108 protein-coding genes and 5 pseudogenes are annotated in these 112,187 nt (G+C 61.4%); 32 read left to right on the forward strand and 81 right to left on the reverse strand.

The window, feature by feature from the left end:
* A partial coding sequence (locus tag NKH29_RS13285; protein WP_352999734.1) for a hypothetical protein occupies positions 1 to 974 on the forward strand: 974 nt, incomplete at its 5' end.
* A 167-nt stretch (positions 975 to 1,141) separates the two neighbouring features.
* Here the strand turns inward: NKH29_RS13285 and NKH29_RS13290 are convergent.
* The 4 genes from NKH29_RS13290 to NKH29_RS13305 form a co-directional block, all read right to left on the reverse strand.
* Positions 1,142 to 4,990 (reverse strand): hypothetical protein, encoded by a 3,849-nt coding sequence (locus NKH29_RS13290; protein WP_352999736.1) that lies wholly within the window; start codon positions 4,988 to 4,990, stop codon positions 1,142 to 1,144.
* A 392-nt stretch (positions 4,991 to 5,382) separates the two neighbouring features.
* The gene (locus NKH29_RS13295; protein ID WP_352999738.1) at positions 5,383 to 6,795 is read right to left on the reverse strand and encodes a hypothetical protein; all 1,413 of its coding nucleotides are present in this window, start codon (positions 6,793 to 6,795) and stop codon (positions 5,383 to 5,385) included.
* Entirely contained in the window at positions 6,785 to 7,990 is a 1,206-nt protein-coding gene (locus tag NKH29_RS13300; RefSeq protein WP_352999739.1) for an MFS transporter, read from the reverse strand. The genes NKH29_RS13295 and NKH29_RS13300 overlap by 11 nt, the downstream gene beginning before the upstream one ends.
* Positions 7,991 to 8,098: 108 nt before the next feature.
* The gene (locus NKH29_RS13305; RefSeq protein WP_352999741.1) at positions 8,099 to 8,986 is read right to left on the reverse strand and encodes a helix-turn-helix transcriptional regulator; all 888 of its coding nucleotides are present in this window, start codon (positions 8,984 to 8,986) and stop codon (positions 8,099 to 8,101) included.
* A gap of 279 nt (positions 8,987 to 9,265) precedes the next feature.
* On the opposite strand from NKH29_RS13305, the gene NKH29_RS13310 reads away from it, so the two are divergent.
* Positions 9,266 to 10,261: a class I SAM-dependent methyltransferase gene (locus NKH29_RS13310; RefSeq protein WP_352999742.1), complete on the forward strand. Its 996-nt coding sequence runs from the start codon at positions 9,266 to 9,268 to the stop codon at positions 10,259 to 10,261.
* 11 nt (positions 10,262 to 10,272) lie between these two features.
* Positions 10,273 to 11,196, forward strand: coding sequence for a LysR family transcriptional regulator (locus NKH29_RS13315; RefSeq protein ID WP_352999744.1), 924 nt, complete (start codon positions 10,273 to 10,275; stop codon positions 11,194 to 11,196).
* A gap of 57 nt (positions 11,197 to 11,253) precedes the next feature.
* Here NKH29_RS13315 and NKH29_RS13320 read toward each other — a convergent pair whose 3' ends face one another.
* From NKH29_RS13320 to trbB, 11 genes are read right to left on the reverse strand one after another with little or no spacing between them, the layout of a single operon-like run.
* A complete protein-coding gene (locus NKH29_RS13320; RefSeq protein ID WP_352999746.1) occupies positions 11,254 to 11,478 on the reverse strand; it encodes a DUF2274 domain-containing protein in 225 nt (74 codons plus the stop codon).
* A gap of 1 nt (position 11,479) precedes the next feature.
* Entirely contained in the window at positions 11,480 to 12,679 is a 1,200-nt protein-coding gene (locus NKH29_RS13325) for a TraB/TrbI/VirB10 family type IV secretion system protein (protein ID WP_502911256.1), read from the reverse strand.
* Between the two features lie 41 nt (positions 12,680 to 12,720).
* Positions 12,721 to 13,860 (reverse strand): P-type conjugative transfer protein TrbG, encoded by a 1,140-nt coding sequence (trbG, locus tag NKH29_RS13330; protein ID WP_352999750.1) that lies wholly within the window; start codon positions 13,858 to 13,860, stop codon positions 12,721 to 12,723.
* Positions 13,857 to 14,540, reverse strand: coding sequence for a conjugal transfer protein TrbF (gene trbF, locus NKH29_RS13335; RefSeq protein WP_352999751.1), 684 nt, complete (start codon positions 14,538 to 14,540; stop codon positions 13,857 to 13,859). The genes trbG and trbF overlap by 4 nt, the downstream gene beginning before the upstream one ends.
* A 2-nt stretch (positions 14,541 to 14,542) precedes the next feature.
* On the reverse strand, positions 14,543 to 15,904 hold the full coding sequence (gene trbL / locus NKH29_RS13340) for a P-type conjugative transfer protein TrbL (RefSeq protein WP_352999753.1): 1,362 nt from the start codon (positions 15,902 to 15,904) through the stop codon (positions 14,543 to 14,545).
* 1 nt (position 15,905) lies between these two features.
* On the reverse strand, positions 15,906 to 16,325 hold the full coding sequence (gene trbK-alt / locus NKH29_RS13345) for a putative entry exclusion protein TrbK-alt (RefSeq protein WP_352999755.1): 420 nt from the start codon (positions 16,323 to 16,325) through the stop codon (positions 15,906 to 15,908).
* Positions 16,312 to 17,070, reverse strand: a complete 759-nt coding sequence (trbJ, locus tag NKH29_RS13350) for a P-type conjugative transfer protein TrbJ (RefSeq protein ID WP_352999757.1) — start codon at positions 17,068 to 17,070, stop codon at positions 16,312 to 16,314. The genes trbK-alt and trbJ overlap by 14 nt, the downstream gene beginning before the upstream one ends.
* Positions 17,067 to 19,520: a conjugal transfer protein TrbE gene (trbE, locus tag NKH29_RS13355; protein WP_352999759.1), complete on the reverse strand. Its 2,454-nt coding sequence runs from the start codon at positions 19,518 to 19,520 to the stop codon at positions 17,067 to 17,069. The genes trbJ and trbE overlap by 4 nt, the downstream gene beginning before the upstream one ends.
* 14 nt (positions 19,521 to 19,534) lie before the next feature.
* Entirely contained in the window at positions 19,535 to 19,831 is a 297-nt protein-coding gene (locus NKH29_RS13360; RefSeq protein ID WP_352999761.1) for a VirB3 family type IV secretion system protein, read from the reverse strand.
* Positions 19,831 to 20,124 (reverse strand): TrbC/VirB2 family type IV secretion system protein, encoded by a 294-nt coding sequence (locus NKH29_RS13365; RefSeq protein ID WP_352999936.1) that lies wholly within the window; start codon positions 20,122 to 20,124, stop codon positions 19,831 to 19,833. Before NKH29_RS13365 ends, NKH29_RS13360 begins: the two co-directional genes overlap by 1 nt.
* Positions 20,125 to 20,159: 35 nt before the next feature.
* Positions 20,160 to 21,176 carry a P-type conjugative transfer ATPase TrbB gene (gene trbB / locus NKH29_RS13370; RefSeq protein WP_352999762.1) on the reverse strand — a complete coding sequence of 339 codons (1,017 nt, stop codon included), beginning with the start codon at positions 21,174 to 21,176 and terminating at the stop codon, positions 20,160 to 20,162.
* 345 nt (positions 21,177 to 21,521) lie between these two features.
* On the opposite strand from trbB, the gene NKH29_RS13375 reads away from it, so the two are divergent.
* Positions 21,522 to 21,650 carry a hypothetical protein gene (locus tag NKH29_RS13375; protein WP_352895648.1) on the forward strand — a complete coding sequence of 43 codons (129 nt, stop codon included), beginning with the start codon at positions 21,522 to 21,524 and terminating at the stop codon, positions 21,648 to 21,650.
* 198 nt (positions 21,651 to 21,848) lie between these two features.
* Here NKH29_RS13375 and NKH29_RS13380 read toward each other — a convergent pair whose 3' ends face one another.
* The 30 genes and pseudogenes from NKH29_RS13380 to NKH29_RS13525 all read right to left on the reverse strand — a co-directional run.
* Entirely contained in the window at positions 21,849 to 22,166 is a 318-nt protein-coding gene (locus tag NKH29_RS13380; RefSeq protein ID WP_352999763.1) for a helix-turn-helix domain-containing protein, read from the reverse strand.
* Positions 22,163 to 22,510, reverse strand: a complete 348-nt coding sequence (locus NKH29_RS13385) for a type II toxin-antitoxin system RelE/ParE family toxin (RefSeq protein WP_502911257.1) — start codon at positions 22,508 to 22,510, stop codon at positions 22,163 to 22,165. The genes NKH29_RS13380 and NKH29_RS13385 overlap by 4 nt, the downstream gene beginning before the upstream one ends.
* Positions 22,511 to 22,860: 350 nt before the next feature.
* Positions 22,861 to 23,316 carry a ribbon-helix-helix protein, CopG family gene (locus NKH29_RS13390; RefSeq protein WP_352999767.1) on the reverse strand — a complete coding sequence of 152 codons (456 nt, stop codon included), beginning with the start codon at positions 23,314 to 23,316 and terminating at the stop codon, positions 22,861 to 22,863.
* Positions 23,317 to 23,323: 7 nt separating this feature from the next.
* Positions 23,324 to 25,309, reverse strand: a complete 1,986-nt coding sequence (locus NKH29_RS13395) for a conjugal transfer protein TraG (protein WP_352999768.1) — start codon at positions 25,307 to 25,309, stop codon at positions 23,324 to 23,326.
* 27 nt (positions 25,310 to 25,336) lie between these two features.
* On the reverse strand, positions 25,337 to 27,076 hold the full coding sequence (locus NKH29_RS13400; protein ID WP_352999770.1) for a relaxase/mobilization nuclease domain-containing protein: 1,740 nt from the start codon (positions 27,074 to 27,076) through the stop codon (positions 25,337 to 25,339).
* 243 nt (positions 27,077 to 27,319) lie between these two features.
* On the reverse strand, positions 27,320 to 28,093 hold the full coding sequence (locus NKH29_RS13405) for a lytic transglycosylase domain-containing protein (protein WP_352999772.1): 774 nt from the start codon (positions 28,091 to 28,093) through the stop codon (positions 27,320 to 27,322).
* 3 nt (positions 28,094 to 28,096) lie between these two features.
* Positions 28,097 to 28,432, reverse strand: coding sequence for a DUF736 domain-containing protein (locus NKH29_RS13410; protein ID WP_352999774.1), 336 nt, complete (start codon positions 28,430 to 28,432; stop codon positions 28,097 to 28,099).
* A gap of 69 nt (positions 28,433 to 28,501) precedes the next feature.
* Complete coding sequence (locus tag NKH29_RS13415; protein WP_352999776.1) at positions 28,502 to 29,005, reverse strand: S26 family signal peptidase; 504 nt, start codon at positions 29,003 to 29,005, stop codon at positions 28,502 to 28,504.
* A 38-nt stretch (positions 29,006 to 29,043) separates the two neighbouring features.
* Entirely contained in the window at positions 29,044 to 29,565 is a 522-nt protein-coding gene (locus tag NKH29_RS13420) for a DUF2840 domain-containing protein (protein WP_352999778.1), read from the reverse strand.
* Positions 29,562 to 29,804, reverse strand: coding sequence for a hypothetical protein (locus NKH29_RS13425; protein WP_352999780.1), 243 nt, complete (start codon positions 29,802 to 29,804; stop codon positions 29,562 to 29,564). The genes NKH29_RS13420 and NKH29_RS13425 overlap by 4 nt, the downstream gene beginning before the upstream one ends.
* Positions 29,801 to 30,961, reverse strand: coding sequence for a replication initiator protein A (locus tag NKH29_RS13430; protein WP_352999782.1), 1,161 nt, complete (start codon positions 30,959 to 30,961; stop codon positions 29,801 to 29,803). The genes NKH29_RS13425 and NKH29_RS13430 overlap by 4 nt, the downstream gene beginning before the upstream one ends.
* Positions 30,962 to 30,979: 18 nt before the next feature.
* Complete coding sequence (locus NKH29_RS13435) at positions 30,980 to 31,261, reverse strand: helix-turn-helix transcriptional regulator (RefSeq protein ID WP_352677189.1); 282 nt, start codon at positions 31,259 to 31,261, stop codon at positions 30,980 to 30,982.
* Positions 31,262 to 31,401: 140 nt separating this feature from the next.
* Complete coding sequence (locus tag NKH29_RS13440; protein WP_352999784.1) at positions 31,402 to 31,947, reverse strand: DUF2285 domain-containing protein; 546 nt, start codon at positions 31,945 to 31,947, stop codon at positions 31,402 to 31,404.
* 16 nt (positions 31,948 to 31,963) lie between these two features.
* A complete protein-coding gene (locus NKH29_RS13445; protein ID WP_352999786.1) occupies positions 31,964 to 32,167 on the reverse strand; it encodes a transcriptional regulator domain-containing protein in 204 nt (67 codons plus the stop codon).
* A gap of 133 nt (positions 32,168 to 32,300) precedes the next feature.
* Entirely contained in the window at positions 32,301 to 32,561 is a 261-nt protein-coding gene (locus NKH29_RS13450) for a DNA -binding domain-containing protein (RefSeq protein ID WP_352999788.1), read from the reverse strand.
* Positions 32,562 to 32,738: 177 nt separating this feature from the next.
* The gene (locus NKH29_RS13455) at positions 32,739 to 33,065 is read right to left on the reverse strand and encodes a DUF736 domain-containing protein (RefSeq protein ID WP_352999790.1); all 327 of its coding nucleotides are present in this window, start codon (positions 33,063 to 33,065) and stop codon (positions 32,739 to 32,741) included.
* Between the two features lie 606 nt (positions 33,066 to 33,671).
* Complete coding sequence (locus NKH29_RS13460; protein ID WP_352999792.1) at positions 33,672 to 34,112, reverse strand: hypothetical protein; 441 nt, start codon at positions 34,110 to 34,112, stop codon at positions 33,672 to 33,674.
* Between the two features lie 135 nt (positions 34,113 to 34,247).
* Entirely contained in the window at positions 34,248 to 34,415 is a 168-nt protein-coding gene (locus tag NKH29_RS13465) for a hypothetical protein (RefSeq protein ID WP_008877981.1), read from the reverse strand.
* Between the two features lie 604 nt (positions 34,416 to 35,019).
* Positions 35,020 to 36,003, reverse strand: coding sequence for an ectoine utilization protein EutC (eutC, locus tag NKH29_RS13470; protein WP_502911248.1), 984 nt, complete (start codon positions 36,001 to 36,003; stop codon positions 35,020 to 35,022).
* Complete coding sequence (eutB, locus tag NKH29_RS13475; protein ID WP_352999794.1) at positions 36,000 to 36,974, reverse strand: hydroxyectoine utilization dehydratase EutB; 975 nt, start codon at positions 36,972 to 36,974, stop codon at positions 36,000 to 36,002. Before eutB ends, eutC begins: the two co-directional genes overlap by 4 nt.
* 222 nt (positions 36,975 to 37,196) lie before the next feature.
* Positions 37,197 to 38,591: pseudogene (locus NKH29_RS13480) on the reverse strand (NAD-dependent succinate-semialdehyde dehydrogenase); the annotation flags it as partial.
* Between the two features lie 16 nt (positions 38,592 to 38,607).
* Entirely contained in the window at positions 38,608 to 39,558 is a 951-nt protein-coding gene (locus NKH29_RS13485; protein WP_352999796.1) for a 2-hydroxyacid dehydrogenase, read from the reverse strand.
* Between the two features lie 6 nt (positions 39,559 to 39,564).
* Positions 39,565 to 40,782: an NAD(P)/FAD-dependent oxidoreductase gene (locus NKH29_RS13490; RefSeq protein WP_352999798.1), complete on the reverse strand. Its 1,218-nt coding sequence runs from the start codon at positions 40,780 to 40,782 to the stop codon at positions 39,565 to 39,567.
* A gap of 147 nt (positions 40,783 to 40,929) precedes the next feature.
* Positions 40,930 to 41,283, reverse strand: coding sequence for a cupin domain-containing protein (locus NKH29_RS13495; RefSeq protein WP_140876921.1), 354 nt, complete (start codon positions 41,281 to 41,283; stop codon positions 40,930 to 40,932).
* An 11-nt stretch (positions 41,284 to 41,294) separates the two neighbouring features.
* Positions 41,295 to 41,987 carry an ABC transporter permease gene (locus tag NKH29_RS13500; protein ID WP_352999800.1) on the reverse strand — a complete coding sequence of 231 codons (693 nt, stop codon included), beginning with the start codon at positions 41,985 to 41,987 and terminating at the stop codon, positions 41,295 to 41,297.
* A gap of 1 nt (position 41,988) precedes the next feature.
* A complete protein-coding gene (locus NKH29_RS13505; RefSeq protein WP_352999802.1) occupies positions 41,989 to 42,699 on the reverse strand; it encodes an ABC transporter permease subunit in 711 nt (236 codons plus the stop codon).
* Positions 42,700 to 42,758: 59 nt separating this feature from the next.
* Positions 42,759 to 43,577 (reverse strand): transporter substrate-binding domain-containing protein, encoded by an 819-nt coding sequence (locus NKH29_RS13510; protein ID WP_352999940.1) that lies wholly within the window; start codon positions 43,575 to 43,577, stop codon positions 42,759 to 42,761.
* Positions 43,578 to 43,631: 54 nt separating this feature from the next.
* Positions 43,632 to 44,420: pseudogene (locus NKH29_RS13515) on the reverse strand (amino acid ABC transporter ATP-binding protein); the annotation flags it as partial.
* A gap of 1 nt (position 44,421) precedes the next feature.
* Positions 44,422 to 45,822, reverse strand: a complete 1,401-nt coding sequence (locus NKH29_RS13520; RefSeq protein ID WP_352999804.1) for an aminotransferase — start codon at positions 45,820 to 45,822, stop codon at positions 44,422 to 44,424.
* Positions 45,823 to 45,834: 12 nt separating this feature from the next.
* A pseudogene (locus NKH29_RS13525) lies at positions 45,835 to 46,123 on the reverse strand (aldehyde dehydrogenase family protein); the annotation flags it as partial.
* Between the two features lie 168 nt (positions 46,124 to 46,291).
* On the opposite strand from NKH29_RS13525, the gene NKH29_RS13530 reads away from it, so the two are divergent.
* Positions 46,292 to 46,768 carry an Lrp/AsnC family transcriptional regulator gene (locus NKH29_RS13530; protein ID WP_352999806.1) on the forward strand — a complete coding sequence of 159 codons (477 nt, stop codon included), beginning with the start codon at positions 46,292 to 46,294 and terminating at the stop codon, positions 46,766 to 46,768.
* Between the two features lie 347 nt (positions 46,769 to 47,115).
* Here NKH29_RS13530 and NKH29_RS13535 read toward each other — a convergent pair whose 3' ends face one another.
* The 4 genes from NKH29_RS13535 to NKH29_RS13550 all read right to left on the reverse strand — a co-directional run bounded on the left by NKH29_RS13535 (position 47,116) and on the right by NKH29_RS13550 (position 54,175).
* Entirely contained in the window at positions 47,116 to 48,036 is a 921-nt protein-coding gene (locus tag NKH29_RS13535) for a DUF2493 domain-containing protein (protein ID WP_352999808.1), read from the reverse strand.
* Between the two features lie 337 nt (positions 48,037 to 48,373).
* Positions 48,374 to 49,411 carry a DUF7146 domain-containing protein gene (locus tag NKH29_RS13540; RefSeq protein WP_352999810.1) on the reverse strand — a complete coding sequence of 346 codons (1,038 nt, stop codon included), beginning with the start codon at positions 49,409 to 49,411 and terminating at the stop codon, positions 48,374 to 48,376.
* Positions 49,408 to 53,736, reverse strand: a complete 4,329-nt coding sequence (locus tag NKH29_RS13545; protein WP_352999811.1) for a strawberry notch-like NTP hydrolase domain-containing protein — start codon at positions 53,734 to 53,736, stop codon at positions 49,408 to 49,410. Before NKH29_RS13545 ends, NKH29_RS13540 begins: the two co-directional genes overlap by 4 nt.
* 172 nt (positions 53,737 to 53,908) lie before the next feature.
* On the reverse strand, positions 53,909 to 54,175 hold the full coding sequence (locus NKH29_RS13550; protein WP_352999813.1) for a DUF6117 family protein: 267 nt from the start codon (positions 54,173 to 54,175) through the stop codon (positions 53,909 to 53,911).
* Between NKH29_RS13550 and NKH29_RS13555 the strand changes: the two genes are divergently transcribed.
* Positions 54,174 to 54,371, forward strand: a complete 198-nt coding sequence (locus NKH29_RS13555; protein WP_352999815.1) for a hypothetical protein — start codon at positions 54,174 to 54,176, stop codon at positions 54,369 to 54,371. The two genes, NKH29_RS13550 and NKH29_RS13555, sit on opposite strands and share 2 nt — an antisense overlap.
* Before the next feature lie 317 nt (positions 54,372 to 54,688).
* Here NKH29_RS13555 and NKH29_RS13560 read toward each other — a convergent pair whose 3' ends face one another.
* The 6 genes and pseudogenes from NKH29_RS13560 to NKH29_RS13585 all read right to left on the reverse strand — a co-directional run bounded on the left by NKH29_RS13560 (position 54,689) and on the right by NKH29_RS13585 (position 61,094).
* Positions 54,689 to 55,165: a UCP036055 family protein gene (locus NKH29_RS13560; RefSeq protein WP_352999816.1), complete on the reverse strand. Its 477-nt coding sequence runs from the start codon at positions 55,163 to 55,165 to the stop codon at positions 54,689 to 54,691.
* Positions 55,166 to 55,262: 97 nt separating this feature from the next.
* On the reverse strand, positions 55,263 to 57,392 hold the full coding sequence (locus NKH29_RS13565; RefSeq protein ID WP_352999818.1) for a ParB/RepB/Spo0J family partition protein: 2,130 nt from the start codon (positions 57,390 to 57,392) through the stop codon (positions 55,263 to 55,265).
* Between the two features lie 176 nt (positions 57,393 to 57,568).
* A pseudogene (locus NKH29_RS13570) lies at positions 57,569 to 57,939 on the reverse strand (DUF2958 domain-containing protein).
* Complete coding sequence (locus NKH29_RS13575; RefSeq protein WP_352999820.1) at positions 57,936 to 58,907, reverse strand: ArdC family protein; 972 nt, start codon at positions 58,905 to 58,907, stop codon at positions 57,936 to 57,938. The pseudogene NKH29_RS13570 and the gene NKH29_RS13575 overlap by 4 nt, the downstream one beginning before the upstream one ends.
* Before the next feature lie 189 nt (positions 58,908 to 59,096).
* Positions 59,097 to 60,461, reverse strand: a pseudogene (ligD, locus tag NKH29_RS13580) (DNA ligase D); the annotation flags it as partial.
* A gap of 18 nt (positions 60,462 to 60,479) precedes the next feature.
* Positions 60,480 to 61,094, reverse strand: coding sequence for an ATP-dependent DNA ligase (locus NKH29_RS13585; RefSeq protein WP_352999822.1), 615 nt, complete (start codon positions 61,092 to 61,094; stop codon positions 60,480 to 60,482).
* Positions 61,095 to 62,063: 969 nt separating this feature from the next.
* Between NKH29_RS13585 and NKH29_RS13590 the strand changes: the two genes are divergently transcribed.
* The 3 genes from NKH29_RS13590 to NKH29_RS13600 all read left to right on the forward strand — a co-directional run bounded on the left by NKH29_RS13590 (position 62,064) and on the right by NKH29_RS13600 (position 65,579).
* Positions 62,064 to 62,240 (forward strand): hypothetical protein, encoded by a 177-nt coding sequence (locus tag NKH29_RS13590; RefSeq protein WP_352999824.1) that lies wholly within the window; start codon positions 62,064 to 62,066, stop codon positions 62,238 to 62,240.
* Positions 62,241 to 62,618: 378 nt separating this feature from the next.
* The gene (locus tag NKH29_RS13595; protein WP_352999826.1) at positions 62,619 to 63,743 is read left to right on the forward strand and encodes a DUF2333 family protein; all 1,125 of its coding nucleotides are present in this window, start codon (positions 62,619 to 62,621) and stop codon (positions 63,741 to 63,743) included.
* 495 nt (positions 63,744 to 64,238) lie between these two features.
* Positions 64,239 to 65,579 carry an ISNCY family transposase gene (locus NKH29_RS13600; RefSeq protein ID WP_352902988.1) on the forward strand — a complete coding sequence of 447 codons (1,341 nt, stop codon included), beginning with the start codon at positions 64,239 to 64,241 and terminating at the stop codon, positions 65,577 to 65,579.
* Positions 65,580 to 65,766: 187 nt separating this feature from the next.
* Here NKH29_RS13600 and NKH29_RS13605 read toward each other — a convergent pair whose 3' ends face one another.
* Positions 65,767 to 66,774 (reverse strand): AI-2E family transporter, encoded by a 1,008-nt coding sequence (locus tag NKH29_RS13605; RefSeq protein ID WP_352999828.1) that lies wholly within the window; start codon positions 66,772 to 66,774, stop codon positions 65,767 to 65,769.
* Between the two features lie 288 nt (positions 66,775 to 67,062).
* Positions 67,063 to 68,373 (reverse strand): hemolysin family protein, encoded by a 1,311-nt coding sequence (locus NKH29_RS13610; RefSeq protein ID WP_352999830.1) that lies wholly within the window; start codon positions 68,371 to 68,373, stop codon positions 67,063 to 67,065.
* A gap of 522 nt (positions 68,374 to 68,895) precedes the next feature.
* On the opposite strand from NKH29_RS13610, the gene NKH29_RS13615 reads away from it, so the two are divergent.
* Positions 68,896 to 69,183, forward strand: a complete 288-nt coding sequence (locus NKH29_RS13615; protein WP_352999832.1) for a DUF1402 family protein — start codon at positions 68,896 to 68,898, stop codon at positions 69,181 to 69,183.
* An 83-nt stretch (positions 69,184 to 69,266) separates the two neighbouring features.
* On the opposite strand, the gene NKH29_RS13620 is transcribed toward NKH29_RS13615, so the two are convergent.
* Positions 69,267 to 70,178 carry a transcriptional regulator GcvA gene (locus NKH29_RS13620; RefSeq protein ID WP_352999834.1) on the reverse strand — a complete coding sequence of 304 codons (912 nt, stop codon included), beginning with the start codon at positions 70,176 to 70,178 and terminating at the stop codon, positions 69,267 to 69,269.
* Positions 70,179 to 70,357: 179 nt separating this feature from the next.
* On the opposite strand from NKH29_RS13620, the gene NKH29_RS13625 reads away from it, so the two are divergent.
* Positions 70,358 to 70,498, forward strand: a complete 141-nt coding sequence (locus NKH29_RS13625) for a DUF1127 domain-containing protein (RefSeq protein WP_352999942.1) — start codon at positions 70,358 to 70,360, stop codon at positions 70,496 to 70,498.
* An 85-nt stretch (positions 70,499 to 70,583) separates the two neighbouring features.
* Here NKH29_RS13625 and NKH29_RS13630 read toward each other — a convergent pair whose 3' ends face one another.
* The 3 genes from NKH29_RS13630 to NKH29_RS13640 form a co-directional block, all read right to left on the reverse strand.
* Positions 70,584 to 71,801 (reverse strand): MFS transporter, encoded by a 1,218-nt coding sequence (locus NKH29_RS13630; protein ID WP_352999944.1) that lies wholly within the window; start codon positions 71,799 to 71,801, stop codon positions 70,584 to 70,586.
* A 105-nt stretch (positions 71,802 to 71,906) separates the two neighbouring features.
* Positions 71,907 to 73,322, reverse strand: a complete 1,416-nt coding sequence (gene chrA / locus NKH29_RS13635; RefSeq protein ID WP_352999836.1) for a chromate efflux transporter — start codon at positions 73,320 to 73,322, stop codon at positions 71,907 to 71,909.
* Between the two features lie 15 nt (positions 73,323 to 73,337).
* Positions 73,338 to 74,315, reverse strand: a complete 978-nt coding sequence (locus tag NKH29_RS13640; protein ID WP_352999838.1) for a chromate resistance protein ChrB domain-containing protein — start codon at positions 74,313 to 74,315, stop codon at positions 73,338 to 73,340.
* Between the two features lie 109 nt (positions 74,316 to 74,424).
* On the opposite strand from NKH29_RS13640, the gene NKH29_RS13645 reads away from it, so the two are divergent.
* Genes NKH29_RS13645 through NKH29_RS13655 form a run of 3 tightly spaced genes read left to right on the forward strand, consistent with a single transcriptional unit; the run spans position 74,425 to position 76,790 of the window.
* Entirely contained in the window at positions 74,425 to 75,396 is a 972-nt protein-coding gene (locus NKH29_RS13645) for a Fe-Mn family superoxide dismutase (protein ID WP_352999840.1), read from the forward strand.
* Positions 75,393 to 75,863 carry a chromate resistance protein ChrB domain-containing protein gene (locus NKH29_RS13650; RefSeq protein WP_352999842.1) on the forward strand — a complete coding sequence of 157 codons (471 nt, stop codon included), beginning with the start codon at positions 75,393 to 75,395 and terminating at the stop codon, positions 75,861 to 75,863. Before NKH29_RS13645 ends, NKH29_RS13650 begins: the two co-directional genes overlap by 4 nt.
* Before the next feature lie 39 nt (positions 75,864 to 75,902).
* On the forward strand, positions 75,903 to 76,790 hold the full coding sequence (locus NKH29_RS13655) for a DUF1259 domain-containing protein (RefSeq protein WP_352999844.1): 888 nt from the start codon (positions 75,903 to 75,905) through the stop codon (positions 76,788 to 76,790).
* A gap of 138 nt (positions 76,791 to 76,928) precedes the next feature.
* Here the strand turns inward: NKH29_RS13655 and NKH29_RS13660 are convergent, their stop codons facing one another.
* Together NKH29_RS13660 and NKH29_RS13665 are read right to left on the reverse strand one after the other, a co-directional pair.
* Complete coding sequence (locus NKH29_RS13660) at positions 76,929 to 77,642, reverse strand: HoxN/HupN/NixA family nickel/cobalt transporter (protein ID WP_352999945.1); 714 nt, start codon at positions 77,640 to 77,642, stop codon at positions 76,929 to 76,931.
* 162 nt (positions 77,643 to 77,804) lie between these two features.
* A complete protein-coding gene (locus NKH29_RS13665) occupies positions 77,805 to 78,695 on the reverse strand; it encodes a class I SAM-dependent methyltransferase (protein WP_352999845.1) in 891 nt (296 codons plus the stop codon).
* A gap of 146 nt (positions 78,696 to 78,841) precedes the next feature.
* Here NKH29_RS13665 and NKH29_RS13670 point away from each other — a divergent pair, with 146 nt between their 5' ends.
* Entirely contained in the window at positions 78,842 to 79,453 is a 612-nt protein-coding gene (locus NKH29_RS13670) for a TetR/AcrR family transcriptional regulator (RefSeq protein WP_352999846.1), read from the forward strand.
* Positions 79,454 to 79,565: 112 nt separating this feature from the next.
* Here NKH29_RS13670 and NKH29_RS13675 read toward each other — a convergent pair whose 3' ends face one another.
* Complete coding sequence (locus NKH29_RS13675; protein ID WP_352999848.1) at positions 79,566 to 80,210, reverse strand: DUF1007 family protein; 645 nt, start codon at positions 80,208 to 80,210, stop codon at positions 79,566 to 79,568.
* Between the two features lie 359 nt (positions 80,211 to 80,569).
* Here NKH29_RS13675 and NKH29_RS13680 point away from each other — a divergent pair, with 359 nt between their 5' ends.
* Positions 80,570 to 81,358, forward strand: a complete 789-nt coding sequence (locus NKH29_RS13680) for a sulfite exporter TauE/SafE family protein (protein ID WP_352999946.1) — start codon at positions 80,570 to 80,572, stop codon at positions 81,356 to 81,358.
* A gap of 117 nt (positions 81,359 to 81,475) precedes the next feature.
* Entirely contained in the window at positions 81,476 to 81,625 is a 150-nt protein-coding gene (locus NKH29_RS13685) for a hypothetical protein (protein ID WP_352999850.1), read from the forward strand.
* A gap of 404 nt (positions 81,626 to 82,029) precedes the next feature.
* Here the strand turns inward: NKH29_RS13685 and NKH29_RS13690 are convergent, their stop codons facing one another.
* The 9 genes from NKH29_RS13690 to NKH29_RS13730 all read right to left on the reverse strand — a co-directional run bounded on the left by NKH29_RS13690 (position 82,030) and on the right by NKH29_RS13730 (position 91,063).
* Positions 82,030 to 83,013 (reverse strand): oligopeptide/dipeptide ABC transporter ATP-binding protein, encoded by a 984-nt coding sequence (locus NKH29_RS13690; protein WP_352999852.1) that lies wholly within the window; start codon positions 83,011 to 83,013, stop codon positions 82,030 to 82,032.
* Entirely contained in the window at positions 83,006 to 84,019 is a 1,014-nt protein-coding gene (locus NKH29_RS13695) for an ABC transporter ATP-binding protein (RefSeq protein ID WP_352999854.1), read from the reverse strand. The genes NKH29_RS13690 and NKH29_RS13695 overlap by 8 nt, the downstream gene beginning before the upstream one ends.
* Positions 84,016 to 84,927 carry an ABC transporter permease gene (locus NKH29_RS13700; protein ID WP_352999856.1) on the reverse strand — a complete coding sequence of 304 codons (912 nt, stop codon included), beginning with the start codon at positions 84,925 to 84,927 and terminating at the stop codon, positions 84,016 to 84,018. The genes NKH29_RS13695 and NKH29_RS13700 overlap by 4 nt, the downstream gene beginning before the upstream one ends.
* A gap of 4 nt (positions 84,928 to 84,931) precedes the next feature.
* Positions 84,932 to 85,873 (reverse strand): ABC transporter permease, encoded by a 942-nt coding sequence (locus NKH29_RS13705; protein ID WP_352999857.1) that lies wholly within the window; start codon positions 85,871 to 85,873, stop codon positions 84,932 to 84,934.
* Positions 85,874 to 85,901: 28 nt separating this feature from the next.
* Positions 85,902 to 87,464 carry an ABC transporter substrate-binding protein gene (locus NKH29_RS13710; RefSeq protein WP_352999859.1) on the reverse strand — a complete coding sequence of 521 codons (1,563 nt, stop codon included), beginning with the start codon at positions 87,462 to 87,464 and terminating at the stop codon, positions 85,902 to 85,904.
* Between the two features lie 132 nt (positions 87,465 to 87,596).
* Positions 87,597 to 88,037, reverse strand: a complete 441-nt coding sequence (locus NKH29_RS13715) for a YqaA family protein (RefSeq protein WP_023722123.1) — start codon at positions 88,035 to 88,037, stop codon at positions 87,597 to 87,599.
* A gap of 9 nt (positions 88,038 to 88,046) precedes the next feature.
* On the reverse strand, positions 88,047 to 89,369 hold the full coding sequence (locus NKH29_RS13720; protein WP_352999860.1) for an MFS transporter: 1,323 nt from the start codon (positions 89,367 to 89,369) through the stop codon (positions 88,047 to 88,049).
* A gap of 66 nt (positions 89,370 to 89,435) precedes the next feature.
* The gene (locus NKH29_RS13725; protein WP_352999948.1) at positions 89,436 to 90,773 is read right to left on the reverse strand and encodes a cation diffusion facilitator family transporter; all 1,338 of its coding nucleotides are present in this window, start codon (positions 90,771 to 90,773) and stop codon (positions 89,436 to 89,438) included.
* Between the two features lie 8 nt (positions 90,774 to 90,781).
* Positions 90,782 to 91,063, reverse strand: coding sequence for a metal-sensing transcriptional repressor (locus tag NKH29_RS13730; protein WP_352999862.1), 282 nt, complete (start codon positions 91,061 to 91,063; stop codon positions 90,782 to 90,784).
* A gap of 103 nt (positions 91,064 to 91,166) precedes the next feature.
* Here NKH29_RS13730 and NKH29_RS13735 point away from each other — a divergent pair, with 103 nt between their 5' ends.
* From NKH29_RS13735 to NKH29_RS13745, 3 genes are read left to right on the forward strand one after another with little or no spacing between them, the layout of a single operon-like run.
* Positions 91,167 to 91,556 carry a hypothetical protein gene (locus NKH29_RS13735; protein ID WP_352552249.1) on the forward strand — a complete coding sequence of 130 codons (390 nt, stop codon included), beginning with the start codon at positions 91,167 to 91,169 and terminating at the stop codon, positions 91,554 to 91,556.
* Between the two features lie 48 nt (positions 91,557 to 91,604).
* On the forward strand, positions 91,605 to 92,339 hold the full coding sequence (locus NKH29_RS13740; protein WP_023708302.1) for a HupE/UreJ family protein: 735 nt from the start codon (positions 91,605 to 91,607) through the stop codon (positions 92,337 to 92,339).
* A gap of 37 nt (positions 92,340 to 92,376) precedes the next feature.
* Positions 92,377 to 93,024, forward strand: a complete 648-nt coding sequence (locus tag NKH29_RS13745) for a hypothetical protein (RefSeq protein ID WP_023708301.1) — start codon at positions 92,377 to 92,379, stop codon at positions 93,022 to 93,024.
* 157 nt (positions 93,025 to 93,181) lie between these two features.
* Here NKH29_RS13745 and NKH29_RS13750 read toward each other — a convergent pair whose 3' ends face one another.
* From NKH29_RS13750 to NKH29_RS13775, 6 genes are all read right to left on the reverse strand, one after another.
* Positions 93,182 to 94,198, reverse strand: a complete 1,017-nt coding sequence (locus NKH29_RS13750) for an ABC transporter ATP-binding protein (RefSeq protein WP_023708300.1) — start codon at positions 94,196 to 94,198, stop codon at positions 93,182 to 93,184.
* A complete protein-coding gene (locus NKH29_RS13755) occupies positions 94,195 to 95,190 on the reverse strand; it encodes an ABC transporter ATP-binding protein (RefSeq protein ID WP_352999864.1) in 996 nt (331 codons plus the stop codon). The genes NKH29_RS13750 and NKH29_RS13755 overlap by 4 nt, the downstream gene beginning before the upstream one ends.
* Positions 95,183 to 96,091: an ABC transporter permease gene (locus NKH29_RS13760; RefSeq protein WP_352999865.1), complete on the reverse strand. Its 909-nt coding sequence runs from the start codon at positions 96,089 to 96,091 to the stop codon at positions 95,183 to 95,185. The genes NKH29_RS13755 and NKH29_RS13760 overlap by 8 nt, the downstream gene beginning before the upstream one ends.
* Complete coding sequence (locus NKH29_RS13765; protein ID WP_352999866.1) at positions 96,082 to 97,017, reverse strand: ABC transporter permease; 936 nt, start codon at positions 97,015 to 97,017, stop codon at positions 96,082 to 96,084. The genes NKH29_RS13760 and NKH29_RS13765 overlap by 10 nt, the downstream gene beginning before the upstream one ends.
* Positions 97,018 to 97,029: 12 nt before the next feature.
* Complete coding sequence (locus NKH29_RS13770; RefSeq protein ID WP_352999867.1) at positions 97,030 to 98,607, reverse strand: nickel ABC transporter substrate-binding protein; 1,578 nt, start codon at positions 98,605 to 98,607, stop codon at positions 97,030 to 97,032.
* Positions 98,608 to 98,761: 154 nt separating this feature from the next.
* Positions 98,762 to 99,952, reverse strand: a complete 1,191-nt coding sequence (locus tag NKH29_RS13775) for an amidohydrolase family protein (protein WP_352999869.1) — start codon at positions 99,950 to 99,952, stop codon at positions 98,762 to 98,764.
* Positions 99,953 to 100,122: 170 nt separating this feature from the next.
* Between NKH29_RS13775 and NKH29_RS13780 the strand changes: the two genes are divergently transcribed.
* Together NKH29_RS13780 and NKH29_RS13785 are read left to right on the forward strand one after the other, a co-directional pair.
* A complete protein-coding gene (locus NKH29_RS13780; protein ID WP_352999871.1) occupies positions 100,123 to 100,803 on the forward strand; it encodes a GntR family transcriptional regulator in 681 nt (226 codons plus the stop codon).
* 39 nt (positions 100,804 to 100,842) lie between these two features.
* Positions 100,843 to 101,535, forward strand: a complete 693-nt coding sequence (locus NKH29_RS13785) for a flavin reductase family protein (RefSeq protein ID WP_352999872.1) — start codon at positions 100,843 to 100,845, stop codon at positions 101,533 to 101,535.
* Between the two features lie 138 nt (positions 101,536 to 101,673).
* Here NKH29_RS13785 and NKH29_RS13790 read toward each other — a convergent pair whose 3' ends face one another.
* Positions 101,674 to 102,744 (reverse strand): NAD/NADP octopine/nopaline dehydrogenase family protein, encoded by a 1,071-nt coding sequence (locus NKH29_RS13790; RefSeq protein WP_352999873.1) that lies wholly within the window; start codon positions 102,742 to 102,744, stop codon positions 101,674 to 101,676.
* Positions 102,745 to 102,976: 232 nt separating this feature from the next.
* Between NKH29_RS13790 and NKH29_RS13795 the strand changes: the two genes are divergently transcribed.
* The 9 genes from NKH29_RS13795 to NKH29_RS13835 all read left to right on the forward strand — a co-directional run bounded on the left by NKH29_RS13795 (position 102,977) and on the right by NKH29_RS13835 (position 109,934).
* Positions 102,977 to 103,948 (forward strand): LysR family transcriptional regulator, encoded by a 972-nt coding sequence (locus tag NKH29_RS13795; RefSeq protein WP_352999874.1) that lies wholly within the window; start codon positions 102,977 to 102,979, stop codon positions 103,946 to 103,948.
* The gene (locus NKH29_RS13800; protein WP_352999876.1) at positions 103,945 to 105,414 is read left to right on the forward strand and encodes an NAD(P)-binding domain-containing protein; all 1,470 of its coding nucleotides are present in this window, start codon (positions 103,945 to 103,947) and stop codon (positions 105,412 to 105,414) included. The genes NKH29_RS13795 and NKH29_RS13800 overlap by 4 nt, the downstream gene beginning before the upstream one ends.
* The gene (locus NKH29_RS13805; protein WP_352999878.1) at positions 105,411 to 105,893 is read left to right on the forward strand and encodes a CMD domain-containing protein; all 483 of its coding nucleotides are present in this window, start codon (positions 105,411 to 105,413) and stop codon (positions 105,891 to 105,893) included. The genes NKH29_RS13800 and NKH29_RS13805 overlap by 4 nt, the downstream gene beginning before the upstream one ends.
* Entirely contained in the window at positions 105,890 to 106,453 is a 564-nt protein-coding gene (locus NKH29_RS13810; protein WP_023708289.1) for a peroxidase-related enzyme, read from the forward strand. The genes NKH29_RS13805 and NKH29_RS13810 overlap by 4 nt, the downstream gene beginning before the upstream one ends.
* Before the next feature lie 57 nt (positions 106,454 to 106,510).
* Positions 106,511 to 107,251, forward strand: a complete 741-nt coding sequence (locus NKH29_RS13815; protein ID WP_023708288.1) for an amino acid ABC transporter ATP-binding protein — start codon at positions 106,511 to 106,513, stop codon at positions 107,249 to 107,251.
* 24 nt (positions 107,252 to 107,275) lie between these two features.
* The gene (locus tag NKH29_RS13820) at positions 107,276 to 108,103 is read left to right on the forward strand and encodes a transporter substrate-binding domain-containing protein (RefSeq protein WP_352999880.1); all 828 of its coding nucleotides are present in this window, start codon (positions 107,276 to 107,278) and stop codon (positions 108,101 to 108,103) included.
* A gap of 67 nt (positions 108,104 to 108,170) precedes the next feature.
* On the forward strand, positions 108,171 to 108,887 hold the full coding sequence (locus NKH29_RS13825; protein WP_352499137.1) for an amino acid ABC transporter permease: 717 nt from the start codon (positions 108,171 to 108,173) through the stop codon (positions 108,885 to 108,887).
* Between the two features lie 17 nt (positions 108,888 to 108,904).
* Positions 108,905 to 109,597, forward strand: coding sequence for an amino acid ABC transporter permease (locus NKH29_RS13830; RefSeq protein WP_023809599.1), 693 nt, complete (start codon positions 108,905 to 108,907; stop codon positions 109,595 to 109,597).
* Positions 109,598 to 109,718: 121 nt separating this feature from the next.
* Entirely contained in the window at positions 109,719 to 109,934 is a 216-nt protein-coding gene (locus NKH29_RS13835; protein WP_352999883.1) for a hypothetical protein, read from the forward strand.
* A gap of 211 nt (positions 109,935 to 110,145) precedes the next feature.
* Here NKH29_RS13835 and NKH29_RS13840 read toward each other — a convergent pair whose 3' ends face one another.
* Positions 110,146 to 111,126, reverse strand: coding sequence for a GlxA family transcriptional regulator (locus NKH29_RS13840; RefSeq protein WP_352999885.1), 981 nt, complete (start codon positions 111,124 to 111,126; stop codon positions 110,146 to 110,148).
* A 202-nt stretch (positions 111,127 to 111,328) separates the two neighbouring features.
* Between NKH29_RS13840 and NKH29_RS13845 the strand changes: the two genes are divergently transcribed.
* Positions 111,329 to 112,015, forward strand: a complete 687-nt coding sequence (locus NKH29_RS13845) for a GntR family transcriptional regulator (RefSeq protein WP_352999886.1) — start codon at positions 111,329 to 111,331, stop codon at positions 112,013 to 112,015.
* Positions 112,016 to 112,187 lie beyond the last annotated feature (172 nt).

Raw genomic sequence — 112,187 nt, forward strand, 5'->3', positions numbered from 1 at the left:
GCCTGATCAGACCAGATACCGTTCCCGATTCGAAGGCCATCCGTCGAAAGCCCCCGCGTCAACGTGCAGCGAAAATAGCGCTTACCTATCACCCGTTCTCTTTTGATTTCGACTCCACGCCGGGCGATCTCGACGACCCGATGGACACCTGGGACGAGGCAGTCAAGCAACAGCATGTGGCCAACCGCGCGCGGGTGATCGAACGGCTTCAACTTGAGTATGGTGATCGGCACATCGACCAGGTGGTCGAAAACGTGCGCGACCTCGGTGCGAAGGGCATGTCCCTGATCAGCTATCACAACCAGATGCATGAGCAGTCTCGGTGTGCGTTTATCACCGGAGCTTACTACCCCGCGCTGGTAGGCGCCTGCGCCCTTGGCGAGCGCATCCTAAATCACCTCATCCTGGATCTTCGGGAGTTCTACAGATCCTCGCCGCACTTCAAGCGAGTGTACGGCAAGGAGTCGTTCGACAACTGGGCGTTCGCGGTGCAGGTGCTTGAAGACTGGACGGTGTTAGCAGATGGTGTGGGCGCGCAGTTCCTCGTGCTAGCTGGCTTGCGCAACCGATCGGTACATTTCGATCCCGATACTTACACGACGGTGCGCGTCGACGCCCTTGAGGCGCTGCGCACACTTGGGCGGATTGTCGCCAAGCAGTTCGGCTATTTCGGGCGGCAGCCGTGGTTCATCGATCATACGCCCGGCACGCAGTTCATCCGCCGCGACTGGGAGGAGCGCCCATTCGTTCGCACCTACATCATTCCGCGCAGCGGCCTTGTCGGGCCGCTCTACGGCATGGAGCTCCTGCCAAACGGGTTCTGGCGCCATCTCGATTATGACGACTATGGCGATGCGAACCTCGACGATGAGCAGTTTGCCACAGCGTACAGGAAGCGCGACCCGGCAATGGTGGTGACGCGCGAAATGATCGAAGGCAGCCTAGAACAGAAGGCGGTATCAAGCTCTGTCTAATTTAGGTTCGGTCAGACTGCGAACGGACCGTCGAACAGCCCTGCGTTAGCCGTTGGCGCGAGTGCAAATCTGACTGTCTGCTCCTCGCCCACAGTAGGAAACCGGCAGGCGGGCTCCAACTGCCTTGCAAGGCCATAAGCTGCCATACTTCGGGTCCTGGACAGGCATTAGTCCTCGTTGCGCCGTTGTTCTCGTTCTATCTGATCCGCGAGGCTTTGGTGCATGCTCTTTGCCCATTTGGCGAGATCAGGGACGGAATGCTTGTACCAGCCTTTAAGCGGCGCGAGATAAGCTTCGAGCAAAGGCACGATCGAACCGGACCACGACGAGGGTCGCATTCGTCGGCCCAAGGCCGTTCGGAATGACTCCTGTTGGCCGTATCGCGTGGCTATGGCCTCGAGGTCAGAGTTCCACCCCTGGGCGCCGTTGTCGGAGTCGCTGAGGATAGGGAAGAAATCGATGAGCAGGGCTGACCGATCCGATGCCTCGTCGGCCCATTCCAGGACGAGCTCCAGAGGTACTCCGAACAATGGGCCAGGTCCAGTATGGCCGGATCGGTCGAAGCGGTCGCGATCCGGGCCGATCATTCGCTTAAGCCGCCCGCGTTCAATCGGAGACGCCGTCTCGAAGAAGCGTGCAATATGACTCCAGATCGTTGTTGGCGCGACCGCGACGAGCACCTCGACGACATGACGCATTGCGTCAACCAAGGCATTGATAAGATTATAGTCCGTGCTCTCCGCCAGCCTTACCAGCTGCTGCGCAAGGCCTTCGGCAAACTCCTCACTGATGCCGATCGAGGAGCGAACCCGATCGACCAGACTCTCGAAGTTGTGTGAGTCCCGTTGCCGATCGCGCGAATGCTCAATGAGAACCGGCGCGACCAGCAACGTTGCGATCTCCTGAGCATGGGCAACCGGCGCCGGCTCTCCATGACGATACATCAGAGCCACTTCGAGGGCGGCCCACGCGCCATCGCTACCACGCTCGGCTAAGGCGCGCAGCAGAACAGCCACATCCTCAGGGGGCAAGTCATCCAGCCCGCGACCGTAGGATAGGTAGGCGTAGTCCGCAGGCGTGATACGCCCAGAGTTCAGGTCGGCGATCGCTCCATCTAGCCGCGCGCGGTCCTTCCTTGCTAGCGCCGAATGGAGGTTGATCATCGAGTGCTTGCTGTCCGCCAGGCGGTTCGATGCATCGGCAAGACACTTATTGGCTATCTCCGCATCGACGAGATCAATTCCGTGCAGCAGCCCGCGCAGCATTTGCATGCTGCCATTGGACTTCGCGACGACCTCCAGCGCTGCTTGAAACGCCTCAGCTCGATTACCGGCTTTTTCGCCGAGTTCGTCAGCGAAGGGGTAGACTGTCTTAAGGTCCATCGCAGCCATCCGGCGTACCGCGGCCAACGTCAGATCCGGATTGGCAGAGATCTCGCGGGCCACACTGCGCGCAGCGCGTTCCGAGTACTCGTAGTCTCGATCGTCACTAGCATACCGCCAGTCTGGATCGCGGATATCCGACTGCCAAAATTTGGTTAACAGGATAGCCCGTTCGATCGGCTCGGATGGGAACAGGCGGTCGTAGAGGTCCCGCACGAAAACGGCGCGTTCACTGCTCGTGTCCGCGCGGTCAAAGTACAGCCAGTCGCCGACACCTTCGATGGCATTCGGCCAGCCGCCCTTTTCCTTCGCTATCGCGGTGACGACGCCGGCGTACTCCTTGTAAATTTCGCTACTGAGCATGAGCCTCGCCGCCCCCGCGAGTATGTCCTCGCTGCGCTCCGCAAGATCTGGGTGGTTATGGCGGAGCGAGACCAGTCGTTGGAGGCCGCCACGATGAAATTCCTGTATTTCATCGTATGTCTTGGGGGCCCAGTCTTTCAGCGCCGGGGAAGATCCGATCTCACCATAGTCTCCAAACTGGATTACATCGCTGCTGAAAACGCTGGCCAACGCCTCGGCGCATAGGCTGATGAGGGCAGGGTCGCCGCTCGCAAGGCCTTCGTCGAGAATGAGATACCGATCAGCAGGCGAAACCTCGGTGCCGCTGAGATAGAGCTGGAACAGCTGCTTGAAGTGGGCGGTCGCATTGTTCTCAAAGGATTCTGTTTCGTTGGCGCCCAGGCGCATGAGCAACCGGGCCGCGATGCCAAATGAGCGACGCCTGAACACCAGCTTGGCAGCTGCTTCCACCAAACTGCGCCTCGCACCCTTGGCTCCCGCCAAGGCAGCGTCGTCGAGTGGGAGTACGAAGTAATCGAGATGCTGGGCCACGCGATCCGGCAAGACGTGGACCAAGGCATCGAGCAGGTCCGCGCCCCGAGGCGTCAGGATGGCATCAACTTTGCCCAGAAGATCGTCGTCGTTCAGCAGCAGGTTGCCGACTTCCAAGATCACCGGTGACTTGTCGAGATGTCGACACCGTCGCAGCAGGGCCAATGCAAGCTCGTCGCTGGCTGCGGCGATAAAACGAACCAGCAGGCCCGGCCGCATCATAGCGACTCGGCGCATCGCCAGATTGATGGCGATTGGAAGGGGCTGGGCGCTAATGCGATCTCCATTTCGCCCGACGATGTCATATTGCCGTGCCTTGGCCAGGTACTCGTACATTGCATCACCCGGCATCCGTCCGAGTTCGGTCGCGACGACGTCCAATTGCACCGGCGAAGTCGCCGCAATCGACAGTGATTCGAAGAGGCTAAGGCACTGGAGGGCTCTTACTTCCTCAGCGTTTTCGATTTTCGCGCCCACGAGAATGCGATTGATCACGTCATCCGCAGTCTCGAATAACGATGTTCCACTATTGACACTTTTTGCAGCCAGCACGCCAAAACGCGGGAAGCCGCCGCAGAGTTCGCGCAGTCGCTGGACTGTGCCCTTGTCGAGGGCGGGGTTTGTTTTGTGGATGATGGCGCCGATGAGATCGGCACTGCTAGGGGAAAGTGCGACATGAAGGTTCGTCTCGCTACCCTCGAGCGGCTGGTCGTCGGTATCGATCGCAATGACGCTGAGAAGGCTCCCAGCGCGCGCGGCTTGCTTGCCCAACTCGATTGCGACGTCGCGCGGACATTCGTCTACCACCAGTAAGGTTCGCTTGCTGTCTTCCGCCAGCTTGGTCGCAACCGAGAGCAAGGTCGTGGGCACCACCTTGTAGTCGGCAAAGACTGCACGATGGCGAACCATCTCGGCGAGTTGGGACGAAGACGCCTTGAGCGACTCGTAAACGAAGCGGCTCTTGCCAAGGCCGGAGGTTCCCACCACGCGCACCAGCCGGCCAGGTTCAGCAACGTGCGAGAGAATGCGCTCCCATGCCACTTTCGCGGTCGCCTTATTGTCGCCACCACGATCGCGCTCCTTGGCGGTCCCAATGATGTAGCGGCTATCGCCGTCATCGGCGTACTCGCTGCCGAAATCTGGTCGCGTGCCCCACGCTTCAACCGTCTGGTAACCCGCCAAAGACAGTCCATGTGCTCTCTCGGATAGCCAGATGGCGACCGCAGGATGATAGGTGGCCCAGACGGCGATATGGTTGGCATCGTAAAGCTGGATCACGCCCAGCTTGGTGGGATCTCCCTCAGCTTCGAGGATTGCTTCCTTGATGCCGGCGATGTAGTTGTCCCGCTTCTCGCTCGTGAGCGCCTCGGTCGTAAAGCCGACATAGGATCCACCTTGGCCGATGAGCGAGGTCATGGCTGGAGTGAGCTTCCTGTCTTTCCCTCTGCGCTGGGTCGACTTTTCCCAGCACTCCTTCTTCCATCCCGAGCGTCCGATTTTGCTGGCCTTGCATTGGAAGTAGGTGATGCGTCCGGGGAGGTAGTCGGTTGAATCCTTGCCGCCCGCCCATACTATCCGGCCGTCTTCGCCGCCATCGGGCACAGTGATCTGCAAAGGAACTGAGACACCAGCAAACGGCACGCCCGCTGCCTGGGCCTCTGCGTGCAGCAAGCGCCGGAGCAGCAGCACCAGGTCCTTGGCCTCAAGGTCTTCCACTTGCTTGGGATCGACGTCGAACATTTTTTCATCGTCTAGGAGAATCGAATCTCTTATAGCTGAAGTCTCAGCGGAGGCCGAATATGTGCGCTGGTGCGGCTGACCTTACGCTCAGTGTCAGCACCGAGGCTCCAGAAAGCTTCTTGATCTGAAGTGCAAACAGTCACTGCTGGGACAACTGACTATTCTGCCACGGGGCTACTTACAAATGGCCTGTTTAAGTGGCGACGTCGCGATAGCCTGCCTGGCTGGAAATCTAAATGTTTGTTTGTGACGCTGAAGCGCCCAAGGGCGAGCTAGAACCATCTCTGCTTTACGGCCACGCCGACACAAACCTAAATGTCCATTTTGCGGCGCGAAGCAGCCATTCGCAATCCGGCTTACACATGCCAGCCGCTGGGAGCGCATAAACCATTTCAGGAAAAAGCCCATTCCGCATCGGCCGGCGTAACCAACCCCTGTCGCAGCCGGCTGTGAAGTTCCTGCCACGGCGAGTCAGTCACGAAGCCTTTCATGCTTCCACAGGCCTCGGCGAAGGAAATGTCGCCCAAACGGTCGACAAGATCACTCATCCCGCCGTTCCTGCCATTTAGGAACAGCTCGAGCGGATCATCATCACACTCAATTACCCGATGTCCCCAAGCACCCGGTACGTCGTCGGTTGCGAGAGCCTGCCGAAGATCTTCATCCACGCCTGCGGCCTCAAGCGCCCGGCAGACGACATAACGCATCAGGGGATAGTAGATCGGCTGATAGCTGCCTCCAAGCGCGCGAACGCCGGGCAGGATCGACAACACCATAAACATCAGCAGGAGATTCGGGACAAGGCTGCGGTTTGCCAGCCGCTCGAGGATGTCGGGGGCTGTGAAGCACGCCACCCTAATACCGGTCGCAGGATCAACGAGTTCTCCGCCGTTCAGACGCAGCGGAAGGCGTTTGCCATTTTCATAGAGCCAGAAGAAATCAGTACCGCGCGCGAGCCAGCCACTCCAGGGGCCGGACGCGAGCCCGTCGAGGCCGGCAAGAATATTGGAAGCGAACTTCGGGTCTTCCAGCAATCGCATCCGTAGCCATGAATTTTCCTCCGACAGGTGGTCCGCCACCAGGTCGGCAATATCCTCATCGTCGATCTGCAGGAAGGCAAAGCGGCCTCCGAACATTTTTGGCCAAAGAATGAGATTGGCTGCCTTGATGGCGTGCGCGGGCCGCTCGAATTGCGTCTTCGGCAGAAGGCTACGAAGCAGCGTGAGCGCGTCTCCCCCAGCGTTTGGCTCCGTCGGTAACAACTCGAACCTATAGGGTCCCGGCCCGGCTAGCAGGCTGTATCCGATCATCCGGCTTCGGCTCAGGCCAAAGACGTTGACCGGCTTCCCGTCAACGGTGAGCCAGCCTGGCCCCTTGCGTGGCTTTTCAACGAGATTCACCGTCGAAACGGCGTAGGAAACATAGGTCGAACAGCCATGCGCCGAGAGGCCAAGGAGGCTGAAGATATGCGTGTAATAGGCTTCTGGCTCCATGAGGAGAAGCAAATGAGGGCCTGTCTGCAACACGCGGCGCCTTTCGAAATCCCTGCAGATTTCCGAGGCGGCATCGGTAGACAACCCGTTTCGTGTCGCTGCCTTCCTGATGATGTCGAGTAGTTTGGTGAAGGCTCGGAGCCGGATTTCTGGCATGGGACCCGAAGCCGGCGCCGTAAACAGGCGAAACGCATAATCGCGGATCGGCCTAGAATGATAAGGTTTCATCCAGGGGTAGAGTGCCTCCAGCGACCCCAGGACTGCCTGTTTCGCATCTGCGCCTGCTGTTAGCTCTTCCACCTCACGATTCACCCTTTTCTTCCGGCTGACCGGCACCGACGCTCAAACACAAAATACTGATGAGCAGCATCACTCCAAAGCTGAAGAAACTCGTCGAAGGAAGTGCTCGATCTCCTACTGCTGCGGCGATGCCGAAGACGAGTAATCCGAGCACCACGGCCACACTATGCATAATGCCTTTTGCTCGGCCCAACAGATAAACGGATACACGCGACTGCAATGTGACTTCAACGCTGACGCGTCCAAGATTGTATAGAAATCCGAGCGCGGCAAACAGCATCACTGTCCAGGGCGTGCGCAGATATGCCAGCGCCATGAGTACCAGCGCCGTTAAGCCCAAAAGCATGAGATGCCGCGCATGGGTACTGATCGCTCTTTCAATTCGGAACAGAGAGACTGCGCCGATCAGTGAGCCCGCCGACCATGCAGCCTCGAGGTAGCCGAAATCCACGGCAGTACCCTTCTGCTCCTGGAAGACGAAACTCGATCCCATGACGCTGACGAGCACCGCGCTTGTATAGAGAAGCGCGTAGACAACGATGAGACGACGCAGGCTCAGATCGATTTGTGCTGCAGAGATTTTGGCGATGCGGACATCGCGCGAAATCGGTTCCAGCCGCATCAAGGCAAGGCAGCCCGCTGAAAATAGGAAGAAGGCAGCAAGAACGGTGAATGGCAGGGCTGGGGAACGCGCATGCAGCAAAGGCCCTGCAAGCAGAGCTGCGCCGAGATTGCCGAACTGCATGACGAAGAAGACGGCGGAATTCGAGGCTACAAGATCGCGGCCGTCAGCTATCACGGGGATCATTGATTGAGAGCTCGTAAGCGCGACACGGTCGCAAAACGAAAAGAGGGCCGCTGACAGACAGATAATCAGAAACACGTCCATGTAGAGAAGCGCGCAAGCGGTAACCAGCATAACGACGAAGCGGCTGAGGTCTGCCGCGACGTTCAAGCATCGCCTGTCAAATCGATCCGCCGCCACACCGGCCAGAGGGCTCGCGATGAATTCGACAACGCTGACGATCGCAAGGAACGTCGCCACGCCGGCGGTTCCGTACCCTCGCTCGACGAGAATCCAGGCGGAGGCGATGTAGTAGCCGTTTCGGGCAACAGCCGCCGATAGCGTGCTGGCCAGGAATCCGAGGCAGGGATTGGACCAGTTGGGCCGTGCTTTGCCATGATGAATTCGAGCCAGGTTTGACATGAGCGGCGTATCCGGGGCTGACCGCCGATGGATACCGTCTTCCGCCAAGCCTGCTTTACTGTGATGTTTGGGTTTGCCGATACTTGCTCAGAACCGACAAGCGGCGACCTAGATTCTGCACTTACGACGAAATTCCGTGGGGGCCGCGCCGAACGCCCGCTTAAAGGCGGTCGTGAAATGGCTCGAGCTGCCGAAACCACATTCCATCGCGATTTCCGTCGCCGACAAATTGGTCGATCGCAGCATATCCGCGGAGTGCTCCAATCGGCGCTGCGCAATGAATGCGTGCGGCGTCATGCCTGTCGACTGCTTGAAGGCCCTCCAGAAATGGAACCGGCTAACCCCAACCTCTTTTGCCAGATCGGCGAGCGTAGGTCTGCCGTCCGACAACGCCTCGATCATTCCCACCGCTCGCTTGAGATCGAACGATGACAAACCGCCTTTTGCCGGTTCCTGATGGACGCCGTTCAATCTTAACATTTGCCCGAGCAATTGCGTGGCCTGGCACTCCACCATCGTTGCGCTGATGGGGTCAGGCTGCTTGAGCTCCAAGGCAATCCTCTGCAACGCCAACTCTACAGTGCCGTCCCGAAATCCGATCGAAGGCGGCAGCACCGCCGGTCCATGGCGAGTCATTCCCGCAAACACGTCGTCGGCGAACCCCTTTTCAATCGAGACCAGGAGGTAGGAAGCGGTCGCGTCCCCCTCGTCCCACCCATTCCAATCACTGCCGGCGGGCATGAAGATTATCGAACCGGCCCGGCGCGGCAAAAAGGCAATCCGGCGCCCATCCACAATGTCTTCTCCGCGGCACGCCGTGCCCTTCAGGTTCATCAAGAACACATGGTTCGGCTGGAGGAGTCTTGTCTCCTGGCGCTCAAGCCCGGTTCTTTTGACTACGTCCGCCCGCACGCTCCCCCAACTCTCATACTTGTGGGCAAGCGATTGGTGCCGTGAACGGCGATTCTCGGTCGGGTCGAGGGCAAGAGTATTCACGTATCCACAGCCTCCTTACTGGCGAGTGGCCAGTCGTTGCATGATGTGGCGAACCATGGGTTGCTGAACAACACGCGAATAACTCTGGATTGGTAGAAGATGTGACTTTAGCGAAAAAATGGCAAACGAGTGAAAGCCGCCTGTATCCGGCAGGCCTACGAGTTGGCTCAGCCAATACTTGAGACAGGCGAAATATTAGACCCCACTTACCTTAGTGGAAATTTCCCCCATCGACGTATCGGCATCTCACCAATGGAACGGTGCTGGAGGCATACTGCGATGCGTGGACTCGACGACTTTCTGGCTGAGTGCGACCAGGGCCCACGGATCAACGGACTCACCGGCTTTTTCGCGGCGACCGCCGCTGGCAAGAGCGGGATGCCAATTCGCAAGCCCGTCGCCGACGCCCGCCTTCTGCCGAGCGATGAACTGCTGCGCGGCCTTGTCAGCCTGCATGCGGCACGACAAGGTTTTTTCGACCAGCACTATCACGGCAGCATTCCCTACAGATTGGAGGAAGAGTGCCGGATGGCCTACGCAGTGCTGAAATACGCAGAGCACCGTGGCGCTCCGCTTGCGCTGTACAGCCTTGGAACAGCGGAAGGAACGATGGCGAGAACACTGTCGGAACTGTCCGATGGAAAGGTACGCTCACTGTCGTGCAGCCCAAACGCGGAAAATTACAAATGCTTCATGGCCTATGGCCAACCGCCGCACGCCGACTTCTTCATCGGCCCCTTCCATAAGTTGACCAAGGACGTCCTGGGCTCGGATCCGCGACTGATAAATTTCGCCCACGGTTTCGATATTATTCTGGAGGATACGACCTTTCAGATGTACTCGCCCAACAGAACGGGACAGATCGAGTTCGTGACCCAGCACCTCAAGGCGGACGGAATCTTCGTCTTCGTCGAGAAGTTCCGGGCTACAGAGGAGCGGGACTACAGGCGTCGCGAATACCAGAAGGATTTCGGCTTCAAGGCGCGCTATTTTCCCCCAGACGAAATCGAGAAAAAGCAAGCCCTCGTTCTCGACACGATGTTCGGCAATGAGGTGACTTTGGCAGAGATGGCCGACGCAATACGCGCGCATTTCAGCTACTGCGCCCTGACCTGGAACAGCGGAAATTTCTGTAGCCTCGCGGCGAGCAATAGTGAGGAAAACCTGAACCGGTACCTTTCCCAGATGGCCACTTCGGCCATTCCGCACGAGTACGTCTACGAAACCAGCCTGTATCCGACCCTGCCGGTTAGCGTCGTCGCCGCGCAGGAATAGGCTCCTGAGCCTTGAGACAGGTCAACAACACGTTGCGCCGTCTGGACCATGTCTTCGCAGCTGTCGACCATGGTAGCCTCAGGCAGGCCGCAAGAGTTCTCAGAGTGAGGGAATCCTGTGTCAGCCGCAACATCGTTGCTCTCGAACAATTGCTGGACATGCAGTTGTTTGATCGCGACGTCCATGGTGTTCGGCTGACCGAAGCAGGCCGGGCCTGGACTGACCTCGTCCGGGCTCATTATGAAGGCTTGCACGATGCCCTAGCCGGAGGTGGTCGCGGCGACCAGGATGCCAAAACAATCAAGATAGGGTTGTGCGGCCAGATAGGCCGGGCGTTCGTGGCGCGGCTTGTCGATCGATTTCGCGGCTTACATCCGGACGTGAGCATCGCCATCGAGGACGTTCCCCATGAACAGTGTCTGGCGGCAATACGTCGCCGGCGCCTTGACATCGTCTTCACGCACGGGCTCGAGAAAGGCGCCTTATGCCGCAGCGAGCTATTTGGGCACGAGCGCTTGTTCGTTCTCCTGCCCGGAGGCCATCCGCTCGCTGAAAGGCCGGCAGTCAGGTGGAGGGATCTTGCTGACACTTGTCTGCTGGTTTCGGTCGGATCGCCGCAGGATCCGGTTTTGCTGGAAAAGATTGCCGCTGATGGTGGCCCCGCTATTCAAATATGTCGCGCGAGCGGAGCGACGGTCATCCTCAAGGTGCAACTCGGTCAAGGCGTGACTCTGGCTGGCGAAGGTTTTGCCAGCACCGTCGCCATCGACGCTACAGTGTGGAAACCCATCGCCGGTCAGGACAGCATCAGTTCGATCAAGGCGGTGTGGCTGGAATCGAACCCAAAGCGTGCGCTTCTGCGGCTGGTTGGGACCGCAAGAAACCTGGTAGCCGCAACGCGACCGGGGCCTGCCCCCGTCAAGCGCGAAACCTGAATCACTCCATGAATGGGAGGCCCGACTGAACCCGGCTCGACTCCAGCCGTCCGACCCTTAACCACCCTCAGAACGCTTTGCCGTGGCGAAACCGCGATCTGTCGCAATGAACCGCTCCAACATCGCAACGATGAGGCGCGGCGCGTCAGTTGGCCGTTGCCCCGCTTCGCGGCCGAGGATCTCGGCATAAGCGGTCAGATCGCGATGCAGTGCCGCGGGGAGTTCTACCATGACCTTGACGGGTTTGTCGTCAGCGATTGGCCCTAGTTTCAGCTTGGCCATTTCAGCCTCCGTAAGGTTCGAGCACGAGATCGTGCGTGACGATGACGCGCACCGGGAATCCCGGTCGGATGGTGAGCGTCGGCGCTATGTTGAGCTGCCGCTGGACGATCTGCTGGCCTGTCTGACTGATGCTGTCGGAAGCACCCTGGCGCAGAGCGCGCACAATATCGCTCTCCTGGCCCGATGTGCCTGCCTGCGCCCCGATGCTCAGAACCGTGGAAAGTGCTGCCGCCTTGAACAGCTCGCCCCAGTGATAGTCGACGCCATCCTCGACACCAGCATAACCCTCGGCATCCGCGCCAGGCTCACGCTCCAGAACGATAGAGCGGCCGTCAGGAAAAATCAGCCTGGTCCAGACCAGCAATACACGACGCTGGCCGAAGCCGACACCATTGTCATACTGGCCGATGAGGCGCGTCCCCTGCGGAATGAGACGGACTTGTCCGGTGGGGCTGTCATAGACATTCTCCGTTACCTGCGCGGTAATCTGGCCCGGCAGGTCGGAGCGAATGCCGGTGATGAGGGCGGCTGCAATGACGGCGCCCGCCTGCAGGACGTTCTTCGACGCCGGCGCCGCAACACGATCCGACGAGACTGTGCGCTTGTCCGGCGGCTGATTGAGGAACGCGAGTTGGCGGTCCTGCGCCGAGGGCGTCGCTGGCTGCGGTGCGAGGCCAAGGCTGGAAAGATCGGGCTGTGGCAGGGTGCCTGTTGTAGACTGAGCGGCGGTCGCCTCACTTGCGGGCCGCGTTTGCGTGGACGCGAACAGACGCGCGGTCCTCGCCGCTTCCAGTTCCTGCTCCCGGCGCTGCTCCTCCGGGTCCGGTCCCACGAGACCTGTCGATGGCGCGGGGCCGCCATTCTGCGCGGCGAGGATCGGGCGGCCAAGATCGCCGGGAAGCGGTGGGCCAAGCTTCGGAACGCCCGCATAGTCCTTTGGCAGGCCGGCAAGCCCATCGGGCGTCGAACGATTATCGGTTGAATACAGTTCCTGACCCTGGCCTTGTTGACGGTTCTGAAGCGCATAGATCAACGCACCGCCGACAGCGAGGCTTGCGACTAGCCCCAAGCCGGTTAGCGCCTTGCGGGACAGACGCGTCACGCGCGGCGGCTCGGCGCGCAGCCGCATGGCCGCGGCCGGCTCGCCTGTCAACGGCCGGGCGTGATCTTCGGCTGACTCCAGCCTTCCGGCGTCATTCATCGGCCCCCGGCCTTCTTCCTTTCCGGGATCCAATCTGTTGCTCATGATGGCGACCCTCCGCTGTCTGTTCGGAGGCTCGTGGCTGGCGGGGTCTCACCAGGGCCACGCATCCATGAAAATCGACTGCTCCTCACCCCATCGGTACGGGAGACGCGGATGCGCTGCTGGTTCTTGCCGGCGCCGAAGCGCAACTCGGCGGCGGCAAACAGCCGGTCGACGATCATATAATTGCCGCGCACGCGATAGTTGACCAGCTCGGACGTGTCGCCTTCCGGCCCGACCACGAAGAGTGGCGGCATCTCGCCCTGGCCGATGCCCCGCGGGAACTCGATGAACACCTGCTTGCCATCGTCGAAGGCGCGCAACGGCCGCCACGGTGCGCGATCGCCTGTCACCTCGTAGCGGAAATTGACGCGAGAAAGATCGATGCCCGTCGAGACCGGCTGCGCAGCTTCAGCCTGCTGGTTCTGCCTGCGCAAAGCGATGAGTTGGTCCTGCGGGTATTGCCAGGAGACCGACGCCATATAGGTCGACGGCGTCGAGCGCAGTTCCATGTGATAGGTACGCCGATCGGTATTGATGACGAGATTGGTTATCAGGTCGGCGCGCGTCGGCTTGACGAGGATGTGGACTTGCTTTGCTCCGCCCGTACCGCTCTCGGTATCGCCGATGATCCAGCGCACGGTGTCGCCGGCGGCGACGGGACCGGAGCCGACGAGCTGCTCGCCGGGCTGGAGCGCGATGTCGGTGATCTGCCCCGGCGAGGCATAGACCTGATAGAGCGCGCCATCGACGAACGGATAGACCTGCATCGAGTTGATGAAGCCGTTGCGCACAGGCTGGACGCGCGCGGCAGCATTGGCCAGATTCACGCGCGCGGCCGGATCGGTCGGTTCCGGCTCAAGCTTTGTGTCCTTGCCGACCGGCTTCAACTGGCCGGGAAGCGGCAGCGGCTTTGACAGCTCCACCACCTTGACGGGCGGGGGCGGATCGACGGCCTGCACGGCCGCGATCGGATCGTCATAGGAGATCTCCGGCGGCTTCTGCCTGGTGGCACAGCCCGCAAGCGCCGATGTCAAAAGCAGAAGTGCTGGAAAGGCTGTCTTACGGAACGCCGGCATTGCGTAAATGACGAAAGCCGGACACCGCCGGGGGGCGGTATTGCAGGATGCGGGCGTCATTGTCCAAGCTCCTTCGACCAATTGATGGCGTTGATGTAAATGCCGAGCGGGTTCTTCCTCAGCGCGTCGGCGTCGCGCGGGGGCTGCACGACAATGGTGAGAATGGCGGACCAGCGCTCCGTGAAAGCAAGTGAGCCGTCCTGATAGCGGCGTTCGACCCAGGCGATTCGGAAGCTCACCGGCGATGCGCGGATGACCGACGACACGTCGACGGCGACCTGCTGCTTGCCGACCTTGGTGAACGGGTCATTGGCGCGCGCATAGTCGTTGAGAGCCAGCGCCCCGCCCTGCGTCGTGAAGTCGTAGGCGCGCAGCCAGTTCTGCCGCACGATGACCGGATCGGCGGGGATCGACCTCACCTGTTCGATGAAGTGCGCCAGGTAGAAGGCAATCTGCGGATCGTTCGGCTGATAGTCGCCGACCGCAGGGGCGACAGCCTGCGCCTGGCCGAGACGATCGACCTGCACGACCCAAGGCACGATCGAGCCCTTGGCGGACTGCCAGACGAGTGCGGCGGAGAAGCCGGCGGCGAGCGCCAGGCAACCGAAGGCCATGTACCGCCAATTGCGCGCCTGCACGCGAGCTGAACCGATGCGCTCGTCCCAGACCTGGGCAGCGCGCTGGTAGGGCGTCTCGGGTTGTGGGGATCTTCCGTAGTGCGTGGACGGTCGTCTGAACATGCTCAGTCACTTTCAGAGAGGTTGATCGAGGAGCCGCCGCCATGGCTGTCGCCACTGCGAACGGCGTGAGCGGCGGCCTGGGCGCCATGGGTCATCTGTTGCGAGCGCTTCATGCGCTTAGCCCAGGCGGGCTGACCTTCCGTGGCGGAGGACGCGACGGGAGCGGAGCCGGCTTCGGGGGTGTTCGCGCCGACTGTGCCGGCGGTGGATGATCCGCCCGTCGTCTCGAAGGCAGCGCGAGCGCCGGACTGGTAGCTGTGCTTCATGCTGCCTGCCGCATGATTGGCCGCGCGCTTGAGCGGTGAGACGGCACCTTGGGCACCGGCGCTGATGACACCGCCGAGCCCGGATGCAACACTGGAAAAGCCAGACTCTCCGGCCGCGCCGAGCTGGTAGGCTGTGGATGCCCTGCCCGCGGTCGCGGCACCGCGACGGGCCGCCGCGGCTGCGCCGCCGCTAACAGCCGCGCCGCCGGACACGACGGCGCCGGCGGCCGCCGCGCCCACTGCTGCCATGCCGCCGGCGGCGAGCCCGGTGCCGACCGCCGCGCCCGCGCCGAGCTGCGGGCCGCCGGAGACGAGACCGTTGGCAATGCCCGGTCCAAAGATCCCAAGGCCGAGCAGTGACAGCGCGGCCAGCACGATCGCCATGGCATCGTCGATCGACGGCGTGGTGCCGCCGAATCCCGAGGTGAACTCGGAGAAGAGGGTCGAGCCGATGCCGATGATGACGGCGAGCACGAGCACCTTGATGCCGGACGAGATGACGTTCCCAAGCACCCGCTCGGCCATGAAGGCGGATTTGCCAAACAGACCGAAGGGGATCAGCACGAAACCGGCGAGCGTCGTCAGCTTGAACTCGATCAGGGTGACGAAGAGCTGGATCGCGAGGATGAAGAAGGCCAGCAGCACCAGCGCCCAAGCGAAGAACATGCAGGCGATCTGGATGAAGTTTTCGAAGAAGGACCAATAGCCCATCAGGTTCGAGATCGAGTCCAGCAACGGCCGGCCGGCGTCGAGCCCGGTCTGCGCCACCTTGCCCGGGCGCATGAGATCGTTGACGGTAAAGCCCGTACCCGAGGCCTTCAGGCCAAGCCCGGCGAAGCTTTCGAAGACGATGCGGGCGAGATTGTTCCAGTTGGAGATGAGATAGGCAAAGACGCCGACGAACAGCGTCTTCTTGACGAGGCGCGCCATGATGTCGTCGTCCGCCCCCCAGGACCAGAAGAGCGCAGCCAACGTCACGTCGATGACGATCAGGGTTGTGGCAATGAAGCCGACCTCCCCGCCGAGCAGGCCGAAGCCGCTGTCGATGTAGCGCGTGAAGACTTCGAGGAAATGGTCGATGACCCCCATGCCACCCATATCAGCGAATCTCCGGCCGAGGCGGCTCGACCTGCATCGCGGGAGCGGTCACATCCGTCCCCTCCCCTTCTTTCCGGTCGGCTGACGCCGGCACATCAGGGAATAACGTTTTCGGGGCAACGGCAGCAGGCGCGGTTGCCGAGTCATGTTGACCGAGAAACCGGCGCCGGCTCTCTGCCCACGCTTTCAGGCAGCCGGGATCGCGAGGGCCGGCCTCGCCGATCCCGGTACAGCGGCGCAATTCGGCCGCGAGCGGGTCTTGTAACGCCAAGGGACGGCCCCGCGTCGCAATAGCGTCAGGCTGCTCGTCCTTGCTGCTCATTTCGATCGCGGTCACTGTCAAAGCGACCGCGATGAAGACGACTGCGCCGATGCGAGCGAGGATCTTGCCATCCATCGCGCCGGCCTCAGTTGTTGCCATAGAACATCTGCGCACTGCCGGGCTGGTAGCCCGAGCCCTGCGTCAGGAAGCGGCGGCGCTGCTCCCGGCCCTGGTCGGCGGCGGTGGCCTGTTCGGCCGATTGCAACGCCTGCGCCCGACCGTTCGCGGCGACGACCGCGGTGAGATCGGCGAGCTGCTGCGCCTGAAGCGCGAGGAGCTGGTTGCCGGCCTGTGTTGCCTGAAGCGCTCCGGTCGCACCCTGGCTCTGGCCGACCAGCGCCGACATCTGCGTTCGATTGGTTTCGATGTTGCCGACGACGCCCGCCTGCACACGCATGGCGTCCTGAAGGCCACCGACAGTGTTGCCCCAGCGCGATCGCGCGTCGGCGACGAGTTGCTGATCCGAAGCCGACAGCGAGACGTTGCCGTATTTCTGCTGGAAGGCCTGATCGATCTGCTGGACGTCATAGGCAACGTTCTGCGCCTGACCGAGCAGTTGCTGCGTACGCTGCACGGACTGCTGGAGCTGTTGCAGCGAGGAGAACGGCAGGCTTGCGAGATTGCGGGCCTGGTTGATGAGCATCTGCGCTTCATTCTGAAGCGAGGTGATCTGGTTGGTGATCTGCTCGAGTGAGCGCGCCGCCGTCAGGACGTTTTGCGAATAGTTGGAGGGATCGAACACGATCAAGGCGTGTGCCGGCGTCGCCAGCATCGGCGCGACGGCGGCGGGAGCGACAAGCAGGGCGGCAGCGAGCCGCATGCCAAGGGAACGGCGCAGTTTCATGGGGACTTCTCCTTGTTGGTGAGGGCGGGGCTGGTTAGGGCGGGAACGAGTTCAGCGGCCCAGCCGACGCCACGGTGGTTGAGCCAGGCAGCGAGGAAATTGGCGCGGCCGTGCTTAGCGACGATGCGGGAGATCGCGGCCTGGTCGGTCTTGGCGGATACGGCGCAGAGCGCGAGCGCCACATCCGACAGGCCGAGCTCGAACAACCGATTGCCGCGACGGGACTGGCAGTAATAGTCGCGCTTCGGCATCGCCCGCGCGATGATCTCGATCTGCCGATCGTTGAGGCCGAAGCGGCGATAGATCGCCGTGATCTGCGGCTCGATGGCGCGCTCGTTCGGCAGCAGAAGCCGGGTCTGGCAGCTCTCGATGATCGCCGGCGCGATTGCCGAACCATCGATGTCGCTGAGCGACTGCGTGGCGAAGATGACGCTGGCGTTCTTCTTGCGCAGCGTCTTCAGCCATTCGCGGAGCTGGCCGGCAAAACTATCATCGTCGAGCGCAAGCCAGCCTTCGTCGATGATGAGAAGTGTTGGCGAGCCATCGAGCCGGTCCTCGATGCGATGGAAGAGATAGGACAGGACGGCGGGCGCAGCACCCGTTCCGATCAGTCCTTCGGTTTCGAATGCCTGGACCGACGCCGATCCGAGATGTTCGCGCTCGGCATCGAGCAGGCGGCCGTAGGGACCCCCAACGCAATAGGGACGCAATGCCTGCTTGAGATCATTTGATTGCAGCAGGACGACCAGACCGGTGATGGTGCGCTCCTCGACAGGCGCGGACGCCAGGGAGTTCAACGCCGTCCAGATATGCTCCTTAACCTCAGGCGTGATCGCCACGTTCTCCCGCGTCAGGATCGACACGATCCAGTCGGCGGCCCAGGCGCGCTCAGGGACATGATGAATGCGGGCGAACGGCTGAAGGCTGACGCTGTCGATCGCCCCATCACTGAGATCGCCGCCGAGATCATGCCAGTCGCCGCCCATGGCGAGTGTGGCCGCGCGGATCGAGCCGCCGAAATCGAAGGCGAATACCTGTGACCCTGCATAGCGGCGGAACTGCAGCGCCATCAGTGCCAGCAGCACGGACTTGCCGGCGCCGGTCGGGCCGACGATCAGCGTGTGGCCGACGTCGCCGACGTGAAGCGAAAGCCGGAACGGGGTCGAGCCTTCGGTCTTGCCGAAGAGCAGAGGGGGCGCTGCAAAATGCTCGTCCCGTTCCGGCCCCGCCCACACCGCGGAAAGCGGGATGATGTGGGCGAGATTGAGGGTGGAGATGGGAGGTTGACGGACGTTGGCGTACACGTGACCCGGCAGGCTGCCGAGCCAGGCGTCGACGGCGTTGATGGTTTCGATGATCGCCGCGAAATCGCGGCCCTGGATGACCTTTTCGACCAGGCGCAGTTTTTCGTCGGCGGCGTGGGGATCATCATCCCAAACCGTCACCGTCGCGGTGACATAGGCCATGCCAGCATAGTCGGCGCCGAGTTCCTGCAGCGCCATGTCGGCGTCGGCGGCCTTGTTTGCGGCGTCGGTGTCGACGAGGACGGACGCCTCGTTGGTCATCACCTCCTTGAGGATCGCCGCGACCGACTTGCGCTTGGCGAACCATTGACGCCGGATCTTTGTCAGCAGCCTGGTGGCATCGGTCTTGTCGAGCAGGATCGCGCGTGTCAACCAGCGATACGGAAAGGCCAGCCGGTTCAGTTCGTCGAGCAGACCCGGCGTGGTCGCGGTCGGGAACCCCGTGACCGTGAGAATGCGCAGATGCGACGCGCCAAGCCGGGGCTCGAGCCCGCCGGTCAGCGGCTGGTCAGCCAGCATGGCATCGAGATACATCGGCGTTTCGGGCACGCGGACACGGTGGCGATTGGTCGAGACGCAGCCATGCAGATAGGTCAGCGTCTCGGCGTCATCGAGCCAGCGGCACTCCGGCATGAAGGCTTCGACAAGGCGCAGGACGCGGTCGCTGCGATCGGCGAACCCGGTCAGCACCGCATTGGGGTCGAGGCCCCTCTTCTCGCGGCCTTCGTAGAGCAAGCTTTCCGCTCGCGCAGTGTCTTCGGCGGGCGCGAGATAGGTGAGCGTCAGGAAGTAGCTGGACTCGAAATGCGCGCCAGCCTCCTCGAAGCCCGCCTTGCGCTCCGCGTCGACCAGCGTCGAGGCCGCATCCGGAAAGCTGCTGTCGGGATAACGGGTCGAGGCATGGCGCTGCGCTTCGACGAAGATCGCCCAGCCGGAGCCGAGCCGGCGAAAGGCATTGTTGAGCCGGCCGGCGACGGCGACCAGTTCTGCCGGCACGGCGCTGTCGAGATCGGGGCCGCGAAAGCGCGCGGTCCGCTGGAAGCTGCCATCCTTGTTGAGGACGACGCCGGCGCCGACCAATGCCACCCAGGGCAGGAAGTCGGCGAGCCGGCTGCTACGGTTGCGATATTCGGCAAGGTTCATCATCGGTGCGACCTCGCTCAAACAGTGAGATGCGCTGGGATGCGCAAATGCCGGCGAACGACGTCGACGAAAAGCGGATCGCGCTTGGCGGCCCAGACGGCGGCGACATGGCCGATCGCCCAGATGGCTATGCCGACGAGCCACAGGCGCAGCCCCAGCCCCACGGCGCCGGCGAGCGTCCCGTTCATGATGGCAATGGCACGCGGGGCGCCACCGAGCAGGATCGGCTCGGTCAGCGCCCGGTGCACGAGGACCGCATAACCCGGCACTGCGTAGTCCGGCATTGGGCCGCCCTGTTCGACAGCGCCCGCCATCAGACCAGCGCTCCGCCGCCGAACGAGAAGAACGACAGGAAGAAGCTCGACGCCGCGAAAGCGATGGACAGGCCGAACACGATCTGGATGAGCCGGCGGAAGCCGCCAGACGTGTCGCCGAAGGCGAGCGTCAGGCCGGTGACGATGATGATGATCACCGCCATGATCTTGGCGACCGGGCCCTCGATCGACTGGAGGATCTGTTGCAGCGGTTGTTCCCACGGCATCGACGAGCCGGAGGCAAAAGCGGGCGCGGCCATCACTAGGATGAGCGTGGGAACGAAAACTGTCATGGCGAGACGATGGCGCGCGAGGCGCAGGTGTTGGATCACGGATTTTCTCCTTCAGGGCTTTGGATGAGCAAGGTCGGGCTGTCGTCGCCCTCGATAACGGCTGACGCGACCTCGTAATCACCGTCCGGGCGCAGGCCATCGATACGGGCGAGTTCGGACAGACGGCGCGCGGAGCCGCGGCCGGAAAGGACGGCAACCAGGTCGATAGTCTCGGCGATCAGCGCGCGTGGAACCGTGACGACGGCTTCCTGGATGAGCTGCTCCATGCGTCGGAGCGCGCCAATGGCGCTGCCGGCGTGGATCGTGCCGAGGCCGCCGGGATGGCCGGTGCCCCAGGCCTTGAGCAACTCGAGCGCCTCGGCTCCGCGCACCTCGCCGACCGGAATGCGGTCGGGGCGCAGGCGCAGCGACGAACGAACGAGATCGGAGAGCGACGCGACACCGTCCTTCGTGCGCATTGCCACGAGATTTGGCGCGGCGCATTGCAGTTCGCGCGTATCCTCGATGATGACGACGCGATCGGCGGTCTTGGCCACTTCAGCGAGCAGCGCGTTGATCAACGTGGTCTTGCCAGTGGATGTGCCGCCTGCAACGAGGATGTTCGCGCGGTTGGCAATGCCCTGGCGCAGCGCGTCCGCGTGCTGCGCCGACATGATCCCGGTCGCGACATAATCTTCGAGGGTGAAGATGGCGACGGCGGGCTTGCGGATCGCGAAGGCGGGCGCCGCGACGACGGGAGGAAGAAGCCCCTCGAACCGCTCCCCCGTCTCGGGCAGCTCGGCCGAGACACGTGGGGCGCCGGCATGGACCTCGGCACCGACATGATGAGCGACGAGGCGGACGATGCGTTCGCCGTCCGCCGCCGACAGGCGCTCTCCTGTGTCGGACAATCCCTCGGACAGGCGATCGATCCACAAACGCCCATCGGGATTGAGCATCACCTCGACGATGCCGGCGTCGTCGAGATAGCGCGCGATCGCGGGTCCGAGCGCTGTGCGCAACATGCGTGCGCCGCGAGCCAGACCTTCTGAATTGTGAGGCGAAGCTGCCATCCTGTCCCCGTTTCGATCCGGGGAACATCGGCGGCCCCTGGACGGGGATGATTAAGAGAGCCGTATCTCGAGTGGTTTCAACACCTATGTCGAGGCGTAGTGGCGTAGCGTGCAAATACAGGAGATCGGCGGTGCCGACGTAAACGGCGCAAGGCGGCAATTATTAGTTCTGCTTTAGGTACGGCGATTATCTATATGGTCCTCGACAGGCCGGTACCCGCAATCCACGAATTAGACTGCGCATATCACGCCGTACAAAGGCGAATCCGCTGCGACAGCTACGAGGGTTGCCCAGCGTCTCTTGATTTTGTACCAAACCCAAGATCGAAAACATGGAGCCTGATCATGGACGACTACGACAACGAAAAAGGCGCAAAACCTGAAGACGTGCGCGCCTCGTTGAAGGGATGGGCTTGGTTTATTGCTCTGACGTTCGGGATCTTTGGTGCCGCCTACGCTTGGATTGAGGTCTAAGCGCGCGCCTTAGGTACGGGGCTTAGAGAGCCGACGCTGGCGCGCTGCAACACCGTCGATAGCGTCGAGTCGCTGCGAAGCCCAGCTGCGAAATTTTCACCGTAGGTCTGACGAAGGGTGTCCACCTTCGTCTTCCCGTGCTTTTCGCTAATCCTACCGTCCTGGTTCAATTGTCCGCTCGCCGGCAAAGCCGTCCGATCAAGCGGCTTCAGCACGAGTTGACCGTCGAGTCTTGTGGCGAACCACCACGTCGACCTTGTAGTCGAGCCGGTCCAGACAGCGAACCAGCCTGTCTATTGAAAACTTGCCCGTTCGCCCGGTGACGATCGCGGAGACGTCCGGCTGTTTCATTCCGAGCAGTTCAGCCGACTTCGCCTGGGTCAGGCGCCGGCGCTTGATAATGGCGCGGATCTCGCGGGCCAGCTTGGCCTTGAGCAATTCCTCCTCGGGATTGTCAAAGCCGAGGTCCGCAAACACGTTGCCGCTGCTCACTTCGGCGGTGATGTCTTCTGTCACGACTTTGTTCCTTTCCCATAGTTTTCGCGGTAGTGCGCCTCGGCCGCCTTCAATCGCACTGTCACGAGATCGATTTCGTGCTTGGGCGTCTCCCTGCCCTTCTTCGACTTCTTCTGGAAGCAATGAAGGACGTAGATCATACCAGCGAAGCGGACGGTGTAGACGGCGCGGTAGGTATCTCCGTCGAAGTCATCGACCACCTCAAGGATGCTGCGGCCCCCAAACCCTTTCAGGGCTTTGACAGCCGGGTGCTCCTCACCATTCTGGGCGTCGTTGATTGCGACACCCATCAACCGGCGAACATCGACCGGAAACTCGCGCAGGTCGTCCTTCGACGACCCCATCCATACCGTGGGCTTTTGGTTTTTCATTCGGCCTTGCCTCATAGCATACAGACTATAATTTTTCAACGAAAACCTGACACGCTTGGGTCACTGAAAAATAGCTGGTCCGGACCAGACGGCTGTTGGTCATAGAAGCTCATGAAGGGCGGCCCTCTTGCAATCACGGATCTGAAATTGCGGGTTTCTCGCCCAACATGGTTCCCGTATAAGCGACCCCACCCTGCGGCTGTCTAGTTCTCTTCTGCCAAACTCGACAGGTTGGCAAAACGCGTTCTATGACAACATATCGTTCCAACGCTTTGATATGTTTTGACAATCGATGCTTTCAAAATCTCAGTCCGCCAGTCCATTTAGCGCACGGGCATGCCGGGCTGGTGTGTGTCCAGACCGCCATCGATGTCCTCGGAGACTTCCTGCCGAAGCTTTGGACCTCTGGCCAGGCGCCGGCCGAGTGCGGTGACGAAGGCATCATAGCGCTCGCCCGCCTTGGCATGGGCGGCCTGTGCCGCTGGCTCGGGCAAAGCCGGTGTGGTCGCCAGCCAGAAGCGGACGAAAACCGCGAGAGTCTCCACGGCAATTGCGACATCGCGCTCCTGGCGTGTCATACGGCGATCGAGCTGGTCAAGCCGCTTGGTGATCGCCGCCTCCTGTCGCTCGGCGGCATCGGGTGAGAGGAACGACTCGATGGCTGCCTCGGCGACGAGCGACCGTGACAAATCACGGCGCGCCGCATGTTCGGCCAGGCTGCTCATGACCTTCGGATCGAGATAGACGGACAGGCGTTGTTTGCGGGGTGGCTTTGCCATGGGAGCCTCACATATCCACGCCGTCGCCGGGGTCGAGCGACGCCTGCCGCGCAATACCTTGCATCAGACGCGTCAGTCGACGGTTGCGGGCAACCTCGTCCTCCACGTCGTCTAGGCGATCGATCTCGAATTCGTTCTCGGTCGAAGGCTTTACGACCTGCTCGACGCGACTGAGCTCAGGTTGCCGACGACGCTCGGAATCAGTTGTGTCGTCATCCGTGGCCGACGGCGCCGACGTCGCTTCAACAAGCTGCGGACGGGAAGGCAGAGGCAGTTTCGTCCAGTCGTCTGGCCTCCCCTCCTCCGCCGCCGCTGCCAGCACCGGCGGCGGCAGGATACGCTCCCGGAAGCGAGCATCCTCATGATAGCGCGCCTTTTTGGCGCGGATCGGCGGCGCACCCGAGACCATGACAATCTCGTCAGTGGACGGGAGTTGCATCACCTCACCCGGCGTGAGCAGAGGGCGAGCCGTCTCCGAGCGGGAGACCATGAGATGACCGAGCCACGGCGACAGCCGGTGGCCGGCGTAGTTCCTCATGGCCCTCATCTCCGTCGCTGTTCCCAGCGCGTCGGACACCCGCTTGGCGGTGCGCTCATCGTTGGTGGCAAAGCTTACCCGGACATGGCAGTTGTCGAGGATCGAGTTGTTCGCGCCGTACGCCCTCTCGATCTGATTGAGGGATTGAGCGATCAGAAAGCTTTTCAGCCCGTAGCCGGCCATGAAGGCGAGCGCTGACTCAAAGAAGTCGAGGCGGCCAAGAGCCGGAAACTCGTCAAGCATCAGGAGCAGCCGGTGCCCTTGCGCCCTCATCTGCAGATCTTCTGTCAAGCGGCGACCGATCTGATTGAGGATCAGGCGAATGAGCGGCTTGGTCCGGTTGATGTCGGACGGCGGCACGACGAGGTAGAGCGTCGTCGGATGCTTGTCGCCGACGAGGTCACTGATGCGCCAGTCGCAGCGGCGCGTGACCTCGGCCACGACAGGATCGCGATAGAGGCCAAGGAAAGACATGGCGGTGGAGAGCACGCCAGAGCGCTCGTTGTCGGATTTGTTCAAGAGCTCCCGCGCGGCGCTGGCGATGACCGGGTGCGGACCGTCCTCACCCAGATGCGCTGTCTTCATCATCGCGGACAGCGTCGATTCGATCGGACGCTTCGGATCGGAAAGAAAGCCGGCGACGCCGGCAAGCGTCTTGTCCTGCTCGGCGTAAAGCACATGCAAGATCGCGCCCACCAGCAGGGCATGGCTGGTTTTCTCCCAATGGTTTCGCCGCTCGAGCGAGCCTTCTGGATCGACCAGGATGTCCGCGATGTTCTGGACGTCGCGGACCTCCCATTCGCCGCGGCGCACCTCGAGCAGCGGGTTGTAGGACGAGGATTTCGGATTGGTTGGATCAAACAGCAGGACCCGGCCATGCCTGGCGCGGAAGCCCGCGGTGAGCTGCCAGTTTTCGCCCTTGATGTCGTGGACGACGGCTGAGCTCGGCCAGGTCAGTAGCGACGGGACGACAAGGCCGACACCCTTGCCCGAACGTGTAGGCGCAAAGCACAGCACATGCTCCGGTCCGTCGTGGCGCAGATAGGCGCCGTCATATCGCCCAAGCACCACACCATCGGGGCCGAGAAGGCCAGTTGCCTTGACCTCCTGCTTGTCGGCCCAGCGGGCGGAGCCGTAGGTCTCGACCTTCTTGGCCTCGCGAGCCCGCCAGACCGACATGCCTATGGCGACGGCGACGCAGGTGAAACCGCCGGAAGCCGCGATAAAGGCTCCCTCCACGAAGATCGACGGCGCGTAGGCATCGAAGCCATACCACCACCAGAAGAAGGACGGCGGAAGGTAAAACGGAAAGCCCAGGACACGGAACCATGGCCTGCCGAGTTCGGGCTGGAACGCCAGGCGCCAGGCCACCCACTCCGTCGCGCCCCAGGTCGTGAAAATCACGATCGCGACGACCGCGAGGATCTGGCCCCAGAGTATCTTGGTGGCGGACATAGAAGCAGTCCTTTCTTCACAAAGAGGTTAGAGGCCGAGGCCTCGCTTGCGGCCAAAACTCCAGTCGATGCCGTCGTCATCGCGAGCGACGCCAGAGACGTGGCGGCCAAGATGCTTTTCGAGAGACGGCGTCCAGGGCACCAGTTGGAAACCGAGGCCGTCATCGATCATGGCGAAGCGGCCCGACGCGAGCATGAAGCGCTGCCGGTAGGAACCGGTGACATATGCGCCGCCGCGGGCGCGGTTGAAAGGCTGGCCGGTTTCGGCCGAGAGCTTTTCGCCGAGCGCCTCCAACTCGCGGCGACGCAGCGTGTCGATCAGGTTGCGGGTGAAGCTGATGCGTTGGCCATGCCGCTCGCCGAGGCCCTGTTCGACGAGACGGTCGGCGCGGCGCTGCATCGCCTGCCGCACCTCGGCGCCGAAGCCGCCTTCCGACAACGCAATCGGTTCGCGGGCAATGTTCTGGCGGTCGAGCCAGGTGGCGCCGGCGGCGGTTGTCTGCTGCTCAATGTTGAGATCGGAACGGACGGCGAGTGCTGCGCGCGGATGCCCCTGCGCGTCATGGAACTTGCGCAGTTCGACGATCGAACCCGGAGCGCTGTCGCCCGCGGCATCGAGGTCGAACAGCTTGATGTGATGTGTGCGGCCGTCGGTGCCATCGACCACGGCGTAGGCACTGCCCTTCAGCTCATCATCGAGGCCGCGGTCGACCAACCGACCGACGATCGGCGTGTCGAGGCGCTCCGCTGCCAGCACATAGTTCGCGGAGCCGCGCTCAATGCCCTGTTCTGTCAGGGCGCGGTGCATACGCTTGATGATGTCACCGCGTTCGCCAAGCTCGCGCAGCGTCGCCTCGGCCTTGTCGTCGATCATCCACTGGCCCGGGCCGACCTGTTCGGCAAGGCCGAGGGTTTCGAGCTTGCGCACCCGCCCGACCTTCAGCACGTGATACTCATCGGGCTGAGCGTTCGCGGCGGAGGCAAGGTCGACAACGCCTGTGTCGCGGCCATCGCGAACAAGCTGCCGGTCAAGCTGGGTCCAACGTTCGGCCTCGACCTGACGCTGCAGATTGCGGCGGATGTCGTGATCGGTGCGCGGGCCGAGCTCCTGCGTAACGAGGTCGGCGGCGCGGGCGCGCATCCCCTCCTTGATGTAATCGCGGGAGATCACAAGATCCTGCCCGTCATAAGTCTGGCCGCGCAGGATGATGTGAAGGTGCGGGTTATCGGTGTTCCAGTGATCGACGCCAGCCCAATCCAGTTTTGTGCCGAGGTCCTTTTCCATCTGGCCCATTAGATCGCGGGCGAAGGCTTTGATATCCGCCATGTCGACGGCATCTTCCGGCGAGACGATGAAGCGGAAGTGGTGCCGATCATCGCTGCACCGCCCGGCAAAAGCACCGCCATCCACCTCCACGACTTCCGGCCCGAACAGCCTTGCCTTCTCCCCGTCACGGGTGACGCCCTCGCGGCGCAGATAGCTGAGATGGGCGGCAAGCGGCGCGGCGCGCGCGTGATGTCGCACCAGCCGTGTCTTGATGATCACGGTTCGCGAGCGGCCGGTGAGGAGACGATTGGCGCGCACGCTCGCCGAGCGGCCACGCCCGAAGGTCGAGCGATTACCCGGACTGATCCGGCCGGTGCGAGAGATACGAGCGCCGGCCTTCTGGGCGGCGGCAAGCGCCTGCGCGATGAAGGGCCTGGCCCGCTGGGCGCCCGATGAGCGGATGCGGCCGGGCCGGATTCGGAAACCATCCTCACCGTTCATGGCGAAGATCCGCACATCGTGTCAAGACACGGAAATCACGAGTAAATCGGTGTTCCGGCGAGGTGCGCGAAACCTTCGCACCTCGCGGAAATGCTGCATAACCTATTGAAACAACACAACCGATCGGCGCCGCACCTCGCGGCCTTTTATCTCGCCATCTTCCGGTTGTTTTGCCCACCTTCCGCCTCCATCCACGCCACGGTGCGCTGGGGCTCGCGGTTGCGCGAAGACGCCCATGTGCGCTCATGGCCGGATCCCTTCGCCCGCTCGCGCCACGAAGAGGCCTTCGGACAGCGGCACGATGGCGGAGACATCGCGCACGGTGGGTGCGGAGCCCGCGTCATTTGGTGGTCGCTCGGTCGGCACGAGAGCGACAGCTTGTATGCGATCCGACTGACCGACGAAGAGCGAGCCGTGCTTCCACGGAATGGCCTCGACAGATGTAACGGCGAAAGGGCGCATACCCCCGCTTTCACCGATCAGGGGGGCAAGTGCTGCGACATAGGCGCGGGTCTCGGCCGGTAACGGACGCCCAGTGAGGTAGGCTTGGTAGCGCGCAGGTCCCGCGTTGTAGGCGGCCAGAAACCCCGGTGAGCCGAAGCGATCGTGCAGTTCGCGCAGGTACGCCGTTCCTGCCAGGATGTTGTCCCGGGGATCGAATGGATCGCGGCCAAGCGACCAGCGGGCGCGCAGATCATCCCACGTGCCGGGCATGATCTGCATCAAGCCGCGGGCGCCTGCGCTGGAGACGGCGCGCACATCGCCCGCACTCTCCTTGCGCATGATGGCGCGTATCAATGCGGTTGGAACGCCGAAGCGGTGCGAGGCTTCTGCGATATGCGTGCCGAAAGGATCGCGCTGCGACGATCGTGTGAGAGGTGTTTCCTGCGCCACAGCCGCCGCCGGCATGACGGTCGCGACGGACAGGCCGCAAAGCAGGAGCAGAGCCATACGCCGGGCAGCACGAAACGGCCTGGGCGCACCGCGATGGCTCGTCGACGGACGGCGAGCGCGCATCGTTCAATCCTTCTCGCTACGGTCGCGCGGGCGCGCCCAGTGCAGCGACCAGGACGTCTTGTCGTCGCCATCGCGAAAGAGGTTCGCGCGTATCGGCTGCGCGAAGGTCGGGTCGTCGAGCTGGATCGAGACATAGTCTCCGGCCTTTTCGCTGGAGCGTTTCCAGCCGGCGCCGATCTCGGGGCCGTCCTCGCTTCCGGCGTGAACGCGGTAGTCGGGCGCATTCTCCGTTTCGCTCGCCTCTGCCGCCACAATGGCGATATCGAGGTTAAGACTGAGCGTGTGGATGCGCCCGCTATAGCCAGTCTTCTGGCGCGTGAATTCCCCGATCTGTTGCATGTCAGGCTCCTGTTTTCAGTTGTGCGGTATTGAAGGCTGGCGGCACGACGCGCGCCGCCGGTCGCGCGCTCACCGCGTTGGCGCGCGCCATTCGAAGCGGCCGTTGCCGTCCTCGTCTGTCCACAGCGGGACGGCGCGACCGATGATCTGGCTGGTGGAAAGGAGGCCGAAGTAACGTCCGTCCAGGCTGTCGCGGACCTGCCGATTCATCAGGAAGACTTCCCCGGTAGGGATGCGGTGGCAGCCCTGCCAGACCGGCAGGTCGCGGCCGGCCCGATCACGCTCGAGCGCCGCGCCCGCCTCGATACCATTGACTGTGATGGTGAGGTTCGAGCGACAGACACGTTGCCCGGAAACGCCAAGGATGCGCTTCAAGAGTGGCACGCCCCTCGGCAGATAGCCGCGATCAGCGAGGAACGCCGCAAGTGGCTCGGGCGCTTCGACGGCCACAAGATCGGTGACCTCGAAGGGTTCGTCGAAGTCGATCGTGTAGAAGCCAATCGGTGCGCTAGCTGACGCATTCCAGATGAGCTTCGTGGGCATCGAAGTGAGGCCGGAATAGCCGACGCCCATGGTTGCGAGAACGCTAGCTAGGATGATCCCGGCGCGCCTCACGGCTCGGTCCTCTTGCGCAGCAGGAAGGCGCGATGTTGGTCGAGCGTGTAGCTGCGCGGCGCGTGGCCGGCGGTAATCCGGTTGTGGATGTGCCGCCAATGATCGGGCGACACCAACTCAGGCTCGATGTCGAGGCGCTGGATGGCCTCAATCGTCTGCAGCACGCGTTCGACCTTGGGCCAGCTCTCGACCTTCAGCAGGATGTCGCCGCCCGGACGCACGAAGGGCAGCGTCTGATAGGCCTCGCCAGACGCGACCGCACGCACGATGTCGATGCGTGAGATGATCGTTCCAAAATCGTTCGCGGCCCAGCGCACGAAGGCGAAGACCGCGCCGGGACGATAGGACAGGATGCGCCGGCGACGATCGACAATCTGTTCCTGGGCGTGCGTGCCGAACCGTATCCAGTTCTCGATCCTCTTCTCGACCCAGGTCAGTTCGACATGGACGAGATCATCGCGAGCGTGGTGCGTGGCCGGGAAGGCGTCGCGCATGCGAGGAGCCGCGATGCCGGTCATGTAGGTTCTCCTGATGTTGCCGGGAATTCGCGCGCGAGCATCTCGTGCAGCGTGTTGGCGACGATGACGTCGTGCTCGAAAGCGGCGATGCGTGCGCGCTCCTGAGTTGTCATGTCGGTAGTCGGCCGCACGCCGAAGGTCGCGAACTGATGTCCCTTGCAGGTCAATTCACCGGCGAGAAGCAGCGTCAAAGTTGCCTTGCCGACACGGCTCTGTTGATTGAGGAGTGCGGCGATCATCGGGTGGCTCCCGAGCGCGGATCAAGAGGCGGATTCGGGGCTTCGGAGACGCTGGCTGCCGTGCTGCTGCCGTCAGAAACCGATGGCGCATTCGAGGTCTTGTCGGTGTCTATGCTGAGTGCGTCGCTGGTTCGCCGGACGAGGCTCTGCACATTGCGCGCGGGCTCTTCAAGGTTAGAATCTGGGTTAGAGTCTAAGTTAAGGGCGCGATTTCGGCTTTGCTTTCCTAGGGTTAGGCCCCGTTTGGGTTCCTGATAGCACGAGCCCGCGGTTCCCGATGGCACGACAGTTCCGGTTCCCGATAGCACGAGGCCGTCCACAGGCTTTGCACAGGAGGCGATCCGCTCGAAGGCGAGCAGCGTCCGGCCGCCCATCTCCACTTCGAGGAAGAGCGTGTAGCCGGGCAGCGGCTGGCGGCGGATTATGTCGCGCAGCTCGAAGGCAAAGCGCTTGTAGGGCGACAGGCTGCCGGATTTCAGGTGAAGGTGACGGAAGTCGAAGCGCCAGCCGTCGCGCTGGCGTCCGCCATGCTTGCGCACCAGCCGATAGAGCCAGCGCTCAAGCCCGCCAGTCAGGTCGAAATAGGCGCGATCGATCGTCAGTACGAGCGCGTCATCGAGGACTGCCTGGTAGAACCAATCGGGGACGATCAACTCGATCCCCGCGGGTTTGCCACGGCGATCGATGCGCTCCTGCCACTCATTGATCCATGAGAAGCGGTGACGCCGGCCTTCGGCGGGCTGACGGATTGTCGTCGAGACGGTGGTCGACTGCAGCCGATCAAGCGCCGCCTTCAGGCGCTGATAGTCGCGCAGGCTCTTGCCGCGGCCGACGAAGGTGAGAATCTCATAGGGCGTTGCGGCCATCAGGCGCGAGGTGCGAAGCCCGGTGTCGCGCGCCTCGACGATCTGGCTCGCGGCCCAGATCAGGATGTCGGCGTCCCAGATGGTCGCCATCCCATGATCGGGTACGGCTTCCACCCGGATCGTGACGTTGCCTGCGGCAAAATCGATCGGGGTGATGCGATGGGTCTTGGAAAGGGAGAAGAACGGATAGGCCATGAGATCCTGCGCGTCTCGTGGGGCGAAGTCGCCAGGCAGCGCCCGGAACAGGTCGAGCTGCCCGCGCTCCGAAAGGGATTGGTTTCGCGCCACCATTTGGAAATCCGCGCGCGGTCAGCGTGCGTATCGTCCGCCATGCGCCGGCGGCGTCGGTGTGTGACGCTTGGCGGGCAGGACCAACCCACGCGGATCGGATGTAGAGGTGACAGCGCCGCGTTCGGCCCAAGCCTGAAGATCGTCGACGGCATAGACGACACGGCCGCCGAGCTTGCGGTAGGAAGGACCAGTGCCATAGGTCCGGTGCTTTTCGAGCGTGCGGGCGGACAAGCTGAGGAAATCCGCGGCTTCCTTGGTGCGCAGGAAGCGCGGCGGCAAGACGGCGATATCGGGTCGCATGGGTCGGACCTCCGTGGGGTTTTGGGCCGCCGCTGGCGTTCAGCGGTGGACGGCGACCACGGTGGCGGAGAATGGGCTTCGCAAGGGATGGGGAAGTTGAGGGGGGCTAAAATCCCACCCCTTGTCCGGGGCCAGAACCGCTATGATCGACGGCGATGACGCAGGATCTGCAAATAGCCACCGCCAATCATGGCGGTGGCGCCTTCGACCAGGCCGATCACCGCGTCGCGCAGTGCGGAGGTTTTCCAAGGATCGGCAGCGACGCGCTTAGACCCGTAAAGGGCGACGGCAATGTCGCGGTAGCTCGCGCCATTCGAGTGGCCGTCAGCGGCCTGCATCATCAGACGAAAGCGGCGTCGCTGCTGTGGTGTCATCCGCCTGTCCGAAGCTGTTGGGCGCTTTTGCCAGGAACGCCAGAAACGGGTGAGTGCTTCGATCCGTCCCAACGTTTCTGCATCCAAGGGGATCAGCGCCGCCAGGTGGCCGTGCGGGTCACTGCCGGGCAGAAGGAGAAGTTGGGTCGCGACACCTGCACTATGGACACTGTGACGTCCTTCCGGGCTGTCGTGGAGCACGCCCAGGCCGGTCAACGGCGCCGATCGCACGGACGACAGGAATTCCGGCGCCGGCACGAGAGAAACCACAGCTGGATCGACGTTAGGCGACCACAGAACGTCTTGCGCCAAGGCGGACAAATCCGGCCTAGCCGGGAAATCGTAACCCCCACAGCCGCTGTGTCTCAGGGTGGAAGGGTGCTTTTTCGGCTCTTGTGGTCAGAAGCGCTTGGTAGTGCCGTTGATAGGGTTCGTGACGCCGCAGACACTCCCAGGCGAGCCCTTCGATGGGTAATGTATCGAAATAGTCATAGCTGTCATTGTCTCGCCAATGCGACGTATCCGGTCTCATCCAAGAGCTCCTCGCAACAACGCGTAGACCCCGCCTCCAAACGATTCCGGGTTGTAGCGATTGGCGAAAGACCCTTGCCGGGCATCGGGTGATGCCACTTCGGCATCACCCGCGAACCACAGACGCCGTGGCGCTAGTTGCCGGCTCGACGCAAGAGATGACGGTAGCCCGCACGCGCCATCCAGCGCGCTCGCGCCAGATGGCTGTCGTGGATGCGCCGGGCGCGTTGTGGCTCCTTCGTCAGATCAATGCCGAAGAGGATTTCGACCACCTCGCGCCAGTCCGCGCCGTCGTCGGCGGCGTCAAGCAGGCGCACATAGAGCTTGACGTGTTCCCGATCGTATTCGGTGAGTTCGTCACTGGTCGGCGCGGTTTCGTCAAACGGCTCGATCATCGCTTGCCTCGTCTTCACAGAGTGAAAGCCTGCATTTTATAGAAACAACAGCGCCGACGGAGGATAGTTGATTAGCATCAGGCGATGCGGTTTCGGCATCGCTCTCGGCTTGAGTGAACCGAACCGGACGTCCGCGGAAGAAGGCCCCGGCTTTCCCGCCGGGGCCTGCGCGGGTCCTCAGTCACCCCGCCGCGCGTTCGGGCGGGACCAGATGAGCGAGAAACCCTCACCTTCCTCGTCGTCGAAGAGGTTGGCGTAGATCGGGGCGTTGAAGCTCGGATCGTCGAGCTTGAGACCCAGGTAGTCGCGGCCCTCGTTGGAGGTCTTCGACCATGCGGCGCCGATCTCGGCGCGGCCGACCAGAACCCGGTGGCTGGGAGCGTTCTCGCCAGTGGCGCGTGTCTCTGGGACGATGCGCACGTTCTTGGCCTGGACACTGAAGGTGACGATTTCGCCGGTGAACTCGTTCGCGGTGGTCTTCTTGAAGGTGCCGATGGTAGCCATTGTAGGTCTCCGTTTTCTGTTCCCGAGCCCGCACCATGCGGCCTCGATGGCGATCGGTTGGCCGGCGGCGACCGACGACGCATCGCTGGCGACCGGAGCAACGCGGAGGACGGCGCAGGAACGGCTTTCTTGTCTCGCGAGGAATGGCGGCGCTCGGGGTCCCCATGCGCTTGCGGCATGGGGTGGGAGCCGGCAGGGGAAGAAAGTCGAGACGCGCCGTTGCGGCCTATGCGGTCGAGGCTTCAGCCGTCCTTCGGCCAGATCAGCCCATTGAAGAGGCCGTTTGGAGCGCTCTTGGGACAGATTGGCAACGGAGACGTTGGCGTCCAACGCGTTTCCGGCAGATAGCTACAGGCTTCACCGGCATCGCCCACGCATTCCAGGCACAGATTCGGCGCACCTCCAACGCCGCCGCCACCGCCCGCGCTGCCGTCCTGCTACCGACTGGTCGGTCTGCCATGGGCATCGACCGAAGAAAGTCCAAGTCCACAGACGGGCCGCGCCGGCACCATTGCGCGATTCTGGCATGGAACCCGATTGCTCTCCACCGATAATGAGGTGGCTATGCCTTCGTCGGCCTGGTCCACCCGCGTCCCCCGCGCGGGTCTAGGCTCGAACCACGTCCCTGCCGGATTGGTCGGCGGCTGTCATGCCCGCGACCCGGAGATATGCCGTGACGCCGACGGCGGTCGCGCCAATGACGGATAAGACGATCTGCCAGGTTTCCGAAGGCATCATGTGCTTCGCGATGCCATGAGTGGCATGGTAGCCGGCAACGATCGCGGGAGCGACGAAGACCATCGCGATCGCCAGCTTCGCCCACATGGGGCGAACGACGCCAAGGAGGATTTGGGCGACGCCGAGCGTCAACCCGGCTGCGAGGCTACCGACGAGGATCGCGCCAAGCCAGCCGGCACCGGTGTTGAATGCCCACGTGCCTGCGCTGACGCCGACGAACAACGGCAGGGCGAAGATAGCAAGCCTGAAGAGCAACCAGCACAGGATGCCGATGGCCGCGATACAAAGAAACATGCCGAGGATGATCATGGTGGTGTCTCCGAGAGAATATCTCTGGCGATTACGCCTTCCACCACCACCTGGCGCAGTGCACAGCATAGCAAAGGAAAAGCGCGGGCGAAACCCGCCGGTGTTCTTGCGTCGCCAGGCTCGATGTCCGCCCCGTCATGGGGCGAACGGGTCGATTTCGCCGATGATGGCGGTGTCGTCGCCGTCATACTCGTTCGCCGGCACGACCGAGAGAGTACCGTCGCCAGCACGAAAGATGACGATGGTGACCATGAGAGTGGCGGCGAGGCTGAAGGCGAAGGCATGTGCGTCGGCGAAGGACATCGATCCGGCTCCTGTTTGAAGCGGAGGACCCTCCCCCGCTGACAGGCGCCGATGTGTTCGGCCGACGGCCGCAATCACCGCGAAGGCGAAGCCGGAGCGGCGGCACGCTTCGCGTAGTCCGACCCCTTGCGGGTTGATGGCGTCAGGCCGTCGGCTGAACCAAGGATCAGCGTCGTATGGCAGGGGGTGGTGCTGTGCTCCTGGAAGTGACGGACGATCTCCGAAGCCGCCCGCGCCATTCCTCGCGCACGAACGCTGCACCTCGGCTCGAAGCGTGTCGAAGACTGATTTCCCCGTTCGGCGGAAAGCCGTCCACATTGCGCCGGGGTGGTCATCGGCCGCCAGTTTCGAATGACCGAAGTTGGGCCGGAAGCGGTCCGACCTCTTTCGGTCAGCATTTTTTGAAAAGCAGTCGTTCCGCTCACACCCGTGGCGCTCGCCTTGACGATCTAACAGCCAACTTAAGAACGGACAGCTGGCTTGATGCTGCTCTGCTGATTCCGATGGGTGTCTTGGCTCCCGATAAATGGGCAGCAGGTCGGTCGGCTAGCGTCTCCTCGGGCAGGAGCATGTTAATCTAATGAGGGCTATCAGAGCTCGTTGGTCATTCCTTCTGTCGTTTACGTGACCGTGCGAATGCGAAGTTAGCGATAGCGGTGTCTTGAATCCCTGTTCCGGTGAGATCCCCGATCGTGATCTGGTCGGCACTTGTCCGCCCCGCCACCTCACCGGCAATGAGCTGTCCGAGCTCGGCGAAGCACGCATTCTCTTCAACTGCACCCGCTTCGATGGCGTGATGCAGTTCGCCGAGGCGTCTCGTTTGTGCCAGGCTGTCGGCCACGTAGGTGTCGGCACTAGCGATCACCTGAGGCTCGATCTCATTCTTGTGTTCAGCATCTGATCCCATCGCTGTTATGTGCTGTCCGGGTTCAAGCCAGCGCGACAAAAAAACGGGAGTTTCAGCTGGCGTCGTCGTGACAATGACATTTGCCCTCGCGACAGCCTCCTCCTGGGTCGCGCAAGCGACAACGTCGATCCCCAACTCGGCGGACAATTCTCGCGCGGCGAGGTGGGCCTTCGCTCCGACGCGTGCCCATATGCGGGCCGAACGAATCGGGCGGACCAACATGAGTGCTTGCAACTGAAGACGGGCTTGCTGCCCCGCGCCCAGAATGGCTGCAATCGAAGCGTCTTTGCGGGCGAGATATTTCGCGGCGACTGCGCCGGCAGCGGCTGTGCGCAGATCGGTCAAGTAACCGTTATCCAGCAGCAGCGCCTGTACGACACCCGTCGTGCTGGACAGCAAGACCATCAAACCGTTCGTGCTCGCCAAGCCGATCTCAGGATTGCCGAAGAAACCCGGGCTGATCTTGATGGCGAAGCCGTCCAGACCTGGCACATACGCTGTCTTGACGTCGACTTCTCCGCGATGCTCTGGAATATCAAGCCGCAGGATGGGCGGCATGACAACTTTTCCCGTGGCCAAGGTGCGAAATGCCTCCTCCACGCAGCGGACGATGTCGACATCCAACTTCACCAAGCCCCTCAGTTGAGGCTCGGTCAAGATCAGCGGTTTGGTGATACTCATTCGTGTTCCGTTTCGTCTGTTATGATACGGCGATGCAGCTGCATATCTATGTTGCGGCCCGACAGGACGGTCACAGTGGGACCTCGGAGGCCGCTTACCTTGTTCGCCAACAAAGCTGCGATCCCAACCGCACCTGCGCCTTCGACAATCTCGCGCTCTTGCAGGTAGGCGTGTCGGATACCGGCGGCGATCTCGGCCTCGCTCAAAAGAATGACTTCGTCCAGGAGATCTCCGCACATGGCAAAGGTCAGCCTGTTGTGAATACCAATGCCGCCACCGAGGGAATCCGCGAGGCTCTCGAATTCCTCCACTTTGATCGGGTGACCAGCATCCAGACTGGCTTTCATCGCCGCGCCACGCTCCATCTGGACTCCAATAACGCGCGCACCGGGCCGCTGGGATTTGATCGCGCGTGCCACACCCGAGGCGAGGCCACCACCGGAAAGCTGAATTAGCACGGTCGCGACATCCGGCAGTGCATCGATGATTTCCAACCCCAACGTCCCTTGGCCGGCGATGATCGCTGGATGGTCGAAGGGTGGAATCGGATAAAGACCCTCGCTGAAGACCAGCCGATCGGCCTCTTCCTGCGCCTCATCCTGTGATCGTCCTACAATGTGGACATCGGCGCCAAGACGGCGAATCTCGACAATCTTGTTGTCCGGCACCAAGCTTGACATGCATATCGCGGCCTTCACGCCACACGCTTTCGCCGCGAATGACAAAGCTCTCCCATGATTACCTGTAGAAGCAGCAACGACGCCTCGCGCGCGCTCGTCCTCGGTCAATTGAAGAAGCGCGTTGAAGGTGCCTCGCAGCTTGAAACTTCCCGTGGCCTGAAGATGTTCGAGCTTGAGGTGAACGGACACACCACAGAATTCCGATAGCGAAGGCGATGACACGAGCGGGGTCGGAAAAATGCAGCCGCCGATCCGATCGCGGGCCTTTTCGATGTGTTCTAAATCAACCATTCAATCGTACCTCGATCGACATCGATGCAGCGAATTCGCATGGTGCTATTTGAGAGGCCCATAGCCCAAGCTCCTCGATGATTTTTTCCGAGGGCTGCCCGGGCGTGTCACCTGGCCGTCCCCAGCCCCACACGCTGATCGACCTCCCTACCAGGTAACCGCGATGTACTTCGTCTCGCAGAACTCGAGAATCCCAACGTGGGCGCCCTCGCGGCCGAGCCCGCTCTGCTTCGTTCCGCCGAATGGCGCTGCAGGATCAGACACGAGACCGCGATTCAGCCCGACCATGCCGCTGTCCATCTGTTCCGACACGCATGCCGCGCGCCAGATCTCGGGTGTAGACATACGATATGAGACCGTACTCCGTGGCATTGGCCAGCTCGATAACCTCGTCTTCGGTATTGAAAGTTGCGAGTGCGGCAATCGGACCGAAAATCTCCTCAGCTGAAATCCTCGAATCCGGCGAGACGCCGGACAACACCGTTGGAGCGAAGAAGTATTCTTCACCATCGAGCGGTCCGCCGCCGACGAGCACCTTGGCGCCTTTCGTCGTGGCGTCGGACAACAAGGCGGTCAGCCGCTCGACAGCCTTTCTGTTGATCAACGGACCGCATTGCGATTTCGGATCGTATCCGGCCCCGACCTTCATCGACTTCATGCGCTCGACAAGCCCGGCGGAAAATGCTTCGGCAATGCCGGACTGGACGTAGAAGCGGTTCGCCGCCGTACATGCTTCTCCGCCGTTGCGCATCTTCGCCACCATTGCGCCCTCGATGGCCGCATCCAGGTCGGCATCGTCGAAGATGATGAAGGGGGCATTTCCGCCGAGTTCCATAGAGCACGACACGACGGTTCCAGCTGCCTCGCGCAGGAGCGTCCTGCCGACCTCGGTGGAACCGGTAAAGGAGAGCTTACGCACGTGGGGATCGTTCAGCATTGCGCTGACGACCGGTCCGGACTGCGAGGTGGTTACGACATTGACTACGCCGTCAGGCACTCCGGCTTGCTTGTAAAGGTTGGCCAGCACGAGCGCGGTCAGCGGCGTCTCCGTAGCAGGCTTCAACACGCATGTGCAGCCCGCCGCAAGCGCCGGCCCGATCTTGCGCGTGGCCATGGCAGCCGGGAAATTCCAAGGAGTGATGAGAACAGCGATCCCGATTGGCTGGTGTTGAACGATGATCTTGTTTGCACCGCCCGGCGCTGTCGATATCTCGCCATTGAGACGAACGGCCTCCTCCGCAAACCAGCGAAAGAACTCCGCAGCGTAGGCCACCTCTCCCTGCGCGTCGTTCAAGGTCTTGCCGTTTTCCAGGCTGATGAGTTCGGCAACATATCCTTGTTTTCGATCATCAGCTCGAAGCAGCGGCGCAGGATCTCTGAACGCTTGCGCGGAGCGGTGGCCGCCCAATTCTTCGCAGCTCTGTCGGCGGCGGCAATCGCCTCCATCGCGTCATCGACAGTCGCATCCGCAACGGACACGATCACGTCTCCGTTCGATGGATCGATGACGTCTATGGTCTTCCCCTCCGTGCCGCGTCTCCATTGTCCGTCAATGAAAAGGCCGGTGGGTAGCGAAGCGACGTCCAGAGGCGAAGAGAATTTTGCGGCAACGTTCATGTCCGCCAGCCTTTCGTTATCTTTGATCGGAGAAATTGGATTCGGAAAGTTCCGCGAGATCCACCAGTCCCGTTGGATCAGCGCCGACGAGAAGACGCTCTACGTTCTGCACGGTCGTTAACGCCGCGCTTTTCGCCTGCGTGGTTGCCGCGATATGCGGTGTGACAACCACCCTCGGATGCCCCCACAGGGGATGCTCTGGCGGTAGCGGCTCGGGATCGGTCACGTCGAGGAACGCGCCCGACAGCCTGCCGCTATCCAACGACGACAGCAGCGCGTCGGCGTCGAGCTGACGTCCCCTGCCGGCATGGACGAGGCAGGCGCCGCGCGGAAGGGCGCCGAACAGGTCTTCGTTTAGAATTCCGATCGTATTCCCGGTTAGCGGCAGCAAGCAGACGAGTATGTCGGTCCCTGCAAGCATCTCCCGCAACCCGGCTTGGCCCTTGTGGCAAGTCACGCCGTCTATGGATCGCCGCGACCGGCTCCATCCCGAGAGGTGGAAACCGAACGGCTGCAGCCCGCGAAGTGCGGCTTCACCCAGCACGCCCATGCCGAGTACGGACACCCTTCGGTCAACCGCCTGCGAACGTTGCTCGAGCTCCTTCCAGACCCGGCGCCGCTGCTGATCGATATAGAGATGCAGATTTCGATGGAGCGAAAGGACAGCCATAGCGACATATTCTGCGACCATCCTTGTGATGCCCTGATCTACCATGCGAACCAGCTTCACACCTGGAGGAATCGAGGCCCCTGCAAACTGATCGACTCCCGCGCCAATGCAGAACACAGCCTCAAGGTTGGGATATCGCCGAAGGTTTTCCGGCACGTTCCAGGTCATGATGAAGCGGATGTCGTCGTCGCCGATGGCGTCCGGGTCCATGCAGAACCGAACATCCGGCAAGTGCTCCGAGAACACCTCGGCAAACACGGCCCCTCGGGTTGCATCACAGAGGAACAGAAATGCCATGCCGCCTCACGCATCCTTGCGACGGCGCAGCGTCTTCCGGTCATGGCGCTCATACATCCAGTACACAAGCGGAATGAACCATGGACGGCCGCGGTAAAACGGTACGGCTTTGGGAGCCTGATCGAAGTCGAAAGCCGAGCGCGGCTGCTCGGCGTCTTCGAGGATCTTGAGCGCCGCCTTCTTGCCAAGCCACCGCGCCCACACGATGCCGGAACCGCAATAGCCGGTCGCGTAAATGGTGTTGCCGCGTGAAAAGATACGCGGGATCATATCCCGGTGCATGGCGACATTCCCAAACCAGCTGTGCGTGATGCCGATAGTGTCCAGTTCCGGGAAAAGTCTGGCGAGTTCCGTCCGCAGATTGACAGTCGGCGTGAGCGGATCGCCTGCGGTCGTGCCGTCGCGTCCGCCAAACAGGATACGAGACCCGTCGGGCGACGGCCGATAGTAGTAGCTCAGCTTGCGCATGTCGCTGTACATCATGCGCGCGGGCATCAGCCGGTCGATGACCTGCTTGTCTAGTGGTTCGGTGGCTATGATTCGGCTGCGAACCGGCACCAAGCGGCGGCGTAGCCATGGATCGAACCCGTCGGTGTATCCGTCGGTGCATACAAGGAGTTTCTTCGCTAGGACTTCGCCGCGCTCGGTAGTGACCCGCACGCCAGCGGCATCGCTGGTGGAACCCAGGACCGCGGTGTTCTCGTGAAGAACGGCATCGGTCTCGCGCGCGACCCGGATCATGCCGGCGAGCAACTTCGCGGGCTGAAGGCCGCCGATGTCCATACGGACCATGCCCCCAACATAGAGGTCGGTTCCGATATACTGCCGCACGTCCGATCCTTTGACGGCTAAGGTCTCGATGCCAAGGCTGTCGTGGAGAAAGCCCGCATGACGCCGAAGCTCTTCTGTCTCTTCGGCGGTCATCGCCCCTTCGAATAAGCCGGACAGCGTGAAGTTGGCCTCAATACTCTCCGCGGTGAGAAACCGCCAAAGGTCCTGCCGCGCGGTCTGGCCTTCCAGGAGGATGCCGTTCGCCCTATCCAAACCGAAGCGACGGATCAGTTCCTTGCGGCTAGGCCTGATGCTACCGCTTGCCATGCCACCGTTACGGCTGGAAGCGGCCTGGCCGAGCGACTGGCGATCGAAAAGCTGGACGTGCTTGCCTGCCCGCGCCAACTCGATTGCGGCGGAGAGACCCGTATAGCCGCCGCCGACGATCGCCACGTCGCAGCTCCGATCGAGTTCGCGCCTAGGCAAAGGCGGAAAGGCACAATCGTCCCACCAGTATGGCGTCGATTTGATCGTTGTGGAAAGCGTCTGTGTCATGAACCGGTACTGCTGCTGGGTTGCAAAGGAAAGCTCGGGAGCCGACTAGTCGCGACTAACCCAGAGCTTGCGCGTGGTTTCGATGACCTTCCAGACGCCGGTGAAACCCGGATGCATGACAAAGGCGTCGCCGGCCGTGATGCGACGCGGCTCCTTCCCGTCCTCTGTCAGTTCGGATACGCCTGACAGGATAACGCAGACCTCGAAAGTCTTGCCCTTTATCGAGCGATAGGCTCCAGGCGTCGCCTCCCACACGCCGGACTGAACTATTCCGTCGGCGGTCTGTGCGATGTCCCAACTAAGAAAGCGCGGATCGCCTTCGATCAGCCTGTCTGGAGCAGGCTTGCCTTCGCGGGGTTTGGGCAGGTTATTCTGGTCGATGAAAGTGAGGTTGGACATGGTCTTTCCTTTCAGGACTGGTTCAAGCCTGGGATGGCTAAACGGCGTTCAAGAAGTTTCATCGCCATCAGCGCAATGACGCTGATCACGAGATAGAAGGCGGCGGTTATGACGAAGATATCCATCACCGCGAACGTTTCGCTCATCAGGCGCTTTGCGTAGCCGGTGATCTCAAGAACCGTGATCGCGGAAGCCAAGCTCGATTCCTTGACAATGATGGCCACCTCGCTGCTGTAGGCGGGAAGTGCCTGTCGCAGCGCGAGCGGGAACTTGATGCGAAGGAAAATGTGCCATGGCTTCATTCCGCAAGCTTCGGCCGCTTCGATCAGGCCCTTGGGAAGCGACTTGAAGGCTGAGCGGAATATCTCTGCGGTGTAAGCGCCCGAGTTCAGCACGACGGCGAGGATGGCTGCGTGAAGCCCATCGCCGATCATCCACCACAGAACCGGGTTGTGGCGTATGAAACTTACCTGGGCCAAGCCGTAGTAGATCACGAAGATTTGCACCAGCATTGGCGTGCCACGAAATATCGCGCAATAGGCGTCGCAAAAACCGCGAAGCACCCGGTTTTTCGATCCGCGCGCAAGGCCGACCAGGACTCCCAGCGGCAGACCAAGAACGATGCCGAAGACCGCGATGAGAAGCGTGATCTTGACGCCCTCAAGCAGAAACGGGAACGCATACGTCATGATACCCAAGTCCATGTCAGATCCCTCCGAAGCCGCGGTTGAGGCCACGTTCGATCCTCGAGAATGCGGTTTGGCTGGCGAGCGTCATGGCAAAGAACAAGGCTGCGGCAATGCAGTAGAAAAACAGCGGCGACCGCGTAATGCCGGCGGCGATTGCAGCGGTCCGCATCAGTTCCTGCAGGCCAACGACCGAGATCAGCGACGTATCCTTGATCGTCATCTGCCACACATTGTTGATGCCGCCGAGAGCGAGCCGCAAAGCGAGCGGAAAGGTGATGCGAAAGAATGTCACCATTGGCGGAAGCGCCAAGGACCGGGCGGCTTCCAGCATCCCCACGGGCACGGCCTGTAGAGCGCCGCGGATGACCTCGATTGAGTAGGCACACGAGATCGAGGCAATCGCTATGACACCGACGATCATCGGATAGGCATTCTCTGCAGCCTGCTCATAGCCGAACGTCCCCGCGACGGTTCTCACCCAGCCCAAGGAGCCGTAGAACAGCAGGTAGATCACCAGCAGTCCCGGAATGCCGCGGATCAAGATGCTGTAGGCGTCGACCATCTGTGAGACGACCAGGACCTTTCGCCAGCGCAGGATGGCCAGTGGCGTCGCCACCGCGAAACCAAGCAGCATGCCGAGCAGCCCGATCGCAATTGTCACTGCACTGCCGCGCAGGAGAGCCAGCGCCCAGCCGTGCTCCACCATCAGAACCCAGAAATCCTGCATAGACACCTCCCATCCGCCTGCCTTGGATAACGCCAAGGCAGGCCGTTACTATCGAAGGATCACTGCTTGCAGGGAATGGTGTAGTCGTCCTGGAACCACTGCATGGAAGCCTTCTTGACCGTGCCGTCGTTGATCATCTTGCACAGGGCCACGTCGATCTTTGCCTTGAGATCGGTGTTGCCTTTGCGCATCCCGACGCCCATACCTCGGCCGAGGACTTCCGGATCGTCCATGGAAATGATCCTGACATCGATTTTCGCGAAGTTCGCGCCGTCCGGTGTAGCCAGGAAGTCGACCCAGGTCGGGGAGTCCCCGAAAGCTACATCGATGCGGCCGCTAGCGAGGTCGGCAGTCAACTGGGTGACAGCATCATAGGTTTTCATATCGACGCCCGTCATCCGCTTCTCTATGAACCTGGCGTAGGTGGTGCCCGTGGCGACACCGACAGTCTTGCCGGGGATCGCCTTCTTGATTTCATCAAGGGTTTTCAGGCCTGCCAGCGGCGAATCCTTCGCAACGACGAAGTAAAGAGGTGTCGTTGCGTAAGGGATCGAATAGTCGATCTTTTTTTCCCGCTCGGCTGTAATGCCAAGACCTGAGATGATGACGTCAAATCGATCGCTGTCCATTGACGGCACAAGCGAACTGAACGTCTGGACGACGAACTTGCATTGGACCTTCAGTTCGGCGCAGATGCCATTGGCGATGTCGGCGTCGAAGCCGGTGACGTTGCCGCTCGGGTCGGCCATGCTGAACTTTGGCGCATCGCCTTCGGTGCCGATTCGCAAAACACCTTCCTCGGCCGAGGCCATAGTCGCCGTCGCGGCGACGAGCAGCCCGGATGCGAGTGCGGATTTGATAAGCTTGCTGATGTTCATCTCAGTTCCCCTTGTTTGGTTCTTGATTGTCCCAGTGCCTGCCTTCAGGCATTGCGGCATAACGCTCGAAAGAAACCGCCTCACCGCTTCGCTCGCGGGGTTTCGAAACAGTTCTTCCGGCGTGTCATCCTGCTCGAGGCGACCCTTTTGCAGGAATAACATTCGGTTCGACAGCTCTCTTGCGAACCGCATTTCGTGCGTCACGAGGAGGATTGTTGCACCTTCCTCCGCGAGTTTGCGTATGATCTTCAAGACCTCTCCGACCAGTTCCGGATCGAGCGCGGAGGTCGGTTCATCGCACAGCATCAATCTCGGGCGCATCGCGAGGACGCGCGCGAAAGCGACACGCTGTTGCTGGCCACCCGAAAGCTGCTGCGGGTAGCGGTCGCGGAAGGTTTCCATGCCGACCTTCGACAACGCCCACAGCGCAATCTCTTCTGCTTCCTTCCGAGACTGCTTGAGGACGTAAACGAGCGCCTCGGTCACGTTGCCGAGAACGGTGCGATGCGGCCAGAGATTGAAGTTCTGGAATACCATTCCGACGTGGCGTCGAAGCCCTCTGATCGCGTCTGCGTTGACAATCTTCGGCTCTCCGCGCGGGTCGGTGGTTACCGAGATGGCCTCTCCCATGAATTCAATCTGCCCGGAAGTCGGCGTCTCCAAAAAATTAGTGCAGCGAAGCGCGGTGCTTTTCCCGCATCCTGACGACCCGATCAGCGAGACGACCTCGCCCTGCCGTACGGTGAAGCTAACTCCGTCCAGCACCTTGGTGGAGCCGAATACCTTAGCGAGATCTTTGACCTTCAGGACTTCGGTCGCGCGTGAGATCTTGCGATGCAGCATGCTAACCGGCAACCGCGCCTTGCGCATCCATTGCTACGAGCACGCTATCTACAGCCGCCTTCGCAATACCGACCATCTCATCGATCTCCGCCTCCGTCATTACCAGCGGTGGCGCAAAGCCTAGAATGTCCCCATGCGGCATGGCGCGGGCAATGAGGCCTCGGTCGCGAGCTGCTTGCGAGACGCGTGCACCGACCTTCAAGCCCGGATCGAAGCTGGCCTTTGTTCCGCGGTCGGCGACGAACTCCAAGGCTGCCAGCATGCCTATGCCCCGGACCTCGCCAACTATAGGATTCTGTGCGAATTCCGCCTTCAACCGGGCAAGAAGGTAAGCACCTTTCCTAGCGGACTGACCGGCAAGATCCTCGCGTTCGACAATGTCGAGGACGGCGTTCGCCGCAGCAGCGCTGATGGGATGTCCGGAATAGGTATAGCCATGCGAGAAGGAGCCGACACGCGGCGTTGCTTCCTCCATGACCTCGTAGACTTTCTGTGACACGATCGACGCCGAAAGAGGCGCATAACCCGATGTCAGGCCCTTGGCGACGGTTACCAGGTCTGGCTCGATGCCGTAAAGGTCCGATCCGAACATGGCGCCGGTGCGCCCGAAGCCGCAGATCACCTCGTCGGCGATCAACAGCACATCGTATTTGCGAAGCACAGCCTGGATCTTCGGCCAGTATCCGATCGGCGGCGGCGTGATGCCACCGGTCCCCAGCACCGGTTCGGCGATAAACGCGCCCACGGTATCGGGGCCTTCACTCAGGATGAGCGCCTCCAGTTCAACGGCGCGCCGCGCCGAAAAGTCCTCCTCGGTTTCTCCGGGATGCGCACCGCGATAGAAATGCGGGACGCCGGTGCGGAGAATGCCAGAGACCGGCAGATCCATGTGGTCGTGATAGAAACTCATTCCCGTCATCGAGCCAGATACGACGGAACATCCATGATATCCGCGTTCCCGCGCGATGATCTTCTTCTTCTTCGTTTTTCCCCGTAGGTTATTGTAATACCAAACGATCTTCGCCTGGGTCTCATTCGCATCCGAGCCGGACAACCCGTAGAAGACTTTGGACATGTTGCCCGGTGCCATCCTGACCAACCGGTCCGAAAGCCGCGCAAGTTCTTCCGTCGTGTGCGCCGCATAGGAATGATAGTAGGCGAGCTTGTAGGCCTGCCGGGAAATCGCCTCGGCGACCTCGGTGCGGCCGTAGCCGATGTTAACGCAATAAAGGCCAGCAAAGCCGTCGATATATTCCCGACCGGTGGCGTCTTGAATTCTGACGCCTTTCCCCGTCTCGACGATCGTAGCATCGACCCCGCCGGATGCATAATCCTTCAGATAAGTGAAGGGATGGAGCACCGTCCTGCGGTCCATCTCCGCGATTTCAGCAACGTTTACCATTAGCCATCGTCCTTACGCAGCCAAGCCGCCGAAGCAGACATACTTATATTCCATGAACTCCTGCAGGCCGTGGCGTGAGCCTTCTCGCCCGAGCCCAACTGCTTCCAGCCGCCGAACGGGATTGGCGCACCGGTGAAGGACGCCGTGTTGATCCCGACCATGCCGCATCCGAAAGGCGCATCGCGCGCTTCAGGTCCCGGGTAAAGACATAGGCGGCAAGGCCCATCTCGCTGGCGTTGGCCGCGATGCTGACGTCGTCCTCGTCGGCGAAGCGCAGAACGGGTGCGACCGGACCGAAAGTAGGGCCTGCCGTGCCGTCATTATCGTGTTCAACATATCGGCTCCATGCCGTTGCTATTTCAACGAAGCCTAATGGAGCGAGTGCGCAGATTTTATGATCAAACGGTTGCACAAACGCAGGATTCCTGTCTTATTTTAGCCAGATCAAAGAAATTATGCGGAAAGGCTAATGCGGCTAGATAGACTCGACGCGCGTCTGCTAAGCATCTTGCAGGCGCACAATCGCCACACGAGCGAAGAACTTGGTGAGATGGTGGGCCTTTCCGCCACCGCGGTGCAGAGGCGGGTCAAGCGCTTGCGGGACGAGGGGGTGATCGAGGCCGACATCTCCGTCGTGAAGCCAAAGGCCATCGGCCGGCCAATCGCCATGCTGGTTTCGGTGTCCTTGGAACGCGAGCGGGCGGATATTGTAGACCGCTTCAAGCAGTCCATCCGCCAGACGCCGGAGGTGATGAACGGATACTATGTGACCGGGGATGCGGACTTCGTGCTAATCGTTACGGCTAAGAGCATGGAAGATTACGAGAGTTTTACCCGTAAGTTCTTTTATGAGAACCCCGATATTAAAGGGTTCAAGACAATGGTGATCATGGACCGCGTCAAGGTCGGCTTCTCAGTGCCGATCGACGCTGCTGATTTCTCATGATCTCCGATGAAAGGGTTCATTTGCCTTGAGGAGGATTGGCCCGGTAGGAGTCGAAACGAGAGCGGTCGCAAGGCTGGCGCGATTTGACATCTCATTTACGAGCAGCTTGCACATCCATTAACAACTGGGAACTCCCTCAGCGCCCTAGTTCCTACCAAGTGCAACTTTGAGGCGCTAACCTATCTGCGCATTGGCGTGGCAAAGTCTGCTTTTGATGAGTGGGCGGGAGCGCAGGAATGACTGTCATGAGGCGCGAAGCCGCCGTCCGCCTCATGAAAGACGTACACATTGCTGAATACCTTCGACTAAACCTAGACTGGGCTTTGAGCGGGTGAGGAAGGCGGCGCTCACGAGCCGCCGAGCCGATAGACCGGGATGCCGAGCTTGCGGGCCTTGTCCGCGAGGTTCTCCTGAATGCCGGTGCCCGGAAAGATGATGACGCCGATCGGCATGACCGCCAACATCTGGTCGTTGCGCTTAAAGGGAGCGGCCTTGGCATGTTTGCTCCAGTCGGGCTTGAAGGCGACCTGCGGCACCTTGCGATGATCGGCCCAGCGGGCGGCGATCTTTTCGGCGCCTTTCGGTGATCCGCCGTGCATCAGCACCATGTCGGGGTGCTTGGCGCGGATTTGATCGAGCTTTGACCAGATCAGCTCGTGATCGGCGGTATCGCCGCCGGAGAAGGAGATCTTGGGGCCAGCGGGCAACATGAGTTCGGTTTCCGCGCGCCGCCTGGCCGCGAGGAAGTCGCGGCTATCGATCATTGCGGCGGTGAGATGGTGGTGGTTGGCCATCGACCCCGTGCGCGGTCGCCAGGCCGAGCCGGTGTACTGATCGTAGTGGTCGGCGGCCTGGTCACGCATGAGCTCGAAGGCGTCGCGCCGTTCGATCATGGTCTGGCCCTGGGCGGTGAGTGTCTCGAGTTCAACCGCCTTGATCTCGGTGCCGTCCTGTTCGCGCTGCAGGCGGCGCTGGGCCTGCTCGTTGTCGTCTAGTTGCCGCTCGATCCGTTGTACAGCTCGGTGGAAGACATTGGTGACGGACCAGAGCAGGTCATCGAGATCGGGTTCGAGGCGCGTGTCGGCCAGGGTGGCGATGAGGGCGTCAAAGATGTCGGCCACGGCTCCGGCCACGTGGTCGCCACCGGGGAGCGGTCGCGGATCGGGCTCGTCCGTAAATGGGCGCCAGCCATAGAGCTGGAGTTCGGTGAAGAGGTGATCGGTCGGAGAAGCGGCGTGGTGCGGTTCGGTGTCGTCGTGCTCGCTCATGGGGATGCTCCAGTCGGTTTGACCGCGACCCTCGCGGCCTTCATGGCGACGAGAGCCCACGGGCGGGTTGGCCCGGCACCCGCAGCGAAGCGCAGGGCCGGAGCACAGCGGAGGATGGCGGCGGCCGGCTATTTTGCCTCGCGATGGAAAGGCGTCGCACCCGCTGGCTTTCGCCAGCAATCGCGCGCCGCCGGAAAATAGTCGGCCGCCGCCATTGCCTGGCCGGCCAGTTCGTGGGCCCGATCGCCCTCTCGAAGGCCGGGTCGCGGTTCTCTGCCGGCGGGCTCTCAGCCATGCGATGCGGCCACACCGTGCGCCACACGCTCTCCCTTCCGGCTCATGCTGCCCGTGTCAGATAGCGCAGGCGATCCCGGCGCATGAGTTGGTCCGCAATCGAGGTGCGGAAGGCGGCCAGTCCGAAATGGCGAAGATCTTCGTTCAAATCGTCCATCGCCGGCGACAGCACAATTGCCTCGATTCCGGCGTCGGTCGCGCGCTCGAGCAGGCTGTCTCGGGCGCCGTCACCGGCCGGATCGTTGTCGCGGATGACATAGAGCCGCTGCAGGTTCGGGCGGAACAGGATGGCGGCGAGATGGGCTGCCGAGAGTGCCGCCGCCATAGCCATGTCGGGCATTGCGCATCTGAGCGATAGCGTCGTCTCGATGCCTTCGCCTGCCGCCATAACGCTGCCGGGCATGCCGAAGCGGACCGCATGACCGAGGAGGTCACCCATTGCCTTGCGCGGCGTGTGGACGGGTGCCTTGCCGGTGCCGTCCGGTGCGAGCCAGGTGCGGTGCGCGCCGGTCAGATGCCCATCCAGATCGGTGACAGCGGCAATCATCGCCGGCCAGGTCTCGGTCGGTCCATGATCGTCGGGCCGGTAGTAGCAGCGCGGATGGAACCGCAGCGATCCAGTGCCGTACAGAGTCGTAATGCCGCGTCCAAGCAAATACGTTTCCACGAGGGTGCCGATAATGGGCTTCGACAGGGCGACCAGTCGGCTAGCCGCTTCCGGAGATCCAATGGGGACCTGCGTGATCGGCTCGGCCGGTCGGGGTGGCATGGCATCTGGCATAGCGAGAAACACGCGCGCCTCGTCGGCGACGTCCCGGAAGTTGACCAGTCCGAGGGATTCGCGGATGACATCGAGCAGGTCGCCATGCTCGCCGGTAGCGGCGTCGGTCCATTTGCCTGGCGGTCCCTTCGGGGATGGCTGCAGACGCACGAACATCGACCGGCCCGGCGCATTGCGGACGTCGCCGACGGTCCAATAGTTGCCCTGGCGACGGCCATTGGAGAGGTAGTGGCGGCACACCGCCTCGGCATGTTCGCCGAGGCGGTGTGCGAGGTCGGATGCAGCGTGACGCAGACTCATGCAGCCTCCCGCTCACTGACCCGATCGATTGGGAAGCGGTCGAGCACGCGCTCCAGCACGGCGAGCCCGTTGGCGTCGATCGGCACGAACATCCTGAGCTTCCACGAAATGATCTCGTGGAAGAGACCGTAGGCGGTGAGGCGCTCCCGCATCGTGTCGGTGAAGCCCGCCAATTCGATGCGCCATGCGCCCATGACGCGGCTGCGGCGAAGCTGGAGATCCTCGGCAAGATCGAGGATGGTCCGACCGTCCATCAGAGCCGCAAACGCCTGCTCCGGCGACAGCGCAACCACGTTCGTCGCAGAGGCGTTGGCGGCCCATGCCGGCGAGACGCGGCGGCCGATGAGGCGCTCGCCCTCGTCGGTCTGAAGTCGATAAACGCGGGTCGACTCGTTGGGCAGGCGCTTCCAGATCGGCAGCAGCAGGCCGGTGACCATGTGCAAGACCGAATCCGAAAACTCCGGCACCCCGGCGATTTCGGCGGTCCAGGCAGTTGTGAACGCCTCGCGGTCGGCCTCGACCCAGCGTGTTTCGCCCATAGCCTTGAGCGACATGTTCTGGCTTTCCATCGGCCGGATCAGGCGGACAGGGCGCTCGACCTCGCCATCGTCGAGCATGACGCTGGTGGTCGGGATCTGTACGGCGGCGCGGCCCGATTGCTTGTTGATGAGCAGTAAGGCACGCGGATCGCGGAGATGATCGAGCGCCGCATTGAGCGTGACGGGCCGATTGTGCTTGCGTTCGGTGATCGTGAGCAGGCGGCTTTCGGTGCCGGTGCGCGGATGGGTGTAGATCACCTGCCGATCGGTGACGACGAAGTTTTCGGCCTGCAGCGTCTCCAGCCCGGCATCGTAGGTGCCTGACGCGATCGCGCCCTCGATGCGCGCCGCCAGCAGTTGCTCGAAGGCACTGAACAGCACGCCCTGCAACTCGATGGTCAGTGCGAGCAGGCGATTGAGGAAGGTGGTGATCGGCGGCAACTCGTCCTTGATGCCATTGGCATCCATCAGCTTGAGACCCGTCGCCGCCTCGAAACGCTCGAGCGAGCAGCCCTCGACCTTGCCGCGTGCGATCAGCAGATAGAGTTGCCGTAGCGCATCGCGGGCATAGTGGCTTTCCAGATTGTCCTCTGGTCGGAACAGGCCCTGGCCACCGGTCTGGCGCTGGCCACGGGTGATCGCGCCCAACGTGTCAAGGCGGCGGGCGATCGTCGAAAGGAAGCGCTTTTCCGCCTTCACATTGGTCGAGATCGGCCGGAAGAGTGGCGGCTGCGCCTGATTGGTGCGATGCGTGCGGCCGAGGCCCTGAATGGCGGTGTCGGCCTTCCAGCCGGCCTCGAGCAGATAATGCACACGCAGCCGCGTGTTCCGGGCTGAGAGTTCGGCGTGGTAGCTCCTCCCCGTTCCGCCCGCGTCCGAAAAAACCAGAACGCGCTTCTGGTCATCCATGAAGGCCTGCGTCTCGGCGAGGTTGGCTGACCCGGCACGGTTTTCGACCACCAGACGCTCGCCCTTGCGCACGATGCGACGCGCGCGGCCAGTCACTTCGGCCACAATGTCCACCCCGAAATTCTGCACGATCTGGTCGAGCGCGCCTGGGACCGGGGGCAGACTGGCGAGCCTCGCGATCAGGTCGTCGCGCCGAGCGACCGCCTCGCGACTTTCGACCGGCTGGTCGTCGCGGTAGACCGGCCGAGACGACAGATTGCCCTCGCTGTCGGTGAACGGCTCATAGAGCTGCACCGGGAAGGAATGGGCAAGGTAGTCGAGGACGTATTCGCGCGGCGTGATATCAACGCGAACATCGTTCCATTCCTCGGTCGGCAGTTCGGCCAGCCGCCGTTCCATCAGCGCCTCACCGGTCGAGACAATCTGGATGACTGCCGAATGGCCCTTCTCCAGATCGCGTCTGATGGAGCGGATCAGGGTCGGCGTCTTCATGCTGGTGAGGAGATGCCCGAAGAACCTCTGCTTGGCGCTTTCGAATGCGCTGCGAGCGGCCGACTTGGCCTGGGCATTGAGCGTGCCGGTACTGCCGGTGATGTTGGCCGCCTGCATGGCCGCATCGAGATTGTTATGAATGATGCCGAAGGCGCCGGCATAGGCATCGTAGATGCGGACCTGTTCCGGTGTCAGCTCATGCTCGATCAGATCGTATTCGACGCCGCTGAAGGAAAGCGAGCGGGCGGTATAGAGGCCGAGCGCGCGGAGGTCGCGCGCCAGCACTTCCATCGCCGCGACGCCGCCGGCCTCGATCGCCTCGACGAATTCGGCCCGCGTCGAGAACGGAAAACGCTCGCCGCCCCAGAGGCCGAGCCGCTGGGCATAGGCGAGATTGTGAACGGTGGTGGCGCCGGTGGCCGAGACATAAACGATGCGGGCATTCGGCAGCGCGTGCTGCAGCCGCAGGCCGGCACGACCCTGCTGCGACGGGGCGGCATCGCCCCGTTCGCTCTTGCCGCCGGCGGCATTCTGCATGGCGTGGGCTTCGTCGAAAATAATGACTCCATCGAAATCGGGACCCAACCATTCGACGATCTGCTTGACCCGCGAAACCTTCTCGCCGCGATCGTCGGAGCGTAGCGTCGCATAGGTGGTGAATAGGATGCCTGCCGGCAGCACGATCGACCTGCCCTGCGGGAAACGGGAGAGCGGTGTGACCAGCAAGCGCTCCACGCCGAGCGCGGACCAGTCGCGCTGCGCATCCTCGATGAGCTTGTCGGACTTGGAGATCCAGACCGCCTTGCGACGGCCCTGCATCCAATTGTCTAGGATTACGGCGGCGGATTCCCGGCCCTTGCCTACACCCGTACCGTCGCCGATCATGAAGCCTTGCCGGAAGCGCACGGCACCCGCAGTGTCATCGGCCGCGACGCTAACCACGTCAAAGGTATCGTCGAGCGTCCAGGCGCCGGCGAGATACTCGGCGTGAGCCTCGCCGGCATAGATGACGGTCTCGAGCTGCGCGTCCGAGAGCAGGTTGAGGACATTCTTGGGTAGCCGCGGCCGGTAGCTCGGCTTGGGCGGCGCCACCGAGGCCATGGCCGCCGATTGAACGAGCTGAGTGGGGTGAGCCCGAGAGCCGGGGATGCGGATCGCCTGAAGCCCGTAGACCTCATAGATGGCGTCGCTGATCTGGCCGACCTCGGCCGCCTGCCAGTCGACAGCCTCATAGGCGAGGTCGATGGCGTCCGGTTCAGCGATCGACATAGGTGGCGTGGTTCTCGCCGAGCGTTTTAGATAGCCGTGCACGGTGCGGGGCGCGGCGACCGCCGATGCCGCGCTCGAAACGGCGGCCATCACGACCGGTGGCCGCGCGGGAAGGCGTTCCTCAATCCACGTGAGGAGCGTCGCGGCATCCGGAGCGATGCCGGGAGCATCCGGGAAGACGGTGGGATCGTCCGCCGGGAGCTTGTCGATGACGGTGAGGCGTGTCGGAAAGGTCGTGCCATGCTTGGCGTAGGCCGAGCCGTCGATGGCGGCGGAGAAGACTATGCGGCCACGTTCCTGCAGCCGAGTGAAGGCCGGGGTCCAGGTCGGATGGTCGGCCGCGAAGTTCGCACCGGTGATCGTCACCAGCCGCCCGCCGGGCGCAAGGCGCGACAGCGCCGAGGCGATGTGCCGCCAGGCCGCGTCGGCCATGCGGCCCTCGACATTGGCCATGACCGAAAAGGGCGGGTTCATCAGCACCACGCTCGGTACGGCGCCGGGATCGAGATGGTCGTCGATCTGGGCGGCGTCGAAGCGGCTGGCGGAGACGGCCGGAAAGAGGCACGAGAGAAGTGCCGCGCGCGTCTCGGCAAGCTCGTTGAGGACGAGCGAGGCGCCGGCTATCTCGGCCAGGATGGCGAGCAGCCCGGTGCCGGCGGAAGGCTCCAGCACACGGTCGGCGGGCGTGATGGCGGCGGCCGTTGCGGCGACCAAGCCGAGCGGAATCGGCGTCGCGAACTGCTGGAAGGTCTGTGCTTTTTCCGATCGGCGGGTATGCGTCGGCATGAGCCCGGCGATCTTCGACAATGCGGAAAGCCGGAGAGCCGGTGACGCGGCTTTACGGAACAACGCCCTTCCGTATTTGCGGAGGAAGAGGACGGTGGCCGCCTCGCAGGCATCGTAAGCCTGCTTCCAGTCCCAAGCACCGGTAGCATCGGAAGCGCCGAATGCGGCTTCCATCGCCGCGCGCAGCTTTGGCGCGTCGATGCGTTCGCCGCGCTCGATATGGGGAAGCAGAAGGCCGGCGGCGGCGAAGATAGCGCCAGCTGCACCGGTTTGGGGGAGCGGGAGCGGTGCGACTGCGGGAACCGCCACAGCGGGAAAGATCATGTTCATTGTGAGAACCTCGGGAGAGCGGGACAGGATCGAGCCGCCCGGCGCTCTCTCTGGACCGCGAAGGCTCAAACCCGTCCCGGCCCCGCTCTCCCTCTCAGGGCCCCGCCGAAGCTAAAATAAAACAAGCGCCCCGCCATGAGGTGGAGCGCTTGCCGCTATCAACCGATCTCGATCATAATCCGCCGTCAGGCCCCGACTTCTGTAGGAAACCATTGGCGTCGTCGGGATCGGGCGGCAGGTAGGCATCATAGGGATTGCCGTCGGCAAGATGACCGAACGGCGTGAACACGTAGTCCGCGCCCTCCCGCCCGACCGCGCAGATTACATAACGCCGCTGCCCGGTCGCCGCGTCGGCGCATTCCATCAGCGCGAGGTTGCCGTCGCCGGCGGCACGAAGCAGCGTCTGGAAGTTGCTGCGGGCATGGTCTGGAATGCTCATGGCGCATCCCGGGTTCGACTGGATCGCGGGCGCCCTCAAGGATCGTTTCGCCGCGCGCGATCGCCCGTTTGGCCTTGCCGAGCCACCCCGGCGGCGGCGGTCGGCGGGCCTGGGCATCGCCGACGATGATCTTGAGCAAACCCAGCATGAGTTCGAATTGTGCGGCCTTGCGCTGCACCGCTTCCCCGAAATGTGAAGGAACCGGAATGGCCTGTCCACGATAAGCGGCGCTGGCACCCTCCCAGATGCCGGTGACATGGGTTTCGTCCGAGGACTCGCAATCCTCCCGCTGTCCCGACCTGTCATCGTCCTCGTTGGCTAGCCGGCAGGCGACCTCAGGCGTGTCAGCCGAATAGGTTGCGTGCCGGAAGATCGGCAGGTGGTAGGTCGTCTCGATTGTGAATTCGGGCATTGGCGGCTCCTGGAAAAGCAAATTGCCCGGCGCTCGTCTCCGAGCCCGGGCGGCGATAGCTGAGGATTGATGTTCTAGGTGTGGGTGTGACGCCGCGCGGGTCAGGCCGCCGCCCGTCCTTCGACGACATCGGCGCCAACCTCGTCGGCGGTGATGTCTTCAAGACGCGCATTGCGGTATCCGGTCTTGGCCAACCAGAGTTCGGCCGCATCGCGGCTCTCGGCGAGGTGGAGCAATTCGTCGTCGTCACCGACCTGCTGCAGGACCCTGACCATGCCGATCGCGGGTCGCTCGACGAGTTCGAAGCTGAGCGTGCTGTCGACCGAGTGGCTGCGCATAACGGTCACGAGGATGATGCCGCCGGAGGAAAAGTTCCCTTCGTTGAGCGTGATCGAGGCCGGGGCGCAGTAGGTGGGACGGTCGCGCGGTGGTGCCTTGCGGACCAGGCGGCCGAGACCGTTGCGACGCTCCCAGTCCGCCAGCTTGCGGGCAAAGCGCGCGGGCGGTCTGGGCGTGCCGTCCGAGTACCGGATCAGCGAGCCGAGCGGGGCGTTGTCATAGACGATGTGGGCGGACATGGATGTGTCTCCTGAAACGAAAAATGGCCCGGCGATACACCGGGCCGTGAGGTGAAGAAGAAAGGGCCGAGCGACCCGGGCCGGGCCGCCAACGGTGCTATTCGGCGGCTACCGCGTGTGCGGCAGTCTCATCGGCGGCCGAGCCGTCCTCGTCGTCACTGGCGAGGAATTCAGGAAGGTCGGCTTCCTCGCCCTCATCCGGCTGCGCTGCCGGCGCGTCATCGCCGCTGAGGCGGAGCGGTTCGGGCAGCCAGCCACTATCGGCCAGGAGGCGCTCGGCCTCCTTGGCCATGTCGGCCTTCTTGAGATGGTCGATAAGCTGGGCGGCCTGCTCGCCGGCGCCTTCGCGCACGGCTTCGAGAATGCGGGACTTGGTGACGCGGCCGAGATAGTTATCCACCGCTGGCCGCCAGCCGGCATCTACCATGTCAAGCCCTGTGGCACGGGACAACCGATCGGCTTCACGCAGGCGCTGATCGAGCCCATGCTGGGAAACGCCACTGCCGTAGGGATTGGGTCGTTCGAACAGGGCGTTGATCCCATAGCTGACGCAATGCGCCAGCAGCGTCTGCCGGCGGGCTTCATCGAGCCCGTCGAGCCAAGCCCATAGGGTCTCGTCGTCATCCAGTGGAATGACGCTCTTCCATGCCTCATGGCGCTCATCGACGGCCTTGGCCGCGGGGCTGTCCTTGAGACCGACGTCCTGCCACGGCAGGTGGACATGCCGGACGAAGGCCTCGACGCAGCCGGTCGCGGAACGCTGACCGAAGGTGTCGAGGACGAGCCTATGCAATAGAGCCGTGATGGCCACATGCTGGTTCTCGGCCACGGCATTGCGCAGCGCCAACGTGCGATGGGCGGTGAGTTCGATGACCAGGCGTTCGGGCAGCGGCTTGATGGTGTCGCCGTCATCCTCCTCAGGCTCGGACGCCTGCGCGCCGATGGTGATAATGGCGTGGCGGACCGAAGGATCGTGTCTGCTATCCTCGTTCTCGGTGGCGCAGCCTGGCTCGGCGGAGTCGCCGTCGACCGCCTGCATCGCTTCGTCCTCGGGGCGCACATGGCCCCGATCGACGACGAGATCGCCATCACGATCGATGCTGATGAACACACCGGCGCGAGCGATCTCGGCCCGATCGTAGTTCATCGGCCGGCTCTCGAAGGCCTCAAGCGCGGTCTCGATCTGACCGAGGCGCTGATCGACATCGTCGGGGAGTTCGTCGGTTTGGCCATACTCGGCTTCCAGCCGATCGTACTCCGCCCGCAGGGCTTCGCGTTCCGCCCGCTCCGCGTCGGTCAGATCGACGGGGGTGCCGGCCAGTGCCCGCAGACCGTGATTGTGCCCGTAGGGCAGATGGGCATCGACCACGATCCACTTCCAGCCCTCCGCCGCGATCTCGTCGGCGATCGACTTCAGCCTGTCGCGGACCAAGCGGTCGAGCAGAGCGGGGTCCTGCAGCCAGCCGCCATTGTCGGCCTCGAACAGGTCGCGCAGCACCACGCCGCCGGCAGCGACATACGCGTCGACACCGACGAACAGCGCCCGGCGATCGCTTGCGCGCACCGTGCTCTCCGTCAGCAGGCGCCGGATCTGCTGCGGCTCCTTCGACCAGGAGTTTTCGAGCGCCTCCCAGACCTGCTCCTGACGGGCGTGATCGTCGGTCACTGTAAAGGCCATGAGCTGCTCGAGCTGCATGCCCTCCTGCTCGTAGACCTCGTGCAGCTTGCGCGAAACTTTTGCGAGCCGCAGGCGCAGCTGGACAAAGGTAGCGGACACGAAGAAGCGTGCCGCGATCTCCTCGTGGCTCGCGCCCTGGTCGTGCAAGGTCTGGAAGGCGCGAAACATGTCGAGCGGATGTAAATCTTCGCGCTGAAAATTCTCGGCCAGCGAATCCTCCTCGATCGGGACCGCGCTCTGGGCGTCGCTGACGACGCAGGGAACTGGCTCGGTCTTGATCATGCGCTTCTGCTTGACCAGAAGTTCCAGCGCGCGATAGCGGCGCCCGCCAGCCGGCACCTCAAACATGCCGGTCTCGTTACCCTCCCCATCCAACACTGGCCGGACGTTGAGGCTCTGGAGCAGGCCGCGCCGTGCGATCGAGGCGGCAAGGTCCTCGATCGTTTCCCCACGCTTGATGCGCCGGACATTGGACTGGCTCAGCATCAGCTTGTTGAAGGGGATGTCACGTGAAGCGTTGAGAGTGATCTTCTGCTTGGGCGTAGCCATATGGACTATCTCCGCGACGGGCGGCCGAGACTCTCTCGACCTCCAAACCCGTAAAAAAAGACGGGCGCAGCCCTCTCACTCTGAGGACTGCGCCGCACACCGAAGATCCGGAGGGGAGACAGGGCCGCAGACACGACTTTGCGCATCTGTGACATTGCGGATTTTAAGCTGAGATCTCACGCGCCATCTCGGCCAGACTGGGCGGCGTGATAGAGGATGCGTTCCGCGTCGCGAAGGCTTCCAGCCCGGCGGGCGGCCTCTGCCCAGACCGGAATCGGCAGGTCAGTGGCAAAGAGGATGTCGCGCTCGATGCCCATGCCGAAGGGCAGCCGGATCGACGTCATCTCAAGGAGCGAGAAACTGCCCAGCTCGGGATAGCCGAGATCGGCGAGACGAACATGGCGTCGCCATCGGCTTCCAGCTCGGTAGCGAGCCAGGTTCCTTCGCCGAGCGGATTGAAGAACTTCACGACCGGTGCGTGATCGGCGTTGCGCTCGCGGCCATTGGCGAGGAGGCGCTCGCGCAGTTCGTCGGTGAGGAGGATCATGCCGCCCTCCTATCGATCTCGGCCTCATCGACGTTGGCCGGGCCTGCCCTGGCTGCACCGTCAGGTTGCGGTAGCAAGGCAAGCAGCCAGTCGGCCGCCTTGCTGGCCTGAGAGGCGGCACGCACGATGGCGCGGTTGTCTTCGCGCAGCACCGAAAGCCATTCGCCGATATAATCGGCGTGGCGGACGGTTGGCACGATGCCAAGCGAGGCGCAGCAGAAGGCTGCGTTCATCTCGGCGACCAGTTCCTCGAAAGCATATCTCTTGGTGCCAAAGGCGCCGCCGAGGTCGCGGCCGACGCGGGAGGCATGGCCGGTCGCATGCCCAAGCTCGTGCAGGGTGGTGCGGTGCCAGTCGATCGGCTCGAAATAGGCCTGTGGGGGCGGTACCCGCACGTAGTCGTGCGTCGGCACATAGTAGGCGCTATTGCCACCGATGCGGAAATCGATGCCTGTCGCCTTGATTAGCGCGTCGACGGCCGGCTCGATCAGTCCGGGCTCTCGTGCAGGCGGAGCCACGGCCAGATCGTCGGGCAGATTTTCGCATTGCGCGACGTTGAACACGGTGAAGCGCTTAAGGAACGGTATCGCCTGAGCTGCCTCGCCGGTTTCCCGCGCGCGATTCTTCTCGTCGTCAGGGATGAAACGGTCGGCATAGACGACGGTGGTGCCGTGTTCGCCCTGACGGACATGACCGCCCAGCGATAGGGCCTGGCGAAAAGTCAGCCAGCCCTGGACAGGAAAGCCATGCTCGACGACCGCACCCCACAGGATCAGCACGTTGATGCCGGAATAGGCGCGGCCGGTCGCGGCATTGGCCGGCATAGCGAGGGGCGCTTGCGCCGCCGCCGTGCCCCAGGGCTGCACCCAGGGAAAGCGGCCTGTTTCCAGTTCGGCGATGATCTTGTTGGTGATATCGTCATAGAGGCTTGCCCGGTCGGCGCCGACGCGAGCGTAATGTCTGGACATCGCGGTTCTCCGCGACGGGCGCCGGAGGCCTCTCCTCCAGCTCTCAACCCGTCACGGCAAACCGGTCCGTACTCTCACTCTAGACGGCGTTGCGGGGGCCTCCCGCAGAAGGGGGGACGCTCTCGAATTGGGGCAAAGGCGGTCCGCGCCAAATCGGCAAATGTCGCTAACCATCTAGTGTGGTTGTCGCTACCGGACTGCGTGGCGGATGCGGTCGGTAAGCGTTTGTTCGACGTCGAAATAACCCTCCCAGGCTTCGGGCAGCTGAGCCCGCGCGGCGGCGGCGAAAACATCGAAACCGTTGGCGCTTTCGCAGGTGGGCAACTCCTCCCATCTGATGGGCACCGCGCACGACGCCCCCGCGCGTGCCCGAGTCGACCAGGGACAGATTGCAGTGGAGCCCTGGCCGTTGCGCAGGTAATCGAGAAACATTCGACCCTTGCGCTTCGCCTTGCTCATGTTGCCGACGAAGCGCGACGGATCTGTACGGGCCAGTAGTTCGACTAAGTCTTGGCAGAAGCTCTTGACCTCGTCCCAGTCTGCCTCCGGGAGGAGTGGCACGACCACATGAACGCCCTTGCCGCCGGACAGCAACGGCCACGACTGCAGTCCAAGCGCTTCCAGAATGCCCCGAATGTCGAGAGCTGCCTGCTTGACGGCAGTAAAGCCCAGGCCCTCGTCGGGGTCGATGTCGAAGATCATGCGGTGCGGCAGATTCGGCTGCTGGCGACGGCTTCCCCAGATGTGGAATTCGAGCACGTTCATCTGGACGCCTGCGATCAGCCCAGCCAGGTCATCGACCCACAAGATGCGGCTTTCCCTTCCGGACATCTTCTCCAATTGGCCGTCATGGATGGCCTTGGGCATGCCTGGCAGTCTGTGCTTCTGAAAAAAGGTCTGTTGCAGGTCGCCGTCGGTGTCGCGCACCAGCGAAAGCGGCCGATCCTGGATGTGCGGCAGCATCTTCTCGGCGACCACGGCGTAGTAGGCGGCGAGCGTGGCCTTAGTCACCTTGGTCCCGGGATACATGACCTTGTCCGGATGCGTCAGCTTGACGCCGACAGCAGCGGCGATCTCCTTTCCGATTCCCGGATCGAGATTGGCGAAGCCAAGAGTTGCCGGCGTCATCGGCATTTCCATCACCACCTGGTCGGCTCGCTTGTCTTCGCGCATGCCCTCAAAGCTTGGATGCCGCAAGCTGCCGTCCGGTGTCACTTCGGCATAGGTAACCTCGGCAACAAGCTCGGGCTTCACCCACCGGGCACGGCGGGCAATGTCTCTCGGAACGGAGGCGAAAGCCGGTTTCTCAACACGGCGTTTCTCGAGCTTCGCGAGGATGTCCTTGCGCATCGCCGCGGTGAACCCCGTTCCGACGCGGCCGCGATAGATGAGCTTGCCATTGTCGTAAGTGCCGAGGATTAGCGAGGCCATGCCAAGTCCTGTGTCACTTGGGCGATAGCCGCCGACAACGAATTCCTGTCGCTTCGTGCACTTGATCTTGAGCCAACTCGAGGTGCGGTCGCCGACATAGGAGCTGTCGGCGCGCTTGGCGACGACGCCTTCATGGCCGCCCTAGCACATGGCGTCGAACACCCTTCTGCCCTGGTCTACGATATGGCTGGAAAATTGCAGGCTGTCGTCAGGGAGGCGAGCGCCCAGCAGGGACTCAAGTCGCTCCTTGCGCTCGCGGAGCGGCTGGTTCGAAAGATCTTCGCCATCGAATTCAAGCAGATCGAAGGCGTAGAACTTGAGGGGCATTCCTGCGGCAATGCCGGTTTTCAGCATGGAGAAGTTCGTGCGGCCCTGGCTGTCGATGGCGACGATCTCTCCATCGATCAGCACCGCGCCTTTGGTCAGTCTCTGAAGCGGCGGCAAGATGACCTTGAACTGTCGTGTCCAGTCGTGGCCATTGCGGGTATAGACGACGACGTTCGAGCCGGAGATGGCGACTTGGACACGATAGCCGTCGAACTTCATCTCGAAGAGCCAATCCCCGCCCACCGGTATGTGGTCTGTCAATGTGCAGAGCTGGAAGGACCGAAACCCCGGCAGCGGATATGTAGGGATAGATTCTGAGTCTCTGCGCCGTGTGCGCCTTTTGCTGATACTGAGGGTGCCATCTACAGCCGACATGCGGAACTCGGATACGTGGTGCGATTCAATACCCTGCCTGGGATTCGGTTCCATGCCCAAGCATCTCCGCGCCGGCGACCGTCGGCGCTCTAAGGTACAACGGCGTATAAGCCGCAGTCCTGCGCGCGTCCGCAACAATGACGATTGTCGCGCGCAGGACGGAGGAAATTCGCCCCCGCCGCGGACGGTGAACGGGACAGCCGTAGGAGCGTCAGCATAGCGCCGGCCGCAGGACGGGACGCGGGACCGACTGTCCCCGTCCGCGGTGGTCCGCATGTTTTGCATCGAAGCCGACCGGCTGAGATCGCGCGCATTTCCGGCTCTCGACAATCCGACCGCTGATCGGCGACGATGCGATAGGATTGTCAACCCAGCGCCGAGTTTTAGCCTGATCGAAATCGATGAGGTCTTGCATCCTTTCACCCTCAATTGCGTGGCAGCTTGTGAATTTCCAGCCTGACAGGCCCTCCCCTGTCACAACTCGTGCAGAAGAGCGCTCGCTCGACCGAAGCGCAAATGCGATTGGTGGACGCCTCATTCCGCGTCCATGCAGGCAACCTGCCAGCGACTCCGCCTTCTCTATGTGGCGTTGCACCTCTTGATTCAAACATGCAATAGTTGTGGCCGACGGCGGGCTGCCGGGGTTTGGCAGGTGGCTGTAGTCTGCCGTCGCTGCGGCCACCGCACGTAATTTTTCGTCGCAGGGCGCACGGGTGCAAAATACAATCTGAGTAGACACTTCTGCATGCGAGCCATGTCCAATTGTGCATTGCAGCATATGCGGATCCAGATAGTTTGAGCTGGTCGGCCGTCTACTCCTCCCAGATGAGACCCGACAACCCGAAAGCGGTGCACCTCCTCCCGCGCCGTGATCGAAATCGAGCCCGCTGCCACCTCCTCCCGGCAGCGGGCTTTTCATTCGCAACCAAGCACGCGAATGCAGCGAATTTTGCTCTTAAAAAGCTGATTTTGGTGGTCTTACAAATCCGCCATTGCCCATGTAGCGCGTGTGAGGCGATTGCGATGGACGGCCCAGTTCAGCTCAACCAGAAGCAAATCCTTATGGAAGTGATCGAAGCCTGCGGCGAATGGTTTGTTCGCGTGGTCGAAGACAGCAACAAAGATACCCGGTCACTTGAGTTGGAATCCTGCGCCCTAGCGTTCGCAGAAGGCCAGCGGCTTCGCCTACACGTGAGTTGAGGCAGGCCGTGACCGACAGATCGGCCGCCCCCTGCCCGTCGAGAACTACGGCTGGCTCGTCAATGACCGGCTCGAGGAACTCAGAGCGCTTCTCACCGATGGCACGAAATGATTATGGTTGGTGGCCGAACAAACGCGAACCTAGCGCCGGAAAAGCTGGCTGTCATGCGACCAATTCCGCTTGCATTTGGTGCAAGTCTATCGACTTCAGATAATAGAAGAGAGTGGCGGAGCGAGGCATCCTGTGCCGATAACTATGCAAGTTCAAAACTGGCAAGGATGGTCTATCCAGCGCGACGTTCTGAAAACCACATATTTGAGAGACAAGGTGGCGTTTCGCACACTACTGCTTGACAGACTAACGGGGGCGACATCGCCATGCTCGATCCGATCGTGAACTTCATCACCCGCATTTTCCAGGGGATCGGCCGCGGCATCGGCCTGTTGATCGGCGTGATCCTGTGGCCATTCCTGTGGGCCGGGCGCTGGTACACGCAACGCGGCTGGATCCTGAAGGCGGTGGTCGGCCTCGCTTTGCTCGTGTTGATCGGTCTCTATGCCAATTTCTTCTACGCCACCCAGTGGTGGAACAAGTTCGATCCCAACTACGTCGACAAATACACTCTCGAGAACCGCAACGTCTCGGCCGGTGAACAGGTGGCGGCCGGCGCCGGCACCGATACCGCCAAGACCTGCGAACACTCGGGCATCGCCCAGATAGCGGCCGACCTCACCGATCTCAACGTCAACCAGAATGCCTGGGTCTCTTCGATGATCCTCTACAAGGTCGGCCTGTTCGGCATCGACTGGGATCATACCCCGTTCATGGACAACAAGGCCTCGCTCCAGCGCGGTATTAACCAGGCGGTGCGGCGCACCGCCACCGAGCTTGCCGACAATCTCGGCCGCGTGCGCACGACATCGCAGATCGACGCCGATCTGCAGGATGCGCGTGGCAATCTGCAGTTCGACGAGGAAACCTGGTATTTCGGCCTGAACCCGTTCGGACCGAAGACGCCGACGCCGAGCTATTATCGCGATGCCGTCAACAAGCTGCGCTCCTTCAACGCCCGCCTCGCCACCTGCCAGGCGACATTCGATGCCCGCGCCGACAATCTCAAGCAGTATATCGACCGCATCTCCTCCGACATCGGTTCGACCTCGGCGATCCTCAAGGAGCGCGCCGAAAACCACAACAATGGCTGGTTCGACTTCCGCGCCGACGACCGCTTCTGGTTCGCCTATGGCCAGCTCTATGCCTACTACGGCTTGATGAAGGGCGCCCAGGCCGATTTCGAGGACGTGATCAAGGAAAAGCATCTCGGCAATCTGTGGGACACGATGGATGCGCAATTCGTCTCGGCGCTGCGCATCCAGCCCCTCATCATCGCCAATGGCCGCGAGGACGGCTGGCTGTTGCCGAATCATCTAACGACTATTGGCTTCTATATGTTGCGCGTGCGCTCAAACGTGGTCGAGATCAGCAACGTCCTTGCACAATAACTCGGTGGATGGAGCGTCGCCACGTGGCTATGACATCAATTGGTCCCGGCAAGAACTGGCCTGCTGGGCATCGAAGCATGCACCCCACCGGCCAAAAGCGGAAACAAGCCGATCGACTACGACAACACCCTATGCCGCCAACGTCACAAGATCGAGAACATGTTCGCCAAGCTGAAGGACTTGCAGCGCATCGCGCCCAATTTGACCGCTACGCACACACCTTCTTCTCGGCAATCTGCATCGCAGCCGCCGTCGCCTTCCGTCTTAATCAATGAGGCTGACGCTAGCTGGCCTGTTAATCAGACCACGAGGATATCATCGACGCGACCGGTTTCGTTCGATCGGCATTCCAATCCTAGATTAGTTTCCGTCCATAAACGGCAAACGATTGATTCTGTTGGATGAATCGCGGCTTTGCGCGAGCAAGGCCCGGCGGTTTCAGGTATCTTGGATCATGCCACTGATTCCAAAGCCTTGCCACCGCCGGAGCCGACAATGCGCCAAGAACGCACCGTCCAAGCCAGCATATTCGATCTTTTCGCCACGCACGAGATCGGTCACGAGTTGAAGGCGATGTCGCAATGGCTGGATGAGCATCGCGACCTTCTTGGCTTGGTGGCGCGCGATTTGGTGCGGGTCGACGTCAAGGCCACCGGACGGCAGGGCCTGCCTGCCGAAGCGGTGTTGCGCTGCGCGATCCTCAAGCAATACCGGCAACTGAGCTACCAGGAGCTGGCGTTCCATCTTGAGGACTCCGCTTCGTTTCGCGCCTTTGCTCGCCTGCCTTTGTCATGGAGCCCGCACAAGTCGGTGCTGCAAAGGACCATCAGTGCGATCCGGTCCGAGACCTGGGAGCAGGTCAATCGGGTACTGCTGTCGAGCGCTCGGCAGGCGAAGCTCGAAGATGGCGCAGTCGTGCGGCTGGACAGCACCGTGACCTCGGCACTCATGCACGAGCCGAGCGACAGCAGCCTGCTTTGGGATGCCGTGCGGGTCATGGTGCGCCTGCTGAAGCGGGCTGACGCCTTGGTCGGCGGTGCCGGCTCAGCATGGCGCGATCATTGCCGCGCAGCCAAGAAGCGGGCTCGCAAGATCCAGTTCACGCGCGGTCGACCCAATCGGGTCCAACTCTACCGCGAGCTGATCGCAATCGCCCGTGCGACCTTGACTTATCTGGAGCAGGCGAGCGAGCGATTGGTACTGGCGAGCACACCGTCCATCGCACTGTGGCAGCTCCAGGTCCGTCACTATCGGCCGCTGGTCGAACGCATCATCAGACAGAGCGAGCGGCGGGTATTGGCCGGCGAGCCGGTGTCGGCCGGCGAGAAGCTGGTCAGCCTGTTCGAAGAGCATGCCGATATCATCGTCAAAGGCAGCCGCGACACCGAGTATGGCCACAAGCTCAACCTGACCACCGGCAAGAGTGGAATGATCCTCGATCTGGTGATCGAGAAAGGCAACCCGGCCGACAGCGATCGATTGCTGCCGATGCTGGAGCGTCACATAGGCATTTGGGGTCAGGCGCCACGGCAGGCAGCAGCCGATGGTGGCTTCGCCACGCGCGACAACCTGGCCACGGCGAAGGCGTGGGGCGTCTCCGACATGGCCTTCCACAAGAAAGCCGGCCTCAAGATCGAGGATATGGTCAGAAGCAAGTGGGTCTATCGCAAGCTGCGCAACTTTCGCGCCGGCATCGAAGCTGGCATCTCGTGCCTCAAACGCGCTTACGGCCTGGCGCGCTGCACTTGGCGCGGCCTTGATCACTTCAAAACCTACGTCTGGTCCTCGGTCGCGGCCTACAACCTCGTCCTCTTCACCCGCCTCAGGCCGACCTGATATCAGCTCGGCATCGCAGCCGTCCCGCCGGCAGAGCCGCCGGCAATGGCGTGCGTCCGATCGTTGCCAAGCACTGCATTTTGTCGATCATCAACTATTCCTGACCTGTCCATGCCCGTCAACGGCGCTTCCGGTCGGATCCAAGCGATTGCAAATGCTGCGAAATACCGGCGTTTATGGACGGAAACTAGATTAGCCCGCGCATCGTGAGTTCAGCCTTCAGATAGGCATAATAGATCGGCGCGGCGACAAGACCCGGCATACCGAACCAGGCCTCCATGAAAACCATCGCCAGAAGAAGCTCCCAGGCACGCGCATTGATCCGCGTTCCAATAATCTTGGCGTTCACGAAGTATTCGAGCTTGTGAATGACGATGAGAAAGGCAAGCGAGCCGAGCGCTGCAAGGAAGGAGATGCTGAGGCTGACGACGACGATCACGGTGTTGGAGATCAGATTGCCGATGACCGGCAGAAGGCCGGCGACGAAAGTCAGCGCTATCATCGTCCTGATGAATGGCAGATCGATTCCGAAGGACGGCAGAACAGCGACGAGATAGATCGCCGTTAGAAACGTATTCAAGGCCGAAATCCGGATTTGCGAGAACACGATGTTGCGAAAGGCCTTGCTCAGAATTTTGACACGATCCGCCAGCGCGATCGCCAGTGGGCCGGGCTCGCCCGATGGCGCCGCCGAGCTCACCGCGATCAAGCCGCCGATCACCATGCCGACGACAATGTGGACCACCAGGACGCCGACATCTCGCCCGACGAGTTGAAGCTGGCCGGCATGTTCGCGGAGCCACCGGGCCGCGAAGACTTCCAGTTCCTCGATATTCGACGGAAAATAGGCCATCGCCCAAGTCGGGAGATGGACACGCGCGGTATCGATGATCTCGGCCATCTTCTTGAGGAGCGTCACGACGTTCTCCGAACCGCCAGTCAATTGCGACACGCCGCTAAAGATAGCGGCGGCTATCAGGAGCGTGAAAATCAATGCCACCAAGGTCAGCGCAAGGCTTTTCGTCAGACTGTTGGAGACGCCGATTCGATGGAGCATCGGTGCGGTGAAATGAACGAGGTTGAACACGAGAAGGCCTGAAAGCAGTGCCGGAAGCAGGCCGAGCTCAAGAATGGCGACCAGCGCTATAAGCGCGAGCAGGCACGACGCGAGATAGAACCGTGAGAAAGGCAGCACTTTTCACCTGCTGAAGCAGCCAAGTCCTCTCCGGGTTTCCATTAGCTTTGATACCCGCTGAAGCGCAAGCGAACACGCGCCCAATACGTGTGTGAAGCTACCCGCCTACATTTCTTCCCGGTTTGCAGCTTGATGGTTGTCGTTCATACTTTGATCCATGCGACACGGTCGATCAGTCGAATTGGCATGTGCGCCTTCGGAACGCTCGTCTTCTGCCCGACAAGGCGTGAATCAATCGTCCCGACGGCAGTAAGAGACATGCGGCTGCCATCCTGCGCGATCATTGATTTAATGCCGAGCGAGCCGGCGTCCGCTGGGTAATTTGCTGGCCATGACCTTGTCGATGCGTCTGCCGTCGAGATCGACGACTTCAAACCGCCAGCCGTCCGCTTCGACCGTTTCGCCTGTCGCCGGCAAATGGTGCATGTGCGACAGGATGAAACCGGCAACTGTTTCATAATCGCGATTTTCTGGGAGCTCGATGGCAAGGTGATCACACATCTCGTCAACGGGCATATACCCCGCAAGCAGCCATGACCCATCCTCGCGCTGCACGGCGGCCGTTTCTTCCTCGGCTTCGAGATCGGCACGGAACACGCCTGTGATCGCCTCGAGGATGTCGGCCGGCGTCACAATGCCCTCGAAATGACCGTACTCGTCGTGGACCAGGGCCACAGGCACCTGTGCTCCTTTCAGTGTTGTCAGCACATCAAGCGCGTCCGCCTGGTCGTGCACGATCGGCGCATTCTGCAAGTGACGCCTGAGATCGACCTTCTGCCCATTGAGCATGCCCGCCAGTACCTTGCGGGTCTGCACGACGCCGATCATTGCATCGACCGTACCTTCGGCAATCGGCAGCAGAGAATGCTCCGTCTCGATGATCGCCTTGCGCACTCTCGTTTCTTCCCAGGTAATGTCGATCCAGTCCACATCGGTCCGTGGTGTCATAACGGCGCGCACCGCCCGGTCTCCCAGACGCATGACGCCCGCGATCATCCGGCGTTCGTCTGCCTCGATGGTCCCGTGATGCTCGGCTTCGGCAACCAACATTTTGATTTCCTCATCGGTGACTTTTTCCTTGGACTCGCCTTTTTGGCCTAAAAGCCACAGCAAACCACGACCGGAGAAATCCAGTAAAAACACCAACGGTGCGCCAATTTTCGCAACGACGGTCATCGCCGGAGCTACACGCATTGCTATGCCCTCCGGATTGCGAAGTGCAATCTGCTTGGGAACAAGTTCTCCCACGATCAGAGAGGCATAGGTGATGGCTGCCACTACGATACCGACACCCAAGGCGTCTGCAACGTTGCCGGGCACGCCGCTAGCGGCCAAGAGAGATGACAGGCGCTCGCCCAGCGTGGCGCCTGAGAACGCGCCGGAAAGCACACCCACCAATGTAATCCCTATTTGGACAGACGATAGGAATTTTCCGGGATCGGCACCAAGCGCCAGCGCGCGATTGGCACCCTTCAGGCCTCGTTCGGCCATACCTTTGAGCCGAGCCGGCCGCGCCGAGACAACGGCTAGTTCCGACATTGCAAGCAGGCCGTTGATGCAGATCAGGACGACGACGGTCGCGAGTTCAATGTAAAGCATAGCGAACGTTTAGCATCTGCGAAGCGGGAACGAAAAGGCGCATTCGACCACTAAGTTGCAGCGACCCGTAGCAAGGACCGACGGCAGATAAACCAATGCGACTGCTTGAGCGGAAGGTCGGACGAGCTCGTGCTACTGGACTGGTCCGCTGAGCCTGGACGGACGGGACCGATCATAACGTTTAGGGTGAAAAGCAACCTTCCAAGGGCGGTACGCTCGATCAACGCCAGACTCGTGTTCGAAGATTCGCAAGGCAACAGGTTGGCCGAGATGCCGGTCCCGCGAACGACTTGCTGGCGTCAGCACCAGCATAGTGACCGATACGTCACACCCAGGGCGCGATCATGCCCGGCGATCGCGGTCATGCGTTGACAACCGGCGTGCCACGCTGATTGAGCTTGAATGGTTCATACAGGAACGGGCGGCGAGCGTGGGTCTATACCCTGCTCCTCGGGATGACAGAAAAAAACCAAGCACGCGCTCACAGCGCTGACCGCCCTTGTCCTGGTTTTTGCCAACGGATTGGGCCTCGAAGCTCTCGCGAAGGGCCTCACGGTCGTTCCTCCCGGAAACCGGTTCGAGCAGCAGCCGCCGATCCCCGCAGCGGCAGCGAATAGGACCCGCGCCTTCAAGACGACTTACGACGCCAAGTACCACAAGATTCTGGCGTTGCTGAGTAACGATAAAAATCTCGTGCAACAGATCAAAGATGCAGCCACGGCTTATAGCATCGATCCGATCCACATAGTCGGGGCCTTTGTCGGCGAACATACCTACAACGTAAGCAGCGTCGATGCGGCGCAGACCTAGGACGTTCGCCCGTCGCAGAAGTCCTCGAACGATTGAGCCCTTGCGAATAACTTTTCCAACTGCTTGACCTTCACGATTCGATCTTAGGCCTCTGGACCGAGCGTTTTGAGGCGGCGCACATCATCGGCGGTCTCAGCCAACAGCCAGTCACGGAATGTCGTAATTTTAGGGAGCATCGACGTCGCCTTGGGGCAGACGATCCAGTAGGTCTTGGACAATCGCAGCGTCGTGGCGAACGGCCTTACGAGGCGCCCGTTGATGAGGTCCCAAGCCGCAAGCGTGGTGCGGGCGAGTGCGACGCCCTGGCCGTCGATAGCGGCGTCTATGACCATGCTGGCGCGGTTCAAGACTGGCCCATGGGAGAGTTCGGCATCGACCACGCCGGCGGCCTCGAGCCATTCCGACCAGTCCTTTCGGTCATCAAGATGCAGCAACGGAAAGTTCAGCACATCGGACGGCTCGCGCATCCGGCGGTGAAGTTTGGGACTGCAGACCACGAACAGTTGCTCGGAGCACAGGCGGACAACATCATGCCCCGCCCAATTGCCATCGCCATGCCGCACGGCAAGATCGACGTCCTCTCTAGCGAAGTCGACGTGATGCATGGTTGCGGAAATCCTGAGATCAATGTCCGGATGCGTCTCGGCAAACCTGCCAAGGCGGTTTACCAACCACTTGGCGGCAAAGTCGGGCGACGTGCTGACCGTCAACGCTCCGGCCCGAGATAGATGCTGGATGCGTTGCGTGCCGAGAGCTATACGGTCGAAGGCATCGCGGACCACCTCCAGATAGGAGAGGCCGGCCCGTGTAATGGTCAGCTTTTGACGTTCGCGATCGAACAGCCTGATACCCAATTCGAGCTCGAGCGCCTTCACCTGGTGGCTCACGGCACCCTGCGTCACGGAAAGTTCGTTCGCCGCCCTGGTGAAGCTCTCGTGGCGCGCCGCCGCCTCGAAGGCTTTGAGGGCGTTGAGTGACGGCAATCGGCGGGCCAATTTCGCACCATGTCATGAGAAAAATTAGGCCAAGCACGAGAAACCATGCTTTGCGCCCGCGGGCAGATTGGAGCATTTCCGCAGCACACGTCAACCAGTGCACTGCGGAAGGATGAGAAGTGTTGATTGAGACGCCGAGGCGTTCATCGCCACAGGCAATGGAAAATTTAGTGCGCTCGATGGCATCGGTGGCGCGCTGGATCGAAATCCATCGCCAACGGGAACAGCTGGCCGAACTCGAAGACCATCAGCTGGCAGACTTGGGTCTGAGCCCTGCGCAGGTTCGGAAGGAATGTGCAAAGTGGCCGTGGCAGGTCTAACTCGACTGAGGCCGATATCCTCACGGGCAGCGCACGGTCATCATTTCGCGTGTGGTTGCCACGTCGGGCAACGCACCTGCGTCTGCTACGGACCTTCCCGTCGTTCCTCCGGCGGGCGAACCTTGCGGAACATCGCAAGCAGAAGGATGTCGTAGACAATCTTCAAGGCGCCGGCGATGAGCAGCGGCCAACCGAAACCGGACATTGCGAGCAGCGAGCCGGCAAGCATCGGGCTGGCGGCAGCCGCGAGGCTGCGCGGGACCGCGGTGACACTCGCGGCTGCGGCTCGCTCACCAGGCGACACCACGGCCATGACGTAGGAGGTGCGGGTCGGTACATCCATCTGCGACAACGCGCTCCTGATCAGCAGAAGTACGAAAACGGGACCGAGGGTCGGCATGAAGGGAATGAGCAACAGGCAGAGACTGGATGGCAGGTGCGTAAACACCATGGTGTTCACGAGCCCGATCCGTTTGGAGATCTGCACGGCCACCAGATACGACCCGGCCGAAAGGATGCCCGTCAAGAAGAAGATTACGCCCGCGGCGACGAGCGATAGGCCGAACCGTTGGAAAAGCCACAGAGCCAACAATGACTGAACCACGAAGCCACCCGCAAAAGCGTCAAGGCTGAAAAGCGCAGCGAGCGTGAGGACGATGGCTCGAGACTTGCCCAGAGGTTCCGCAGGCACCGCACCCGCATCGAGCGGCTCGTCTGGCAGCCGACGGTAGAGCAGCAGCGCTCCCACCCCCAGAGAAGCATAGAGCAGGAAAGCGAATTGGAGGGCTTGCTTGATCTCCAGGCCGACAACCTGTCGGAGGATATCGGGTGCTCCAGCCGCCAGAGCACCGACGGCTCCAACAAGTGAACCGACAAGGCTATAGCGGGCAAAGAGCGCGGTGCGGTCGCGATCGGTGACGCTATGCGCAAGCTGTGCATGTTCGAGCGGCAGAAACACGCTGACGTCGCCGGAGGATGGATTCAGCGTTCCGACGAATGCGACCAGGAGCAGCGGCCAGAAATCCTGGACGAGCCCGAACGCAAGCCCCGTTAGAACCATCAGGCCCGCTGCTGCGATCAGCAGCGAGCGGCGAGAGAACCGGTGCGCGACAAACCCGACAGACAATGTGAGCGCCGCCGATCCCGCCAGTGTTGCGGTGGCGAGGCTTCCGATCTCAAAAGCGTTGAAACCGAGCGCTGCCAAATAGGCAGGAAGCAGAAGACTGACGAGCCCGTCGCCAAACGCCCGCAATCCCCTAGAAGCCAGCAGATAGGCCGCCGCCGGCCGGGCCCCGGGAGGCAGGAGCGCAAACTTGTGTTTCGCCACTTTTCCGCGCAGTTGGTTCGCCGAACTTTGAGCGGTCAAATCTGCCTCCTGCCGGGCGAACGGTCACTCCGACGGTACAGTTTAGATCGATCCCGTCACGACGCCGTAGAGCACGCCAAGGAGCGAGCATGCTGCGAGCACCTGGATCATGCCGATCTTGAAACGAAATACCGCGAGCAGCGCACCGAGCGTCAGAACCAGCGAGGGGATGTTGACAGAGTTGAACACCGGCACGTCCAGCGTCATGCCCAGCCAGCTGACCTCACGCAGTTCGCGGAACAGCACATGAAGCGCGAACCACACCGCCAGATTCAAGATCACCCCGACCACCGCCGCCGTGATGGCAGACAACGCTGCGGATAGGGCTTTGTTGCTGCGCATCGTTTCCATGAATGGCGCGCCTAGGAATATCCATAGGAAGCAGGGAACGAAAGTGACCCAGGTCGTGAGCAGGCCGCCGAGCGTTCCGGCGACAAGGGGGCTAAGCACTCCCGGCGCCCGGTACGCTCCCATGAAGCCGACGAACTGTGTGACCATGATCAGCGGGCCTGGCGTGGTCTCGGCCATGCCGAGGCCGTCCAGCATTTCTCCTGGCTTGAGCCAGCCGTAGTGCTCGACGCCCTGCTGTGCAACATAGGCGAGCACTGCGTAGGCGCCGCCGAAGGTGACCATCGCCATCTTGGAGAAGAAGATGGCGATGTCTGTGAAGACGTTGCCTTGCCCAAGCAGCATCAGAAGTCCAAGGACAGGTACCAGCCACAACGCCAGAAAAACTGCCGCGATCCTCAGCGACCAACTAACTGACGGTCGCGCGTGGGCCGGCACCCCTTCGCCAAGCGCGGTATCGGCGTCGGCGACCTGCTTGCCGCCGACCTTGCCATGACCGTTGCCCGAGCTGAAGGAAGCCCAGCCAACTCTACCGCCGCCGAAGCCGATGATACCGGCGATCAGGATGACCAGCGGAAACGGCGCATGGAAGAGAAAAAGAGCCAGGAAGGCCGCTGCCGCAAGCCCGACCATGACATTGTTCTTGAGCGCCCGCCTGCCGATGCGCAAAACCGCTTCGAGGACGATGGCAAGGACTGCGGCCTTAAGGCCGAAGAAGAGGGCCTGAACTGCGCCGACGTTGCCGAAGATGGCGTAGATCCAGCTGAGCGCCATAATGGCGACCGCGCCTGGCAGTACGAACAGGATTCCGGCGACGAGGCCACCTCTGGTCTTGTGCATGAGCCAGCCGATGTAGATGGCCAATTGCTGCGCCTCCGGACCGGGGAGCAGCGTGCAATAGTTCAGCGCATGCAGGAACCTGGTCTCGCCGATCCAGCGTTTTTCCTCGACGATGATCCGGTGCATCATGGCGATCTGACCGGCCGGACCGCCGAAGCTGAGCGCGGCCACACGCGCCCACACCCGCGTGGCCTCAGCAAACGAAATGCCATGGCCGGGGGTCTCGGTTGGTTTGTTTGGTGCTGTCACGGTGCTCTCTGCATTGGCCATGATTAGTTCCTCGGGTCACCCGCGCTTCGAGCGGAAATATCGGTACAGGTTGTCGAACACCGAAGCGCCCTCGGCGATCCGTTGCTCGTCGCTCGCATGCGCCATCGCTATACCGGAGATCAGGCTGGCAATGCCCGTGGTTTCCTCGCGGCCGAACTTGCCGTCCTTCAGGTCGATGTCATGGACGATTTCGGCGATGGCCTGGAGTGCCGTATCGGTAATGCCGGCGCGGGCCAGCAGCACCTCGAAGCTGCAGCGGTCTCCCTCATGGGTGATTTCGCCCTCGAACATGTCGAAGCGCAATTCCCCCTCGTTCGGCACGTATCCCTTGCCCGCCACGAAGCGGATGATCGCGTCAGCATCGATGAAGCGACGGATCAGCCAGCTGCAGGCGATGCGGTCGACATGCACGTCCCGGCGCGTGACCCAGATCCGGCCCTTGAGCTCGCTCGGCTCGGCCGCCTTCTTCGGTTCCTTGGTCATGGCCTTGTCCTCTATAAGCTGTGCCTCGAGCTCGGCGATCAGTCCCTCGCTGGCGAGGCGACCGTTGGCGCCGAAGAAGTCGATCGTCACGACGTCCGCGAGCCGCTTGCGCAAGCGGCCGAGTTGCGGACGCGCTTCCGCATGTTTTTCCGATGTCGCATCGGTCTTGATCGCTGCGGCCAGATCGCGCGCTTCCTCGACGATTTCCGCGTAGTCGGCGTCACGGGCTGCGTCGAAGAGCGCCCTGACCTGGGCGTCCGACAAACCATCCACAAGGCGCGCCTCGCACATCATGGCCTCGCCGCCGCCAGCGACGATCTCCTTGAGAAGCCATTCGAAGTCCTCCTGCATCTCGGCATTCGCCGGCAGGGCGTAAACGGTGCTTTTGACTGCGACCGCGCCGATGCCTTGCAACCGTCGCCAGATCTTCACCCGGAAGTAGGCGGGTTTGCTTGGCAGTTGATGGATCAGGAGCAGCCAGCGCTGTTCCTGCGATTGCCCCTCACTCATAAGTGAACCGTATCACGAACAAAACCAAATGCAACACTTGTATCATTTTTCATTCGGGCATAGCGTTCGCCTCATCACGGATGGGCCGTGCCGCAGAGTGGGGGAACCGATGCCACACCAGATCATGCCGCTGCCATTCAAGCCGCCTCGCCTCGTCGGCCTCTCCGAGCGGCTGTTGGCAAGCCACTACGAAAACAATTACGGCGGTGCCGTTCGCCGCCTCAACGCCATCGAACAGCGGCTCGACGGACTCGACTGGGGCGCGGCACCCGTCTTCGACATCAACGGGCTGAAGCGCGAAGAGCTGGTCGCCGCCAATTCGGCAATCCTGCACGAGATCTATTTCGATGGGCTCGGTGGCTCCGGCGATGCCGGAGACGATCTCGCGGCTGCACTGGAGCGCGACTTCGGCAGCATGGCCGCCTGGCGCGCCAAGTTCATGGCTTGTGCGAAGGCGCAAGCCGGCGGCTCGGGATGGACCTTGCTCACCTGGTCGGAGCGCCGCGATCGGCTGACGATCCAATGGGCAGCGGACCATACCAACTGTCTCGCCGGCGGCATTCCGATCCTCGCACTCGACATGTACGAACATGCTTACCACATGGATTTCGGCACCAAGGCTGGCGTCTATGTGGATGCTTTCATGAAGAACATCCATTGGGAACGGGTCGCTGCCCGCCACCGCCGGGCCATCGCGCAGCGTGATCCTTCAACAGGATCGGCATCGGACGACACGGTTCCAGCGATCGCGCCAGAGGAACTGCGGGCGCGCCTCGATCAGGGAGAAGATCTCGTGGTGCTCGACGTCTGCCTCGCCGAGGATGTGGCAAAGCGCAGCGATATGCTGCCAGGGGCCAAGCTCCGAGCCCCCGAGAAGATCGCCGATTGGGCGGATGAACTGGCGAGGGACAAGCCGGTCATCGTTTATTGCGTCTACGGCTTCCAGGTCAGCGGTGACGCCGTCGCCGAACTGCGTCGCCGCGGCATCGATGCAAGTGCGCTTTCAGGCGGCATCGCCGCCTGGCATGCGATCGGCGCGCCGACCGTCCCGCTGATACTCAAGGAAGGAGATGAACCATGAAATGGGTTACCCGCGAACGTCCGGTCATCGACCGCATTGCCTGCCCCTGGCTGATTGCGCGCTTCATCGACAAGGATCCGGAGTTCCTCTTCGTGCCGCCCGATCAAGTGATCCCTATTGCCCAGGAGACGGGCGCGACGCCATACGACGTGCCCGGCGTCGAATTCACCCATGTCGGCGACGGCTGCAGTTTCGATACCTTCGTCTCGAAATACGGCCTCGAGCGCGACCCGGCGATCGTGACCATTGCCGCGATTGTGCGCGGTGCCGACACCGACCGGCATGACCTGACGCCGCAATCGGCCGGCCTGCTGGCGATCTCCATGGGTCTGCGGGATGTGACTCCCGACGACCACGAAGTGCTGAGGCACGGCTTCGTCATATACGACGCACTCTATGCCTGGGCTTCGCGCCGCAAGGGGGAGACGCACAACTGGCCGCCAGCCTCGAAACCAGCAGCCGCATGACGAATTGGGCGATGGGGGCAGATCACAAGGAGAAATCCCATGCACGCAAAACTCATGACCGGCGCAACGCTGATTGCGATGTCGGCGCTGCTCCAACCGGCATCGGCGGCACCCGATTGGCAAACAATCGCACAGGCGCTCGGCAAATCCGGAGCCGAAATGCCTGGCGGCGTCTACCGGGTGGGCTTGCCACGAACGGACCTGAAGGTATCGCTCGATGGCATATCCCTGAAACCAGGATTTGCGCTCGGAGGCTGGATCGCGTTCGAACCCCTGGGGAAACAGGCCATGGTCATGGGTGACATCGTCTTGACACAGGACGAGGTGAACCCGGTCATGACGAAGCTTGAAGAAAGCGGGATCGAAATCACCGCGTTGCACAACCACTTGCTGCGCGCGGAGCCGATGACACTCTATATGCACGTCTTCGGCCAAGGCGACCCAGTCACGCTCGCAACAGCGCTTCATGCCGGATTAGCGCTGAGCAAAACACCGATGGGAGGCGGCGCCCAGCCGCAAGCCGCTCCGCAGATCGAGTTCGACGCCGCCGGTGTCGACCAAGCCATGGGCTATAAGGGTAAGGCCAATGGCGCGGTCTATCAGTTCACGATTCCGCGCGCTGAGCCGGTCGAGGAAAATGGAATGGAAGTGCCGGCGGCCATGGGCTCGGCAATAGCGATTAATTTCCAATCGACAGGTGGCGGCAAGGCGGCGATCACGGGTGATTTTGTGCTGACGGCAAAGGAGGTCGATCCGGTTATCAAAGCCATGCAGCACGACGGCATCGAGATCACCGCGCTGCATAGCCACATGCTCGATGAGCAGCCCCGGCTCTTCTTCATGCATTTCTGGGCGAACGATGATGCGCAGAAGCTGGCGAAAGGTCTGCGCGCAGCCCTCGACAAAGTTGCGGTCAAGAAGAGCTAGGTCGGCCTCTGGCGAGCTTGCAACGCGGCTCGGGCAAACGGTCACGCTGAGTTCGGACGGATGGCGCTATTGCGCCGTCCAGCCCGCCATCCATCGGCGAGGCCACGCTTTACGTCCGGCTGTCTGCTTGAACGTCTTTCAGCGCGCAGAGATTTGCCAGATGGCTACACCGGCGAGCACAAGGCCTGCCCCGCCTTCGATAGAGCGGGAAATGATATCGAACAGGCGCGGCCTGCTGTCGAAAAAATGTACGAGACGCTCCCGAAACAGGATCGACAACACGGCTACGCAAGACAGCGTCAACGCCACGCCGACCATCATGGTGATTGCGAAGAGGATGCCGGCGACCGGAACGCCTCTGGATATCGCGAAGGTCATCACAAAAAGCGTGAGTGGACACGGGATCAAGCCCGCCATGACGCCGACGGCCTCACCTTCATGCTTGTGGTGATGGCCATGGCTCAAAGCGCGCCAGAGCATCCAGACGCCGATCAGGCCGAGCAGGCCGCGACTGACATCTTCCAAAAGCGGCGCCCGGCCAACGCTACCCAAAGCAATCGAGACCAGCGGCAACGAGAGGGCTGCGATCAGCACGGCTATCGTCACATGCGTGAACGAGAGTGTCAGCGACACGAGAAGGCCGCGCGAAACCTTGGCATCCGAACCGGCCAGATACGTCGCCAGCACGGCTTTGCTATGACCTGGCGTCAGAGCATGCGCCGCACCAAACAGCACTCCCATCGGCAAGAAGGCCATGAACGCCAGCCAGTCGCCGCCCGCCGACAGCAATTTGATCTGCTCGGCCAGCGCGAGGTAGATCGTGCGCTGAAACTCGACAAGGGTTTGGAACATCATCCGCAGGTCAATTCAAGGCACATGGCGAAGACTCACTTCGGGTTTCCTGTTCAGGCAGGACAGCTGCCATTGCAAGCAGGCCGAATTGGGACGTGCCAACGCCCATACGTGATTGTTCGCCTCAGAACGGGTCGCCATTCAGCCAGTGCCTGAGCATGATCACGGCGATGCCGGCGACGCCTGGCCTGGCTGGTCCTTATTCGTCGTTGCGCGAATGTAGTTCAGATTCTTCGTTCCGACGGTGGCGATATCGCTGACCTGGAATCCGCTCTCGGTCAGCAGTGAAGCGACCCAGTGCATATCGACATGACCATGCTTGTGGAGCCTGGGTAATCTGGACACCGGCCTGCCGAAATCGATGAGCAACAGCCGGCCTGCTGGCTTCAAGACGCGTGCTGCCTCGCGGACGAAGGCCGATCGAACGGGCTTCGACAGGTGATGCAGCATCAGCGTACCGACGACGATGTCGAATTGCGCGTCCTTGAAGGGAAGCTTCTGCGCCGTCCCGTTGACGAACGTCAGATCGAGACCGGACCGCTCGGCCTTGGCGCGCGCCCTCTCTATCATTTCGGCCGACGCATCGACGCCGGTGACGCTGCCGTCCGAACCGACCAGCCGCTTCGCGGCAATGGCAAGGGTGCCCGTTCCACAGCCGACATCGAGCATCGCTTCGCCGGGCTGGAGCTTTGCCGGGCGAAGCATGAGCTCGCGAAAGCGGCCCTCGCGGCCAAAGGTCAGAACGCGAGCAAGCAAATCATAGGCTGCCGCCCGGTGCAGGACGATGCCGATGCCCCTGTCGCTCGCGCTCTGCGCACCGTTGCCGACCAGCCCCCTGTGACGCAGGCTGCCCCACAGCGCCAATCCCGCGATCACCGCGAGGACAAGGCCGTGGAATACCGCCGTCCAGGCGCCGGCCTGAACATAGCCCATGCCCAATTTGGCGAGGACGAGGAAGCCTGCAACCAGCGACAGTTTGGCAAGCAGGGCCAACGCTATCACCCGCTTGCGCGAATGCGGTCCGTTGCCGGCGTGATGATCAGATGAATGCATGTCTGGCGACCTTCTGCTTCCTTGCGGCGTGCCCAAACCCGATTTGAGCTCCTGGACTTGGCGTATCATAATGGACACAATGTCTGGAAATGCTGTTGTCAGACACCGAACCGCCGAATGTCCGAAACCGGGCACTGTAGAGGGCCATGGCCATGAAAATCGAGCGTGCGGGCGAGCGGAACACGATCGATCGACGCGTCGCGCGGACGCGCGGCCTGCTGCAGGACGCGCTCATCGCCCTGATCCCGGAGCAGGGATATGCTGCTATCACCGTCGATGACATTTGCCAGAGGGCCAATGTCGGCAGGTCGACCTTCTATACACACTATGCCGACAAGGATGCTCTGCGCAGCGCGACAATCGAGGCGCATCTGCGGTCGATTGGCCGCAGGCGCGAGGCGGCAAGCCAAGAAACAGGTAGCCGCCTGTTCGAGTTCAGCCTGCCCATGTTCGAGCACGCCCATGCATTCCGACCGCTTCACCACGCATTGCTTGCAAGCAGCGGCAATACGATCCACGACGAATTGCGTGAGCGTATCCGGCGAGCCGTCCGGGAAGAACTCGTCGAGAAACGGATCGGCGATCGCGGCATGCCCGCCGAGTTCGCCATTCAGTTCATCGCCGGCGCATTTCTTGCGGTCCTCGCCTGGTGGGTCGCCACCGAAATGAACATTTCACCGGCACAGGCAGATGACCTGTTCCAGAGGATGGCGGGAAAAGGCATCGGCGCCTGGGGTATGCCACGCTCCGATTCATGAAAGGTGATGGTCCTAGGGCAGCGAGCCTGATCAGCTAGATGCCCAGCGCCAGGTAGATCGTTCGCTGGAATTCGACGAGGGTTCGGAACGTGGCGATCAGATCGACTCCGTGTCAGCCACACGTCAATTCAAGACGTGTAGCGAAAATCTTGCCGAGATCGGTCCCCGTCGGGTCACTGAAGAAAGCGTCCGTCAGGCTTTTCTGGTTTTGCGCTATGGCCGTGTCCGGATCGGGACGCACGACCGCACGTGAGCAGCCTTGCGGCAGACCCGCCACCGCAATCTTGTCGTCATCGGTAAAGTCGATTGCCGTGTAGAAGGTCGGATCGTAGACGCCGATGCTAACTTTTCCAGCAAGGGCCAACGGGTCCTTCGGCTGCGTCTCGAACTGGACGACGAGTTGATCGTTTTCATAGCTGACGCTGAATTTCGGCGGTGGCGCCATCGTCACGTCCTTGCCGTTCAAGGTCACCATTTGAAAGTAGTTATACTCGGCCAGCGATGCATGGACGGTAAGAGCGACTTCATCGAGTTCCTTTGCATCAAGGACAAGGTCGGAATTCTTGTCGAATTCCATCAGCACAGTGCTGGAAAAGAGGTCGTCGAAACGCCAGAGATGTCGAAGCGACTTGACCGTCTTGTCTGGGCTGACGGTCAGATCCAGCCTCGCCTCGGCGAAGACATGCGGATGGGCGCTCGCCGCCACGGCGGAAGCTAGCAACAGCGCCGCGCCTGATATGATGCCTGCCAGTCGCATTTTCACTCGCACTTCATCGTTTCCGGGTCAGGGAAGGCGTCTGCCATTGCAAGCAGGCCGAAATGGGACGGCCTCTCTGCGTGCCATCCATGCAGCGTGACTTATACCGGAGCAGCTACCCAAAGTCGCCCTTCAGCCAGTGGTTGAGCATGATCACCGCGATGCCGGCAAGGATTGCCAGCGCTATCATCCAGATGATCTTTTGCTTATCGCTCAACTTCCTTCTCCGGATCGATGCCGAGGAATGGTTCCTACCGCGAGTTCCTTGCAAACGCAAAAAAGACCGCGTCTCTTGCGAGAGACGCGCCATCGAGGATTGAGGACTGGAATTTCACACACCCTTGCTGCATATCGTCCGCATGGTCGAAAGACGCGGAATACTGGCATTTGTGGTTGGCGCTGTCGTCGGTTCGCTTGGCGGACTAATTGGCCTTGGCGGGGCAGAGTTCCGCCTTCCCTTCCTCATCGGGCTGTTCCGGTTTGCCGCTCTTGAAGCGGTAATTCTGAACAAGGCCACCAGTTTGGTGGTGGTTGCGTCTGCCCTTCCCTTCCGGGCCGCTACAGTGCCTCTAAGCGCCGTCGCGGCTCATTGGCCGGTCATTCTCAATCTGCTGGCGGGTAGCCTAGCCGGTGCCTGGTTCGGTGCGGGATGGGCAACAGGGCTCAAATCCGAAACGCTCTATAAGGTAATTGCCGCGCTACTGTTGCTTATCGCCCTCGTCTTGGTCTTTGGCCACGATCAGAGCTTAACAAGCCTGCCGCCTTTCAGCGGGCCGGCCTTGATCATTGCCGGGATCATCATCGGGTTCGCCATTGGCGTCGTGGCGTCGCTGCTTGGTGTAGCCGGTGGGGAACTGCTTGTCCCCACGCTCATCCTGCTTTTCGGGATCGACATCAAGCTTGCCGGGAGCATGTCGCTTGCGGTGAGCCTTCCGACGATGATGGTCGGTTTCACCCGCTATTCGCAGGACCAAAGCTTTGGCGTAATTGCGAGGAACAAATGGTTCGTGGTCCTGATTGCTGCGGGGTCGATTGTCGGGACATGGATCGGCGGCATGTTGTTGGGCATCGTGCCAGAGAAAGTGCTGCTGCCTCTGTTGGCTGCTATCCTCGTCATCTCGGCCTACAAGGTGTGGCGCCACGAGTAGCACCCTCGGAATCACTACCCTTGGTCGCCATCGGCCGCCTGTTCACCCCGATTAATCATCGGCTATCGAGCTTGCAATGATCATGCTCGACTTGATCCGGGACCTTGGCGACGTCAAATGGACGAGCTGCTTTCGATTGCCGGCAATCAATATGTAGAGTTTGGAGACGTGAGCCCCGTTTCTGTCCTCGCCGATTTTTTCGGCGTCCGTCCGGGCGAAAAAACGCTCCTCGAATGCCGCGCGGTCGACATCGAACAGCCTGATTGAGCAGGTTTGCACGGCCCTGCCGTTCAAGGTGGCTTTTGTCACCGCGATCATGGTTTTGGCCGGTAGGTCGTCGCCGGCCGCCACCCAACCCTGGAAGGCTTTTACGTCATCGACCGGAGCAAGCGCTGCGTCGCCGGACAGCGGTGTCCATCCACGCTTCTTTGCAACAGCGGCGGTTCGCTCGAAATCTGGCCCGTGCGCAAGACAAATCCCGTGAAAAGCTTCCAACGCCAGATCGACATTATCAGCATGCGCCAGCGGCGATGTCAGCCACATAGCTGCAAATGCCAGGACAAAACATGCCTTCGACATTCAGCGCGCCTCAGTCAGGAGAACGGGACAATCCACACGATCAAGATGGACCCTCTGGCAGCGTGGTCAAGAGGGGCTGCAACGACCATCCTTCAGATCACCGGGCGGTGGGCGCTATCTGCGAGGTGACAGGCGGCAACGCCGCCGTGGGGCACCATCCGCAAAATTGGTTCCTCGACCCGACAGATATCGATCGCCACGGGACAACGCGTGTTGAACCGGCACCCGGGAGGCGGCGCGCTTGGGCTCGGTGGATCGCCGGCGAGGATGATCCGGCGGCGCCCGGCTTCGATGCGGGGATCGGGAGAAGGAACAGCCGACAGCAGCGCCTGGCTGTAGGGGTGGGCCGGCTCGCGAAACAGCGGCCGGGTCACGCCGGCTTCCGAGATACGGCCGAGATACATCACCGTCACGTCGGAGCAGACCTCGCGCACGATCGCCAGGTCATGCGCGACAATGACGATGGTCAGACCAAGCTGCTTTTGCAACGACGTAAACAGGTTGACGATCTGCGCCCTGATCGAAACATCGAGCGCGCTGAGCGGTTCGTCGCAGACCAATATGGATGGTTTGAGGGCGAGTGCGCGCGCAATCGAAACGCGCTGGCGCTGGCCGCCGGAAAGCGACCTTGGCAAACGGTCGAGCACCGTCTCAGGCAGCGCAACCAGATCCAGAAGCTCGGCGATACGGCGGTGGCGCTCTGCCGACGAGCCGAGGCGATGGATCTGCAGCGGCTCCTCCAGCGTCTGATAGACGCTCTGGCGGCGGCTCATCGACCCCAACGGGTCCTGGAAGACGAACTGGACTTCACGGCTGAACGACTTCCTGTCCGATTTCAGCCATTCGGCGCGATCTCTGCCCCCAATCAGGACAGTGCCCTCGCTCTCCTTCTGCAGGCCGACGATGGTGCGCGCCAGCGTGGTTTTGCCACAACCGGACTCGCCGACAATGCCGTGGAACGCTCCGCGCGCGACGGTCAGGTCTATGCCGTCGACCGCCCTCACCGCGCCGGTGCCCGAGCGGTTGGCGAAATGCACCTTCAATCCCCTGACTTCGATCGCCGCGACATCAGACATGAACGGCAATCCCTTCCCGCCGAAGTACGACCGGGCAGGCCACGCGATGCGGATTTGCCGAGATCGATATCGTCTGAAGCGGAGGTCGGTGTTTTCGGCAACCGGCTTCGACCAATTCGCAGCGGTCGGCGAAACGGCAACCCGGCTCCAGCCTGATCTGGCTTGGCGGCAGGCCCGGTATCTCGCGCGTACCCACATTGTCGTCAGCACGAAAATCCGGCACCGATGCGAGCAGCCCACGCGTATAGGGATGGACCGGCTGGGTCAGCACATCCATCGCCGTCCCCTCCTCCGCCACCTGTCCGGCGTAAAGCACGATGACGCGGTCGGCGACGGAAGCAACCACGCCGATGTCGTGCGTGATCAGCACGACCGCGATGCCGTCCTCGCGCTGGATCTGGCGAATGAGCTCCAGAATTTGCGCCTGGACGGTGGCGTCCAGCGCCGTAGTCGGCTCGTCGGCAATCAGCACGCGCGGCCGGGCCGCAAGCGCCAGCGCGATCATCGCGCGTTGCAGCATGCCGCCCGACATTTCGTGCGGATAGCGGTTGTAGCGATCCTCAGGGTCCGGAATGCCGGAGCGTGCCAGAAGCGAAACCGCTTGCCTGCGCGCAGCCTCACGCGACAGGCCGGCGAAGCGGCGCGCCTGGCGCGCCAGTTGCGGGCCGATTTTCAGCATCGGGTTGAGCGCGCTCATCGGGTCCTGGAAAATCACGCCGAAATAGCGTCCGCGCAAATCCGACAATTGCCGGGAACCGATGCTGAGCAGTTCGCTTCCGTCGGCTCGCGCCGAACCCCTCATGTCCACCGTCACACCCTCGGGCAGCAGGCCGAGGGGGCCGAGCGTCATGACGGTCTTTCCCGAACCGCTTTCGCCGACGACCGCGACCGTTTCTCCAGGGCGGACGTTGAACGACACCCCGTCCACCGCCCGCACCGAAACGGTGGTGGCGTAAAGATCGATGACCAAATTTTCGATCGCATAGAGCGGCTGATTGTCACTCATGCTGAAGTCGTCCCGGTTTCGACGGCGTTGCGTTCCGTCTCTTCACGGGCGCGCGCCAGTTTTCTTTTACGCAGCGTTCTGCCGCGAACCGGCCGTGGCACCTTTTGCAACGCGAAGGCTTCGCCAAGCAGATTGAAGCTGACGACGACAAGTGTCAGTGCGAGCCCTGGCAGCACGACAAGGCGTGGAACCTCCTCGATGTAGCTCATGCCGTCGACGAGCATCTGGCCCCATTCCGGCGTTGGCGGCGCGACGCCAAGTCCAAGAAAGCTGAGTGTGGCGATGGCCAGCACAAGCGCGCCGGCGTCGGCGCTTGCATAGACGACGACCAGGGCAAGCACATGCGGCAGGATATGGCGGACAAAGATCCAGAGATGGCCGGCGCCCATGACGCGGGCCGCCTCGATATAGGGCTGCTGCAGCTCGGCGGTGACGACGGCGCGGCTCATGCGGGCATAGTTCGCCCACCACGCCAAGGTGAGCGCCGTGATCATCGACCAATAGCCCGTGCCCAAAATGCCGATCAGCGCCAGCGCGATCACCAGGCTCGGAAGCGCCAGTGCAATATCGATGAGGCTGATCAGGACAAGCTCGACACGGCCGCCGACATAGCCAGCAAAGGAGCCGATCGTCACGCCGATCGCCAGGGCGGCGACGAGCACGATGACCATGGCCACCAGGGAAATGCGGGCGCCACCGACGATGCGGCTCAAGACGTCACGGCCGAGATAGTCGGTGCCGAGCCAGTGGCTCCAGCTCACGCCCTCCAGTGTCGCCGAATAGTCCTGCGCGCTTGGATCGTAAGGCATGATTACCGGAGCGAAGATGCCGACCAGCACAAAGCCGATGACGGGGAGCAGCACCAGCCACGGCCAGTCCTTGATGTCCCTGATTGCGGAAATGTTCATCGTCTCATGCTCCCCTCGCCCGGCGCATTCGCGGATCCGCCACGATGCAGATCATGTCGACGATGAAATTGACCATGACGAAGAAGACGACGAAGAGCAGCAGCACCGACTGCATGCCGATGAAGTCGCGGAAGCGTATCGCCTCGATGAAGAAAGCGCCGACGCCACGCAACGCAAACACCGTCTCGACGACGATCGATCCGATGATCATCAGCGTGAATTGTGCTCCGAACGTCGTCAGGAACGGTATGGCGATGTTGGGGAGCGCCTCGCGCAGCAGCACCTGCGTTCTGGTGTAGCCCTTGGCGAAGCCCGTTGTCGCAAACGGCCGCGACATCGCTTCCTGGAGGTTGACCCGAACGACGCGGCTGAGCACCGACGCCGGGAACAGCGCGATCGTCACCCATGGCAGAAGCCATGAGGTGAAGCCGCTCGTGCCGAAGGTGGGTACCCAGCCAAGCATCACCGAAAACACGATGACCAGCAGCGCCGCCACGAAGAAGTTGGGGGTCGACGCGCCGATCAACGAAAATGCGTGCAGGAATCTGTCCATCACGCCGCCATTGCTGACGGCGCCGGCGATGCCAAGCGTGATCGACAGGACGAAGGCGAGAACACCGCCGCCGGCAAGCAGCGCCGCCGTCATCGGAATGCGGGCGGCAAACTCCTGAGAAATCGGCTTTCCCGTTCGCAACGAAATGCCGAAATCGCCGGCCAGCGCGCTGGCCAGCCAGCGTCCATAGCGGATCGGCAGCGGGTCATGAAGGCCAAGCTCGTTGCCGATCCTGGTGATCATTTCGGCGTCCGCGCCGGGGCCCGCCGCACGCTCGGCAATCAGCGCCGCAACATTGCCCGGCGCCGCCGCAACCAGGCCGAATGTCAGCGCGGATGCCGCCAGGATCAAAAGGCAGGCAAGCAGCATCCGTCGCAGGATCGTGCGTTTCATCGTCAGGCCTCGCTTGGGCTCGAAGTCTTCAGGCCTTCAGCGTGATCGCCTTGAACGGCAGATCATAGTCGGTCGCCGGGAGCGAGAAATTCTCCGCGCGCGGATTGTGGGCCCACAGTCTCTGGCTGACGACGAGAGGACAGATGGCGGTGTTGTCGTGGAGCCAGTCGTAGAGGGCCTGCATCTTCAGGTCGCGTTCGGCGCCGCTCGCCTCGAGCGCAGCCTTGACGACGCCGTCGAGCGCGTCGGAGACGTAGATCTTGCCGTCAGGGCCGCTGTCGGCGGTCGAGACGAAGGCGTTGCCCAGCGTGCCGTGCGGATCGTAGGGCGCTCCGTAGGTGGTGAAGAAAGCCAGGTCATAGTTGAAGGCCGGACGCCGTTCATGCATGGTGGCATTGTCCACCGAGGACACCTGGACCTGGAAACCGACCTCGGACAACTGACCCTGGATCATTTCGGCGATGCGCCGCGATCCCGGCAGGGACTCTTCGGAAACGAGAAAATCGATGGTCAGTGGAGAGCCGGCCTTGGTCCAGGCACCACCGCTGTCGACCCAGCCGCCATCGGCAAGGATCTTCTTGGCCGCCGCCACGTCGCGCACCGGCACGTCATGCCGCTTGCCCGAGGAAGGCACGTTCGCCGGGAACAGATCGGCGGCCGGGTCGGCAAAGCCCTCGAACAGCACCTTGGCGATCGCCGCCCGGTCGACCGATGCATAGACGGCGTCACGGACGGCCTTGTCCGCGATGATCTTCGACTTCGGCGAATAGCCGAGCAGCATCGTCGCCGTGCCCGGTTCGGCCACGACCTTCATGCCGTCGCTTTCCAGTGCGCGAGCGCGGCGCGGCGACAGCGTCGCCACCCAGTCGCCACCGATGACATCGAGGTCGCCTGAGCGCAGACCATTGGCGCGGGCGAGTTCATCCGGAACCACCTTCAATTCCATGCGGCTGAAGAGCGGCTTCTCGCCCCAGTATTTGTCGTTGCGAATGAGGCTGGTGCCGCTCGAATCGTATTTTTCGACGATCCACGGTCCGGTGCCGATCGGCGCCGTCTGCTTGCCATCCTTGTCGACTGCCTTGGGCGACAGGAAACGGACGGGCCGCACGATGGTGAGTTCAAGCAGTGCCGCCGGCACTGGCCGCTTCAGCTTGACTGTCAACTTGTTCGCTCCATCCGTGACGATGCTGTCGTACGCATCGGAGATGCCGATCCATGAAAAGTCGCTCACCCCCAACCAGCGCTTGAGGTTCCATTCGGCCGCGGCCGAGTCAAACGGTGTGCCGTCGCTGAAGGTCACGCCTTCACGCAGATCGAAAGCGATTGACAACTGATCGTCCGCGACAGTCCATTTGGTGGCAAGTCCCGGCTCAAGCGCGCCGTTCTGGCCGTAGTGGATCAGCGCATCGAAGACGATGGTGTAGGTGCTCAGCGTCGACACGTTCTGCAGCAAATCGAGATCGCCGGTCTCCGCGGCGATGGCAATCTTCAGCGTGTCGTTGGTTTCGGAGAAGGCGCTGCGTGGCAGCGCGGCGGCGAAGGCAAGTCCGGCGGTGGAAACAAGGAAATTGCGGCGGTCGAGAGTGATCATGTCAGTTCCCCATTTTTTGATTGATTTTGAATCATGCTAACTCGGATATGCGATATGTCTATACTTATTCGGTCTGCGTCGGCTCAAGAGAAAGGTCGGAAGCGATGGTCGCGAATGTGTTGCCATGAGCCGCTACATCCAGCTCAGTGTCACCGCCGCGAGCGCTAGGTAGCGGCCAACCTTCGCGATCGTGACGATCACGAGGAAGCTCCAGAACGGCTCCCGCAGGACGCCCGCCACGATCGTCAGCGGATCGCCGACGAGGGGCAGCCAGCTCAACAGCAGCGACCATCGTCCATAGCGCTGGTACCATCGCGTCGCGCGCGTCAGTGCGGAGGGCTTCACCGGGAACCATTTGCGGTCGCGAAAGTGATCGACGCCCCGGCCAAGCCACCAATTGACGATCGAGCCGAGCACATTGCCTGCGCTTGCGGAGACGATGAGCAGAGCCGGAGCATAGCTTTCCGTCAGAAGCAGTCCCGCAAGGGCTGCTTCTGATTGCATCGGCAGGATTGTAGCCGCCACGAACGCGGTCAGAAAAAGACCGCCATAGACGGCGAGATCGCCAGGCATGCCGGGCGCTCAACTTGCTTTTGGCCATTGCGGGTGCCGATCATCGACAACGTAACCATGCGAATGCTCATAGCCTGCTTCCGACCATACCGCGTCGCCGATGTGCCGGTCGTCTTTGGGCAGATCGACATGCGTGTGCACAAGCACGTCCGGATCGTGTTTCGGCCACAGCCAGATCGCGGCAATCAGGGCGGCGGCGCCCATGACGCCAAGCAGAATGAATGTGAAGGGCAATCCCATTGCCGCCCCGACGCGGCCGGCAATCGGATAGGTGATCAGCCAGCAGGCATGAGACAGTGCGAATTGAGCGGCAAACAGAGCGGGCCGATCGACGGCATCGGCGGAACGCCTGATCAATCTGCCCGTTGGCGTCTGCGCCAGTGAATAGCCGAGCCCGAGCACGAACCAAAGCGGCAGCAGCAGATAGTAGCTGCTGGCGAGCGGCCCGGCCAGCACGCCCGCGACCAGTATCGCGGCGCCCGAGAGCATCGCAACCCGGTCCGGGACGTTCTCAAGCAACCGCGGCAGGGCAAGAGCTGCAATCATCGATCCACCGCCAAAGGCTGCGAGCGCCAGCGCCGTGTCGGTTTGGGAGAGGCCAAATTGCGCCTGCACCAGGACGACTGTGTTGACGATCACCATGGCGCTGGCCGCGGCGACGGCCAGATTGAGCGCCAGCAGGCCGCGCAATCGCGGCGTTGCCAGATAGATGCGGATTCCGCGCGTCGTGCGTTCATAGATGCCGCGCGGCTCCGAGGGTTGCGGGCTGGGCAGCACCACGGAGACGACCAGCGCCGCGGACGCCAGGAACCCGACAACCGTGCCGGCGAACAGGCTATGGAAGCTTATGACTGAAAGCAGCGCTGCCGCGAGGATGGGACTGACGACGCTTTCCAGGTCGTAGGCCAGTCGCGAGAGCGACAGGGCCCGTGTGTAGTCCTTCTCCTCGGGCAGCACGTCAGGGATCGAAGCCTGAAAGGTCGGGGTGAAGGCTGCTGACGCCGACTGCAGGATGAAGATGAGAAGATATATCTGCCACACTTCGGTGACGAAGGGCAGGAACACGGCGACCGCGGCCCGGATGAGGTCGAGCGAAACCAGCATGGTACGGCGTGGCAGGCGCTCGGCGAAGGCGGCAGCAACAGGCGCCACGCCGACATAGGCGATCATCTTGATGGCGAGCGCCGTGCCGAGCACCGCGCCGGCATCGGCGCCGGCAAGGTCATAGGCCAGTAGCCCGAGCGCCACGGTGGCAAGGCCAGTGCCAATCAGGGCGATGACCTGGGCCAGGAAGAGATGACGGTAGGTGCGATTGGCCAGGACCTGAAGCATATTTTGCCTTCTTGCAGCGGACTGGGGTTCGTCGAGCCAGGAATATAGCGCGAACAGCTCCCTATCTCAGTGGTGGTGGCCTTCCGGCTCGACCATCTTGAACGGCAGCACCTGCTCGCGACCCTTTGCGGCCAGGATCAACCTCGCCTGGAACTCATGCGGCTCAGCAGGGGCGACGGTGCTCTCAAGCCGATGATGGTTGTCGGCGACGGCTTCGAGGCGAAGCGTCTCTGGCCCGTTGGGCCGGTCGATGATCACAGTCGCTGTCAAATCATCGGCGTGCCGTTCTATGGTCAGCCGCATCCGCTCGCCGGCCGCCGTGTCGACGATTTCCAACGTCCCTTCAGCCAGATCGCAGGCGACCTTGAAGGGCTCCGGCGCATGATGGTGAGCATGAGAGGGTTCCCTTCCAGTGGCGGCCGGCCCGGCCGGACTCACCAGGCGGACATTGGCTTCCGCCAACGCCGGCAAGTGGGCGAACAGCTCCTCCTTGAGGGCTTCGGTTACGCCCAGCACGTTCTTGGCCGTCGCCGTCTCCGGAACACTGATGGCGACGTCGGCATGCAGACGATGTCCGATCCAGCGTGCCTGCACGCCTTCAACGCGCCCGATGCCCGACACGTGTTCGGCGGCATGATGGATTTCGTCGATGACGCCGGGCTCGACTCCGTCGAGCATGCGGGTCAATACGGCTTTCGACGACTGCCAGACGATGGCGAAGATCGCCACGGTGATCAGCAGCCCGACGATCGGATCGGCAAGCGGAAAGCCCAGCCAGACGCCGATAGCGCCCAGCACGACCGCCAGGCTGGTAAAGCCGTCGGTGCGGGCATGATAACCGTCGGCGATCAGTGCCGCGCTGTTGATCTCGCGGCCGACACGGATACGGAACACAGCGACGGCCTCGTTGCCTATGAAGCCTATGAGGCCGGCGATGACGACCCAGCCAAGAAATGTGATGGGACGCGGATTGATCAGCCTGTCGATCGCCTCATAGCCGGCGACGATGGCGCTGAACAGGATGATGAGAACGATGACGATCCCAGCCAGATCCTCGACCCGGCCCAGCCCGTAGGTGAACGTCTTGCTCGGTTTGCGGCGGGCCAGCACGAACGCGATCCACAGCGGTATGGCAGTGGCCGCGTCGCCGACATTGTGGATCGTATCGGCCAGCAGCGCCACGCTGCCGGAGATGAACACGACCACAAGCTGGAGCGCTGCCGTGATGGCCAGAACGACGAATGACCATTTGATCGCCCAGATGCCGCGCGTCGTCGTGGCGATCGTCGGATCTATGACACCGTGTGTGTGGCCATGGCCACCATCATCGTGATCATGCCCGTGGCTGCCCATGCCATGCGTCATCGGGCCAAATCCAAACCAGTCGCGAACTTTGTCCATAATGGCGCTTCTCACAGGTACTTGGTGATATCCTTGAACTCGTCGATCGAGCGGCGCTGCTCGCGCGCCAGCGGCCCGACGACGTCCTCAAGGCAGTGGTTGAGGTGGTCTTGGATCAGCGTCTTCTTCGCCTGGGCGATGGCCTTCTCCACGGCATGAAGTTGCTGGGCGATGTCGAGGCACGGTCGGCCGGCCTCGATCATCTCGACGATCCCGCGCAGATGGCCGTCGGCGCGCTTCAGCCGCTTGATGATGGCAGGATGGGTTTCGTGGACGTGGGGACGCTCATTCATGCCTTGATGCTATCCCCCCAGAGAGGATATTCCAAGCCTCAAAGTGGCCTCGATTCTGGTGCACGCAACCATTCGTTAGGATTTTAGAGAATAATCGTTAAGCATGCCGAATTGGACCCATAGCGCAGCCTTTCGCCTCGTCATCGCTTTCGCGATGGCGCTCGGCATGCTGCTGTCGCCTATGGGCGGTTCGGTCTCGCACGATCCCATCGCGCTCGCTGCCGCCGAGGCCGACCGTCACGCCGAACTGGCGGGACAGATCGAAGCCCACGGGCACGTCCACGATGACGGTGCAACCGAGGAGCAGGGATCCGGCCATTCTCACGGCCACAATCCCGCCGACCACTCGCACGAGACGGCGAGCACGCTTCCGGACTTTTCGCCGACCGTCCCTGCGGCCGGGCGGACCTGGGTGATTTATCCGCCGTCCTTGTCCGATCCGGAAGCAAGTTCCCGGCTCGATCGCCCTCCGAGACCGATCCTCACCGCATGATCGCGGCCGCATGCGCGGCCACCCTCAACGACGAAGATTGGAATTCTCATGCAAGGATCCTGCTATCAGGGCCTGCCATGCTCGCCTTGCGCGCGCTGGCGACCCGCCCTACCTGTGTTGCTCGCTCTCCTGACCCTCCCATTGTTTGGGGGAGCTGCCCTCGCCCATGCCGTTGCCGAAGGCGACAAGGGCTATATCCAGGAGATCACGGGCATCAATCTGCTGCCCTTCATCTATCTCGGCGCCAAGCACATGGTGACGGGATACGACCACATCCTGTTCCTGTTCGGCGTGATCTTCTTCCTCTACCGGATGAAGCACATTGGCATCTATGTGAGCCTGTTCGCGCTCGGCCATTCCACGACCATGCTGCTTGGCGTCTATTTCAACGTTGGCATCAACAGCTACATCATCGACGCGATCATCGGCCTGTCGGTCGTCTACAAGGCGCTCGACAATATGGGCGGTTTCCAGAGGTGGCTCGGTTTCCAGCCGAACACCAAGATCGCGACCCTGATCTTCGGCTTTTTCCACGGCTTTGGCCTGTCGACGAAGATCATCGAATACAACATCTCGCCCGACGGGCTAGTGCCCAATCTTCTTGCCTTCAACGTCGGCGTTGAGATTGGCCAGCTTCTGGCGCTCGCTGCCATCCTTATTGTCATGGGCTACTGGCGCCGGACCGATAGTTTCTGGCGCCACGCATACACCGCCAACACCATCATGATGACCGCCGGGTTTGTGCTGATCGGCTATCAGCTCACCGGCTGGGTCGTCTCCTGAACCTCCAAGTAAAGATCCACAAAAAAGGAATTCTCCTATGTATAATACCGACATCCCGACCCGCGCCGAGCTGCCGACATCCATGCAGCTCCTTCGGTCTACCGTCATCGCAATTCTCGCGGCAGCTGCCATCCTTGTGACCATCGTGCTGCCGGCCGAATACGCCATCGATCCCACCGGCGTTGGGCGAGCGCTCGAGCTCACCGAGATGGGCGAGATCAAGACACAACTCGCCGAAGAGGCCGAGCAGGACCGCCTTCGCGAACTGCAGAACGGCACTCCGACCGCAGTGCCAGCCCGAGATCAGCAGTCGAGTCTTCTGGAGCGCGTCTTCGCTGAACTGGTGATTGGTTCCGCCTCTGCCCAGGAACTCCGGACGGACGAAATGTCGGTCACCCTGAAGCCCGGCGAAGGGGCTGAGATCAAGCTCGTCATGGCCAAGGGCGCACAGGCAAAATACTCTTGGACGGCCAATGGCGCGGCGGTGAACTTCGACACCCATGGTGACGGCGGCGGCGAAAACATTTCATACGAGAAGGGACGCGGGGCTGCAGAGGACGAGGGCGTACTTGAGGCAGCGTTTGACGGCAATCACGGTTGGTTCTGGCGTAACCGCACCGATGCCGACGTCACCGTGACGCTGAAGACGAACGGTGCCTACACCGACATCAAACGGATGATGTGAACGATACGTCAATCTTATCCGGCGCCGTTTGGCGCCGGAGTGGCGCGCTGTTCATTGCCACGACCTCACTGTTTGGCGCACCACCGTCCCGTGAGCATTCGTGTCGGGTGGGCGGCGGCGTGGTGAATTGGTGCGCCGCTAGGCTGTCTCAACGTGATCATGCCGCATTGGCTGTTGGCGAAATCAGCGCCGAACGTTTGCCGCGATGGAGATCCTTGGCAAACACGCAAGCCGAACTGTGCCCAGGAGATAGCTTCAAGGCCGGTGGCATCTGTTGTTTGCATTCTTCGACCACCAAGGGGCAGCGAGTCCGGAACCTGCAGCCGGATGGTGGATTCGTAGGGCTCGGCACCTCCCCGATCATGACCGGAACCCTGCGCTGCTTTTCAGCGATCGGATCCACCTCCGGTGTCGAGGCCAGCAACATCTGCGAATAGGGATGGCCAGGGTGATCGTAGAGTTCCTGCGATGGCCCGTGCTCCACAATCTTGCCGAGGTACATCACGTAGACGCGCGATGCAGCCTGCCTGACCAACGCAAGGTCGTGGGCAATGAACAGGCACGCCACCCCCAAATCTTTCTGCAGGTGCAGGAAAAGGTTCATCACCTGGGCTCGGATGGACAGATCCAGTGCGCTAACTGGTTCATCGCAGATCAGCACTCTTGGATTCACGGCAAGGGATCGGGCAATCGCAACGCGCTGGCGCTGCCCTCCGGACAGTTCCCGCGTGTGCCGATCCTTCAAAGCGTCCGCCAGTCCGACCTGATCCAGGAGCGCCTTGGTACGATGGTTGCGGTCGGATTGTGATTTCAACCCGCTGATCAGCAACGCTTCATCGATCGTCTCACCGACCGTCTGTCTGTCGTTCAGGGACGAATATGGATCCTGAAACACGTATTGAAGCGCCCTGCGGCTTTCGCGCAGTGCTGCACCGGAGAGTGTGGTGAGGTCCACTCCATCAAGCAGGACTCGTCCCGCACTTGCCTTTTCGAGACCCACAATGGTGCGGCCGAGCGTCGACTTTCCGCAACCGGACTCGCCTACCAGACCGACGATCTCGCCCGGATAGAGCTCGATCGAGACGTCGTCGACGGCATGGATGAACTTGCCTCGCTGAACGCTTTTGAAGCGCGTCTGCAGATTTTCGACTTTCAGAACAGGACCGTGCGTCATGCTGCTGCCTTCCTTTGGTTGACAACCGCGCAGGCCACGACAACAGCGCTGTCGGCCGACCGCGCAAGTGGAGGGCGGCTTGCGGTGCATGCGGGAATTGCGAGCTCGCAGCGCGGGGCAAAGGCACAGCCTTTGAATGGCGCGCCCAGCGTTGGCGGTATCCCGGCAAGACCGCGAAACTCCGAACCGATCGGGTCTTCCCGCCGCGGGATCGCGTTGATCAGCCCTCTCGTGTACGGATGGCGTGGTGTCACGAGGACCTTGTCCACGGGACCTCGTTCGGCGGCCCGAGCCGCATACATGACAACGATGTTGTCGGCCGCTCCGGCGACTACCCCCATATCGTGAGTAATCAGCACCATGGCCATGTTGAGCCGCCGCTGCAGGTCCTTGAGCAGGCGCAGGATTTGAGCCTGGACCGTTACATCGAGAGCGGTCGTAGGCTCGTCCGCGATCAGAAGTTTCGGCTCGCCGGCCAGCGCAATGGCAATTACGATGCGTTGCCTGAGACCACCCGACAGTTCGTGGGGGAATTGACGAAGTCGCGCTGCTGGATCCGAGATGCCGACCAGCTTGATGAGTTCCAACGCCCGCTCCTCCGCGGCGCGCGGGGTCATCTTGAGATGGAGTTCCGCCATCTCGGCGATCTGCCTTCCAACACGGCGGACGGGGTTCAGCGCGCTCATCGGATCCTGGAAAATGAATCCGATCGACTTGCCTCGTATCTTACGGATCTCGGATTCCGGCAAGCCGATCAATTCGCGCCCGTCGAAGCGCACCGATCCCGACAAGTTCGTCGTCACGCCGGTCGGCATTAGCCCGAGCGGCGCGAAGTTCATTACAGTCTTGCCGCTACCGCTTTCGCCGACGATGGCAAGGCATTCTCCCTGCCGGACGGTGTAGCTGACGCCATCGACGGGACGTACCGCGGCCTTGGCGGTGAGGAGATCGACCGTCAGATTGCTGACTTTCAAAAGGAGTTCGTCATGCATCGGAATTCTCCTTGGCCCAGCCGGCGATCTCAATTCTGCGCAAGGCGAGCGTCCGCCTCGAAAGCGGCTTGGGAATGCGATTAAGTGCTATGGATTCGCCGAGGATGTTGAAACCGATCACCGCAGCCGTCAGGGCCAGGCCGGGCAGGATAACCTGGCGCGGATCGGACTCGAGATACGGTAAAGCATCAACAAGCATCTGTCCCCATTCCGGCGTGGGCGGCTGAATGCCCAGACCAAGGAAGCTGAGTGTTGCGACAGCCAAAGCGGCTGTCCCGGCATCCGCCGTCGCATAGACCATCACCGCGCCGATGGTGCCGGGGAGCAAATGGCCGAAGTAAATGCGCCATGGGCTGGCGCCCAGCACACGCAGGGCCTCGATATGCGGCTTGCTCATGATGCTGACCGCCACGGCCCGGCTGATACGACCGCTCATCGGCCACCATGCCAATGACAGAGCCAGTACCATGGTCCAGTAGCCCGGCCCGACGATCCCGATCACGGCAAGGGCAGTGATCAGGCTTGGGATGGACAGTCCGACGTCGACGATGCGCATCAGCAGGTCGTCTACCCAACCGCGGTGATAGCCAGCGATGGTCCCCATGGCGACACCGACCGTCATTGCAATGATGAGGACCGAGCCAACGCTGACTAACGACGTATTCGCCGCAATGATCAGGCGGCTGAGCGTGTCGCGCCCAAGATGGTCGGTGCCGAGCCAGTGTGCGGCAGTTGATCCCTGGCCGGTCTCCAGCAAGTTCTGTGCGCTGGGATCTTGTGGAGCGAGCCATGGCGCGAAGCTGCCCAGGGCGAGGAAAAGGCCGATCACGATCAAGGCCACGCGGGGCAACTTGTTCAACCGGGCAAGTGCAGGCTTCAATCTATTCATGGTCAGCTCCATTGGCGCCGGATACGGGGATCGGTCATCAGAACTGCGAGATCGACGATCAGATTCACCACGATGAAGAAGGCGAGGAAGATCAACAGGCAGGCCTGCACGACCATGAAATCCCGGAACTTCACGCCTTGGAGAAAGTAGTCGCCCACGCCCTGCCAGGCGAACAGCGGTTCAACGATGATAGCCGTTGCGGTCATCAGGCCGATCTGGGTTCCCAGTGCATTGATGAACACAGGTATGATGTTTGGCAGCGCGTCCCGGAACAGGATGGCGGTCCGTCCAAGACCTTTGCTTTTGGCCGTCAACACGAAGGGGCTAGCCATAGCCTCTTCCAGTCCCACACGAACGACACGGCTGAGCACGGCGGCGGGCAGTACCGCGACAGTGACCCATGGCAGCACCCAACTTTCCGGACCGCCGAAGCCGAAGGATGGAAAGAGCTGAAAGGTGACGGAGAATCCATAGATCATCAGCGCACCGACGAAGAATGTCGGTGTCGATGCGCCGAGAAGAGCCAAACCGCGCGAAACGCGGTCCGGCAGTCTGTAGGGCCAGAAGGCACCCAGGAATCCGAGAGCCAGGCCGAGCAGGGTCGCAACCACGCCGCTGCCACCGATAAGGGTACCGGTGACCAGCATGCGCTTTGGCAAGTCCGCACTGACTTCCTGGCCCGTTCTGTAGGAGATGCCAAAATCTCCTCGGACTGCATCGCCAAGCCAACCCGCGTAGCGCATCAGCAGCGGCTTATGCAGTCCGATCTCTTCGGCAACCTTTTCGACATAGCCCGGTGTTGCGACTGCTCCTCTAAGTTCAGCGATGAGAACAGCGACATTTCCCGGAGCCGAAACAACCAGGGTAAAGCAAACCAGAGACGCCATGAACAGCAGTACGAGGGAGTGCCTCAGCCTCTTGCTGATGAAGTGGATCAACGCGCCCTCCTCCTACTCGGCCAGCACGATATTTTCGTATGGCATGTCGTATTCGGTGACCGGGCTGGTGAAGCCCTGGACCCGCTTGGAGTGCGCCCAGATGCTGGGAACGTAAACCAACGGCGCTATCGCGTCGTTGTCACGCAGCCAGTCGTAAACCTTTTGGATCGATGGCGCGATCTGATCCCCGGTTGCCGCTGTCGCCGCGTTGATCAGCGGGTCCAGGTTGGCCGGATCGGTGAACAGCTTGCCCTCGACATCGTTTTTGAAGGTCGAGAGGCACAAGGCCACCACCGTGCCGAACGGATCGTAAGGAGCCCCGTAGGTCAGGAAGAAGCCGAGATCGTACTTCCGTTCGAGCATGTCGGTGTGCTTAGAAGCGTGGTCGACAGAGCGGACGATCAAATCGATGCCGATTTCCTTCATCTCGGATTGTATGACTTCGGCCACGACGCGAGAGCCGGGAACGGCGTCGGGACTGACGACAATCTCAAGCGTCAGTGGCGTGCCGTCCTTGGAACGCACGGGACTACCCGTCCAACCCGCCTTCTCCAGGAGCGCTGATGCGGCCGCAACGTCGCGAACTGGGGCATCATGCTGGGTGCCAGCAAATGGCAATGCATCGGAGAACAGGTTGCCCGCCGGTCGGGCAAAGCCTTGGTAGAGCGCCTGGGAAATCGCCGCGCGATCGATCCCTATGCTGATGGCCTTGCGCACTTGCGGATCCTTAAGCGCTTCGGTTCGATCGGGATTGAAAGCCATCACCAGTGTGACGTTGCCGGGATCGATGACCACGTTGAGCCCTGCGGCCTCGAGTTGCTTTGCCTCAACGGGGGTCAGCGGCGCGATCCAAAACCCGCCGACGAGATCGATCTCGCCAGCGCGCAGGGCGGCAACCCGCGCGCGCGGATCAGGGATGACCTTGGCTTCGAGACGCTGATAAGTCGGCTTATCGCCCCAGTAGCCGTCGTAGCGCTCGAAAACACTTTGTGTATCGTCAGCGCTAATTTGACGCCAAGGACCGGTGCCAACGGGTTCGACAAATTTGCCATTCGCATCGACCGATTTGGGGCTAAGGAACCTCGGCGGCCGTGTGTAGGAAAGCTCCTGCATGAGCGCCAGCGGCGGTTCTTTGAAATGAACGGCTATCTGGTGCTCATCGACCACTTCCAACGATTGAAAATACTTGGAGCAGTTCATCCAGCTGAACTGATCGAGTCCTAGCCAACGCTCCAGATTCCACTTGCAGCTGGCTGCATCGAACACTGTGCCGTCCTGGAAGGTTACCCCCTGGCGCAATGTAAGATGCAACGTCTTGCCCCCCTCTTCGATCTTCCAGTCGGTCGCAAGGCAAGGCTCGATCTGGCCGCCCTTGCCGTACCGCACCAGCGGCTCGAACATCAGGTCCTGAATGGCCCAGATCGCGTAGTGGCTCTGCGGATCAAGATTGCCCGCGGGTTTGGCGATAGCCACTCGCAATGTGCCCGCCGCCCCCTCGGCAAAGGCAAATTTGGTGAAGGTAGCATCGGTTATGGCGAGTCCTAACGCCCCTGATCCGATCTGCAGAAATGTACGCCTGTTGAATGACATGATTGCTCCTCTCCTTGCTTATTGTTCCCTGGGGCCTAGGTTGCCTCGAAAGGCACTGGGGCCTTTTTTTGTATAGACGTAGTACATCATCGTATACAATCTAATTAAGACATCGTATCCCTTTGATATAAGATTTTGTGCTCATTTGCGCAGGTTAGGTCTGCACCGCAACCCCGGCTCGCGCGACGACCTTGCCGCGCTTGACGACCAACGCGCGCGGCCGGTGGGACACGACGGCATCGGCGAGTGTCTCGCCTTCCACCAAAACCATGTCCCCCCAGCAGCCGGGCATGAGTCCGTACCTTTCCAGCGCAAGAACTCCGGCACCGCCGCGCGTGCAGACGTCGAGGGCCCATTCGAGTTCATCGTCGCGGCGAAAATTGTTGCGCAAGCCGACAAACATCGCGCGTTCCAGCATGTCACCACTGCCGTAAGGTCCCCAGATGTCACGGATGCCGTCATTTCCGGCGCCGACGACCACTCCAGCAGAGCGCAATTTGGCGACCGGAGGCGACGGCTGCGATGCCGGCCCGGTGGTAAGAATATGGATCGAAAGCTCCGCCAACTCGTCGATTAGTCGGCCGACATAGTCGGCATCGTGCATGCCGAGACAGAAGGCATGGCTGACTGCGACCCTTCCCTGCATGCCGAGTGCACGGGTGCGTTCGATGATGAGCTCGAGCGAAAAGGCGCCAAGCTCTCCCGCTTCGTGCAAATGGATATCTATGGGCCGGCCAAAGCGTTGAGCGAGGTCGAAAATTGCATCGAGGTGCCCTTTGGGATCGCGATCAACCCCAGCAGGGTCCAGCCCGCCGACCACCTCGGCGCCCATTTCCAACGCCCGTCGCATAAGTTCGACAGTGCCAGGCCGGATCATCATACCGCTTTGAGGAAAGGCGACGATCTCAATATCGACGAGGTCTCGTAGCTCGTCACGAGTGCGCATGACGCCCTCTACACCGGCAAGGCCGTGCACGGTGTCGATATCGACGTGACTACGAATATGGGTGGTGCCTTGCGCCACTGAGGCAAGCGCCTGTCGACGCGACTGGCGGACCGGATCGATACCCAAGCGGATCTTGGCTTCACGCTCGGTGTCGATCTTGTCTATCAAGCGAGGGCCGACTTCATTTCGATACCACGCCATTCCGATCATCGATTTATCGAGGTGGGTGTGCGCTTCGACCAAGCCCGGAACGACGATGCGACCTCCGCCGTCCTCCACCAGCCCTCCCAAAGGTGAAAGCTCCGGCTCGACGCGGGTAATGCGGCCATTTTCAATAAGAATATCGACATTGGCGCCAGCCATCGGGCGCACATTTCTAATCAACAAATTGGTTGTCATGCGGGGCGCTCCTCCCAGAGGCAGCCTATCGTCTGCGGCACGGCGACGGCCGCCTGCAGCTCCGTGTACGCAACTACCGCATAATTGTATACCTATTTCAAGATAAATCGTATCCCATATTGACAAAAATATGTCTTGATCGATAAGTTGCGGGAGCTTAGGGGGATGCGATGACCAAATCGAGTCGAGCCGAAAACGTCTACTTGTCGCTGCGTCGCGCCATCATTGAGCAGGCGCTTCGCCCCGGTATGAAATTGCCCGAAGACGCGATCGGCGAGCAGTTCGGCGTTAGCCGGACCAGCGTGCGAAACGCGCTTGTCCGACTGAGTGCCGAAGGCCTGGTGGAGGTCAGGAATAATCGCGGAGCCTGCGTCGCCGAACCGACGCTCGAGGAAGCGTTAGATATATTTTCCCTACGACGCTGCCTGGAGCGCGAGGTAGTGGACCGGCTTTCGCGAAAGATCACACCCGCTCAATTTTCGGCACTTGAGGCCCACGTCAAACTTGAAAGGGACGCAGTAAACACGAGCGGACCATTATCGATACGGCTGGCGGGCGAATTCCACATTCTGCTGGCCGAACTCACGGGATCGAAGCCGCTGACCCGTTATGTCAGCGAGATTGTATCGCGCTGTTCGCTGATCCTAGCCTTGTACAGCCGTCCGCACTCCGATCAGTGCGGCGTCGACGAACACGTCGAAATCATTCAGGCGCTGCGCCAACACAATCCCGAGCGCGCCATGCATGCGATGGAACACCATCTCGAGGCACTCGAGGCTCGGGCGCAAATCAGCGATCAAACTGAGCCCGACGTTCGCTCCATCCTGAGCACATACGCTCAGGCAGGGTAACCAACTCTCAAGCAGCTTGGCAAAATTCAGGAGGATATAATGCTCAACCCCCAGCCCGAGCCGGTGGGGCAGCGGAGCCACGTGAGCATCGACTTCGCCCGCATCTCGGCACGCGAACGCTACAAGCTGCTGATCGGGGCAGTGGTGCCTCGGCCAATCGCTCTGGTGACCACACGACACCCCGACGGGACTGTCAATGCTGCGCCCTACAGCTTCTTCAATTGCCTCTCGGCCGATCCTCCAATCCTAGCCCTGGGTGTGGAGAACCATAATGACATGTCCTTCAAGGATACGACGCTCAACATCCGACTGACTGAGGAGTTCACAGTCAACATCGTGGACCATGCGCTGGTTGACGCCATGAACGTCTGTGCCGTCCCATTTCCTTCCCACATTGACGAACTGGCCGTGGCCGGGCTGACGCCTGCGCCCGGTGAGACGGTCCAATGCCCCTACATTTTCGAAGCGCCTATAGCCTTCGAATGCCGCCGACATTTGACGCTTGGCCTGGGTAAGTCGCGCGAGATTGTCCTTGGTCAAGTTATGCGGATGCACATTCGTGAGGATCTTGTTGACCAAGAGCGTTTCTATATCGATCAACTCGCGCTAGACGCCGTCGGCAGAATGGGTGGACACGGTTATTCGACCACCCGCCACCAGTTTGACCTGCCAACGATGTCGCATGAGCAATGGTTGGCAATGAGGCCTATGCCACCCAACACCGATGGATAGGGCCCTGATCGCGCAACGCGCTCGTCGCTTCAATCATCCTTCCTGATCGGGCAGAGACGCTGCTTGCGGCCAAGGACTCTGCCGATGCCGGGCTGGCAGAATATTCACTGCAGCTGGGCTACAGCGCACTGGAAGCTGTTAAAACCCCTTGCGGCAAAGGGTTTCAAGATCCGCCTTTGTCATTTCCTCGATGCCGAGCGCAGGAAGAATATCATTATCTCCCTTGAGATCCCGGCCATAAGCCGCCGACAAGATGGAAATTCCGGATTCATGGAGTATGGCCGGATTTCCGCTGATTTTCCCAAGGACTGCCGTCGGCAACAAGCCGAACGGAACGTCCTCAAGAATATAGCGACTTTCGATAGTGGTCGGGCCAAACCCGCCCCGACCTTGACGATCCATCTCCTGGTTCATGTCCGAAACAGTGCTCATGGGCACATGAAACGACAATGAAAAATGTTCCTGGACGGTACGAACCGCGATACCGAAATGGGCAGCTATGGCCAACCGTTCGGCATCCAGAGCCTCGATAAAGCGGCCAACGGCAGGAGTGACATTTCCCCCTTGGCTCCACTGCTCGGCCTTCTCCATGCGTGTGAGATTGAGAAGGGCAATTCCCAGATGGTTCTGCGGATTGAGGTTGCTGAGCGCAATCGCCAGCAGACCATCCCGCTTGACGAAACGATCGCCGAACAAGGCCGTGCAAAGCTCGTAACCTTGGTCGAGCGCATCGAAAGGCAGCGTCGCAACGTCAAGCTTCTGGCGAATGGAAGTGACATTGACTTCGGTTGATCCGAGCTGGCGACCAGTCAGTAGTGTTGTGCCCCAAACGACGATCGGCAACCTGACCTTGCGCTCCGTCAACCGCTTCCAGAGATACAGAGCCCCGAACGAACTATGCGAACTGATGATGACCGGAATTCCATCTGCCAGATGAGGGACGGCGGCGTCCATCACCATCTTGTGGCCGTAAGCCGGAAGCGCGATCACCACCACGTCCGCGTGGTCGATAGCATCTCTACAATCCTTGGCAATGCGCACCGGCACCGTCGCCTCGATATCCCCCGTCGCCTTCAATAATTCGCCAGTAGCCAACGTTCTGGTGCGGTGTCCCGACGGTGACCAAAGCGTTGGCGAGTGTCCCGATTGTGCCAAATAGGCCGCAAGGCCATAGGCAATTGCTCCGGCGCCCAGAATACTCACGCGCATAACATTCCTCCTGTTGCAGGCTTTATGGTTCGAGAATCCTTGCCGTCCCCGCCTACAAGTTTTTTCATCACGAGGTTTCGAATTGGAGTCACGTCGGTTGCCCCCAGCTGTTTCGATCAAGGGCTCCGGCTCTGAGCCGGCAAGCGCCGCTGTGAACATTAGTTTCCGCTTGACATATATCAAAAATGAATGAGACGATGTCAATCATACGGATTTCACATGTAGGGAGAATATGGAAACTCGGGACCTTCAGACCTTCCTTGCGGTTGCTGCCAGCGGCAGCATTACCAAGGCGGCTGACATGCTCGGGCGTTCCCAACCTGCGGTGACACGCACCATTCAGGATCTTGAGGCCGAACTTGGCTTCGAACTGCTGCACCGGGTCGGTCGACGGGTGCAGCTATCTGAAGAGGGTGTCGCATTTGAAGAAGAAGCGCGGCGACTGCTGATGTCCTTCACCGAACTCGCGGCGCGGGCCAAGATGATCGCCGCCGGCCGTGGTCGGATCCTGCAGATTGTCACAACCTCTGCGATCGGCACTGGCCTAATCCCGACGGCCATGGCCGAGCTCAAGGGTGTCGAGCTTCCGCACGAGACACATCTCGGACAGTTTCTTCCCTCAATCGTCGCCCAGGAAGTGCGCAGCGGTCGTGCCGAGATCGGCTTTTCAAGCTTGCCGCTCGATACGCCCGGTCTGGATGTCCTGCGGCTCTATTCGGCGCCCGATGTTGCCGCCGTGCGGGAGGACGATCCGCTGGCAGAACTTGATGTCATACCGCTTTCGGCCTTTGCCGGCCGTCGCGTCGCTACGTTGCTCAACCCGCTGCGTTTCCAACTGCACGTCTCCAAGGCATTGGCCGCCAGGGGCATCGACACCGGGCCAGTGATCCGGACGAATACTGCCTATGGCGCGTTGCAGCTTGTGCGCCGGACCGGCGTTGCCGCTGTCATTGATCCCCTCACCGCCTATGGCGTGGCCTTGCCTGGGGTCGCCATCCGCCCGATTGACGCGACCGTTCTCTTTTATTGGGGGGTTGTGGCTGCCGCAAAACGTCCCCTTCGCCCAGTCGCGCAGGCGCTGATGGATGCGGTCGAAGCGGTGGCGCAACGATCGATCGTCGGCTTCAAGAAACTCGATCCGGCCTTGGCTGGCCAATTGGTGACCGATCCTGCATCCGGCACAAATCACGGAACGGGAATATGAAGCATACCCCCACCGCGCCAATTTTGACAGGTCTTGCCGCGCTCGAAGCACAGCTGGCGCAGGATCTCGACTTCCTCGAACTGCCTGCCAAGCCATGGGTCCCCGCGCGTTCGCACGATGGTGTTCCTGTCCGTGACGTCGTGGTGATCGGCGCCGGCATGTGTGGACTTGCTGCCACGGCAAAGCTGGTGCTGACGGGGATAACCAATGTCGTCGCCTATGACGCGGCCCCGGCAGGGCTCGAAGGGCCGTGGGTAACGTTTGCCCGTATGCAAACGCTCCGGTCGCCGAAGACCCTGCACGGTCCGTCGCTCGGCCTGCCGCAATTGACGTTCCGCGCCTGGTTCACGGCGCAATGGGGCGTTGAGGCCTGGCGGTCGCTGGACAAAATCCCCAAGGGCCAGTGGATGGATTACCTGGTCTGGTACCGCAAGGTTCTTGCTCTGCCAGTGCGCAACAGCGTGCGCATGACCGCCGTCGCACCGGTTGGTGATCTGATTGCGATCGATATCGACGGCGCGGAATCCGGCCGGGTTCTCACCCGTCGTCTCGTTCTGGCCACCGGTCGCTCCGGTCTGGGCGGTTTTGCCGTACCCGATTTCCTCAACGGCATCGATCGCGCCTATTGGGCCCATTCTGCCGACGACATCGATTTCGATGCGCTGAAAGGCAAGCGTGTGGCAGTTATTGGCGCCGGTGCCTCTTCCATGGACAATGCTGCGACCGCACTCGAGGCGGGCGCCGGCTCTGTCGACATGTTGATCCGGCGCAAGGAGATGCCGCGCATCAACAAGCTGACCGGCATCGGCAGCCCGGGTGTTGTACTCGGCATGCATGAATTGCCCGATGCCTGGAAGTGGAAGTTCTTCGACTACACCGCCTCCACCCAGACGCCGCCGCCGCGTTCATCGACGCTTCGCGTGTCTCGCCACGCGAATGCTCGGTTCTTTTTCGACTGCGGCATCGTTGCGGTAAGGGAAGATCCGGGAGGCCTGCTGATCGAAACCACACAAGGGCCGATGCGCTACGACTTCCTGATCGCGGCAACCGGCTTCTCAAATGACTTCGACGGCCGCCCGGAATTTGCAGCCCTCGCGCCACATATCCGCACCTGGTCGGATAGCCGATATACGCCGGATATGGGGCTGCCGCGTGCAGGCATGTCGGACGCGCCGGATCTAGGTCCTGCCTTCGAATTTCGCGAACGCGTTCCCGGCTCCTGCCCGATGCTGGCACATATCCACTGCTTCAACGACGCCGCCATGCTGACGCACGGCAAGGTTTCCGGCGATATCCCAGCCGTCAGCGCCGGTGCCGACCGTCTGGTCCGCGGCATCGCCGCATCGCTGTTTGCCGAAGATGTCGAAACCCACTTCGCCAATCTGATCGCCTACGACACGCCCGAACTTCTGGGCGACGAATGGGTCGATTCAACACCCTTGCTGCAGAAGGAGGCCGCGTTGTGATCGACGCGATGGACAAGGCTGCCGGCCTTTCACCGGATGATACCCTCTTCGCCACAAGGCGGTTTCGGCCCGAATTTGTGCAAGGGGCGGAGGAATGTCGCCTCTCGGTGCTGCACCCGGCAAACGATCAGGGGCTGGCGCCGAATTTGCGTGCTGCTCTGGCCCGTCGCATGGCCGCCCTGAACGCCGATCCCGTCCTGGTGGCCGAATATGATGTGCAGCTGGCTCAGCTTGGTTCGACCGAGCAGCTTCTGGCCTTGGCCCAGGGGGAAGCGGATTTGAATGAACCTTTGGCGACCATCGTTCGTCATGTTGACCTGGTCACCCTGACGCCGAAAAAGGCGGAAGCGAGCCATATCGCTCTCCTGGAGAAGGCTGGATTGAACAATCCTCAGATCGTCGCGCTCTCCGAGCTGATCGCTTTTGTCAACTTCCAGACACGGGTGGCGACCGGCTTGCGCCTGATGAGGCCGACATGATTTCCTCGGTTCGTCTGAAGCCATTGAATTGGCATCCGTACATCGCGCCGGTGGAGCTATCCGAGGCCACCCCGGAACAGCTTGAAGCGATGAAGGTCACGCCATCGGCCAAGAAAGTCTCGGAATATGTGCGCACCCTTGCGCATGATCCAGAGAGCTATCTTGCCCGCACGATTCTGTTCAACGCAATCATGTACGTCGAAGGCGGGCTTGCCCGTCCTGACCGCGAACTTGGTGCATTGGGTGCCTCGATCGTCAATGGCTGCAAATTCTGTGCCGTCGTTCACGCCCGCAGGCATGCAGAGCTGACCAAGAGCGACGAAGTGGTCACCGCGCTGTATCTCGACAAACCTGAAGCGCTCGGCCAACGCGATGCGGCAATCTACAGTTTTGCCCGCCGCCTGTCGGCGGCCCCGTCGGAAGCGACGGCAGACGATATCGCCGCGCTTCGATCGGTCGGCATGGACGACCGCGAGATCATCGACCTGATCCACGCCATATCGATCTTTGGCTGGGCAAACCGGCTGATGCACATTCTGGGCCATGCGGAGAGCGGGTGATGATGTCGCATACGGTCAAAGCAGTCCGTCTCACACTTTCCGAAGGGCCAACCAGCAATGCTTGAACTCAAAGATGTAAAGCTGTCTTACGGAAGCACCCAGGTTCTGAACGGCGTCAATCTCTCGGTAAAGCGGGGTGACGTGGTGTCGATCATCGGCCCCAGCGGCACCGGCAAGACCACGTTGCTGAAATGCATCAACTACCTGGCCAAGCCGTCCTCAGGAACCATCGCCTTCGATCAGATTCGGATGGATTACCAGCGCGCCGACAAAACAGCTGTCCAAGCGATCCGGTTGCGAACGGCGATGGTCTTTCAGCAATTCAACGTCTTCAAGAACATGACGGTCCTGCAGAACGTGATGGATCCCCTGGTCGTCGTGCAGCGCAAGTCCGCGGATGAGGCGCGGGAGATCGCCTTGCGGGAGCTCGAGCGGGTCGGCCTCACCCCGAAGCGAGACAGCTATCCCTCCCAACTGTCGGGCGGCCAGCTTCAGCGCACCGGCATCGCGCGCGCCCTGGCGGTTCGCCCCGACGTGATACTCTTCGACGAGCCTACGTCATCGCTGGATCCCGAGCTCGTCGGTGAAGTTCTAAAGGTGATCAAGGATGTCACCTCGTCAGGGATCACTTCGCTGCTTGTGACCCACGAGATGCAATTCGCAAAGAACATCTCGAACCGGATCGTCTTCATGGATCGTGGCGTGGTTGCCGCCGATGGCAGCCCGGCTGACATCTTCGACGCACCGTCCAGCCCACGACTTGCTCAATTTCTGCAGTCAGAACTCGCTTTTCAATAATCCAACAAGAAGGGAACCTAAGAAATGTCTGCAATCACATCCAGTTTGTCCCGCCGCGCTGCCTTGGCTGTTGCCGGCGGCATCGCAATTGCCCTTGCAACCGTGGGGATCAGCCATGGCCAGACCGTTCGGACGATCAAGATCGCCACGTCTGCCGAATCCAAGCCGCTGGCATGGGGCGCGATCGGCGTCGAGCCGCAAGGCTATGAGCCCGATCTTCTGAAGGCGATCAACGCAAAGCTGCCGCAGTACAAGTTCGAAATGGAAGGTGTCTCCGACATTGCCCAGGAAACCGGCCTCGCCACGGGCAAGTACGACATCGCGGTCGGTGGCTACTACAAGTCGCCCGAGCGCTCCAAGCAGTTCCTCATTCCGGAAAATCCCATGGGCGCCAGCCTGATGAAGATCTACAGCAAGAAAGACAGCGGCATTAAGGAAATGAAAGACCTGGTCGGCAAGAGGATCGTTCCGACCACGGCCGGCGGTGGGACCTACAAGTTCATCATGAATTGGCAGAAAGAAAACCCGCAATACAAGCTCGAAGTCACGGCATCGAGTGCCGGTATCCCCTACCCGAACCGGCTTGACGAAGTTCAGAACGGCAAGTTCGACGCTCTCGTCCTGCCGTCGAATCTCGGTGAGCAGACCGTCATCGAGCAAAAGAAACTCGATATCGTGGCGTCCGAACCAGTGTTCAGCAACAACACCTACATGCTGATCCACCGATCTGACGAGAACAAGGTTCTGGCCGACGATGTGAACAAGGTTCTCAAGGAATTGAAAGACGACGGCACGATCGAAAAGCTCTCGCAGAAGTGGTTCGGCGAGGGCATCGTCCAGTACATGAAATAGCACGGCCGTCGACGACCATATTCGCTAGTCAGCGGCAAGGCTGAATTGCAAGAAGGAGCGTTTCAAAGTGGATGTATCTGCTATGATTCCCGAGTTGCTCTCGGCACTGCCGCTGACGCTCGCCATCACGTTTACAGCCCTCATTTCCGGGTTCTGCCTGGCTCTCATCGCGACAACCCTCCGGGTCCGCAGAGTGCCAGTCATCAGTCACCTGGTGGACCTCTACGTGTCCTATGCCCGGAGTGTTCCTGTCGTACTGCAGTTGTTCGTCGCGTTTTATGGGCTTCCGCTGTTGGTGATCCTGTTCGGCGCCAAAGATTTTATTTCAGCGACGATGGCTGCCATGGTGGGGTTGAGCCTCTACCACGGCGGCTATCTGTCGGAAGTCATGCGGCCTGCATACCTGGCCGTCGATCGCGGCCAGCACGATGCGGCCGACAGCCTTGGATATACGTTCCGACAGAAAATTACTCGCGTCGTGGGTCCTCAGGCGGTGCACTTCGCTTTGCCGGGCTATGGGAACTCCATCATCTACCTGATCCATAACGTTGCGCTGGTCATGTACATCGGGGCGGCCGACGTCATGGCGACCGCGCATCTGATCATGGAGCGCGACTACAACCAGTTCCAGTTCGAAACCTACCTCGTCCTGGCGGTCATCTATTCGCTGATGTGCCTGGTCGCATGGCTCATCGTGCGCTTCTTCGAGCTTCGATCACCGATGCAAGCGCCTGAGGCGACGACAACAACTCCGATCAAGAACGAGCTCCTCGCGAGCGTCTGACGTAAGGGTATTCAACCATGTTTGATACCGATATTTTACTCCAGGACACGCAGGAAATTCTGAGTGCCGTACCCGTGACAATTGGAATGGCGCTCATGATTTTCGTCCTGTCGACGATAGTCGGCAGCATATTCGCGCTTATCGAATACAGACGGGTACCGGTGCTGCGAGAGCTCATCATGACTTACAAGATCGTCTTCAAGGGCGTTCCCATGGTCATCGTGATTTTCCTCGCCTATTTCGGTCTGCCGCCCGCATTCCAGTTCCTGTTCTCATTGCTGGGGATCAACTTCAACGCCCACGAAACCCCCAATTGGGTCATCCTTGTAGTTGCGATTACCGGCTGTGTCGCCGCGTTCCAATCGGAGATTATCAAGGGAGCCCTGAATGCATTCGACACCGGTCAGTCGGACGCAGCCCATTCGCTGGGCTATACGGGCGGCCAACTGTTCCGACGTATCCTATTTCCTCAGGTGGCCCTCACAGCAATTCCTGACCTGACAACTTCGATGATGGTCATCATGAAGGCCCTTTCTCTCGGATTCGCCATTGAGGTTGTCGATATCTTCGCCCAGTCCCAGTTGACCGCCGCGCTGAACTACTACTACCTTGAAGCGTTTGTGATTGCCGTCGTGATCTATATGGTGATTGCCTATATCGTCACACAGATTGCCGACAGGCTGGAGCAGGCGCTGAGGGTGCGGACGTGAGGCGGATCTGGGATAGAATCGTCAAGCTTCGGATATCGAGCCGCACCTGGGAGGCAATTCTTTCGGGGATGAAAAGCTTGAGGAGAAACCCAAGTAGCCGATGTTTGTACCGGTGAGTTTCATGCGTTTGGTTGATAAGCATCGTTTGTCGCTGCTGACCGGCTTCAGGCCGACTGAAGCACCGATCGCGACGCAACGTCGCACTTGTGCCGACGAGGGCAGGAAACCCGTATCCGGCAAGTGGCATGGAGATCCCGAAACCGTATTGGGTGCCGCGAGTCACGAATCAATATTGGAAAACCTGGGCCTCTCCGTCTCCCGCGCCGGTTTATCCTAGAGTCGTCTCACCTCGTTTACTGCCCTCATGAGCACGCGCAATTCGACCGGAGGCGCAAGGCAGAAAGTTCGAAACGGTTCCAAGAACCCCAGTCCATCGCCAAATGTAGAACTATCCGACGACCGGTTTTGACCCGGAAGCGGCATCTCGGGTTTCGGGCGTTTCGAGCAGAAATCGGACGTGGGCGCAGTTGATCCGGCACGAACTCACGTCACGCATTGGTAGGGCCGCCTGAGGATCGGGTTGGATGCCTGAGATTGGTAGGCGTCATACCGGTCTGTTGACGAAATACCCGGCTGAAATGCCCGGCATTTTCGAAACCGCATCGGTATGCGATTTCCCCTATCTGCAAGTCGCTGTCCTCCAGCAGGGACTTCGCATAATGCACCCGTAGCGCGAGATAGGCCGCCATCGGACTGACGCCCAATTCAGTCCCGAAAAGACGCTCCAGCTGGCGCCTGGAACAATTCAACCGGCCCGCAATCTCGGTGATCGAGACTTTCTCCTGGATATTGCTTTCCATCAACAAAAGGGCCCGCTTTACCGCGCGGCTCGATGCTTCGGGAAACAGATCTCCAACGGGCTGCACGTCCCTGGCGTTTCGAATGCGATCAAGCACGAGAATCTTGGCCGCCTTTTCAGCCGCTTTCCGGCCGATGGATTGCGACACGAGATAGCCGGCTAGGTCGGCCGCGCCCGTGCCGCCGGCACAAGTCGAGCGGCCACGGTCGACGGAAAACAGACTATCGGCGTGCGCGTTTACATCGGGGAACTCGGTCCGAAAATCCTTGATGTGGAACCAGCTGACCGCGGCGCTATAGCCATCCAGCAAGCCGTAGCGGGCAAGCACGAAACTTCCCGTGCAAAGTGCGGTAAGAGGTACCCCCTTTTCGGCGGCCCGCAAAAGGAATGCCTCTTTCTCTGAACTGAGGGCACGGCTGGTGTCGAGCAAACCGCCGACCACGACGACGTTGTCAAAGTCCTCCGGATTGCCGATCTCCTTCGTTGGAAGCAATTCGACGCCGCAGCTCGCTCTGATCGGCAGGCCGCGTTCGCCAACAATCTGCCAGTCGAATTCGATCCTGCGGCTCCGGTCGCCCTCATCGCCAGCCAGGCGCAGCGTGTCGATGAAGAGCGAGAGCGGCGACAGGGTGAAGTCGCGAACCAGGAGAAACGCAAACCTCTTGGCCATTCCTTTTTCCTGGGCTGTCCTTGGGCGTTGCTCGATCGGCAGTGCAGCGGATTCCCCCGTCCCCTCTTGATGGGTGAGCCACTAATGATCGGTCCATATATTGTGTACCAAGAAAATACAATCCGTTGACTCGCTTACCAACGCATGCGATTCTTCCTGCCGTACTAGACGTCACTGATCAGAATCATTCGGAAGGTGCGCAATGAAGGGCAGCAAGGGCAGTCTCTACGACGATCTGAAGCGTCGCATCCTGACGATGGAACTCGATCCTGACGAGGATCTGGATGAGGTGGCGCTAAGCGAGCGCTATGGTCTGTCGCGGACTCCGGTCAGGGAAACCTTCCGCAGATTGGAGGGCGAAGGATACATCGAAATTCGCGCGAACCGGGGAGCCCGGGTTGTTCCGATGAACCATTCGACACTTCGGCATTTTTTCCTGGTCGCGCCCATGATCTATGCTGCCATCGGCCGACTGGCCGTCCAGAATTATAAGCCCTCACAGCTTTCGGATCTGAAGGACACGCAGGAGCGTTTCCGCAAGGCAAGTACGTCCAGCGACGCGCTTTCGATGGTCCTTGAAAACAACAGATTTCACGAAATCATCGGCGAGATGTCCGGCAATGCCTACCTGCAGCCAAGTCTCGGCAGACTGTTGATAGACCACGCCCGTATCGGTCACACCTTCTTTCGCCCGCGCAACGCTGACATGCGCAAGCGGCTTCAGATAGCAGTCGAGCACCATGACGGCTTCATCACTGCTATCGACGCCCACCAAGAGGACGCTGTTGTCGACCTCGTGTTCGAGCATTGGGAACTGTCGCGCGAAAACATGGAGATGTTTATCGCGCCCCAAGGACTGAAGGCGGATGCCCTCGTCGGCGGTTCTTGACCGCATCGCCGTAAGCGACCCGGAGAAATCCGGAGACCTTAGCTTTCAGCGTTTGCGCCCGACCTCTGGGCCGGGAGCGTGTGAGGACTGCTCCTTTCGCTGCTTGTGGTCCTGTGGGCTCGCCCCGACCGCGAACCCAGCTCGGCTCGCGCGCCGGGCACTTTGCCGGCAG

Source organism: Mesorhizobium sp. M1295 (assembly GCF_040318135.1).
In the GTDB taxonomy this organism is placed as follows: Bacteria; Pseudomonadota; Alphaproteobacteria; order Rhizobiales; family Rhizobiaceae; genus Mesorhizobium.

What these genes read in the sequence shown, in the direction of transcription:
- NKH29_RS13290 (WP_352999736.1), bottom strand. Translation starts at nt 4,990, where the DNA reads ATGTTCGACGTCGATCCCAAGCAAGTGGAAGACCTTGAGGCCAAGGAC.
- NKH29_RS13300 (WP_352999739.1), bottom strand. Translation starts at nt 7,990, where the DNA reads ATGTCAAACCTGGCTCGAATTCATCATGGCAAAGCACGGCCCAACTGG.
- NKH29_RS13310 (WP_352999742.1), top strand. Translation starts at nt 9,266, where the DNA reads ATGCGTGGACTCGACGACTTTCTGGCTGAGTGCGACCAGGGCCCACGG.
- NKH29_RS13320 (WP_352999746.1), bottom strand. Translation starts at nt 11,478, where the DNA reads ATGGCCAAGCTGAAACTAGGGCCAATCGCTGACGACAAACCCGTCAAG.
- NKH29_RS13325 (WP_502911256.1), bottom strand. Translation starts at nt 12,679, where the DNA reads ATGAATGACGCCGGAAGGCTGGAGTCAGCCGAAGATCACGCCCGGCCG.
- trbG (WP_352999750.1), bottom strand. Translation starts at nt 13,860, where the DNA reads ATGACGCCCGCATCCTGCAATACCGCCCCCCGGCGGTGTCCGGCTTTC.
- trbF (WP_352999751.1), bottom strand. Translation starts at nt 14,540, where the DNA reads ATGTTCAGACGACCGTCCACGCACTACGGAAGATCCCCACAACCCGAG.
- trbL (WP_352999753.1), bottom strand. Translation starts at nt 15,904, where the DNA reads ATGGGTGGCATGGGGGTCATCGACCATTTCCTCGAAGTCTTCACGCGC.
- trbK-alt (WP_352999755.1), bottom strand. Translation starts at nt 16,325, where the DNA reads ATGGCAACAACTGAGGCCGGCGCGATGGATGGCAAGATCCTCGCTCGC.
- trbJ (WP_352999757.1), bottom strand. Translation starts at nt 17,070, where the DNA reads ATGAAACTGCGCCGTTCCCTTGGCATGCGGCTCGCTGCCGCCCTGCTT.
- trbE (WP_352999759.1), bottom strand. Translation starts at nt 19,520, where the DNA reads ATGATGAACCTTGCCGAATATCGCAACCGTAGCAGCCGGCTCGCCGAC.
- NKH29_RS13360 (WP_352999761.1), bottom strand. Translation starts at nt 19,831, where the DNA reads ATGGCGGGCGCTGTCGAACAGGGCGGCCCAATGCCGGACTACGCAGTG.
- NKH29_RS13365 (WP_352999936.1), bottom strand. Translation starts at nt 20,124, where the DNA reads ATGACAGTTTTCGTTCCCACGCTCATCCTAGTGATGGCCGCGCCCGCT.
- trbB (WP_352999762.1), bottom strand. Translation starts at nt 21,176, where the DNA reads ATGGCAGCTTCGCCTCACAATTCAGAAGGTCTGGCTCGCGGCGCACGC.
- NKH29_RS13375 (WP_352895648.1), top strand. Translation starts at nt 21,522, where the DNA reads ATGGACGACTACGACAACGAAAAAGGCGCAAAACCTGAAGACGTGCGC.
- NKH29_RS13385 (WP_502911257.1), bottom strand. Translation starts at nt 22,510, where the DNA reads ATGGGGTCGTCGAAGGACGACCTGCGCGAGTTTCCGGTCGATGTTCGC.
- NKH29_RS13390 (WP_352999767.1), bottom strand. Translation starts at nt 23,316, where the DNA reads ATGGCAAAGCCACCCCGCAAACAACGCCTGTCCGTCTATCTCGATCCG.
- NKH29_RS13395 (WP_352999768.1), bottom strand. Translation starts at nt 25,309, where the DNA reads ATGTCCGCCACCAAGATACTCTGGGGCCAGATCCTCGCGGTCGTCGCG.
- NKH29_RS13400 (WP_352999770.1), bottom strand. Translation starts at nt 27,076, where the DNA reads ATGAACGGTGAGGATGGTTTCCGAATCCGGCCCGGCCGCATCCGCTCA.
- NKH29_RS13405 (WP_352999772.1), bottom strand. Translation starts at nt 28,093, where the DNA reads ATGCGCGCTCGCCGTCCGTCGACGAGCCATCGCGGTGCGCCCAGGCCG.
- NKH29_RS13410 (WP_352999774.1), bottom strand. Translation starts at nt 28,432, where the DNA reads ATGCAACAGATCGGGGAATTCACGCGCCAGAAGACTGGCTATAGCGGG.
- NKH29_RS13415 (WP_352999776.1), bottom strand. Translation starts at nt 29,005, where the DNA reads ATGGGCGTCGGCTATTCCGGCCTCACTTCGATGCCCACGAAGCTCATC.
- NKH29_RS13420 (WP_352999778.1), bottom strand. Translation starts at nt 29,565, where the DNA reads ATGACCGGCATCGCGGCTCCTCGCATGCGCGACGCCTTCCCGGCCACG.
- NKH29_RS13425 (WP_352999780.1), bottom strand. Translation starts at nt 29,804, where the DNA reads ATGATCGCCGCACTCCTCAATCAACAGAGCCGTGTCGGCAAGGCAACT.
- NKH29_RS13430 (WP_352999782.1), bottom strand. Translation starts at nt 30,961, where the DNA reads ATGGTGGCGCGAAACCAATCCCTTTCGGAGCGCGGGCAGCTCGACCTG.
- NKH29_RS13435 (WP_352677189.1), bottom strand. Translation starts at nt 31,261, where the DNA reads ATGCGACCCGATATCGCCGTCTTGCCGCCGCGCTTCCTGCGCACCAAG.
- NKH29_RS13445 (WP_352999786.1), bottom strand. Translation starts at nt 32,167, where the DNA reads ATGAGACCGGATACGTCGCATTGGCGAGACAATGACAGCTATGACTAT.
- NKH29_RS13450 (WP_352999788.1), bottom strand. Translation starts at nt 32,561, where the DNA reads ATGATCGAGCCGTTTGACGAAACCGCGCCGACCAGTGACGAACTCACC.
- NKH29_RS13455 (WP_352999790.1), bottom strand. Translation starts at nt 33,065, where the DNA reads ATGGCTACCATCGGCACCTTCAAGAAGACCACCGCGAACGAGTTCACC.
- NKH29_RS13460 (WP_352999792.1), bottom strand. Translation starts at nt 34,112, where the DNA reads ATGATCATCCTCGGCATGTTTCTTTGTATCGCGGCCATCGGCATCCTG.
- NKH29_RS13465 (WP_008877981.1), bottom strand. Translation starts at nt 34,415, where the DNA reads ATGTCCTTCGCCGACGCACATGCCTTCGCCTTCAGCCTCGCCGCCACT.
- eutC (WP_502911248.1), bottom strand. Translation starts at nt 36,003, where the DNA reads ATGAGTATCACCAAACCGCTGATCTTGACCGAGCCTCAACTGAGGGGC.
- eutB (WP_352999794.1), bottom strand. Translation starts at nt 36,974, where the DNA reads ATGGTTGATTTAGAACACATCGAAAAGGCCCGCGATCGGATCGGCGGC.
- NKH29_RS13485 (WP_352999796.1), bottom strand. Translation starts at nt 39,558, where the DNA reads ATGGCATTTCTGTTCCTCTGTGATGCAACCCGAGGGGCCGTGTTTGCC.
- NKH29_RS13495 (WP_140876921.1), bottom strand. Translation starts at nt 41,283, where the DNA reads ATGTCCAACCTCACTTTCATCGACCAGAATAACCTGCCCAAACCCCGC.
- NKH29_RS13500 (WP_352999800.1), bottom strand. Translation starts at nt 41,987, where the DNA reads ATGGACTTGGGTATCATGACGTATGCGTTCCCGTTTCTGCTTGAGGGC.
- NKH29_RS13505 (WP_352999802.1), bottom strand. Translation starts at nt 42,699, where the DNA reads ATGCAGGATTTCTGGGTTCTGATGGTGGAGCACGGCTGGGCGCTGGCT.
- NKH29_RS13510 (WP_352999940.1), bottom strand. Translation starts at nt 43,577, where the DNA reads ATGAACATCAGCAAGCTTATCAAATCCGCACTCGCATCCGGGCTGCTC.
- NKH29_RS13520 (WP_352999804.1), bottom strand. Translation starts at nt 45,822, where the DNA reads ATGGTAAACGTTGCTGAAATCGCGGAGATGGACCGCAGGACGGTGCTC.
- NKH29_RS13530 (WP_352999806.1), top strand. Translation starts at nt 46,292, where the DNA reads ATGCGGCTAGATAGACTCGACGCGCGTCTGCTAAGCATCTTGCAGGCG.
- NKH29_RS13535 (WP_352999808.1), bottom strand. Translation starts at nt 48,036, where the DNA reads ATGAGCGAGCACGACGACACCGAACCGCACCACGCCGCTTCTCCGACC.
- NKH29_RS13540 (WP_352999810.1), bottom strand. Translation starts at nt 49,411, where the DNA reads ATGAGTCTGCGTCACGCTGCATCCGACCTCGCACACCGCCTCGGCGAA.
- NKH29_RS13545 (WP_352999811.1), bottom strand. Translation starts at nt 53,736, where the DNA reads ATGAACATGATCTTTCCCGCTGTGGCGGTTCCCGCAGTCGCACCGCTC.
- NKH29_RS13555 (WP_352999815.1), top strand. Translation starts at nt 54,174, where the DNA reads ATGGCGCATCCCGGGTTCGACTGGATCGCGGGCGCCCTCAAGGATCGT.
- NKH29_RS13550 (WP_352999813.1), bottom strand. Translation starts at nt 54,175, where the DNA reads ATGAGCATTCCAGACCATGCCCGCAGCAACTTCCAGACGCTGCTTCGT.
- NKH29_RS13560 (WP_352999816.1), bottom strand. Translation starts at nt 55,165, where the DNA reads ATGTCCGCCCACATCGTCTATGACAACGCCCCGCTCGGCTCGCTGATC.
- NKH29_RS13565 (WP_352999818.1), bottom strand. Translation starts at nt 57,392, where the DNA reads ATGGCTACGCCCAAGCAGAAGATCACTCTCAACGCTTCACGTGACATC.
- NKH29_RS13575 (WP_352999820.1), bottom strand. Translation starts at nt 58,907, where the DNA reads ATGTCCAGACATTACGCTCGCGTCGGCGCCGACCGGGCAAGCCTCTAT.
- NKH29_RS13585 (WP_352999822.1), bottom strand. Translation starts at nt 61,094, where the DNA reads ATGGAACCGAATCCCAGGCAGGGTATTGAATCGCACCACGTATCCGAG.
- NKH29_RS13590 (WP_352999824.1), top strand. Translation starts at nt 62,064, where the DNA reads ATGGACGGCCCAGTTCAGCTCAACCAGAAGCAAATCCTTATGGAAGTG.
- NKH29_RS13595 (WP_352999826.1), top strand. Translation starts at nt 62,619, where the DNA reads ATGCTCGATCCGATCGTGAACTTCATCACCCGCATTTTCCAGGGGATC.
- NKH29_RS13600 (WP_352902988.1), top strand. Translation starts at nt 64,239, where the DNA reads ATGCGCCAAGAACGCACCGTCCAAGCCAGCATATTCGATCTTTTCGCC.
- NKH29_RS13610 (WP_352999830.1), bottom strand. Translation starts at nt 68,373, where the DNA reads ATGCTTTACATTGAACTCGCGACCGTCGTCGTCCTGATCTGCATCAAC.
- NKH29_RS13625 (WP_352999942.1), top strand. Translation starts at nt 70,358, where the DNA reads ATGGCATCGGTGGCGCGCTGGATCGAAATCCATCGCCAACGGGAACAG.
- chrA (WP_352999836.1), bottom strand. Translation starts at nt 73,322, where the DNA reads ATGGCCAATGCAGAGAGCACCGTGACAGCACCAAACAAACCAACCGAG.
- NKH29_RS13640 (WP_352999838.1), bottom strand. Translation starts at nt 74,315, where the DNA reads ATGAGTGAGGGGCAATCGCAGGAACAGCGCTGGCTGCTCCTGATCCAT.
- NKH29_RS13645 (WP_352999840.1), top strand. Translation starts at nt 74,425, where the DNA reads ATGCCACACCAGATCATGCCGCTGCCATTCAAGCCGCCTCGCCTCGTC.
- NKH29_RS13650 (WP_352999842.1), top strand. Translation starts at nt 75,393, where the DNA reads ATGAAATGGGTTACCCGCGAACGTCCGGTCATCGACCGCATTGCCTGC.
- NKH29_RS13655 (WP_352999844.1), top strand. Translation starts at nt 75,903, where the DNA reads ATGCACGCAAAACTCATGACCGGCGCAACGCTGATTGCGATGTCGGCG.
- NKH29_RS13660 (WP_352999945.1), bottom strand. Translation starts at nt 77,642, where the DNA reads ATGTTCCAAACCCTTGTCGAGTTTCAGCGCACGATCTACCTCGCGCTG.
- NKH29_RS13665 (WP_352999845.1), bottom strand. Translation starts at nt 78,695, where the DNA reads ATGCATTCATCTGATCATCACGCCGGCAACGGACCGCATTCGCGCAAG.
- NKH29_RS13670 (WP_352999846.1), top strand. Translation starts at nt 78,842, where the DNA reads ATGGCCATGAAAATCGAGCGTGCGGGCGAGCGGAACACGATCGATCGA.
- NKH29_RS13675 (WP_352999848.1), bottom strand. Translation starts at nt 80,210, where the DNA reads ATGCGACTGGCAGGCATCATATCAGGCGCGGCGCTGTTGCTAGCTTCC.
- NKH29_RS13680 (WP_352999946.1), top strand. Translation starts at nt 80,570, where the DNA reads ATGGTCGAAAGACGCGGAATACTGGCATTTGTGGTTGGCGCTGTCGTC.
- NKH29_RS13685 (WP_352999850.1), top strand. Translation starts at nt 81,476, where the DNA reads ATGGACGAGCTGCTTTCGATTGCCGGCAATCAATATGTAGAGTTTGGA.
- NKH29_RS13690 (WP_352999852.1), bottom strand. Translation starts at nt 83,013, where the DNA reads ATGTCTGATGTCGCGGCGATCGAAGTCAGGGGATTGAAGGTGCATTTC.
- NKH29_RS13695 (WP_352999854.1), bottom strand. Translation starts at nt 84,019, where the DNA reads ATGAGTGACAATCAGCCGCTCTATGCGATCGAAAATTTGGTCATCGAT.
- NKH29_RS13700 (WP_352999856.1), bottom strand. Translation starts at nt 84,927, where the DNA reads ATGAACATTTCCGCAATCAGGGACATCAAGGACTGGCCGTGGCTGGTG.
- NKH29_RS13705 (WP_352999857.1), bottom strand. Translation starts at nt 85,873, where the DNA reads ATGAAACGCACGATCCTGCGACGGATGCTGCTTGCCTGCCTTTTGATC.
- NKH29_RS13710 (WP_352999859.1), bottom strand. Translation starts at nt 87,464, where the DNA reads ATGATCACTCTCGACCGCCGCAATTTCCTTGTTTCCACCGCCGGACTT.
- NKH29_RS13715 (WP_023722123.1), bottom strand. Translation starts at nt 88,037, where the DNA reads ATGCCTGGCGATCTCGCCGTCTATGGCGGTCTTTTTCTGACCGCGTTC.
- NKH29_RS13720 (WP_352999860.1), bottom strand. Translation starts at nt 89,369, where the DNA reads ATGCTTCAGGTCCTGGCCAATCGCACCTACCGTCATCTCTTCCTGGCC.
- NKH29_RS13730 (WP_352999862.1), bottom strand. Translation starts at nt 91,063, where the DNA reads ATGAATGAGCGTCCCCACGTCCACGAAACCCATCCTGCCATCATCAAG.
- NKH29_RS13735 (WP_352552249.1), top strand. Translation starts at nt 91,167, where the DNA reads ATGCCGAATTGGACCCATAGCGCAGCCTTTCGCCTCGTCATCGCTTTC.
- NKH29_RS13740 (WP_023708302.1), top strand. Translation starts at nt 91,605, where the DNA reads ATGCAAGGATCCTGCTATCAGGGCCTGCCATGCTCGCCTTGCGCGCGC.
- NKH29_RS13745 (WP_023708301.1), top strand. Translation starts at nt 92,377, where the DNA reads ATGTATAATACCGACATCCCGACCCGCGCCGAGCTGCCGACATCCATG.
- NKH29_RS13750 (WP_023708300.1), bottom strand. Translation starts at nt 94,198, where the DNA reads ATGACGCACGGTCCTGTTCTGAAAGTCGAAAATCTGCAGACGCGCTTC.
- NKH29_RS13755 (WP_352999864.1), bottom strand. Translation starts at nt 95,190, where the DNA reads ATGCATGACGAACTCCTTTTGAAAGTCAGCAATCTGACGGTCGATCTC.
- NKH29_RS13760 (WP_352999865.1), bottom strand. Translation starts at nt 96,091, where the DNA reads ATGGAGCTGACCATGAATAGATTGAAGCCTGCACTTGCCCGGTTGAAC.
- NKH29_RS13770 (WP_352999867.1), bottom strand. Translation starts at nt 98,607, where the DNA reads ATGTCATTCAACAGGCGTACATTTCTGCAGATCGGATCAGGGGCGTTA.
- NKH29_RS13775 (WP_352999869.1), bottom strand. Translation starts at nt 99,952, where the DNA reads ATGACAACCAATTTGTTGATTAGAAATGTGCGCCCGATGGCTGGCGCC.
- NKH29_RS13780 (WP_352999871.1), top strand. Translation starts at nt 100,123, where the DNA reads ATGACCAAATCGAGTCGAGCCGAAAACGTCTACTTGTCGCTGCGTCGC.
- NKH29_RS13785 (WP_352999872.1), top strand. Translation starts at nt 100,843, where the DNA reads ATGCTCAACCCCCAGCCCGAGCCGGTGGGGCAGCGGAGCCACGTGAGC.
- NKH29_RS13790 (WP_352999873.1), bottom strand. Translation starts at nt 102,744, where the DNA reads ATGCGCGTGAGTATTCTGGGCGCCGGAGCAATTGCCTATGGCCTTGCG.
- NKH29_RS13795 (WP_352999874.1), top strand. Translation starts at nt 102,977, where the DNA reads ATGGAAACTCGGGACCTTCAGACCTTCCTTGCGGTTGCTGCCAGCGGC.
- NKH29_RS13800 (WP_352999876.1), top strand. Translation starts at nt 103,945, where the DNA reads ATGAAGCATACCCCCACCGCGCCAATTTTGACAGGTCTTGCCGCGCTC.
- NKH29_RS13810 (WP_023708289.1), top strand. Translation starts at nt 105,890, where the DNA reads ATGATTTCCTCGGTTCGTCTGAAGCCATTGAATTGGCATCCGTACATC.
- NKH29_RS13815 (WP_023708288.1), top strand. Translation starts at nt 106,511, where the DNA reads ATGCTTGAACTCAAAGATGTAAAGCTGTCTTACGGAAGCACCCAGGTT.
- NKH29_RS13820 (WP_352999880.1), top strand. Translation starts at nt 107,276, where the DNA reads ATGTCTGCAATCACATCCAGTTTGTCCCGCCGCGCTGCCTTGGCTGTT.
- NKH29_RS13830 (WP_023809599.1), top strand. Translation starts at nt 108,905, where the DNA reads ATGTTTGATACCGATATTTTACTCCAGGACACGCAGGAAATTCTGAGT.
- NKH29_RS13835 (WP_352999883.1), top strand. Translation starts at nt 109,719, where the DNA reads ATGCGTTTGGTTGATAAGCATCGTTTGTCGCTGCTGACCGGCTTCAGG.
- NKH29_RS13840 (WP_352999885.1), bottom strand. Translation starts at nt 111,126, where the DNA reads ATGGCCAAGAGGTTTGCGTTTCTCCTGGTTCGCGACTTCACCCTGTCG.
- NKH29_RS13845 (WP_352999886.1), top strand. Translation starts at nt 111,329, where the DNA reads ATGAAGGGCAGCAAGGGCAGTCTCTACGACGATCTGAAGCGTCGCATC.